The organism is Streptomyces sp. NPDC014891 (genome assembly GCF_043081085.1).
GTDB lineage: Bacteria > Actinomycetota > Actinomycetes > Streptomycetales > Streptomycetaceae > Streptomyces.
On record NZ_JBIBWF010000002.1, the window covers coordinates 735983 to 849303 of the forward strand.

Sequence of the window (113321 nt, forward strand, 5' to 3'; positions counted from 1 at the left end):
GGCGCTACCGAGAAGGAAGAAGGGGGCCGTCGTGCCTGCTCAGTCGATTGAGGTGCCAGTCATCGCTGACGTGATCGGGGGCCACTCCGGGCGACTCGACGACTTCAAGGGTGGCGTGGAGTCGGTCATCCGCCTGAAGTCCGAGTTTCCACTGGAGACCCTGCAAGGCATCGAAGAGTTTTCGCACCTTCAGGTCACCTGGTTCTTCAACTTCGGATCGCCGGATGACATCGCTCTGCACGCGCGCAGCCCCCGCGACAACCCGGCGTGGCCGGCGACCGGTACGTTCGTCCATCACAACCATCGACGGCCTGCGCGGCTCGCCACTTCCTTCCCCAGGCTACTCAAGGTTGACGGACGCGACCTGCACGTCGTCGATCTCGACGCCGACGACGGCACTCAGGTTGTTGATCTGGTCGCGGTGTTTCAGGAGATGCTCCCCCGTGGTCCCGTGGCCCAGCCGACGTGGCCGGGTGAGATGCTCGCCGACTACTGGCGGGATGCTTCTGAGCGCTGAGGGGGCTTGTGTACCCGGCGACCGGGAGGGGCCTCGGGGTGGGCCGGGTTCGTGGGGTTCTGGTGGGACCGCCCTCTTTCCGAGAGTCGCTCCTTCCGGTGGTGCGTCAAGGGCGCTCCTTCGTCGCGTCGGCTTCGCCGATTCCGCTGCGCTCCACCCTTGACCCACCACCGGAAGGAGCGAAAACACTCTCGGAGGGCGGTCCGGGGGCCGGGGTCCACGCACACGGCCCGGGCAGCGGCCGGGGTTGGTGGGCGTGTGCGGGCCGGTGGGTGGGGGCTTGGCTTGTGGCAGGGGCCGGTGGGACTCCGTCGGCCGGTTCGGGGTGCGCGGTTGTTGAATGGGGCGGTCGGAGTCCGGCTCAGCGGGTTGCGCTCGTCCGGGGTGGGGCTTCAGGCCCCGCTGGTCACTCCCGGTGGGGGGTAGACGAACGAAACTGCGCACTACTCCGGGTAACAGGCCCTGAGTTAAGCCACATTCGGCGCGAATCACCCTTATAGGGCGATGAAAGTGCAAGAAACACTCGCCGACCGCTCCTCACCACCCACCAAGGGCGACCAGCGGGGCCTGAGTCCCCGCCCGAAGACGACGGGCGGCCGCTGAGCGCCGCCGGGCCGCCCCATTCAACAACCGCGCACCCCAACGGACCAACGGAGGCCCACCGCCCCCCGCCGCTAGCCAAGCCCCCACCCACCGACCCGCAGACGCACGCCAACGCCAACCGCTGCCCGGGCCGAACGCGCGGCCCCGCCCCCGGCCGCCCTCCGAGTGTGAAAAGGCGGCCTCCGCCGCCGGGTCAAGGGTGGGCGCAGCCCATCGCGCAGCGACGCGACCGCAGGGAGCGCCCTTGACGCGGCGGCGGAGGCCGCCACACTCGGAACGAGGGCGGCCGCACCCGAGACCCAACAGGCCGGATCACCCCCGTCACCCCGCGTCGGGGAGTGCCGCTCGTACCGCCGCCGCCGCGTGGAGTCTTGCCGTGGGGAAGATCGGGACCGGGCTGTCCTCGGGGGCGATCAGGAGCTCGATCTCCGTGCAGCCCAGGATGACTCCTTCCGCACCGTCGGCGACCAGGGCCGCGATGATCTCCTGGTACGCGGCCCGTGACTCCTCCCGTACGACGCCCCGGCAGAGTTCCTCGTAGATCACCCGGTGAACCGTCGTCCGCCCTGCCGCCTCCGGGACCCGTACCTCCAGTCCGCCGGCCTCCAGACGGCCCCGGTAGAAGTCCTGTTCCATCGTGAACGCCGTGCCCAGCAGGCCGACCCGTCGCAGTCCCGACGCCCTCACCGCGTCCGCCGTGGCGTCCGCCAGGTGCAGCAGCGGGATCGACACCGCCGCCTCCACCTGGTCGGCGACCTTGTGCATGGTGTTGGTGCACAGCAGCACCATGTCCGCGCCGGCCGCCTCCAGAGCCCGGGCCGCCTCGGCCAGGATCTCGCCCGCCTCCGTCCAGCGGTTCTGGACCTGCAGTTGTTCGATCTCCGCGAAGTCCACCGAGTAGAGCACGCAGCGCGCCGAGTGGAGCCCACCGAGGCGGTCACGCGTGAACTCGTTCACCAGCCGGTAGTACTCCGCCGTCGACTCCCAGCTCATCCCGCCGATCAGCCCGATCGTCTTCATCGCCACGACACACCCCTCCCTCTCCGGTCACTCACACGAGCGTTCTTCGCCCACCGTGTCGACCCCGTCACGCTCCGTACGCTACGGTCACGCCAAACAGCCCCCGTCGATGGTTGCAGCCGCCGACGAGGGCCTGAACCACTCATGGATCGGCACATCCACCGTGATCTACCGGCACTTTAACGCGCCCTCCCGCGCCTTCAGCCAGTTCTCGCACGACCTCATCCGGCATCCCCGGCTCGACTCCGATGCCGTACGGCTCCTCACCTGGCAGCTCTCCCTGCCCCACGGCGCACGCGAGTCGCTCTCCGCGACCGCCCGCCGGGCCCGCATCGGAGGCTGCGCGTTCACCCGCGCCAAACGCCAGCTCAAGGACGAAGGCTTCGTACACGAGCGGCGGGTCCAGGGCCCCGGCGGCCGCTGGATCACCCAGCAGCTCATCTCCAGTACCCCGCTGACGTCCGCTCAGGCCGCCAAGATCCTTGCCGGAGCACCCCTCCCCACCTGCGCCGACGACGTATCACCGCAGGTCGCACCGAGTCCCCGGAAACCGGCCGCCGGTCCGCCGACCACCCCGCCGACCGGCGGTCATCCAGAGAAAGACCCGTCGGAAGACACCTCCCACCGTCCGGCAGCCACCAGCGAGGACGAGCGCTCCCTCGACGACGCCCGCGCCCTCATCGGCGTCCTTCCCCTCCTCTCTCCCGCCCTCCGCCACATCCCGCCCGGCATGCGTGAGGAACTCGCCCGTCTCGCCGCCCGCTGGCTCGCCGCCGGGCACACCCCCGCCGACGTCCACGCGCACATCCTGCGGGGGCTGCCCGGCGCCGGAACGCCCGTCCACCGGCCCGGCGGCCTCGTCCGCTACCTGCTCCGTGAGGTACCGCCCCGCGCCCTGCCCGTCCCGCCCGCGCCGACCCCCGTCGCTCCCCGGCTCTCCCACCGTCTCGAAGGCGCCCGCGAGTGCGCCGGTGACCACGTCCAGCCCATGCTGTTCCGGCCGCTCGGCGACGAGACCCTGTGCCCCGCATGCGCCCCACCCGCCCCGGACGAGCCGATGCCGGTGCCCGGCGGGGAGCACCTCCGCGTCCCCTCGTAGGCTCGACCCCGGAGAATCCCGACCGACCGAAAGGCCCCGCCATGCCCCGCATCCCCTCCCCCGCCGTCGCCGCCGCCGGGCTCGTCGGCGGGTACGCCGTCGCCCGGTGGACCAAGAAGCGGCCCCTCGGCGGGGTCGTGCTCGCCGGGGCCGGGGCCGTGGCCGCCCGGGAGTGGCAGCAGGTCGGTGGCGGCAAGGTCGCCGCCGGGCTCGGTGCCGTCTACGTCGCCGCGTTCGCCGGGTCCCACCCGCTCGCCAAGAAGATCGGCGCCTGGCCCGCCGTGTTCTCCGCCGCCGCGGGCATGGCCGCCGCCTCCTGGGCCGTCACCCGGGGGAAGTAGCGGCCTCGGCCCGGGGGGCGCCGGCCCCCCGCCCGCCGGGGACGCCCCTCAGCCCCCCACCCCGTGGCTCACCGTGTAGATCAGCAGGCCCGCCAGTGCGCCCACCACCGTGCCGTTGATGCGGATGAACTGGAGGTCGCGGCCGATGTTCGCCTCGATCTTCTTGGAGGTCTGCGTGGCGTCCCAGCCGGCCACCGTGTCCGTGATCAGGGACGTGATCTCGCCCCGGTAGGTCGTCACCACGTACGCCGCCGCGTCCTCCGCCCAGCCCTCCACCTTCTGCTGGAGGCGGGTGTCCGTCGCCAGGCGGTTGCCCAGGGAGATCAGGGACGCGCGGGCCCGCAGGCGGAGCTGGCTGTGGTCGTCCTCGGCCGCCGCGATGATCAGGTTGCGGACCGAGGACCAGGCCGAGGCGATGACGTCCTGGACCTCCGGGCGGGCCAGGAGGTCGGACTTGAGGCGTTCGACGCGGGCCCGGGTGTCCGTGTCCGCCTGGAGGTCGGCGGCGAAGTCGGTGAGGAAGCGGTCGATCGCGCCGCGCGCCGGGTGCCCCGGCATGTCCCGCATCTCCGTCACGAAGCGGAGGAGCTCCTTGTAGACCCGCTCGCCGATGCGCCGGTCGACGAACCGGGGCGTCCAGCCCGGCGCGCCGCCCTGGACGGCGTCCATCACCGAGTCGCCGTGGGTGACGAGCCAGTCGTGGCCGCGGGTGCAGATCAGGTCGACCGCCCGGTGGTGGGCGCCGTCGGCGACGATCCGCTCCAGCGTCTTGCCGAGGCCCGGCGCGATCTCCGCCGACTCGGCGCGCCGGGTGATCGCCTCCCCGACCACGGCCTGGACGTCCGCGTCCCGCAGGACCGTCAGGGCGCCGCGCAGCGCCGTGGCCGCCTCCGCCGTGACCCGGTCCGCGTGCGCCGGGTCCGCCAGCCACGTGCCGAGGCGCCGGCCGATGCCCAGGGCCGCCAGCCTGCCCCGTACGACGTCGGCCGACAGGAAGTTCTCGCCCACGAACTGCCCCAGCGACGCTCCGAGCTGGTCCTTCTTCGTCGGGATGATCGCCGTGTGCGGGATCGGCAGGCCGAGCGGCCGCCGGAACAGCGCCGTCACCGCGAACCAGTCCGCCAGCGCGCCGACCATGCCGGCCTCCGCCGCCGCCGCGACGTAGCCCGTCCAGGCGCCCCAGCCCGCGTTCTCCGCCCAGGTCGCCAGGGCGTAGACCACGGCCACGCAGAGCAGCAGTGACGTCGCCAGCGTCTTCATCCGGCGGACGCCTCTGCTCTTCTCCTCGTCCGCCGCCGTGTACGAAAAACTCACCATGGGCCCGACCTCCTACATCAGGGACTCCCGGCGCTCGTCGCGAGTTCCCCCGTACATCTTCGCGATCACCGTCTCGATGTCCGGCTCCCGCACCGAGAGGTCGACCAGCGGGTAGCGCGCGGCCACCGCCGCCACCAGGGGAGCCGCCGAGGAGGCCGCCGGGAGGGCGAGCCACTGGCGGGGTCCCTCCGCCCGGACGAAGCGGGCGCCCGGCACGTCCTCGATCGGGGGCAGCTCGCGCTCCAGGTCCACCACCAGGAGCCGTTCGCTCTCCCCGACGGCGTGCAGGCCGGCCAGCCCTCCGTCGTACATCAGGCGCCCGTGGTCGATCACCATCACCCGCGAGCAGAGCTGCTCGATGTCCGTGAGGTCGTGGGTGGTGAGCAGGACCGTGGTGCCCTGCGTGGTGTTGAGGCGGCTCAGGAACTCCCGGACCCTCGTCTTCGACACCACGTCCAGGCCGATCGTCGGCTCGTCCAGGTACAGCACCTCGGGGTCGTGGAGGAGCGCCGCCGCGATGTCGCCGCGCATCCGCTGGCCCAGGGAGAGCTGCCGTACCGGCACGTCGAGCAGCTCGCCCAGTTCGAGGAGCTCCACGCAGCGCTCGAGGTTCTCCCGGAAGCGGGCGTCGGGGATGCGGTACATCCGGTGCATCAGGCGGTACGAGTCCCTCAGCGGCAGGTCCCACCAGAGCGTGGTCCGCTGTCCGAAGACCACCCCGATCCGCTGCGCCAGCCGGGTGCGCTCGCGCGAGGGGTCGATGCCCGCGACCCGCAGCCGGCCGCCGCTGGGGGTGAGGATGCCGGTCAGCATCTTGATCGTCGTGGACTTCCCGGCCCCGTTCGGGCCGATGTAGCCGACCATCTCCCCGCGTCCGACGGTGAAGCTGATGCCGTCGACGGCCCGGACCTCCTTCTTCTCCCGGCGGAGGAGGCCTGCCCTCCGGCGGACCGTGAAGACCTTCTCCAGTGACTCCAGTTCGATGAACGGTTCCATGACGGCCTGTCCTCAGCTTCCTGTCGATCGGTACGCACGGACCCCGGCCCGCCACGCCAGCCCCGCGATGCCGCAGCACACCGCCGCCACCAGCGGCGACGCGAACGCCGTCCACTCCGGCACCCCGGCCGGGGCCGGCCGGCCCAGCACGTACAGGGCCGGCAGCCAGTTCACGAAGGCGAGCGGGACGACGTAGACGACCCCTCGCACCAGGTCCTGCGCGAAGATCGTCGGCGGGTACTGGAGGAGGGTGTTGCCGCCGTACGTGAAGGCGTTCGTCACCTCCGCCGCGTCCTGCATCCAGAACAGCGCCGAGGCTCCCAGCACCATCACCGCCCCGAAGATCACCGCTCCGGACACCACCGTCACCGGCAGCAGCAGGAGTTTCAGCGGCGACCAGTCCACGTCCAGCAGGCACAGGCTCCACACCAGGACCATCAGCCCCTGCGCCACCCGGCCGAACCTGCGCAGCGCGAACTTGTCCCCCGCCACCTGCGCCAGCAGGGGCGCCGGCCGCATCAGGAACGTGTCGAGCGAGCCGTCCCGGACGCGTGCGCCCATCCGCTGGAGCGAGCCCATCGTCAGGTCCGCGATCCCGAACGCCGTGCCCGTCGTCCCGTAGAGGAAGGCCACCTCGGCGAACGAGAAGCCGCCGAGGCCCTCCACCTGACCGAACATCAGGAGGATCACGACGAAGTCGAAGAAGGTCGCGCAGAAGCTGTTCACCAGCGTGAGCGCGAAGGACACGCGGTAGGTCATCGTCGAGCGGATCCACATGCCGGCGACCATGCGGTACGTCCGCCAGGACTCGCCCCACGGGCCGGGGGCGCGGCGCGGGCCGCGCCCGCCCCGGGGCTCGCCGGCCGGTGCGCGGTCCGGGGCGGGGGTCGCGGCGCCGTCCGGGCCCGGCGCGCCCCCGGAGGGCACGCGGGTGCGCGTCGCCTCATCCACCCTGCACCACCACCTTCCGCGTGGCCGCCGCCTGCGCCGCCCGGCCCGCGCCCAGCAGCACCAGGGCCCAGCCGGCCTGGAAGGCGTACGCCCTGAGCAGACCCCAGCCCTCGTAGGTCCCCAGGTAGACGTCGGCCGGCACCTGGAGCAGCGAGGCCCAGGGCAGCACGCGGGCGACCTCGCCGAGGGCGCCGGGGAAGACGTTCAGCGGGAGGAGCATCCCGGAGAAGAACAGGCCGCCCAGCCAGGCGGCCTGCACCACGCCCTGGCCGTCGAGCAGCCAGAAGGCGCTCATCGCCACCAGGTACCAGATCGCGAACCCGACGGTGGAGCCGAGCGCGGCCGCCAGCAGGAAGGCGAGCCACGAGCCGGGGCCGGCCGGCAGGGTGAAGCGGAAGGCCAGCCAGCCGACCGCCATCGGGGCGATCCCGCGTCCGAGCAGCTGGTAGGCGGACCTGCCCAGGTCGGCCGAGAACCACCAGGCCTGGAGGTCGGCGGGGCGGTACAGGTCGACGGCGATGTCCCCGGTCCTGATCCGCTCGATCAGCTCGTCCTCGAAGCCGCCGCCCATCAGTCCGCAGACCGTGATCAGCGCCTGGCCGATCCAGACGTACGCGAGGGCGTCGTCCGTCGAGTAGCCGCCGAGCCGCGGTCGCTCGTCCCAGAGGGCGATGTAGGTGTACGACAGGATGAGACCGAAGACGGTGTTGGTGAACACGCCCGCCGCCGTCGCCACCCGGTAGGTGGCATGGCGCCGGAACCCTCCCGCGGCCACCGCCGCGTACAGCCGCAGCATGCGGCTTCTCCTCCCCTGTCCGTCAAGCACCGAAAAAACCTGAAAGGACCGGAAGGCCCGAAAGGCATGGGAACGCACGGAAAAAGCGCCGAAGCGCACGACCCTAGCGGGGGTGAGGACCGCACCGCGACCGGATTTCCCGCCACCTTCGGGTCGCGTTCAGGAGTTTCGTCCCCTTAGGGGCAATATGAGGTGCCATGCCCCCTTCCTCCGGTACGAGCGACTCCGACGCCCCCCGGCCGGCCCGCCCCACGGGCTGGGAACCGAGGGACCCCACCCTCCCCCCTCCCCCGCCGCGCAGGGCCAGGCGACGTCCCCGCCGCCTCCTCCGCACCCTCTTCGGGCTCCTGCTCCTCGGCACCCTGCTGCTCGCGGGCGCCTTCGCCGCCGGCTACCTCCTCGTGGACATCCCGCCCGCGAACTCCGCCGCCGTCGCCCAGTCCAACCTGTACCTCTACCGGGACGGCAGCACCCTCGCCCGCGACGGCGAGGTCAACCGCGAGAACGTCCGGCTCGACCGCGTCCCCCTGACGGTCCGCCAGGCCGTCCTCGCCGCCGAGGACCGCGACTTCCACACCTCGCGCGCCGTCGACCCCAAGGCCATGGTCCGCGCCGCCTGGAACACCGTCAGCGGCAAGGGCCGCCAGTCCGGCTCCACCATCACCCAGCAGTACGTCAAGAACTACTACCTGGGACAGGAGCAGACGCTCACCCGCAAGGCTAAGGAGTTCTTCATCGCGATCAAGCTCGGCCGCGAGAAGAGCAAGGAGGAGATCCTCCAGGGCTACCTGAACACCAGCTACTTCGGACGCAACGCGTACGGCGTCCAGGCCGCCGCCCGCGCCTACTACGGCAAGGACGTCGAACAACTCGACACCGCCGAGGGCGCCTACCTCGCCTCCGTCCTCAAGGCACCCAGCGCCTACGACGTCACCACCCACCCCGAGAACCGCGCCAAGGCCGTCGCCCGCTGGAACTACGTCCTCGACGGCATGGTCACCGAGGGCTGGCTCACCCGCGCCGACCGCGCCGCCGCCCGCTTCCCCGTCCCCCAGACCGCCCGCCCCGCCACCGGCCTCTCCGGCCAGCGCGGCTATCTCGTCCACGCCGTCGAGGAGTACCTGACCGGACACGGCATCGTCGACGAGAAGACCCTCGCGGGCGGCGGCTTCCGCATCACCACCACCCTCGACCCCGCCAAGCAGGACGCCCTCGTCCAGGCCGTCGAGGACCAGGTCATGTCCCGGCTCGACCCGGCGGCCACCCCCACCGACCGGTACGTCCGGGTCGGCGCCGCCGCCGTCGACCCGGCCGACGGCAAGGTCCTCGCCATGTACGGCGGCGTCGACTACACCCGGCAGTACGTCAACAACGCCACCCGCCGCGACTACCAGGTCGGCTCCACCTTCAAGCCCTTCGTCTTCACCGCCGCCGTCCAGAGCGGCGCCCAGACCCAGCAGGGCGAAACGATCACCCCCCACACCGTGTACGACGGACGCAACCGCCGCCCCGTGGAAGGCTGGCACGGCATCCCGTACGACCCCGCCAACGAGGACGACGAGACCTTCGGCGAGATCCCCGTCGGCGCCGCGACCGACCTGTCCGTCAACGCCGTCTACGCCCAGATGGCCGTCGACGTCGGCCCCGGACACGTCCGCCGCACCGCCGTCGCCCTCGGCCTCCCCGGCTCCACCCCGGACCTCACCGCCACCCCCTCCATCGCCCTCGGCCCCGCCACCGCGAGCGTCCTGGACATGGCGACGGCGTACGCGACCCTCGCCGCCCACGGCCGGCACGGCACCCACACCCTCGTCGAGCGCCTCAGCAGGGACGGCCAGGAGATCACCCTGCCCGCCCCCACCGCCCGGCAGGCGGTGACCCGGGAAGCCGCCGACACCACCACCGCCGTCCTGCAGAACGTCGTCAGGACCGGCACCGGCACCGCCGCCCTCGCCGCCGGCCGCCCCGCGGCCGGGAAGACCGGCACCGCCGAGGACGACAAGGCCGCCTGGTTCGCCGGCTACACCCCGGAACTCGCCACGGTCGTCGCCCTGATGGGCCAGGACCCCGACTCGGGGCGGCAGGAATCCCTCTACGGCGCACTCGGACAGCCCCGCGTCAACGGCGGCGGGGAACCCACCGAGATCTGGGCCCAGTTCACCCGGGACGCCCTCGCGGGAACACCGCCCCGCGACTTCGACCTCCAGGTGATGCCGGGAGCCGAAGAACTCCCCTCGACACCACCGCTCCCCGACACACCGGACTCCCCGAACGCCTCCGGATCCCCCGACACCGCAGCCGTCTCGGACGTCTCCGGAACCCCCGACACCTCCCCGGCACCCGACACCTCAGGCGCCCCCGAGGCCCGCGAAGAGTCCTACGAGATCGGCGAGGCCGGCCCGGGAGCCGCCTCCCGCAGCCCCCGACCGCCCCGCACCTCCCCCGGTCAGTGACCGGAGGTCGCCTTCAGACCCACCACGGCGACCAGCAGCAGACAGACGAAGAAGATCCGGGCGGCAGTGGCCGGCTCACCCAGCACCACCATGCCGAGCACCGCCGCACCGGCCGCGCCGATGCCCACCCACACGCCGTACGCCGTACCGATCGGCAGCGTCTTGGCCGCCTGCGACAGCAGCATCATCGAGGCGACGATCCCGACACCGGTGAACACACTGGGCCAGAGCCGCGTGAAGCCGTCGGTGTACTTCATCCCGATCGACCAGCCGACTTCCAGCAGACCCGCGACGACGAGAAGAACCCAGGCCATGACGACGACACCTCCACGAGACGGAACAACAGGGTGCGTCGTCTTGTCGGAATCCCGGTACGGCGCGTCTCGTCGGGTGTCTCCAGGCTAGCAAAGAAAGACCGAGGGCCCCGGTGACCATGGTCACCAGGGCCCTCCGCAGCACAGCGGATCAGAGATACAGACCCGTGGAGTCCGTCGCCCCCTGGAACCGGTCCGCGGCCACCGCGTGGAGATCCCGCTCGCGCATCAGGACGTACGCGACACCCCGCACCTCGACCTCGGCGCGGTCCTCGGGGTCGTACAGCACCCGGTCGCCGATCTCGACGGTACGGACGTTCTGGCCGACCGCGACCACCTCGGCCCAGGACAGGCGACGCCCCACGGCGGCGGTCGCCGGAATCAGGATGCCGCCGCCGGAGCGCCGCTCCCCCTCCGGGGAGTCGGTGCGCACCAGGACGCGGTCGTGGAGCATCCGGATGGGCAGCTTGTCGTGCGTGTTCTCGCTCACGGTCCGAACCTACCTGCCCCCGCACCCCGGCCGGGGCGGGGAGGGGGGCGTCCCCGGAGGGATCATCCCCGGCCCTTCCGGGAAGAGGCGGCGAGCAGCCCGACGACCGCGACGGCGACCAGGGCCGCCGGCACGACGCGCTCCAGCCGCGGGGCGCCGTCCTCATGCGTGAAACGCGCCTTCACGTCCGAGACGACCCGGTTGACGGCGACGAAGGCACGCCCGGCGGTCTGATCGACCGTCGAGGTGACCTTGGCCTTCGCGTCCCCGATGATCGTCTTCGGGTGCATCCGAATGCCGATCTCGTCGAGAGTGACGGCGAGCTGCTCGCGCCGGCGGACGATGTCCGCCTCGATCTGCGCAGGGGTCCTGGCCTCCGACACCGCGCTGCCTCCGTAGTCGTGATCCGGGTGGTCGTCATCCGGTCGTTGATCGGTCCTTGTGGACAGTCTGTCAGCTCTGCCGCCGTCGGGCTGTCCCCGACCCCCATTAGGCTCTGAACGCGTCCGCGAACCATCCCGAGGAGATCAGCCATGAGCGAGCGACTGCAGCCCGGCGACACCGCCCCCGCCTTCACCCTGCCCGACGCCGACGGCAACCAGGTCGCGCTCGCCGACCACAAGGGCCGCAAGGTCATCGTCTACTTCTACCCGGCCGCCCTCACCCCCGGCTGCACGAAGCAGGCCTGCGACTTCACCGACAACCTCGACGTGCTCGCGGCCGCCGGCTACGACGTCATCGGCGTCTCCCCGGACAAGCCGGAGAAGCTGGCGAAGTTCCGCGAGCAGGAGAACCTCAAGGTCACCCTCGTCGGCGACCCGTCGAAGGAGACCCTCGCGGCCTACGGCGCCTTCGGCGAGAAGAAGCTGTACGGCAAGGTCGTCACGGGCGTCATCCGCTCGACGGTCGTCGTCGACGAGGACGGCAAGGTGGAGCACGCCTTCTACAACGTGAAGGCCACCGGCCACGTCGCCAAGATCCTCCGGGACCTGTCGATCGAGGCCTGACCCACCGCACGGGCCACGTGACGCACGTCGCAATCCCCGGCGATTTCCGTTTGTGAATGGCATGAACGCGCAGAAGGTCCTCTGGAGCTTTCCCGGAGAGAGGACGTACGGCCATGCCGGCCACAGACCGCGACGGCCAAGTCGTCGATCCCGAGGCGCAACGGCGCCACCCGCAGCTGTTCAAGGCCGCCGTCCGCCGGCGGCGGCCCAAGCTGCGCCGCACCGACATCACGGTCACCGACGAGGCGGCCGTCAAGCGGGCCGTGAAGGCGGCCTCGCTGGGCAATGCCATGGAGTGGTTCGACTTCGGCATCTACGCCTACCTCGCCGTCACCCTCGGCCACGTCTTCTTCCCCTCGGGCAACGACACCGTCCAGCTGCTGTCGTCGTTCGCGACCTTCGCCGTGGCCTTCCTGATCCGCCCGCTCGGCGGCATGGTGTTCGGCCCGATGGGCGACCGGCTGGGCCGCAAGAAGGTCCTCGCCCTGACGATGATCCTCATGGCCGTCGGCACCTTCGCGATCGGCCTGATCCCGTCGTACGCCTCCATCGGCTTCTGGGCCCCCGCGCTCCTGGTCTTCTTCCGCATGCTCCAGGGCTTCTCCACCGGCGGCGAGTACGGCGGCGCCTCGACGTTCATCGCCGAGTACGCCCCCGACCGCCGCAGGGGCTACTTCGGCAGCTTCCTGGAGTTCGGCACCCTCGCCGGCTACGTCGGCGCGGCCGGCCTGGTGACCGCCCTCACCGCCTGGCTCGGCTCCGACACCATGGAGGCCTGGGGCTGGCGCGTGCCGTTCCTGGTCGCCGGTCCGCTGGGCCTCGTCGGCCTGTACCTGCGGATGCGGCTCGACGAGACGCCCGCCTTCCAGAAGCTGGAGAGCGAGTCGGCCCGCGCCTCCGAGGCGGCGGACCCCGTGGAGACCTCCACCAAGGGCGACCTCGCGAAGATCTTCCGGCAGCAGTGGCCGACGCTGATCCTGTGCATCGCCCTGGTCGGCGCGTACAACATCACCGACTACATGCTGCTGTCGTACATGCCGACCTACCTCACCGACGAGCTCGGCTACAGCGAGACCCACGGCCTGCTGATCCTGCTGCTCGTCATGGTCCTGCTGATGCTGGTCATCACCCGGGTCGGCCGCCTGAGCGACCGCTTCGGACGGAAGCCGCTGCTCATGGCGGGCATGCTGGGCTTCTTCTTCCTGTCGCTGCCGGCGTTCCTGCTGATCGGCCAGGACGGCGTGCCCGCGATCACGGCGGGCATGCTGATGCTCGGCCTGTCGCTGGTCTGCCTGCTGGGCACGATGTCCGCGGCGCTCCCGGCGCTCTTCCCGACGGACGTCCGCTACGGCTCCCTGTCGGTGGGCTACAACCTGTCGGCGTCGCTGTTCGGCGGGACGACGCCGCTGGTGATCACGGCCCTGATCGGCGCGACCGGCAGCAACCTGATGCCGGCGTACTACGCGATGGCGGCGGCGCTCGTCGGAGTGATCGCGGTCGCCTGCATGAAGGAGACGGCCCGCCAGCCCCTGGAGGGCTCCCCGCCGTCGGTGGAGACCCCGGAGGAAGCGGCGGAACTGGTCATGTCCCAGGCCCCGGAACCGAGGTTCTGACCCCACGCCCCCACCGTCGCAACGGCCCGCACCTGACGTCCCCGGTGCGGGCCGTTCCGCTTGCCGTACGCGATATGACGTGACCGTCCGATATTCGGGTCGTTGGTACGTACGAGAACCGCACTGGGGAGGGGACGGGATGGGGACGAGTGTGTACACGAGGGAACGACTCACCGCCGTTGCGGCGGAGGCGAGTGGGTGGGCGGATCTGATGCGCCGCCTCGGCGTCAACGAGAGCGGGGGCCGACGCCGCATACTGCAGTCACAGGTGGCCGAGTTCAACATCGACACCAGCCACTTCAAGCAACGAAGCCCCTGGCGTAAGTACACGGACAGCGCCATCGCCGAGGCGGTCGCCACCTCTAGGACACTGCGCGAGGTCGCGCAGAAGCTCGGCGTGCCCCCGGCCACCGGAACGCTCTCGCACCTCAGCAAACGAATCGCGGCAGCCGGAATCGACGTGACGCGGTTCCCCGGCCTGAATCGCTCGACCGCGGACCTTCCGTTCACCACGGAGGAGCTCAAGACAGCCGCAGCGGCCACACAGAGCGTCAGGGCGATGGCGCGCCTGCTGGGCGTGGGCGATGACGGCAGATCCCGGGCCGCGCTCAGGCACATGCTTCACGAGCGCGGAATCGACATCGCCCACTTCACTCACAGGCGCGTCGAAGTTCCGGAGGACGGCCTACGAGCAGCGGTGACCGCTGCAGCCAGCTTCGCCGACGTGATGCGCGCGCTCGGTCTCCCGGTGAGCGACCAGATTCACCGCCGGGTGCGACGCCGGGTAGCCGAGCTGGGTCTCGACACGTCGCACTTCAAACGACGTACGTGGGGCACCGTACGAGTCGCAGCGCCGAAGGCCATCGCGCACACGGTGTTCCGGGTCCGTCCCGAAGGATCGTCGCGCGAGAACCGCGTTCGGCTCCACCGCGCGCTTACTGAGGTCGGCGTCCCGTATCGCTGCGTCGAGTGCGGCAACGAAGGCTCGTGGAGAGGTGGACCCATCACCCTGCAGATCGATCACATCAACGGAAACTGGATCGACAATCGCCGGGAGAACCTCCGCTACCTCTGCCCCAACTGCCACTCGAAGACAGCTACGTGGTATCGAGGCGGCGGGCGCCACCAGCCGATGTAGGGCATCCATACTCACGCAAGTGCAGGCCCGCTACGATGGTAGGCGACCAGCGGCCTTGGCGGAACGGCAGACGCCTCGCGTTTAGGTCGCGATGGGAGCAATCCCGTGAGGGTTCGAATCCCTCAGGCCGCACACGCCATCAAATCGAAGGCCTCACCCGAAAGTTGCTCCGGGTGAGGCCTTCGCTGTAGCCCTCAGCCCAGCAGTTCCCTCACGACCGGGACCAGGGCGCGGAAGGCCTGGCCTCGGTGGCTGATCGCGTTCTTCTCGGCGGGGGTCAGTTCGGCGCAGGTGATCTCGTGGCCCCGCGGCTGGAGGATCGGGTCGTAGCCGAAGCCGTTCGTGCCGACCGGGGTGTGGCGGAGGGTGCCCGGCATCGTGCCCTCGACGACGCGTTCCGTGCCGTCGGGGAGGGCCAGGGCCGCCGCGCAGGCGAAGTGGGCGCCCCGGTGCTCGTCGGCGATGTCGGAGAGCTGGGCCAGCAGGAGGTCCAGGTTGGCGCGGTCGTCGCCGTGCCTGCCGGACCAGCGGGCCGAGAAGATGCCGGGTGCGCCGTTGAGGACGTCGACGCAGAGGCCGGAGTCGTCGGCGACGGCCGGCAGGCCGGTGGCCCGGGCGAGGGCGTGGGCCTTGAGCAAGGCGTTCTCGGCGAAGGTGACGCCGGTCTCCTTGACGTCGGGAATCTCCGGGTACGCGTCCGCGCCGACGAGTTCCAGGTCGAGACCTGCGTCGGCGAGGATCGCGTGGAGTTCGGTGATCTTGCCCGCGTTGCGGGTGGCGAGGATCAGACGGGTCATGCCGTCGATTATCCCGGGGTGCAGACCTTCCCGATCTCGGTGGCCGCGTCGGTGACGGGGGTGATGTCCGGGGTGGTGTCGCCGTTCTCGACGGCGGTGCGGACGGAGTCGACGCCCTTGGTGAGATCGTCGACGGCCTTGGAGAGATCGGCGTTGTCCGTCGTGTTCTTGAGGTTGCCCAGTTCGGTGGAGATGGAGTCGAGGGACTCCTCGATCTGGGTGGCGTCGTTGGAGGCGTTGGAGACGGCCTGCTGGAGGTTGCTCACCGAGGTGGCTATCGCGTCGGCGGTCTTGACGCAGTCCATGGCCTTGTCGAGGGCTCCGCAGCCGCTCAGGACGGTGGTGAGCGCGGCGGCCGTGGCCACGGTGAGTGCGAGACGGCGCTTCAAGGCGGGTCCTCCCCCGGTTTCGTACGTGTGGACGGGCGGGCGCACGGATCGTATCCGGGTGCCCGCCCGTCAGGACGCACGACGGGGTCAGAGGGTTCCTTCGAGGGCCTTGCGCTGGATCTCGGCGAGTTCGGCGCAGCCGCCGGACGCGAGGTCGAGGAGGGCGTTGAGCTCCTTGCGGTCGAAGGGCTCGGCCTCGGCGGTGCCCTGGACCTCGACGAAGCGGCCGTCGCCGGTGCAGACGACGTTCATGTCGGTGTCGGCGCGGACGTCCTCCTCGTAGCAGAGGTCGAGGAGGGGGACGCCGTCGACGATGCCGACGGAGACGGCTCCGACGGTGCCGGTGAGGGGCTTGCGGCCGGCCTTGACGAGCTTCTTGCCCTGGGCCCAGGAGACCGCGTCGGCGAGAGCGACGTAGGCGCCGGTGATGGCGGCGGTGCGGGTGCCGCCGTCGGCCTGGAGGACGTCGCAGTCGAGGACGATGGTGTTCTCGCCGAGGGCCTTGTAGTCGATGACGGCGCGCAGGGAGCGGCCGATGAGGCGGGAGATCTCGTGGGTGCGGCCGCCGATCTTGCCGCGGACGGACTCGCGGTCGCCGCGGGTGTTGGTGGCGCGCGGGAGCATGGAGTACTCGCCGGTGACCCAGCCTTCGCCGCTGCCCTTGCGCCAGCGCGGGACGCCTTCGGTGACGGAGGCGGTGCAGAAGACCTTGGTGTCGCCGAAGGAGATGAGGACGGAGCCCTCGGCGTGCTTGCTCCATCCGCGTTCGATGGTGACGGGGCGGAGCTGTTCGGGGGTACGGCCGTCGATACGAGACATGTGAGGAGCCTAGCCGCGTCGGAACCGGGCGTGGTGAAGGGCCCGTTCCGCCGGTGGGGGCGGTGGCCGGTTGTGGTGGTCGCGGGTGGGGGCAGCGCGGGGTGCGGGTGTGCCTAAGGGCCCGTCCCCCTGCCGGGTCGGGCCCTTAGGACGATGCGGCTGCTTACATCATGTCTTCGATGTCGGCGGCGATCGGGTCGGCGTCGGTGCCGATGACGACCTGGATCGCGGTGCCCATCTTGACGACGCCGTGGGCGCCGGCGGCCTTGAGGGCGGCCTCGTCGACCTTGGACGGGTCCACGACCTCGGTGCGCAGGCGGGTGATGCAGCCTTCGACCTCTTCGATGTTCTCGATGCCGCCGAGCCCGGCGACGATCTTCTCAGCCTTGGTGGCCATGTGTTTCTCCCTGTCCGTTCTGTTCGCGCGTACGCGAATCTCGGCGCACCTGCGGTCCGCTTTGTCACGGTAACCCACGGTTGGCCCAACTTCGCGAGCGAGTGCCGCCGTTCTGCCGAATCATGATGATCACCGGCGGCCTGTCCTCAGCGGGCTCCCGGGAGCCTATCGCAACTGGTCTACACCAGTGTGCAACGAGACGCGCACCCGGCACGTTCCGGACAGGGAGGACGCCGATGAGTACCGACAGCGCTGCGGCGCAGCCGAAGAAGTCCGTGTGGGGCGGGCTCTTCCAGGGGCTGCAGAAGATGGGCCGCAGCCTCCAGCTCCCCATCGCCGTCCTTCCCGCCGCGGGCATCATCAACCGGCTCGGGCAGCCGGACGTGTTCGGCGCGGACGGTCTGGGCTGGGACAACGTCGCGAAGGTGATGGCGGGCGCGGGCGGTGCGCTCCTCGACGGCAGTCTGGGTCTGCCGATCCTCTTCTGCATCGGTGTCGCGATCGGCATGGCGAAGAAGGCGGACGGTTCGACCGCGCTCGCGGCCGTCGTCGGCTTCCTCGTCTACTACACGGTGCTGCGGCAGTTCCCGAAGGACTGCCCGGCGGGCACGAAGGACATCGGGGGCGGCTGCCTGGGCGCGGACGACTCCTTCGCCGGGTACACGTACCAGAACCCGGGCGTCTTCGGCGGCATCGTGATGGGTCTGCTCACCGCGTACCTGTGGCAGCGCTACCACCGGACGAAGCTGGTCGACTGGCTGGGCTTCTTCAACGGCCGCCGTCTCGTCCCGATCATCATGACGTTCGTGGGCATCGCGTTCGCCGCGCTCTGCCTGTGGGTCTGGCCGCCGATCGGCGACGCCCTGGAGAGCTTCAGCGACTGGCTGGTCGGTCTCGGCGCCTGGGGTTCCGGCATCTTCGGCGTGGCGAACCGGGCGCTGCTCGTGATCGGTCTGCACCAGTTCCTGAACGTGCCCATCTGGTTCCAGTTCGGCACGTACGAGAAGCCGGACGGCTCGGTGGTCCACGGCGACATCCCGATGTTCCTCGCGGGCGACCCGAACGCCGGCCAGTTCCTGACGGGCTTCTTCCCGATCATGATGTTCGCGCTGCCGGCGGCGGCGCTGGCGATCACCCACTGCGCGAAGCCGCACCGCCGCAAGGAGGTCGGCGGCCTGATGCTGTCGGTGGCGCTGACCTCGTTCGTCACCGGCATCACCGAGCCGCTGGAGTACTCGTTCCTCTTCATCGCCCCGGTGCTGTACGCGGTCCACGCCGTGCTGACCGGTGTGTCGATGGCGGTGACGTGGGCGCTCGGCGTGAAGGACGGATTCAGCTTCTCGGCCGGCCTGATCGACTACGTGATCAACTGGAATCTGGCGACGAAGCCCTGGCTGATCATTCCCATCGGTCTCGGGTTCGCGGTGGTGTACTACGCGATCTTCCGGTTCGCGATCACCAAGTTCGATCTCCAGACCCCCGGCCGCGAGCCGGACGAGGTGGGCGACGAGATGGAGCGGGAGAACGTGAAGTGAGGCGGTCCGGCGACGTCGGGTAGCGCCTCGCTCACCCGCCGGAGCCTGGTCGTTCCGGGGCTTTCGCCCCGCCCGTAAGCCCCTCGAAAGGCCCCTGGACCTGACGGTCCGGGGGCCTTATGTCGTGCATCTCCAGCTATGGCTGAACGCACAGAATTCGCAGGTTCCTTATCTAAGTCTCACGTGCTACAACTGGTCTACACCACTCATTGGTGTAGACCACGCGGTCCAGACCACCGCGTTTCCACGAGACGTCGCCGTCCCCCCTTTCCATCCTCTGGCGGCGCCTTGCCTTACTGGAGGAAGTTGATGAGTACGGCCACCGCCCAGGCCGCCGCTCCCGCGAAGAAGCGCGGATCCGGCCTGTTCCAGGGCCTGCAGAAGGTCGGTCGCAGCCTGCAGCTGCCGATCGCCGTGCTGCCGGCCGCGGGTATCTTGCTCCGTCTCGGCCAGCCCGACGTCTTCGGAAAGGACGGACTCGGCTGGGACAAGGTCGCCTCCGTCTTCGCCACCGCCGGCGGCGCGGTCTTCGACAACCTGCCCCTGCTCTTCTGCATCGGCGTCGCCATCGGCTTCGCCAAGAAGGCGGACGGCTCCACCGCCCTGGCCGCGCTCGTCGGCTTCCTGGTCTACAGCAACGTGCTGAAGGCCTTCCCCATCACCGAGGCCGTCGTCAACACGACCGCCAACAAGGGTGTCGACGTCGCCGCGACGTACAACAACCCGGGTGTCCTCGGCGGCATCCTGATGGGTCTGCTCTCCGCGGTCCTCTGGCAGCGCTTCCACCGCACCAAGCTCGTCGACTGGCTCGGCTTCTTCAACGGCCGCCGTCTCGTCCCGATCATCATGGCCTTCGTCGGCACCGCCGTCGGTGTCGTGTTCGGCCTGGTCTGGGAGCCCATCGGCGAGGGCATCTCCAGCTTCGGCGAGTGGATGACCGGCCTCGGCGCCGGCGGCGCCGGCCTCTTCGGTCTCATCAACCGCGCGCTGATCCCCGTCGGCATGCACCAGTTCGTGAACACCGTCTCCTGGTTCCAGATCGGCGACTTCACCAACGCCGCCGGCGAGGTCGTCCACGGTGACCTCAACCGCTTCTTCGCCGGAGACCCGAGCGCCGGAATCTTCATGTCGGGCTTCTTCCCGATCATGATGTTCGGCCTCCCGGCCGCCGCCATCGCCATCGCCCACGCCGCTCGCCCCGAGCGCCGCAAGGCCGTGATGGGCATGATGGTCTCCCTCGCGCTGACCTCCTTCGTCACCGGCATCACGGAGCCGATCGAGTTCACCTTCATGTTCATCGCACCGGTCCTGTACGCGATCCACGCCGTCCTGACCGCCGTGTCCATGGCCGTCACCTGGGCCCTCGGCGTCCACGCCGGCTTCACCTTCTCGGCCGGCGGCATCGACTACCTGCTGAACTGGAACCTCGCGACCAAGCCGTGGCTGATCATCCCGATCGGTCTCGTCTTCGCGGCGATCTACTACGTGGTCTTCCGCTTCGCGATCACCAAGTTCAACCTCCCGACCCCGGGCCGCGAGCCCGAGGAGGAGATCGAGGACCTCACCAAGGCGTGAGCCCCGTCCGCAGCACGGAAGGGCCCCGGAACCGCACGGTTCCGGGGCCCTTCCCGTTCTCGGCCGAGAGGTCAGATCTCGTAGACCGCGCCGGGCCGCGCCAGCTCCGACGGCCCCCCGTACACCTCGCGCGCGTCCGCCAGGTTCTGCTCGCCGTCCGTCCACGGCGGGATGTGGGTCAGCACGAGCCGGCCCACCGAGGAGCGGGCCGCCTCGGCGCCCGCCTCCCGGCCGTTGAGGTGGAGGGCCGGGATGTCCTCCTTGCCGTGGGTGAACGAGGCCTCGCAGAGGAAGAGGTCACTGCCCTCGGCCAGCTCGTGCAGCGAGTCGCAGACCCCGGTGTCCCCGGAGTACGTCAGCGAGCGGCCGCCGTGCTCGACCCGGATCCCGTACGCCTCGACCGGATGGCACACCTTCTCCGTGCGCACCGAGAACGGGCCGATCTCGAAGGCGCCCGACTTGAGGGTGCGGAAGTCGAAGACCTCGCTCATCGAGGTGGGCGACGGGGTGTCCGCGTACGCCGTGGTCAGGCGCTGCTCGGCGCCCTCCGGGGCGTAGACGGGGATCGCGTCGCACCGTCCGCCCTCGTGCCGGTAGTAGCGGGCGACGAAGTACCCGCACATGTCGATGCAGTGGTCGGCGTGCAGATGGCTGAGGAAGATCGCGTCGAGGTCGTACAGACCGATGTGTCGCTGCAGCTCGCCGAGGGCGCCGTTGCCCATGTCGAGGAGCAGCCGGAAGCCGTCGGCCTCGACGAGGTAGCTCGAACAGGCCGAATCCGCGGACGGGAACGACCCGGAGCAGCCGACGACGGTGAGCTTCATGGAGCGTGAACCTCCGTGGACGGATACGGAAAGCGCGCTGGGGAAGGGGGTGGCTGTGCGGTCTGTCGAGCGTAAGGCGCACCCGGGCCTGTCGCTCCTTCGCAGTGGCCTGTTGTGGGCGAACTCACGGGCTCTGTCACCGGTTCGGATGGATGCCGGGCCGCGTCGGCGCCGTGAGCGGCGCGCCGGTACCGTCTTGAGGTATGGACACGTCGTGGTGGCCCGCGCTGGTCGCGGTCGTGGTGATCGCCCTGGTGGTCGCGCTCGCCGACGGGTGGCGGCGGTCGTCGCGGCCCGGGAGGGGGCGGCGGCCCGCGCCGCCGGGGCGCAGCAGGCCTCCGGTCCGGCCGCCCGGCCGGCCCGCCGGGCCGCGGAAGGCTCCGTCGCGGTCGCCGCGGGCGGCGGAGATCTGGTGGGCGGACGTGCCCTTCGAGGACGGGCCCGGTTCGAAGGACCGGCCCTGCCTGGTCCTGTCGGTCCGGGGGAACAGCGCGCTCGTCGCCAAGATCACCAGCAGGTACCACGACGAGCGGCCGGGGGTGATCGCGCTGCCGCCGGGTGCGGTCGGGGACGCGCAGGGGCGGCCGAGCTTCCTGGAGACGGACGAGCTGCGCGAGGTTCCCGTGCGGGACTTCCGCCGGAGAGTGGGAACGGCGGACCCGGTCGTGTGGGACCAGGTCCGCCATCTGGCGCGCTAGCGCGGCGCGGGCGGGCTTCGCGGGCGGGCGCCCGCAGGGCCGGGTGCGTGAGGAGCCGGGGGCCGGGGGCGCCGGGGCCCGGGAGGCGCTCAGGCCCAGAGCTGGCCCTGGACCGCCTCGATCGCCTCTTCCGTGGTGGCCGCGGTGTAGAGGCCGGTGGAGAGGTACTTCCAGCCGCCGTCGGCGACGACGAAGGCGATGTCCGCGCTCTCGCCCGCCTTCACCGCCTTGTTGCCGACGCCGATGGCCGCGTGCAGGGCCGCGCCGGTGGAGACGCCCGCGAAGATGCCCTCCTGCTGGAGGAGTTCGCGGGTGCGGGTGACCGCGTCGGCGGAGCCGACGGAGAAGCGGGTGGTGAGCACGGAGGCGTCGTACAGCTCCGGCACGAAGCCCTCGTCGAGGTTGCGGAGGCCGTAGACGAGGTCGTCGTAGCGCGGTTCGGCGGCGACGATCCTGACGTCGGGCTTGTGCTCCCGCAGGTAGCGGCCGACGCCCATGAGGGTGCCGGTGGTGCCGAGGCCCGCCACGAAGTGGGTGATGGAGGGCAGGTCGGCGAGGATCTCGGGGCCGGTGGTGGCGTAGTGCGCGCCCGCGTTGTGCGGGTTGCCGTACTGGTAGAGCATCACCCAGGTCGGGTTCTCGGCCGCGATCTCCTTGGCCACCCGTACCGCCGTGTTCGATCCGCCCGCCGCGGGGGACGAGATGATCTCGGCGCCCCACATGGAGAGGAGCTGACGGCGCTCCTCGCTGGTGTTCTCGGGCATGACGCAGACGATGCGGTAGCCCTTGAGCTTGGCGGCCATCGCCAGGGAGATGCCGGTGTTGCCGCTGGTCGGCTCCAGGATGGTGCAGCCGGGGGTGAGGCGGCCGTCCTTCTCCGCCTGCTCGATCATGTGGAGCGCGGGGCGGTCCTTGACCGAGCCGGTCGGGTTGCGGTCCTCCAGCTTCGCCCAGATGCGGACGTCGTCCGAGGGCGAGAGCCGGGGGAGGCGGACGAGCGGCGTGTTGCCGACCGCCGCCAGCGAGGAGTCGTAGCGCATGTGGATCAGACCATGCCACCGGCGACGGCCGGCAGGATCGTGACGTTGTCGCCGTCGGTGAGCTTGGTGTCGATGCCGTCGAGGAAGCGGACGTCCTCGTCGTTCAGGTAGACGTTGACGAAACGGCGGAGCTTGCCGTCGTCGACGATGCGGGCCTCGATCCCGGCGTGGCGGGACTCCAGGTCGGCGAAGAGCTCGGCGAGGGTTCCGCCGCTGCCCTCGACGGCCTTCTCGCCGTCGGTGTAGGTGCGGAGGATGGTCGGGATGCGGACCTCGATGGCCATGGCGTGGGCTCCTGTCGGAAGTGGCGTGATGGGCGCGCTGCTGGGGCCCCCGCGCGGAGGGGGGTCGTACGAACGTGCGCTCGGCCGGTCGCTCAGAGCGCAGCGCGGGACGAACAGATCGCGCTGGCGAGGCGGCACAGGTCGACGTGCAGGCGCGCGACGAGCAGCACTGTGCCCGGAGTCTCTTCGCTCACGTCGTGGGAAACCATGGGCTCATCGTATCGATTCCCGGTCCGGGTTTCGGAATGTGATCTCACATGGTGGATGTTTGCCGACCGCCTGCCGGACTGGGCTGGAAGAGGACGGTGGGCTTCCCGGTCCGCGGATGCGGGATGACCTCGGTGTCCACCCCGTAGACGGCCTCCAGGAGGGCGGAGGTGAGGACCTCGGCCGGGGTTCCGCCGGTGACGAGCCGTCCGCCCTCCAGGACGTAGATCCGGTCGCAGTACGCCCCCGCGAGGTTGAGGTCGTGCAGCGCGAGCAGGTTCGTGGTGCCCAGGGTACGGACGAGGGCCAGGACGTCGAGCTGGTGGCGGATGTCCAGGTGGTTGGTGGGCTCGTCGAGGACGAGGAGCTCGGGCTCCTGGACGAGGGCGCGGGCGACGAGGGCGCGTTGGCGCTCGCCTCCGGAGAGCGCGGGATACGGGCGGTCGGCGAGCTCGGCGAGGCCGACGCGGGCCAGGGCGGCGGCGGCGCGCTCCCGGTCGGCGCCGCTGTCGCCCTCCCAGAACCGCTTGTGCGGGGAGCGGCCGAGGGCGACGAGTTCGCCGACGGTGAGCTCGAACTCCAGGGCGCTGTCCTGCGGGACGGTGGCGACGCGGCGGGCGCGGGCCTTGGGGCCGAGGGCGTGGAGGTCGGCGCCGTCGAGCAGGGCGCGGCCCGCGGTGGGGACGAGGGTGCCGTAGACGCAGCGCAGGAGGGTGGTCTTGCCGCTGCCGTTGGGGCCGATGAGGCCGACGGTCTCGCCGGGGCGGACGGTGAGGTCGACGGAGCGGAGCCGCCGCTCGTACGAGAGTCCCTCCAGGCGCAGTTCGGTCACAGCGGTGCTCCTTCCGGGCGCCGGCGCATCAGCCAGAGGAAGAACGGGCCGCCGGTGAGGGCGGTGAGGATGCCGACGGGGACGTCCTGGGGGGCGGCGACGGTCCGGGCGCCGAGGTCGGCGAGGACCAGGGCGAGCGAGCCGCCGAGCGCGGCGACCGGGAGGAGCCGGCGGTGCGGGGCGCCGACGGCGAGCCGGGCCGCGTGGGGGGCCATCAGACCGACGAAGCCGACGGCTCCGCTGGCGGCCACCATGACGGCGGTGACGAGGGAGGCGAGGACGAAGACGGCGGCGCGGAAGCGGGCGGTGTCCAGGCCCAGGACGGTGGCGCCCTCCTCGCCGACGAGGAGCAGGTCGAGCGGGCGGGCGAGGGTGAGGAGGGCGGCCGTGCCGACCGCGAGGACGGCGGCGGGCAGGACCAGGGTGTCCCAGCGGGCGCTGCCGAGGCCGCCGAGGGACCAGTACAGGGCCTCCTGGAAGTGCTCGGGGCGGCCGGCGAGGACGAGCAGCAGGGTGGCGAGGGCGGACAGGATGTAGGAGACGGCGACTCCGGCGAGGACGAGCCGGGCGCCGGTGAGGGTGCCGCCGCGGCGGGCGAGCCCGTAGACCAGGACGAGGGAGAGCAGGGCGCCCGCGAACGCGCCGACGGGCATGGCGAGGGTGGTGGTCACGCCGCCCAGCAGGCCCGCTCCCCCGCCGGCGACCAGGACGAGGACGGCGCCGGCGGAGGCGCCGGAGGAGATGCCGAGGAGGAACGGGTCGGCGAGCCGGTTGCGGACCAGGGCCTGGAGGACGGCGCCGACGACGGCGAGTCCGGCGCCGACGACCACGCCGAGCAGGACCCGGGGCAGCCGGACGTCGAGGACGATCGTCCGGAACGGGGAGGGGTCGGCGGCGCGTCCGGTGAGGACGTCGAGGACCTGGCCGGGCGGGATGCGGACGGAGCCGAGGGCGAGCGAGGCGATCGCGGCGGCGGCCAGGGCGAGGACGAGTCCGGTGACGACGACCGCGTACCGCAGACGCCCGCCGGCGGGGGCCTTCCCGGGGAGGGCCTTCCCGGCCAGGGCCTTGCCGGGCGGGGCCTTGCCGGCCGGGGGCTTCCCGGCCGGGCCCTTCTCGGGCGCGCCGGGGCGGGCTGGCCGGGCAGGCCCGAACTCGGCGGACGAGCGGGACCCGGCCGCCACGGAGGCGGGACCACCCGGTCGCGTCGGCCCCGTCGTGGGGGCACTCCGTCGCTCGGTGGGGGCCGGGGTCGGCGGCAGGGGCTGCGGCGGGTCTTCCGGTGTGCTCGCCGCGCGGGCGGGCCCCGCGCTCATCGGGCCGGGTGGAGCTGGGCGGCCAGCTTGTCGACGGCCGCGGGGACGCGGACGCCGAGGACGGTGTCGGAGAGCGGCATCACGGCGAACCGGCGGTTCTTGATCGCCGGGACGTCCTTGAGGGCCGGGTCGTCGAGGAGCCGCTGCTTCTTCTGCTCGACGGTGGTGGAGCCGTAGTCGTAGATGACGACGACCTCGGGCTTGCGGGCGACGACCTGCTCCCAGGTGGCGTCGCCGAAGGCCTTGTCGAGGTCGGCGAAGACGTTCCGGCCGCCGGCGCGGGTGATGAGCTCGTTGCCGATGCCCTTGCCGCCGGCGGTGAAGGCGGTCTTGTCGCCGCTGTCGTAGACGAAGACGGAGACCGGCGCGGTGCCCTTGAGCCGCTTCTCGGTGGCGGCGACGGTGGTCCGCGCCTCGCGGACCCAGGTCGTGGCCCGGTCGGGGACGCCGAACGTCCGCCCGACCTCCTCGACTTCGCGGTAGAGGTCGTCCACGGAGGGCGAACCGGAGGGGCAGTACTCGGTGTTGAGGCGGGTGGAGATGCCCGCGCGCTTCAGGTCGTCGCGGCTCCGGCCGTCCTTGCTCGCGAAGGCGGAGGAGTAGCCGCCGTAGACGAAGTCGGGGTTCGCGGCGAGCAGGGCCTCCTTGGAGGGGTACTCCTTCGCGAGGACCGGGACGGAGTCGTACGCCTTCTTGTAGGCGGGGAGGACCGTGTCGTCGAGGTAGGCGGTGCCGACGAGCGACTTCTCCAGGCCGAGGGCGAGCATGACCTCGGTGACGTGCTGGTTCATGGTGACCGCCCGCTTCGGCGGGGCCGTGAAGGTCGTCTTCACACCGCAGTTGGTGACGGTGTACGGGAATCCGGGGGCGGCCCCGGCGTCGGGAGCCTGCTCCGCGGGCGCCGAGCAGGCGGCGAGCAGCGGGAGCAGGAGGACGGCGGGCAGCAGGGTGCGGCGGTGCCTGGACATGGCGGAACGTGCCTCCTCCGGGGATTTCCACGTCCCCGATCGGTGGTGAGAAGGCGGCAGGTCAGTTCCTGGCTTCCGCCTCCCCTCGGGGAAGGCGGTCACAGTGGCGGGACCGTGCCGGATTCGCACCGGCTTCCTGGGTCCTGCCGCCCGTTGGTCCCGGTCAGTGTCTCAGGCGGCGTACTCCTCGACGACCTCGACCTCTTCCTCGGTCACGACGCCCTCGACGATGGTGAAGGAGCGGAACTGGAAGGGTCCGGCGCCGTCGGTGTCGGCGGTGGACACGAGGACGTAGTGGGCCTGGGGCTCGTTGGCGTACGAGATGTCCGTGCGGGACGGGTAGGCCTCGGTCGCGGTGTGCGAGTGGTAGACGATGACGGGCTCCTCGTCCCGGTCGTCCATCTCGCGGTAGAGCTTGAGCAGGTCCGCGGAGTCGAACTCGTAGAAGGTGGGCGAGCGCGCGGCGTTGAGCATCGGGATGAACCGCTCGGGGCGGCCGGTGCCGACCGGTCCCGCGACCACGCCGCAGGCCTCGTCGGGGTGGTCCGCGCGGGAGTGTTCCACGATCTGGTCGTACAGGGCCCGGGTGATGGTCAGCATGCCGACAGGATAAGCCGACGGGCCGTTCCGTACCGGGGAGTGGTACGGAACGGCCCGTATGCCGAGACGGTCGTGGTCAGGGCCGCTTGGGGACGGCCCGGGGCGACCGCCCGCGGGGTCCGGTCAGGACCGCTTGGCGAAGGCGGCGCCCTCGGGGTTGCGGGACTTCAGGACCAGGTAGGAGACGCCCAGGATGAGACCCCAGACCGGGGCCGCGTACAGGGAGACGCGGGCGCCCTCGTCGATGCCCATCATGACGATGACCATGCCGATGAAGAGGAGCGCGAACCAGCTGGTGTACGGGGCTCCCGGGGCCTTGAAGGCGGACTGGGGGAGCTCGCCGCGGTTCGCCTTGGCGCGGTAGCGGATCTGGCAGACCAGGATCATGATCCAGGCCCACATGCCGGAGATGGTGGCGAAGGAGACGACGTACTCGAAGGCCTTGCCGGGGGCGACGTAGTTGATCCAGACGCCGACCAGCATGAGCGAGGCCGAGAAGGTCAGGCCGAGCAGCGGGGTGCCGCTCTTGGTGAGCTTCGTGAAGACCTTGGGGCCCTGGCCGTTGAGCGCGAGGTCGCGCAGCATGCGGCCGGTGGAGTACATGCCCGAGTTGCAGGAGGAGAGGGCCGCGGTCAGCACCACGAAGTTGACGATGGCGGCGCCGACGCCGAGGCCCATCTTCTCGAAGGCGGCGACGAACGGGGAGACGCCCGGCTGGAACTCGGTCCACGGGACGACCGACAGGATCATGATCAGCGCGCCGACGTAGAAGACGGCGATGCGCCACGGCACGGTGTTGATGGCCTTGGGCAGGACGGTCTTCGGATCCTTGGACTCGCCGGCGGTGACGCCGACCAGCTCGACGGCGAGGAAGGCGAACATGACGATCTGCAGGGTCATCAGCGTGTTGCCGATGCCGGTGGGGAAGAAACCGCCCTGGTCCCACAGGTGGGTCACGGAGGCGGTGTCCCCGGCGTCGGAGAAGCCGACGGTGAGGATGCCGGCGCAGATCAGGATCATGCCGATGATGGCGGTGACCTTGACCATGGAGAACCAGAACTCCAGCTCGCCGAAGAGCTTCACGGAGATCAGGTTGGCGCCGTAGAGGATCACGGTGAAGACCAGCGCGGAGATCCACTGCGGGATGTCCCACCAGTACGTCATATAGGTGGCCGCGGCGGTGACTTCGGTGATGCCGGTGACGACCCAGAAGAGCCAGTACGTCCAGCCGGTCACGAAGCCCCAGAAGGGGCCGACGAACTCGCGTGCGTACTCCGCGAAGGAGCCGGACACGGGGCGGTACATGAGGAGCTCGCCGAGGGCGCGCATGATGAAGAAGATGACCAGGCCCGCGATGGCGTACGCGAGGATCAGGCTGGGGCCCGCCTTGGCGATGGCCTTGCCGGCGCCGAGGAAGAGGCCGGTGCCGATGGCACCGCCGATCGCGATCATCTGGATCTGCCGGGCGCCGAGGCCGCGCTGGTAGCCCTCGCCGCCGTCCACGGCCCCGTCGGTGCCGTCGTGCTGCTTGTCGACCTGCACAGAGGTCATGGTGGTGCGCCTTTCTCCATGCTGATCCGCGCGACTACGAGTGCGTCTGCCGCGGATCAGATCCTGATCCCCCCGGATGTGGATGGAGTGCCACCGGCGGTCAGCCGGACGAAGCGCCCTCGGGAACAGGGGTGGCGTCCCCGAGCGGTCGTGAAGATTTATCACGCGGTCCGGCGCGATCGAGGGAATCACGTGTGGCGCACGTCACGGGAAGCGCCGGGCGAAGGGGACTCAAGACGCCAAAGCGGACGCTCTGATAACGCATTCGTTATCCGGATTTGAGCGTCCGCTGAGCGAACACGCCGCCGCCTGGGCGTGTCGCGGGGGCGTCCGGGCGCGACGCGGCCGGTCGGCCGGCGGGCCCGTTACGGCAGGAGGGTCTCGACGAGGGACTCCTGGAGCGCCCCCAGCCAGAGGTACGCCATCACCATCGGCTTGCGCGGGTCGGAGTCCGGCAGCCGGTACAGCTGCTCGCCCTCGTCGTCGGTGACCTCCAGGCGGGTCCCGATGGTCAGCCGGAGGTCGTTGAGCGCGCCGAGCCAGGCGCGGGACTCGTCCGGGGTCAGCTTCAGGACGGCGCCGCCCTCGCCCGCCGCGTCGGCGGAGAGCGCGTCGAGGGCGCGGACGACGACGAGGGCGTCCTCGCGCTTGCGGGCCCGCAGGTCGTTCTCCGTGAAGCGGCGGAAGTCGGAGGCGGCGGCCCGCAGCTCCTCGCTGTCGTCCCCGTACGCGTCGGGGAAGAGGCGCTTGAGGGCGGGGTCGGACGGCGGCTTGCTGGGACCCTCGGCGAAGAGGGCGGCCAGCGGGTCGGCGCCCTCGGCGGGCTCGTCGCCCGGTCCGATCAGCTCCATGAGCTGGACGGCGAGGGAGCGGAGGATGGAGATCTCGACGTCGTCGAGGGCGACGGCCGCACCGCCGCCGGGCAGGGTCTCGAAGTGCCCGGCCATCAGAAGCGGTCCTGGGAGAGGGTCGCCCAGAGGCCGTAGCCGTGCATGGCCTGCACGTCGCGCTCCATCTCCTCGCGGGTGCCGCTGGAGACCACCGCGCGTCCCTTGTGGTGCACGTCGAGCATCAGTTTGTGCGCCTTGTCCTTGGAGTATCCGAAGTACGACTGGAAGACGTACGTCACGTAGCTCATCAGGTTGACCGGATCGTTGTGCACGAGGGTCACCCAGGGCACGTCCGGCTCGACGACCGCGGAGACCTCCTCGGCCGATTCCGTACGTTCGATCTCAATAGGCGCGACGCTCACTCACCCCATGCTGCCACCCCGGAGGGCCCGTCGCACAAACGGGTCACCCGCCCGTCACTCGCCCGCCCCCCTATTCGTCAATCTGACGATTTCTGCGCTAGCATCACTGACATGAACGCTGCGGACCTTGGGCTGCCGGTGGACGTGCCGTCGACCGCGCTCTTCACCGACCAGTACGAGCTGACCATGCTCCAGGCGGCCCTCCGGGCCGGCACCGCCGACCGACGCTCGGTCTTCGAGGTCTTCACCCGGCGCCTGCCCGGAGGACGGCGCTACGGCGTCCTCGCGGGCGTCGGCCGGGTCCTCGACGCCGTCGAGAACTTCCGGTTCGACCCCGCCGTCCTGGGCTTCCTGCGCGAGCGCGGGATCGTCGACGAGCCGACCCTGGAGTGGCTCGCCCGCTACCGCTTCACCGGCGACATCTGGGGCTACCCCGAGGGCGAGGTGTACTTCCCCGGCTCGCCGGTCCTGCGCGTCGAGGGCTCCTTCGCCGAGTGCGTGCTGCTGGAGACGGTGATCCTCTCCATCCTCAACCACGACTCGGCCATCGCCGCCGCCGCCTCCCGCATGTCGGCCGCGGCCGCCGGGCGCCGGCTGATCGAGATGGGCGCCCGGCGCACCCACGAGCTGGCCGCCGTCGCCGCCTCCCGCGCCGCCTACGTCGGCGGCTTCGACTCCACCTCGGACCTCGCCGCCGGCTTCCGCTACGGCATCCCGACCGTCGGCACCTCCGCCCACGCCTTCACCCTCCTGCACGACAGCGAGCGCGACGCCTTCCGCGCCCAGGTCGACAGCCTCGGCCGCGGCACGACCCTGCTCGTCGACACCTACGACGTGACCGAGGCCGTCCGCACCGCGGTCGAGGTGGCGGGGCCCGAGCTCGGGGCCGTCCGGATCGACTCCGGCGACCTGCTGCTCGTCGCCCACCGGGTCCGCCAGCAGCTCGACGAGCTGGGCGCCCGCGACACGAAGATCGTCGTCACCTCGGACCTCGACGAGTACGCCATCGCCTCCCTCGCGGCGGCCCCGGTCGACGCGTACGGGGTGGGCACCCAGCTGGTCACCGGAAGCGGTCACCCGACCTGCTCCATGGTCTACAAGCTGGTCGCCCGCGCCTCCTCGGCCGATCCCAGGGCGCCGCTCACGGCGGTCGCCAAGAAGTCGCTCGGCGGCAAGGCCTCGGTCGGCGGGCGCAAGTGGGCGGCGCGCCGCCCCGACGCGTACGGGATCGCGGAGGCGGAGGTGCTGGGCACCGGCCCGGTCCCCCCGGAGCTCGCCGGCCACCAGCTCCTGGTCGAGCTGGTCAAGGGCGGCGACGTGGTCGCCAGGGAGCCGCTGGAGGCCGCCAGGGCCCGGCACATCGCGGCCCGCGCCGGGCTGCCGATGTCGGCGATGCAGCTCTCCCGCGGCGAGCCCGTGCTGCCCACGGAGTACCTGTAGGGCCATGCGGACGGACCCGCCCTCTCCCGGTGGGCGGGCCGATTCTCTAGGCTCGGTCCCACCCCTCCCCGACGCGCTAAGGACACCCGCCATGCACCGCGCATTGATCGTTGTGGACGTTCAGAACGACTTCTGCGAGGGCGGCAGCCTCGCGGTGGGCGGCGGCGCGGACGTCGCCGCCGCCATCACCGACCTGGTCGGCCTGACGGCGGGCAGCTCCTACCGGCACGTGGTCGCCACCCGCGACCACCACGTCGACCCGGGCGCGCACTTCGCGCCGGACGGCGAGGAGCCGGACTACGTCACCTCCTGGCCGGTGCACTGCGTGGCGGGCACGGAGGGGGTCGGCTTCCACCCGAACTTCGCTCCGGCCGTCGCCAGCGGGGCGATCGACGCCGTCTTCGACAAGGGTGCGTACGACGCCGCCTACAGCGGCTTCGAGGGGCACGACGAGAACGGCCTGACGCTCGCGGAGTGGCTCCGCGAGCGGGAGGTCACCGAGGTCGACGTGGTGGGCATCGCCACCGACCACTGCGTGCGGGCGACGGCCCTGGACGCGGCCCGCGAGGGCTTCCGCACCCATGTGCTGCTCGACCTGACGGCCGGCGTCGCGAAGGAGACGACGGACCGGGCCCTGGAGGAGCTGCGGGCGGCGGGCGTGGAGCTGACGGGCAAGCCCGTGGTGGCCTGAGCGTCCCGCGGGGGCCCGGCGGCCCCCTCAGGCGGCCGGCTCCCTGGGAAGGGACCGTACGGGGTGCCAGAGCTCCTGGGCGGCGCCGGGCGCGGATCTCCAGAGCAGGCCGTCGGGGTGGTGCAGGACGGCCGTGATCTCGTCCGGCGTGGGCGGCTCGCTGTTGCCCCGGAGGTACACCGCGCGCAGCCCCAGGTTCCGCAGCCTGGTCAGGGCGCGGGCACGGTTGGCGGCGTGGACCAGGAAGCGGACGCTGGCGCCGTCGCGGGCCGGGCTGGGCAGCCCTATCGCGACGACCACACTGCCTCCCGGCAACTTGCAGAACCCTCCGTTGGGCATGTGTGACCACTCCCCCGTGGATCGACTGTCAATAAGAACATCGGTCTGATGCGTCAGACGCACCTAAACACGATCGGCCGCCGCCCGCTAGAGGGGCGACGGCCGATCACGCTTTGACCTGCGGTTTTACCGATTACTTCGTGGACGGACCCACGCGGACCGTGATCGTCTCGCCGTTCTTCGGCTCCTTGACGACCTGGATCTTGGTGTTGGTGTCAGTTACCTGGACACCGGCGCGCGCCGTCTCCTTGAACCAGTACGTGCCCTTGCGGTCGTCGAAGACCGGGTTGCCCGGCAGCGACGGGACGAAGGACGCGACGTCGGCCTTGTGGAGCAGCATGCCGTCGGTCTTGTAGGTGCCGAAGGTGGAGTCGTACGCCTGGACGCGGTTGCGCATCAGGGTGCCGTCCTTCCACTTCAGCGGGGTCGGGTGGGAGTCGACCGGAAGGATCAGACCCTGGCCCGGGTGGACCGCGGTGTTGTTGTCCTTCTGGGAGAGGTCCCACTTCCAGATGAGCAGGCCGTTCTGGTACGGGTAGTGCTCGACCCAGCTGGCCTTGTCACCGGTGAACCCGAAGTTGTACGGGCCGACCTTGAGGGTGGCGTCGTACGAGACGTACTGGCGGTTCTCCGCGATGTAGTACTGCTCGTACTCCTTCGTGAAGCCCTTGCCGACCCGCGAGAAGCCCTTGGCCGTCCAGCCGTTGTCGCCGTTCTCGGCGCCGTCGGCGAAGACGGTCGCACCGTCCGCGGTCAGCGTGATGGCGTCGGCCGTGAAGCCCTTGCCGCCGGCGCCGCCGTCCGTCTGGTAGCGGAAGCGGAGGTCGAACTTCTTGCCCGCGTAGGCGTCGAGGCCGTAGACGAGCTCCTTGTGGGTGCCCGAGACGTCGGTCAGCGCCGGGGCGCCGCTGGCGTCGCGCGGGAGCGGCTTGCCGTCGGCGGTGCCGTCCAGGGCCGTCCAGTTGGCGCCGCCGTCGGTCGACACCTCGGTGTAGAGGTAGTCGTAGTCGAGCTCGATGTCGTACCAGCCCTTGAGCTTCAGGGAGGCGGACTTCTTGCCCGTCAGGTCGACGGAGCGGGTCAGGGTGTTCTTGAGGTCGTCACCCATGTTGCTCCACCACTGCGAGGCGCCCTCGGCGGGCGCGACGACGTCGGTGGTGACGGCCTTCTTGGGCAGCTCGACGACGAGCGCCTGCGGGTTCTTGGTGTTGTACTCGGCGACGCCCAGCTTGTGGGTGGAGTTCCACTTGCGGGCCTCGTTGGCGACCTTGGTGTAGTTCAGCCAGCCGAGCTGCAGCTTGTCCCAGGCGTTCATGTCGCCGGGCAGGTCGCCGATGGCGTCCTTGCCGCGGCCGAGCCAGGAGCCGGAGGACATGAGCGACCAGAAGCCGGTCGAGTTCTCGGCGCCGGAGAGGCCGGAGGTGTCGTACAGGTCCGGCAGACCGAGGTCGTGGCCGTACTCGTGCGCGAAGACGCCGAGGCCGCCGTTCTCCGGCTGCATCGTGTAGTCGCCGACCCAGATGCCGGAGTCGCCGATCTGCGTGCCGCCGGCCTTGTTGTTCGCCGGGCCGGTCTTGCCCGCGTTGGTGCCGTAGGCGTACCAGCGGTGGGCCCACAGGGCGTCGCCGCCCTGGGCGCCGCCGCCCGCCGACTCGTCCTCGCCCGCGTGGACGATCTGGAAGTGGTCGATGTACCCGTCGGGCTCGTTGAAGTTGCCGTCGCCGTCGAAGTCGTACCGGTCCCAGAGGTCGTACTGGGCCATGTCGGCCTTGATCTGGGCGTCGGTGCGGCCCTTGGCCTTCTGGTCGGCGACGAAGGCGGTGACGCCGTCGCGGACCGCGTCCCAGACGTTGGAGCAGTTGCTGTTGCCGCAGTAGTTCGAGCCGTAACGGGCCTCGTTGTACTCGACCTTGACCCAGTCGGAGACCTTGCCGTCGACCGAGTAGCGGCCGGACGAGGTCTTCTCGTAGTAGGTCTTCAGCGACTGCTTGGGCTGTCCCTTGGCGTCCTTGCCGGTGCCGAAGTACAGGTCCTGGAAGTGCTTCTGGTCGTAGTCGGCCTTCCAGTCCGTGGAGTTGTCGTGCGCACGGTCCGGCTTGGCTATCTGGTTGTGCAGGGGACCGGGCGTGCCGCCGTACTTGGGCTTCGGCTCGGTCGTGTCGTCGTCCGCGCGGTCGACGAGGGTGGTGGTGTCCACCTTGTCGCCGAACTCGACCAGGATCGTGAAGATCTTGTCGGTCTTCTCGCGGCCCAGCTCGACGTACTTCTTGTCGTCGAGCTTGACGACCTGGGAGCCGTTGCGCCGCTCCACCTTCGTCTCGCCGCTCAGCACCTGCTCCAGGGCAGCCTTGCGCTGCTGCGCCTGCTGCTCGCTGAAGGGGCCTTCGAGGTCGTGGTCGACCGCCGTCTTCCCGTTTTCGTGGTCGTGTCCGTGCCCGGGCGCCGGGTCGTGACGGACATCGGCCGGCGTCACGCTTCCGTGATTGTCGGCCCATGCGGTGGTGAAGGTCGAGGCGGTGGCGGCGGTGGCCGCGAGCGCCACAACAACTGCGGACGTTCTGATCGCCCGTCGTCTGTTGGTCACTTGATATGTCCTCCCCGGCGCCCGCGCCGCGGACCGAAGGTGGGGTGTCCGTCCGGCGGGTCGCGCGTCACAAGTGACGACATTCGACCGGAGGTACGCAAGAAAAGACAGATCTTGACTTGCACATACCAACTGCACTATGCGGGAGTCGAATTCCGATTATCGGACGATCCTGGGGTGTTCTGCCGGGAAAATCACATGCCCCGTGACTCCGTGCGCCCCCCGTGCACCCCGTGCCCCCTCATCGTGGGTGAGGTCACGCTTACTTCGGTTCCGCCCGGGCATCCACGGACTTAGAGTCGAACCGTTGTCCTGAGAGGGCGGTACGTGTCATGCAGCGTCCGAACGCCGCGCAACTCACCTACGGTTCGGCCACCGTCGTCCTCACGACCGTCGCCCTGCTGCTGCTCTCCGGCACGACGTCCCCGCTCGGAATCACGGTGGTCTGCCTCGCGGGCCTGCTGACCGGACTGCTCGTGGCGGTGACGATGCCCCCGCGGACGAGCGGCGTCAAGACCACCGCGCGGACTCCCGCACCCGCCGCGCACGAAGAGGCCCGGGTCCCGACCGCGCGCGTGGGCGCGGGGGTCGACACCCGGACCGGTTCGTGACACCTCGTCCCCTCGTGCGCCCTCTCCGCCGGCCCGGACCCAGCCGGTCGGGCCGGGACCCGTGCGGCGGCGGGCGGTTCGGCTAGCGCGGGACGGAGACCACGACCGTCTTGGCCGCCTTGTCGTGCAGACCCTGCTTGTAGGGCTTGTCGACCAGGATCAGGATCAGCAGGAGCAGCGGCCACAGGCAGGCGCAGCAGACCAGGGCGGGCAGCCACAGGACGATCGCGCGCAGCAGGGACTGGCTCATCGGGGGCGTCGAGCCGTCGTTGAGCATCGCGACCCGCAGCTTCATCCACTTCTTGCCGAGGGTCTGGCCGTTCCTCGCCGTCATCACCGTGTCGTAGGCGACGAACGCGACGATCGTGATCAGCTGGAAGACCAGCTGACTGCCTCCGTTGAGGCTGTTGACCGTGTCGCCGAAGTCGTTCCCGTCCTCGGTCGCCCGCGAGTAGATCTTGAACGGGATGCCGATGATCGCGAGCGGGATCGCGACGATCAGCCAGTCGATGATCCGGGCGGCGATGCGCTTGCCCGACTCGGCGAGCGGCGGCATCCCGGAGAGCGGATCGGTCCCTCCGTACCCGGCGCCGTAGCCGCCGTACGGGGGCGGGGGCGGCGCGTTCTCGTACGGGGAGCCGCTCCCGGGACCGTACGGCGAACCTCCCCCGGGCCCGTACGGACTCCCGGGCGGCGGACCCCCCGGCGGCGGTCCACCGGGCGGCGGGCCGTCCGGGGGCGGGCCTCCCGGGGGCGGGCCGGCCGGCGGCGGCTGGCCCCCGGAGGGCGGCGGAGGCTCCTGCGGCCTCTTGAGGAACGGGTCCTCCTCGGGCGGCTGGCCGGGCGGCGGCTGGTCGGTGCTCATGGGGGCAGTGCATCCCGGGGCGGACGCCCCCGCAAGGAATCACCGGCCGTTCGGGGGACCCCCGCGCGCGGAGGGCCGCCCGGCCCGGCCGGGCGGCAGCGGTCCGCGGATCAGCGCGCCACGAAGGTACGGGCGGCCTTGTCGTGCCAGCACTGCCGCCAGGGGCGGTCGAAGAGGCACCACAGGACGTTGAGGACGCCGACGGCCAGGAGCCCCAGGACGCTGTAGACGAGCCAGCGGCGCAGCGCCGCCCCGAACCGCGGCGGCTGGTGCGCCTCGATGTCCCGCACCTCGATCCCGCACAGCCTCTTGCCGAGCGTGCGGCCCCACTTGGCGGTGGGCAGCACCTCGTACAGGACGCCGATGACGAAGAAGGCCGCCAGGGCGATCCCGAACTGCACCGAGGTCGTGCCGTCGACGAGCCACACCTGGACGGTGACGCCCGACTGCTCGGCCGCCTCGATCTTGCCGTCGATGTGGTCGAGGGCCGCGGTCACGAACGGGAAGGCGGCGGCACCGGCGAGCGCGCCCAGGACGAGGCTGTCGACCAGCCGGGCGATCAGCCTGCGGCCGAGCCCGGCGGGCCGCGCGGAGGCCTGGGCGCGGGCCGCCTGCACGAACAGGTCGTCGACGGGGGGCTTCCAGGGGACGACGGGCTGCTGCGGGTCCTGTCCCTGCGCGGCCGGCTGCGGGGCCTGCGGCTGGGGCTGCGCCTGCTGCGCCCAGGAGGGGGTCGCGGGAGCGGACGCCGGGGCGGGCGCCTGCGGCACGGGAGCGGGGGCGGCGGCCGCCGGCTCGGGGGCGGCGGGGCGGGGGGCCGGCCGGGGCTCGGGAGCCACCGGGGCGGGCTGGGGCCCGCGGGGTGCCGGCTCGGGTGCCGAGGGGATCGGGGTGACCGGCATGCCGCCGAGGCGCGCGGCCCCGCCGGTGGCCCGGGGGTCCGCGGCGGGCACGACAGGAGCGGCGGGCGCGGCGGGCGCGGCGGCCCGGGCCGGACCCTCGGGCTCGGATTCACCCGCACCGGCGACCGGCCACTCCGCCGGGGTGCGCGGGTCGGGCGTCCGCGGCGCGCCCCAGGAGACCTTCCGGTCGAGGTCGCCCCCGAAGCCGGTCTGGCGGGAGGTGTCCGCCTGCCAGGCGGACGCGGGCTCGGCGGGGGCCGGCTCCTCGTCGAAGAAGAAGGGGCCGGTCTCCTCGACGGCGGGTACGGGGGCGAGCGCGGGCGCGCGGTCCTGGGCCGGCAGCGGCGCGGGCCCCCGGTCCTGTGCGGGCACGGGGGCGGCGGGACGCGCGGGCTCGGTCCGGGGCGCGGGCTGCGGCGGCTGCTGTTGCGCGGGGAGCCGCTGCGGCTCGTGACGCGGCTGGGGCTCGTGCTGCTGATGCGGCTCGTGACGCGGCTGGGGCTCGTGGTGCTGGGGCGGTTGCTGTTCCGGCTGCGGACGGGACGGTTCCGGTTCGGGGCGGGCGGGCGCGGCCGGTGCGGGTGCCGCGCCGGAGGCCAGGATCGGCCCGGCCGGGATCGCCGAGGCCGGCGGGCCCGGCGGAACCTCACCGTCCGTGGGCGCGGGCCTGCTCGTACCGGGGACCCAGGCGCCCCCGTTCCAGTACCGGATGTACCCGGGAATGGACGGGTCCGGGTAGTACCCCGCCTGCGGTACCTCTTCGCCGCCTCCAGGAGGAGTAGCCACTGCCCCGACTCCGTTCAGTCACAACGCCCTTGAACCGCGCGGCCGCGTGCCGGGCGTGCCGCGCCCAAGGAGGACAGTAACGAAGAACGCCCCCGAGGGAACAAAGAGCCCGCGAGAAAGCCCGCCTTCGAGGGGGACGCGCACCGGAATCGATCACTCCCGGTGATTCTCGGGCCGGTACATGCTCCCTTTCCGCGCCGGTCCACCCCGTCGCGGAGAACTTTCCCGGAAAAACTTCCCGAAGTCGCGTCATGAACGGCGGCCGGCCCGCTCTCTCCAGGTGAAGGCCCGACCGGGGCCGGTCAGCGAGAGGGAGTACGGCGATGCAGAACACCGACAACACCACCGTCGAGCGCGAGCTGGAGTTGAAGCTGGTGCTCTCCCCCGAGCGGGCCGTCCCCGTCCCCGCCCGCCTCGCCTACCGGACGGACGACCCGTACGCCGTCCACATCACGTTCCACATCGGCACCGACCACCCGGTCAACTGGACGTTCGCGCGCGAACTCCTGGTCGAGGGCGTGTTCCGCGCGTGCGGCCACGGCGACGTGCGGATCTGGCCCACGAAGGTCGACGGCCGCGGCGTCGTCCTGATGGCGCTCTCCTCCCCCGACGGGGACGCCCTGCTCGAAGCCCCCTCCGCACAGGTGTCCGCCTGGCTGGAGCGGACCCTGCGCGCGGTGCCGCCGGGCACCGAGCCGGAGCGGCTCGGCCTCGACGACGGCCTCGCCGAGCTCCTGTCGAGCGCGGTGGCCGCGGACGAGCTGTGGCTGCGCGACCCGTGGCCGTCGGACGAGTCCCAGGACGGCGAGCTGTGACCCGTCGCCGCGCCCCCAGGGACCCCGGCTCAGAAGAGCTTTCCGGGGTTGAGCAGCCCGAGGGGGTCGAAGGTCGCCTTGATCCCGCGCTGCAGTTCGAGGCCGACCGGTCCCAGCTCCCGCGCCAGCCACTCCTTCTTGAGGACGCCCACGCCGTGCTCGCCGGTGATCGTGCCGCCGAGCGCGAGCCCGAGCGCCATGATCTCGTCGAAGGACTCCCGCGCGCGCCGGGACTCGTCCTCGTCGGTGTGGTCGAAGCAGACGACGGGGTGGGTGTTGCCGTCGCCCGCGTGCGCGCAGACGCCGATGGTGAGGTCGTACTTCTCCGCGACCGCCGCCGTGCCCGCGAGCATCTCGGCGAGCCGCGTCCGCGGCACGCAGACGTCGTCGATCATGGTCGCCGACTTGATCGTCTCCAGCGCCGTGAGGGACAGCCGGCGTGCCTGGAGCAGGAGTTCGGACTCGGCGGCGTCGGCGGCGGGGACGACCTCGGTGGCGCCCGCCGCCGCGCACAGCTCCGCAACCGCGGCCAGGTCGGCGGCCGGGTCGGGGGTGTCGAAGGCGCACAGGAGCAGCGCCTCGGTGGTGTCGGGCAGGCCCATCCGCGCCATCCGGTTGACGGCCTGGACGGTGGTGCGGTCCATGAGTTCGAGCAGCGAGGGGGTGTGGCCGCGCTCCATGATCGTGCAGACGGCAGCGCAGGCGGCAGCCGCGGAGGGGAACTCGGCGGCCAGGGCGAGCTGCGCCGGGGGCTGCGGCCTGAGCTGGAGGACGGCCCGGACGACGATGCCGAGGCTGCCCTCCGAGCCGACGAAGAGCCTGGTCAGGTCATAGCCCGCGACGCCCTTGGCGGTGCGGCGGCCGGTGGTCAGGAGCCGGCCGTCGGCGAGCACGACGTCGAGGCCGAGGACGTACTCGGCCGTCACCCCGTACTTGACGCAGCACAGGCCGCCGGAGGCGGTGCCGATGTTCCCGCCGATGGTGCACGTCTCCCAGCTGGACGGGTCCGGCGGGTAGTACAGGCCGTGCTCGGCGACGGCCCGTGACAGCACGGCGTTGACGACACCCGGTTCGACGACGGCGATCCGGTCGACCGGGTTGACCTCCAGGATGCGGTCCATCTTCACCAGGGAGAGCACGATGCAGCCGTCGGAGGCGTTGGCGCCGCCGGAGAGGCCCGTGCGGGCCCCCTGGGGGACGACGGGGACGCGGAGTTCGGTGGCGGTGCGCATGACGTGCTGCACCTGCTCGACGGTCCGCGGGAGCACCACGACGGCGGGCGCGCCGGCCTCGCAGAAGCTCGCCATGTCGTTCGCGTAGGAGGCGGTCACGTCCGGATCGGTGAGCAGCGCCTCGGCCGGGAGCCCGGCGCGCAGCCGCGTCAGAAGATCGTCCATGCCTCCAGCGTGGCACCCGGGGCCATCGGTGTGAACCCGCCGGGGCGGGCGCTTCGTGTGCTCTTCGTACAGCCGCGGGCGGGAGGACAGTGAGCGCCATGAAGACGCAGAACGTGTCGAGGGCGGTCCTGGCGGCCGGCGCGGGCGCGGTGCTCGCGGCGACGGCGCTCCTGTACGTCCCCGAGCTCCTCGACCAGGGGCCGCCGCCCCCGCCGGGTCCGGCGGAGCGGGCGACGATCGCGGCCCACGCGGGCGCGCAGGCCTCCCTTCCGGACCTGGCGGCGCTGATCGCGGACCGGGAGGGGTGGCTGCGGGACCACCCGGACGACGACGCGTCCTGGGCGCGGCTCGGCGCGGCCTACACGGAGCGGGGTGCGCGGCTCGGCGACGTACGGGACTACCCGCGCGCCGAGCGGGCGCTGCGGCGTTCGCTCGCCGAACGGCCCGCCGCGCGCGGCAACACGGCGGCCCAGCTGGCCATGGGGGCGCTCGCGGGGGCGCGGGGCGACTGGAGGACGGCCAGGGAGTGGGGCGAGAAGGCCCGGAAGGCCGACCCTCGCGGCTGGTCGGCGCTCCCGGTGCTGATGGACGCGTACAACGGCCTCGGGGACTACAAGGCGGCCCAGAAGGCGATGGAGACCTTGGAGGGGCGCCACGCGGGCGCGATGGTGCGGACGCGGGCCGCGCAGACGTACCGCGACCGGGGCTGGCGCGAGGACGCCGACGCGGCGGCCCACGCCGCGGTGGCGCTCGCGGAGGCGGCCCCGGACAAGGCGGCGGCGCTGGCCCGGCTCGGGGACCTGGCCTGGGAGCGGGGCGAGCCGGAGGAGGCGCTCGCGCGGTTCGGGGCGGCGCTGGCGCAGGTGCGGGACCACGGGCCCGCGCTCGCGGGCCGGGCGCGGGCCCTGGCGGCGCTGGGCCGGACCGACGAGGCGCTGCGGGACTGGCGGGCGGCGCTGGCCCGGCTGCCGCTCCCCGAGTACGTCCTGGAGGCGGGCGAGCTGTCGGAGGCGCTGGGCCTCGACGAGGAGGCGCGGGCGCTGTACGCGCGGCTGCGGACCGGTGCGTGGTCGGGCGGCGAGGTGTCGCTGGCCCTGCTCGACGCGGACCACGGAAGCGCGGCGGGGGCGGTCGCCCGGATGCGGGCGGAGTGGGCGCGGGGGCACCGCTCGGTGCGGGTCGCCGACGCGCTCGGGTGGGCTCTGTACCGGGCGGGGCAGCCTAAGGAGGCGCTGGAGTACGCGACCCGGGCCACGGAGGAGGGGCTGCGGAGCGCTCTCTTCGCGTACCACCGGGGCGAGATCGAGCGGGCCCTCGGGGAGGAGGGTCCGGCCCGGCGGCACGTGGCGGAGGCGCTGCGGATCAACCCGCACTTCTCGCCGCTGCTCGTCCCGAGGGCGCGGGAGGCGCTGGCGGCGCTCGGCGAGCCGTCGGACGAGCTGCCGAGGGAACTCCGTCCGGAGCCGGAGGAGGTGCGGCAGGCGGGGTCGCGCGCACCGGCGAAGCCGAGGAAGCCGGCGAACCCCGTGACGCCGGCGGCCCAGGCGGGACCGGCGGCCCAGGCGGCTCCGGCGGAACCGGCGGCCCCGGCGGGACGGGTCGATGGGGGCGCTCCCTAGGGACGGTGCCCCGGCCCACCCCCCGCGTGGGCCGGAACCCGCCGGCTGATGGGCTCGCCCCGTGCCCGGGCGCCCCGTGGCCGTGCCCCGCGTCCGGGCGGGCGCGGGGCACGCGGGCAGGAGGGGGTACGGGCAGGGAGACGCGGGCCGGGACGTGCCGACAGGGGTGAGGGCCCGGGGGCAGGAGCCCCGGGCCCTCGTGGTGCGCGTCCCGTCAGAGGTTGCCGCGCTTCTCCTGCTCGCGCTCGATCGCCTCGAAGAGGGCCTTGAAGTTGCCCTTGCCGAAGCCCATCGAACCGTGACGCTCGATCATCTCGAAGAAGACGGTCGGGCGGTCCTGGACCGGCTTGGTGAAGATCTGCAGCAGGTAGCCGTCCTCGTCGCGGTCGACGAGGATCTTCAGCTCGCGCAGCGTCTCCACGGGCACGCGGGTCTCGCCGGCCCACTCGCCGAGGGTGTCGTAGTACGAGTCGGGGGTGTCGAGGAAGGAAACGCCGGCGGCCCGCATCGCACGCACGGTGGCGACGATGTCGTTGGTGGCGAGCGCGATGTGCTGGACGCCGGCGCCGCCGTAGAACTCCAGGTACTCGTCGATCTGCGACTTCTTCTTCGCGATCGCGGGCTCGTTGATCGGGAACTTCACCTTGAGGGTGCCGTCCGCGACGACCTTCGACATGAGGGCGGAGTACTCGGTGGCGATGTCGTCGCCCACGAACTCCTTCATGTTGGTGAAGCCCATGACCTTGTTGTAGAAGCCGACCCAGTCGTTCATCCTGCCGAGCTCGACGTTGCCGACGCAGTGGTCGATGGCCTGGAAGGTGCGCTTGGCCGGCGGCTCGACGATCGGCTTGGCGGCGACGAAGCCGGGGAGGTACGGGCCGTCGTAGCCGGAGCGCTCGACGAGGGTGTGGCGGGTCTTGCCGTACGTGGCGATGGCGGCGAGGACGACGGTGCCGTGCTCGTCCTTCACCTCGTGCGGCTCGGTGAGGCCGGTGGCGCCGTGCTCGACGGCGTAGGCGTACGCGGCGCGGGCGTCCGGAACCTCGATAGCCAGGTCGACGACGCCGTCGCCGTGCTCGGCGACGTGGTCGGCGAGGAAGCGGCCGCGGTCGGTGGCGACCTTGATGACGGAGGTGAAGACGAAGCGGGCGGCGCCGTTGGTGAGGACGTAGCTGGCCGTCTCTCGCGAGCCGTTCTCCGGTCCGGAGTAGGCGACGAGCTTCATGCCGAAGGCCGTGGAGTAGTAGTGCGCGGCCTGCTTGGCGTTGCCGACGGCGAAGACGACCGCGTCCATTCCCTTGACCGGGAAGGGATCGGCCTTGCGCGCGGTGGAGGGGTCGGAATCGATGATCATCGAGGTGTCTGCCATGGCGTCAATGTCCCGCCGTTCGGCAAGGTGCGCAAGAGTTCGTTGTTCTGCTGGTCAATCTGTACAGCGACAGGCCAGTATGGCCGTGCGACTTGTACATCCTGACCACGGGGAGACCGTTGTGGCGATCGATCATCTGGACGGGCGGCTGATCACGCTCCTCGCGCGCGAGCCGCGCATAGGGGTCCTGGAGGCCTCGCGGCGCCTCGGGGTGGCGCGCGGGACGGTGCAGGCACGCCTCGACAGGCTCCAGGCGACCGGGGTGATCCGCGGCTTCGGCCCGCAGGTGGACCCGGCGGCGCTGGGCTATCCGGTGACGGCCTTCGCGACGCTGGAGATCAAGCAGGGGCAGGGGGCGGACGTGCGGGGGCACCTGGCGACCGTGCCGGAGGTGCTCGAACTGCACACGACGACGGGCCACGGCGACATGCTCTGCCGCCTGGTCGCCCGCTCCAACGCCGACCTCCAGCGGGTGATCGACAAGGTGGTCGGCTTCGAGGGGATCGTGCGGGCGTCGACGGCGATCGTGATGGAGAACCCGGTGCCGCTGCGGATCATCCCGCTGGTGGAGCAGGCGGCGCAGGAGTAGCGGGCGCGGGAAACCCGCGAGCCCCGGGAAACCCGCGAGGCCCGGGAGGCCCCCGCGAGGCCCGGGAGGCACTGCTGCAAAGAAGTACTTGCAAAGAAACCCTTGCAAGTACTTCTTTGCAACTCTACGCTCGACCCATGTCCGAGCCCGAGGCGTTCCCGACCCGCCCCCTCGACCCGCGCACCCTGCGCGGGCTCGCCCACCCCCTGCGCATCCAGCTGCTGCGCGCCCTGCGCAGCCACGGCCCCGCCACCGCCTCCCAGCTCGGGGAGCGGCTGGGCGAGTCCAGCGGCGCCACCAGCTACCACCTGCGCCAGCTCGCGACCTACGGCTTCGTCGAGGACGACCCGAGCCGGGGCAAGGGACGCGAACGGTGGTGGAAGGCGGCCCAGCAGGGCGTGACCGTCGACGAGTCGCTCTCCCGGAACCCGGACCCGGCCGTCCGCGGCGCCCTCGACCTCTACGTCCACGAGATCGCGACCATCCACACCCAGGAACTGAGCACCTACCTCGGCACCCGGCACGACTGGGACGACGCCTGGACCGGCGTGTCCGACATGAGCGACTTCACGCTGCGCCTGCCCCCCGAGAAGCTCCGCGAGCTCGACGCGCGGATGCACGCGCTCATCGAGTCGTACCGGGGCGTCGAGGAGGCCGACGCGCCGAACGCCGAGCGCGTACGGATCCATCTGCACGCGTTCCCGCAGCGCGAGAACTGACGGAAGGGAAGACGGAGTCATGCACCCCGACATACACCTCCAGCTCCACCGGCTGCACGCCGCCGAGCTGCGGAACGAGGCAGCCGCCGCTCCGCGCGCCCCCGGCCGCCCGGCCGGCCGCCTGCTCCGCGTCCAGCTCGGCTGGCGGCTCGTCGAGCTGGGACTGCGCCTGGCCACTCCCCCGCACCACCGCACGGCCCCCCTGGCCGCATGACCGCACCGGAGGGAGACGACGCCGCGGGGACGGGCGCGGCAGGGCGGAAACGGCTCCCCCTCGCCACCGTCCTCACCGCCAACGCCGTCTCGATCACGGGAAACTCACTCACCCTCATCGGCGTCCCGTGGTTCGCGCTCGACACCACGGGAAGCCCCGGCAAGGCCGGCTTCGTCGCCTTCTGCGCGGCCCTGCCCGTCCTCGTCTCCGCGATCGCCGGCGGCCCGGTCGTCGACCGGATCGGCCGCCGCCGGGTCAGCATCGCCTCCGACCTGGTCTGCGCCCTCGCGCTCGCCGCGATCCCGCTGCTGCACCGCGCCGGACTCCTGGAGTTCTGGACGCTGTGCGCCCTGATGGCGGTCAACGGCCTCTTCCACGCGCCCGGGGAGATGGCCCGGCACGTCCTGGTGCCGGATCTCGCCCGGCGTGCCGGGACCTCGCTGCCGCGGGCCGCCAGCCTGTACGACGCCGTGGCGCGCGGCGCGCGGATGGCGGGCGCCGCGGTCGCCGGACTCCTCGTGGCGTTCATGGGCGCCGACACGGTCCTGCTCCTCGACGCGACGACCTTCGTGGTCTCCGCGCTGCTCGTCGCCGCGGGCCTGCGCGGGGTGCCGTCGGCGGAGCCCGTACGGGACGGCCCCCGCCTCTCCCCGGCCCGCTACCGGGCCGATCTGCGCGAGGGGTACACCTTCCTGTTCCGCGCGCGGCTGCTGCTCGGCATCACGGTGATGGTGATGGTCACCAACGGCCTCAGCCAGAGCTGGAGTGCGGTGCTGCTGCCGGTCCACGCGCGCGAGGAGCTGGGCGGCCCGGCCACGCAGGGTCTGCTCGTGTCGGTCTTCGGCGGTTGCGCCCTCGTCGGCGCCCTGCTCTACGGGGCGGTCGGCCAGCGCTTCCCGCGCCGGGCCGTCTTCACGGCCGGCTTCCTCCTCGGGGGCGCCCCGCCGTACCTGGTGGCCGCGCTCACCGGCACCACCGCGCCCCTGCTCGTGACGCTCGCGGCGGCCGGGTTCGGCGTCGGCGTCCTCAACCCGATCCTGACCACGGTGATGTACGAGCAGGTCCCCGACGCCCTGCGCAGCCGGGTGATGGGCGCGAGCACGGCGGGGGTGCTGCTGACGACCCCGCTGGGCGGTCTGGCGGCCGGTCTCCTCGTCGAGCGCGCCGGCCTGACCGCGGCCCTGCTGGGGATCGGCGGGCTCTACTTCCTCGCCACGCTCTCGCCGCTGCTCTTCCCGGCCTGGCGGGGCATGGACGCCCCGCCGCCGGAGCGGGCGGCCGGCGACGGCGCACCCGCCGGTGCGCCGGTCAGCAGCGCGGAACCTTCGCCTCCTGCCCCTGTTCCAGGGCCTTCAGGGAGGCCACCGCGTCGCTGAGCGCGGTGACGGGGATGAGCCGCATCCCCTTCGGCAGCTCCGCCTGCGCGTCGGAGCACTCGGCCTTCGGCACGAGGAAGACGGTGGCCCCGTCGCGCGCCGCGGCCTGGGTCTTCAGCGAGACCCCGCCGACGGCGCCGACCGCGCCGTCGGCGTCGATGGTCCCCGTGCCGGCGATGATCCGGCCCCCGGTGAGGTCGCCGCCCGCGCCGTCGCCGTCGAGCTTCTCGACGATGCCGAGGGAGAAGAGCAGCCCCGCGCTCGGCCCGCCGATGTCGGCGAGGTTCAGGTCCACCTCGACCTTCCCGGGGTCCTCGTCGAGGTAGTCGAGGGCCGCGACGGTGGCGGCGTCCTGGGACTCCTTCATCTGGCCGAGGTTGCGCTTCTCGACCTCGGCGTCGGACTTCCCCGGGGGATAGACGGAGCTGCGCGGCAGGACGGCCCGGTCCGTGCGGAACCAGGCGTCGGCCACGTCCCCGAGGTCGACGTCCGTGGACGGCCCGGTCGCGATGATCGTGGTCATCCGCAGCTGCCCCTCGGAGGGCCGGACTGGGGCGCCGGTGATCGTGATGACCTCCCGGCCCTTGTCCTCGCCGAGCACGTCGGCGGTCGTACCGGGCTGCGCGATGGCGTAGGGCAGCGGCGCGAGCGCGACGACGGCGAAGAGCGCGGCGACGGGCAGCGCGCAGACCGCGAGCGCCTTGGGACGGGAGAGACTGGAGAGCACCGGTCCAATCTACTGGGCGCCCACCCCTACCGGACCGGGGACGCGGACCGGCGCCCCTGCCCGTGCCCCTGCCCGGGCACGGGCACGGGCACGGGCGCGGCGGGTGACTCCGCTCGGCGCGCTCCTGCCGGCGGACCCCACGGCGGGCAGCCGCGGCGGGAGGGCGACGACGAGTCCCGGGACGTGTCCGGAAACGGTCTAGCGCAGGGCGTCGGCGACCTCGCGGGCCGCGTCGACCACCCGGGGGCCGACCCGCTCCGGCACCGCGTCCACGAGCATCACGACGCCGACGCTGCCCTCGACCCCCGTCACGCCGACCAGCGGGGCGGCCGCGCCGCTCGCGCCGGCCTCCAGTTCGCCGTGGGTGAGGGTGAAGCCCGGTTCGATCAGGCCGCCCTGGCGCGCGGCGAGGATCGCCCGGCCCGCGGCACCCCGGTCGAGGGGATGGCGGAAGCCGGCCCGGTAGGCCACGTGGTAGTCGGTCCAGGTCGGTTCGACGACCGCGACCGCGAGCGCCTCCGCGCCGTCGACCAGCGTCAGGTGGGCCGTCGCCCCGATGTCCTCGGCGAGCGAGCGGAGCGCGGGGAGCGCGGCCTCCCGTACGAGGGGGTGGACCTGGCGGCCCAGCCGGAGCACGCCGAGGCCGACGCGGGCACGTCCGCCGAGGTCGCGGCGGACGAGGGCGTGCTGCTCCAGCGTGGCGAGCAGACGGTAGACGACGGTCCGGTTGACACCGAGTTTGTTGGACAACTCGGTGACGGTCAGGCCGTGGTCGGTGTCGGCGAGCAGTTTGAGGACTCTGAGTCCCCGGTCGAGCGTCTGGGAGGTCTCCGCGGTCACGACGCCCTCTCCTTAGGAGTGAGTGGCGACGGGCTCTCACGGGGTTGCGTCACCGGTCCCGTCGGCGACGCACGTCAGAGGCCGCCGGCAGGAAGGGGTACACCGGCTGCGCTCCGCGGCGGCGCTGCCACGGGGCGTTTGCTTTTGAGCCGGGACAGTAGCGACCCGCTCCGCTCAGCGGAAGACCTCGTCCAGAATCCGGGCGCCGCCGAGCGAAAGGAGACGGTTCGGGACCTTCGTCGGTCGCATGCGGGACTTTGGCGGACAAGATCGGCTTTGTCGTGCCCGTAGCGTGGAGGGGCTCGGAGGCCGACCGTGGGGGCCGGTCTCCGACGTCCGTCCCGCCGCGGTTCCTTCACCGGTTTCGCCGCCGCGGGACGAGCGAGGCCCGTACGAATGACCGTCGTACGGGCCTCGGCCGTTCCTCGGCCGTTCCTCCGAACCGCCTCGCCGCGCCCGTACGGGCGACCCGACGGGGACCGGGGGCGGGGGCGATCCCCCTGCGGGGGTCAGGCGTGCGGGGGGTCACCGCATGCGGGTCGCCCACTCCTGCACCTTCTTGATCCGCTCCCGGATCTGGCCGGCGGTGGCCTCCGCGCTCGGCGGCCCGCCGCAGACCCGGCGCAGCTCCGTGTGGATCACGCCGTGGGGCTTGCCGGACTGGTGGACGTAGGCGCCGACCATGGTGTTGAGCTGCTTGCGCAGCTCCAGCAGTTCCTTGTGGGAGACGACGGGGCGCCGCTCGGCGGGGAGTTCGAGCAGGTCGGCCTCCTCGTCCGGCTTCTTGCGGCTGTGCGCGATCTGCCGGGCCTGGCGCTTCTGGAGGAGCAGCTGGACCTGGTCCGGTTCGAGGAGACCGGGGATGCCGAGGTAGTCCTGCTCCTCGGCGCTGCCCGGGTGGGCCTGCATGCCGAACTCGGCGCTGTTGTAGAGGACGCGGTCGAAGACGGCGTCGGACTCCAGCGCCTCGAAGGGCAGCATGTCCTGCTCGCCGGTGTCCTCGTCCTGCTGACGCTCGGCCTCGGCGAGCTCCTTCTCGGACTCGGCGTAGGGGTCCTCCTCGCCCTGCTTCTTGGGCTTGTCGAGGACGTGGTCCCGCTCGACCTCCATCTCGTTGGCGAAACCGAGGAGGCTGGGGATCGTCGGAAGGAACACGGACGCGGTCTCGCCGCGCCTGCGCGAACGCACGAAGCGGCCGACGGCCTGGGCGAAGAAGAGCGGGGTCGAGATCGTCGTCGCGTACACGCCGACGGCGAGGCGGGGCACGTCGACGCCCTCGGACACCATGCGGACGGCGACCATCCAGCGGTCGTCGCTCTCGCTGAACTCGTCGATGCGGTTCGAGGCGCCGGTGTCGTCGGAAAGCACGACGGTCGCCTTCGTTCCGGTGATCTCGCGGATCAGCTTGGCGTACGAACGGGCCGAGTCCTGGTCGGAGGCGATGACGAGGCCGCCCGCGTCCGGAATGGACTTGCGGACCTCGGTGAGTCGCCGGTCGGCGGCACGCAGGACGTTCGGCATCCACTCGCCCTTGGCGTCCAGGGCGGTCCGCCAGGCCTGCGAGACGGCGTCCTTCGTCATCGGCTCGCCGAGACGCGCGGCGATCTCGTCGCCGGCCTTGGTGCGCCAGCGCATGTTGCCGCTGTAGGAGAGGAAGATGACGGGCCGGACGACGCCGTCGCCGAGGGCGTTGCCGTAGCCGTAGGTGTAGTCGGCGGAGGAGCGCCGGATGCCGTCGTTCCCCTCCTCGTACGTGACGAAGGGGATCGGGTTGGTGTCGGAGCGGAACGGGGTGCCGGTCAGCGCGAGGCGCCGGGTGGCGGGCTCGAAGGCCTCCAGACAGGCCTCGCCCCAGGACTTGGAGTCTCCGGCGTGGTGGATCTCGTCGAGGATGACGAGGGTCTTGCGCTGCTCGGACCGGTTGCGGTGCAGCATCGGGCGGACGCCGACGCCGGCGTAGGTGATGGCGACCCCGTCGTACTCCTTGCTGAGCGGTCCGGCGCTGTAGTCCGGGTCCAGCTTGATCCCTATCCGCGCGGCGGCGGCGGCCCACTGCTTCTTGAGGTGCTCGGTGGGCGCGACGACGGTGATCTGCTGCACGACGTGGTGGTGCAGCAGCCAGGACGCGAGGGTCAGGGCGAAGGTGGTCTTGCCGGCGCCTGGTGTGGCGACCGCGAGGAAGTCACGGGGCTGCTCCTGGATGTACCGCTCCATCGCGCCCTGCTGCCAGGCTCGCAGCTTGCCGGCGGTACCCCAGGGGGCCCGTCCCGGGAAGGCGGGAGAGAGGTGATGGGAGGAGGTGGTGGTAGTAGTCACGATCTCCGGTTCGACGCTCGTCCAGATATGACAACCGGGCCACCTTACCGGCGGCCCGGCCGGAACCTCGTACGAAACGGGGCGGCCGCGTCCCGGTTGCGATTCAGCTCACGTCGGCGTCGGCCAGCTCGCGCAGCCCTTGGGAGATCACCTTGACCTCGTCGATCTCCCCGGTGGCCACGGCGATGACCAGGCGTTCCGCCGCGTCGATGTCGGGCCGCAGCTGGACGCCGTTCATGGCGAGGAAGGTCACACAGGAGAGCCAGGCCGTGCGCTTGTTGCCGTCGAGGAAGGGGTGGTTGACCGCGAGGGACTGGAGCAGCGCGGCTGCCTTGTCGAGGAGGTCGGGATAGGCCTCTTCACCGAACATGGCGGCGGACGGCCGGTGCACCGCCGACTCGAGGAGTCCCACGTCGCGAACGACGACGTCCTGGTCGTCCACCGCGTGTCCGGCGACGACCAGGACGTCCTCGGCGGAGAGGTAGACACAGCTCACTTCAGCCGCTCCATCAGCTCGTGCCACTTGGCCGCCTGCTCCATGGCGGTCTTGCGCACGATCGCCTGCTGGGCGGTCCGGGCGAGGTAGTCGTCGACCGCCTGGAGCAGTATGGCGTGCATGCTCGTGCCCTCCTGCTCCGCGCGGAGCTTGAGTGCCTCAGTCTGGTCGTCGCGAAGACGCAGGTTCATGGCCATACCAAAACGGTACCACCCGTTGGGGTCAGAGTGGTACCACACCAGTCAGGCCCGCGCGGGCGCCTCGTGCAGCCGCGTCGCGACCCACGCCCCCACCGCCGCCACCCCCGCCATCGGCAGGAAGACCGCCGCGAAGGCCCCCGGGTGGGAGCCCGTGGCCGCGGAGGAGGTGACCGCGTGGCCCACCGCCCCGCCGCCGAGCGCCGCGAAGGCCGCGCCGCCCGCGGCGAGGAGCAGGACGTTGGACAGGCCGTCGGAGATCTGCAGCGCGGCGGAGTTCGCGCCGACCTCCTCGGGCGCGGAGAGCTTCATGAGGAGCACGCTCGTCGAGGCGATCACGGCGCCCATGCCGAGGCAGCCGAGCCCCCAGGCGGCCGCCACGACCCACACCGGAACGGCGGTGATCAGGACGCTCGGGGCCGCCGCGATGGCGATCGCGACCAGGACCATGCCGAGGACGACGAGCCGCTCCCGGTACGGCTCCGTCCACGGCCGGGCCTGGATCCAGGAGCCGAGGGCCCAGGTGAGGCCGCCGGCGGCGAGGGAGAGCCCGGCCAGGGTGGGGCTGAGGCCCCGCTGGGTGACCAGCATCAGCGGCACGAAGGACTCGGCCGCGATGAAGGCGCCCGCGGCGATGCCGCGGAGCAGGACGACGGACGGCAGGCCGCGGGCAGCCCGGCAGGTGCCGTGCGGAAGGAGCCCGCGGACCGCCGGCACCAGGAACGCGACACCGGCCGCGGCCGGCAGCAGCGCGAGCCAGCGCAGCTCCTGCCCCGCGTACTGCAGGAGCGCGGCGCCCACCGAGATGCCCAGCGCGAGCCGGATCCGGCGCCGGTCCCAGGGCGCGACGGGCGCGGACGGGTCGGCGGGTCCGGAGGCGGTGCGGCGTATCGCGGGGAGGGCGAGGGCGAGCGGGAAGACGACGAGGACGGGGATGCCGACGAAGACCCAGCGCCAGCCGAGGTGCTCGGTGATCGTGCCGGCGGCGAGCGGGCCGACGACGGAGGGGACGACCCAGCTCGCGGCGAACGCGGCCATGATCGCCGGTCTGAGGTGCTCGGCGTAGGCGCGGCCGACGACCACGTACAGGGCGACGATGACGAGCCCGCCGCCCAGGCCCTGGACGGCCCGCCCGAGGATGAACAGCCACATGGCGCCGGCCGTCCCGGAGAGCAGCAGCCCGGCGGCGAAGGCGCTGATGCCGGCGGTGAGCGGGGCGAGCGGTCCGAGCCGGTCGGACCACTGGCCCGCCAGGACCATGGCGAAGAGGCTGGTGGTGAAGTAGGCGGAGAAGGCGAACGCGTAGAGGGGGATGCCGTCCAGCTCGCGGGCGGCCACGGGCATCGCGGTGCCGACGGCGGTCGCCTCGAAGGCGATGAGCAGCACGACGGAGACCATGCCGATGCTGAGCGCCCGATGGGTCGCGTCGAGGACGGACCCCTTGGCGGCTTCTTCGTGCGGGGCCAGGGGTCCGGGTCTCCGGGCGACGTCGGCGGCCGCGTCTGCGGCCGCCTCGGCGTCGCGGGGTTCGAGGGCGCCCATTCCCCCAGAGTAAGAGGTGTAGCCGTAAATGACCCCTGTCAGGAGTCCCGGTGCGGCTCAGCCCTTGGACGTACGACTGTGAACGCGGTGTGGCGGCACCATTGCAGTCCCGTGGCACGACCCCGGAACCCCTTGAGCCCCTCCCGGCCCGCGCCTACGGTCGTTCTCGTCAGCACCGCACGACCGTGTGCCCGAGTGGTTGAGGGGCTCGCCTGCAAAGCGAGTTACGTGGGTTCGAATCCCGCCACGGTCTCCGATGATCCCCTGATCGCCGCGGGGATCGACGCCCGGCGCCCGGCCCCTTCACAGGGGTCGGGCGCCGGGCGCTTTCCGTGCCCCCTCCTCCTTGCCGCGACCCGCCTCGATAGGCTCGTCCCGCCCCGTCACCACGGGCGCACGGACGACGGGGGAGCACGGACGGTGGAGCAGTCGCGCACGCAACAGGGGCCCGCGCGCCCGGAATCGGCGCGGCGGACCGGTCCGTACCGGCTGATCACCCGCCTCGACCCGCCCCGCACGGTCGTGCCCTGCCGCCGGTTCGTCGCCCGCACGGAGGACGGCGAGCACACCGTGCTGCTCAGCACCCCGCTGCCCGGCACGGACCCCGCCCGGTTCGCCGCCGAGGCCGACGCCGCGCGCTTCCTGCTCGGCCCGTGGATCGCGCCGGTCACGGCCGTCGCCGAACCCGGCGAACCCCCTTGGTACGCCGGCCCGTACGTCCCCGCACTCCCCCTTCCCGTGGCGCTCGCCGTCCACGGCGGCCCCCTGCCCGACAGCACCGTCCGGGCCGTCGGGGCCGCACTGGCCGAGGCGCTGGCCGCCGCGCACCACCAGGGGCTCACCCACGCGGGCCTGTCCCCGGCCGCCGTCCTGCTCACCGCGGACGGACCCCGGCTGACCTGCTTCGGCGCGGTACGGGCCGCCGCTCCCGACGGACAGCCGCGCACCGGACTGCCCGGCCTCGAACCGGGGGCGCTCGCCCCCGAGCAGGCCTCGGGAGGCCGGCCGCGTCCGCCGGGCGACGTCTTCGCCCTCGGCGCCGTCCTGGCCTACGCCGCCACCGGGCACACCGTGCCCGAACGGGACGAACTCCCGCCCGCCCTGCGCCCGGTGATCGCCGCCTGCCTGGCCCGCGACCCGGCGGACCGGCCCGCGGCGGCCGAGCTGACGGCCCGGCTCGCCCCGCCGACGACCCACGGCACCGTCCTGAACTCGGCCGGGTCCCTCCTCGCCCCGGGCTGGCTGCCGGGCCGGGTGGCGGCGGCGCTCGCCCGCCAGTCCGCGGAGCTCCTCGCCGCCGAACTCCCGGCCCCGGCAAGGGTCTGAGACCAGCCCCGCGCCTCCCCTCCCGCCCTCCCCCGCACCTGACGGACCCCACCATGCTGTCGCCCCTGACCCATGACGACCCGGCCTCGGTCGCCTCGTACCGGCTCCTCGCCCGCCTCGGTTCCGGCGGCATGGGCACGGTCTACCTGGCCCGCACCCCCGGCGGCCGGACCGTCGCCCTGAAGACCGTGCACGCACGGCTCGCCACCGACCCCGCCTTCCGCGCCCGGTTCCGGCTGGAGACGGACGCGGCACGGATCATCGGCGCCCGCCACGGCGCCGCCGTGGTCGACGCGGACCCGCAGGCCGAGACCCCGTGGCTGGCCACCGAGTACGTCCTCGGCCCGCCCCTCGACGACGCCGTCGAGCTCGGCGGCCCCCTCCCCGAGCCGACCGTCCGCGCGCTGGGCGCGGCCCTCGCCGGAGCACTCGCGCAGCTGCACTCCTCGGACGTGGTCCACCGCGACCTCAAGCCCTCGAACGTCCTCGTCACCGCGTACGGCCCGAAGATCATCGACTTCGGCATCGCGCGGGCGGCCGGCGACGACCACCTGACCCGGACGGGAGCCGCCGCCGGCACCCCCGCCTACATGTCACCGGAGCAGGCGAGCGGGCAGGAACACCCGCCCGCCGGCGACGTGTTCGCCCTCGCGGGCGTCCTGGTCTTCGCCGCGACCGGCCACGGCCCCTTCGGTACGGGCTCCGCCGCCGACCTCCTGTACCGCGTCCGCTACGCGGACCCCGACCTCGCCGGCGTACCCGAGGCGCTGCTCCCCCTCCTGACGGCCTGCCTCTCGAAGGACCCGTCGGCCCGCCCCACCACCGGCACCCTGATCGACCGACTCCACGACGGTCACGGCGAGTTCGCCGACCACCTGCCGCCGCTGCTGCTCACCGACATCGCCCGCCGGGCCACGGACGTCTGGCTCCACGCGCCCCACCGCCTGCCGGCCCCCGAGGGCTCGGCGGTGGCGGAGACCGCCCCCAGCGGCCCGGTCTCCCGCCGCCGGCTGCTCTCGGCGGGCGGCGCGGCGCTGCTCGGGGCGGCGGGAGCGGGCGGCGGCCTGTGGGCCTGGCTGGCGTCACGGGACGAGGAGGCCCCCGGCGCGGCGGGCCCCAGCGCGGGCCCCACCGCCATCCCCGCGACCACCGCCCCGGACGGCGCACCGGCCGCGCTGTGGCGCGGGGACGCCCTGGACCGCGAGGAGGGCATGATGCCGCTGCTCGCCGGGGGCGTCGTGGGGTTCGCGGAGACGGGGTCGTTCCGCGCGCTGGACCCGCAGAGCGGGTCGGTGCTGTGGAAGGAGCCGGCGGTACTGGACCCGAAGCAGGTGACGACGGACGGTACGCACTTCTACGCGTCCTCCTATCCGGTCACCGGGCCGTCCGCCCTGGAGATCCGGACGCTCGCCGCCCGGACCGGCGAGGAGTCCGCACGGACGATCCGCCTCAAGGGCTTCGAGGGGTCGAACTTCGGCACGGAACTCCTGACCGCGGCGGGCGGAGTGCTGTACGCCTCGTCCCGGCGGGGCAGCCGGGACGACGAGGACGACGACACCGGCTGGCACCTGATCGCCGTCGACCTCGCCACGGGCAAGGAGCTCTGGCGGCACCCCCACACCGACGTCAACGCCCGCCCCTGGCTGTCCCGGATCGTCGGCGAACGGCTGGTGCTCGGCAAGAACAGCGGCGACCTGAAGTCCTTCGACGTGCAGGTGCGGGACCGCCGCACCGGCCGGCAGGTGTGGCGGCGGAGCGTCCCGCTGGAGGAGTCCCCGTCGTTCATCCCCGGCCAGCTGGCCGTCGACGACCGGCACGTCTACCTCGGCGGGGACCGCCTCCGGGCGCTGCGCCTCACCGACGGGGGCGTCGCCTGGGAGTACGGCCGGGGCTCCCTCTTCGGGGTCCCCACCGTGGCGGACGGCCGCGTCCACGCCAACGAGGCCGGCCGGGGACTCGTGGTCGTCGGCGCGGACAAGGGGGCCGGGGAGTGGTCGGAGGCGGCCTCGGGCCGCAGTCTGACCCCGGACCTGTACTCGGTCCCGGTGATCGGCCGGACGTACGTGTACGCGCCGGTCCGGGGCGGCCTGAACGCGGTCGACCGGGCGACCCGACGCTCCGCATGGGTGTTCCCGACCGAGGCCACCCGGTACGTCACGGACGCGCAGCGCCGGCGGATCGTGGGCGCGGGGCCGTCGTCCATCGTGGCCCTCCCCCTCGCCTGAGCCTCCGGACACGACCGCGTCCCACCGTCCACGCTCCGCCGCCCGCCCCTCCCCCGCCCACCGCCGCTCCCACCGACCCGGAGACCCCCGTGACCACGCAGCCCCTCGCCACCGGCGACCCGCTCCGGCTCGGCCCGTACCGCCTGCTCGGCGTCCTCGGCGAGGGCGGCATGGGCAAGGTGTACCTCGGCCGGGACGGCGACGGCGCCCCCGCGGCCGTCAAGGTCCTGCGGCCCGAACTCGCCCACGACCGGCACCTCGCCCAGCGCTTCGTCCGCGAGGCCGACATGGCGCGGGCCGTCACCAGCCCGGGCGTGGCCCGGGTCCTCGGCGCGCAGACCGAGGGCGGACGGCCGTGGATCGCCGCCGAGTTCCTCGCCGGCCCGACGCTCGACGAGGCGGTCCGGGCGTACGGGCCGCTGGACGGGCCGGCGGTCCGCGCCCTGGCGGCCCGGCTCGCCCGCACCCTGCACGACATCCACGCGGCCGGCCTGATCCACCGCGACCTCAAGCCCGCGAACATCGTCCTCACCTCCACCGGTCCGCGGATCATCGACTTCGGCATCGCCCGCCCCGAGCACGGCCTCACCCTGACGACGACGGGACAGATCCCGGTCACCCCCGGGTACGGCGCTCCCGAGCAGGTCCTCGGGCAGCGGGTCGGACCGGCGTCGGACGTCTTCTCGCTGGGCGCGGTCCTCGCGTACGCGGCGAGCGGCCGACGCGCCTTCGACGGCGCGCACGTGGCGGCCGTCCAGTACGAGGTCGTGCACGGCACGGCCGACCTGAGCCAGGTCCCGCCGGAGCTGCGGGAGTCGATCGCGCCGTGCCTGGCGAAGGACCCGGCGCACCGCCCGCGGCCGCCGCAGGTCGCCGAGGCCTTCGCCCCTCCCAAGGGCGCGGACCGGGCGTGGCGGAAGGGCCCGCTCGCCGACGACATCAAGCGGCGCGAGACGGCGACGAAGCGCCTGACCGCGCCGGCGGACACCGTCGTCCCGACCGCGCCGTCCCGGCGGCGCTTCCTCACCGGCGCGGCGGTGGGCGTCGCCGTCCTGGGCGCGGGGGGCGGCGCGGGGGCCTGGTGGCTGAGCCGGGGCGGCGAGAAGTCCCCCACGGCCGACGTGCCGGCGGCCGTGGCGGCCCCGGAGGCCGCGTTCGTCTCGCTCATCGACAGCGAGGCGGGGCGGCCGCCGGACGCGCTGTGGGGGCCCCTCGACGTCTGCGCGCCGGTGGCGGTGCCGCCCCTCCCCGTACGGGACGTGGTCCTGGTGTACGCGAAGACGGGCGGGCTGCTCGCCCTGTCCGTGACGGACGGGAAGGAGCGGTGGCGGTCCGAGGACGTCTACGCCGCGTCCGGGTACGTCTCCGTGGCCGACCGGCTCGTCGTCGGCGTCGACAGGAGGGGCAGGCTGCGGGCGTACGTGGCCTCCACCGGCCGGGAGGTCTGGCAGTTCGAGGCCGACGCGGAGGCGCTCCTCGCCGCGGACGACACCAACCTCTACTTCACGACGTCCGACGACATGCTGCGGGCCGTCGACGCCTGGACCCTCGCGCCCCGGTGGACGCGCCCGATGACGTCCCCCCGCTCGACGAAGGGGCCCGCGCGCGCGGCCACGGGCAGGGGCCGGCTCGTGGTCCACGGGTGGGACGGGCGGGTCGAGGCCGTCGACACCACGACCGGGGAGACCGCCTGGAAGCTCAAGGGGCAGGGCACGCACGGCCAGATCCCCTCGATCAGCGGCGCCACCGTGTACCTCGGTGGTCCCAGTCTGATGGTCCGGCGTCTGGAGAGCGGGGACTTCCACTGGAAGGAGGAGACCCTCGCCTACGAGGAGGAGACCGTGGGGTGGGGCAGCCCGACCGCGGACGGCGACTCCGTGTTCGCCATCGACGGCTACGAGGCCCACCGGTTCCTCACCAGGACCGATGTCAACCGCGCGGGCAGGGAGTGGATGGATCCGCTGGACAACGCGGGCGGCGGCGTCTCCGCCCCCGCCGTCGAGGGCGGCACGGCCTGGCTGCCGGAGACCGACGACGGCGCCGTGCTGGTGGTGAACAAGACCACCGGCGCCCGGCTGTTCACCGTGAGGATGGAGCGCCAAGGGGCCTACCGGTTGGCGAGCGACGCCCACCGCGTCTTCATGACCCGCGGCGGCCGGATCGTGGCACTGCCGGTGTTCGGGGAGTAGCACGGACGCCGCCCGCGCCGACCGTGGTCGGCGCGGGCGGCGTCCGTTCCTCAGGTGCGGCGGCCCCGGAGCGCGACCACCGCGCCGCCGATCAGGACGGCCGCACCGATGCCGATGCCGATCAGGAGGGTGGCGCTGAGGCCGTCGTCGCTCTTCTCCTGCGCGGCGGGCGCGGGGGCGGGAGCAGGGGCGGCGGTGGACGGCGCGGCCGGGGTGGCACCTTCCGACGCGGCGCCCGAGGGAGCGGCGGACACGTTCTCCTCGAGATCCTGGAGGGGCCGGACGCCGGCCGGCCCCGGGTCGCCGGGCGTCTTCAGCGCGCGGAGCGGGCGGATGGCGCCGAAGCCGATGTAGTCGTTGCGCTTGTCGCCCTCGGTGGGCGCGGCGATGGTGTTGAGCATGACCTTCAGGACCTGGTTGTTGGTCCAGTCGGGGTGCTTCGACCAGATGAGCGCGGCGGCGGCGGAGGCGAGGGCGGTGGCGTTGCTGGTACCGCTGGAGGTGCAGACGCGGCTGCCGCCGCACGTGGCAACGGTGTCCTTGCCGGGGGCCACGAGGTCGACCTGCGGACCGTACTGGGAGAGGGGAATGCGGGTCAGCTTCTGGTCGATGGCACCGACGCCGACCACGCCGGGGGTCGCTCCCGGGTACTCCAGCTTGTTCGCCTTGTCGCCGCTGTTGCCGACGGAGGCGAAGACCAGGGCGCCCTTGTCCAGGGCGTACTTCACCGCGTCCGTGAGCTGCTGCGACCCGGCCGGCGAGCCCTGCGAGATGTTGAGGACCTTGGCCCCGGAGTCGACGGCGAACCGGATGGCCTCGGGCATGACCGTGTTGAACTCGCGGTCGGCGTCCGCCTGGCTCCCCGCCCCGGCTACCGACCCGGGCACGCGCACCGGGAGGATCTTGGCCCCGGGGGCGAGGCCGTAGGCACCCTGGCCGCCGTTGGCCTTGCCCGTGCCGGCGATGAGGCCGGCCATGTTCGTGCCGTGTCCGGTGTAGTCGGTGAACTCGTCGCCGGCCTCTTCCGTGGCGAAGTCCTTGCCCTTGAGCACCTGGCCGGGAAGGTCCGGATTCCCCTTCTCCACGCCGGAGTCGATGACCGCGACGGTGACGCCCTTGCCGGTGCTGAGCTGCCAGATCTTCTCGGCGCCCATGGTGTCCAGGTGCCACTGCCGGTCGCGGACGCCCGCGGCGTGGGCGGGTACGGAAGCGATGCCCACCAGCAGCATCCCCAAGGCGGCCGAGGCGGTGACTCGGGCACGGCTCCGTCGAATACTGCTGGTACGCATCTGCTTCCTCGCGCTGATCAGTCGATGACGGGCGGCGCCACGCGGCGCCCCTGCTGCCAGGTCTCCTCGTCCTCGACCAGGTAGTCGGGACGCTCTCCCTTGGTCTCCTCGCGCTCGCCGGGCTGCGTGGAGCCGCCGCGGACGAGGCCGGAGCCGCCGGGCGTGAAGGGCCGTGCCGTGCCTCCGGCCGCGGCGGCGCGCTGCGCCCGGCCGCCGACGACCCCGCCGGCCTCGCCGGCGAGCCTGCGGCCCCCGGTGATGCCGTTCTGGCCTGCGCCCGCGCCGCCCATGGGGCCGCCCATGGCGCCGCCGCCCATCGGGGCCCGGCCCATGCCCGTGCCGCGACCCGGCTCGGTGCCGATGACGGTGCTGCGCGGGAGTCCGGTCTGCGGACGTCCCATCGTGTTGGGCACGGCCTTGCCGCCGCTGATGCCCTCACGGGGGCCGCCCAGGGGACCGGGCCCGGTAGCCAGGCCGCGCGGGCCGGTGGTGCCCAGCGGGTTCCGCGTGCCGCCGGTGACGGGGCCGGTGGGCGGCGGTACGCCGGGGCCGCCCTTCGCCGTGAGCGGGGGCATGCCGGTCGTGGTCACGAACGGAGGCGTGCTGCCCTCCGGCTTGGTGATCGGCGGAGGGGTACCCGGGGTCTGCGTCGTGGGTCCGGTCGTGCTCGGCGGCGTCTTGGTGTCGACGCTGTCGAGGCCGATGTCCACGGGCACGTCCGGCCGCACGTCCGGACGGACGACGTGGTTCGGCCCCGACGGGTCCCCGGACGGCGGCAGCGGGATGTTGGTTTCGGGCGTCGTCCGGGTGTCGGGCTGAGACCGGGGGCCGGACGGCCCCGTGGCCCGCTCCGTCCCCCCGGCGGACCTCTCGCCCTGGGGTCCGTAGCCGGTGGAGGTGGGATCCGCACCGCGCTGACGGTCCTGCGCCGGCACGAAGTCCCCCGGCGGCGGCGGGAACGTCGGCGGCGTGAGGCTCGTCATGTTGAAGCTCGACCACTGGTAGGAGGAGGAGAGCTTCTCCATCTCGGCCGCCGCGGCCTGCTGGTTCGCCTTCTCCTTGGCCTCGATGGCCTTGAGCTCCTCGCTGGCGGCCATCTGGCTCTTGGCGTTGCGAGCGATGGTCTGCGAGTCGGGGTCGTTGCGGTACTTCTGCGCGGCCGCGAGGTTCGCCTTGGCCGACTCGTGGGAGGTGTAGCGGGGGATGGCGCTCTGCGCGGTGGCGATGGCCTCGGCGGCGTTGTCCATCCACTTGGCCGCGTCCGTGCTGAAGTCGCCGAGCGCGTGGGTCGAGCTCACGACGCTTTCGGCCCACTCGTTGAACGCCTTCTCCGCTTCGCCTTCCCACTCCACCCGGCCGGAGCGGTTCTTGAGCTGCGTGGCGATGCGGTGCATCTCCTCGGCAGCCGCCTTCAACCGTCCCGCCGCGTTGCCGACGTAGAACGTGCTGGCTTCGTCCAGCCACGCCAGCATCTGCTGGTGGGACATCGAGCGGAAGTCCGTTCCGCCGCCTCCGCCGCCTTCTGCGGGCCTCATCCTTCGCCTCTTCCCCGTGTCCCCGACATTCCGTCCACTCCCTCCTGCCTACTGGAGGGAGTCGTCGCCCCCGGCCGTCTGTCCGGCCCCGTCGTCCGTGGCGACGCGGCCCGCTTCGCGGTCCGCCTTCGTCTTGGCCTCGTCCGTCCGCTGATGAATGTTGATCATCTGCTGCTTGACGTCGTCGTCCATCTGCTCGAAGCCGTCCTTGGAGGCCACGACCGCGATGCCGAGGCCCTCCAGGCAGTCACGCAGCAGCCCGGAGAGCTCCGTCAGCTGCGTGAGGACGGTGTTGTACGAGGTGTAGACCCCGGCCGCCTCGGACCAGGCGGCGTCACCGCCGCCGAACTGGTTGCGCACCACCGGGTCCGACTCCATCTTGCCCTTGTCGGCCTCGGAAGAGGTGAGCGTCTCGATCAGGCCGTCGATGCCCTTCTTGAACTCCGTCATCGACTCGGAGTTGTAGTGCACCGCCGCTTCGCTCATCGGCCGCATTCCGGACCACCCCCGTCCACGTAGGCTTCCATGCCTGCGCTCGTCCCCCGTCGAACGGTCGAACAACCGTCCGCCGTACTGCCACGTCAGAAGTCCACTGTAGTCAGGAACGACGACAGTGCGCACCTCCGGGTTGCACAAGCAACGGGCATCACATGGTTACGAATTGGGCACAGCCACCGCTGCCTGGGGGCGGATCGGGAGGCGGTTGACCGGTCTGCCGGTCGCCGCGCGCACCGCTGAGGCCACTGCGGCCGGTGAGGTGACCACCGGGACCGCGCTCGCGGCCTTCGCGCCGAACGGCGCCACGACGTCCCGCTCCTCGACGAGTTTCACGATGCGAATGTCCGGGGCGTCCAGGGATGTCGGGAGTGCGTAGCCGGTGAAGTCGGGGTGCCGGACCAGGCCCCGGGCGGTGCGGAGGTTCTCGGTGAGGGCGGCACCGATGCCCTGGGTGACGCCGGCCTCGATGCGGGTGGCGAGCTGGGCCGGGTTGAGGACGCGGCCGACGTCCTGGGCGACGGCCATCTCCACGACGCGCACGGCGCCGAGTTCGATGTCCACGTCCACCACCGCGCGGATCGCGCAGAACGCGAGACCGACGAACGCGTCGCCCTGGCCCGCCTCGTCGAGCGGCTCGGTCGGGTGCGGGCGGCACTGGGCGGTGGCCCAGAGCTCCTTGCCGTCCATCGCCTCCGTGACGGTCGTCGACAGGACCCCGTCGTACGAGGTGATCTTGCCGTCGGTGATCTGGAGCAGCTCCGTCGACATGCCGAACTGGTGGGCCAGCGGCTGCAGGAGCTGTGTGCGGACCATCTTCGCGGCCCGTTCGACCGCGCCGCCCGAGACCCAGGTGTGGCGGCCGTGGGCGGCCGGTCCGCCCGGCGGCTGGTCGGTGTCGACGGGGGCCATGTGGACCTCGTCGATGCCGAGGGTGTCCTGCACGATCTGGCGGGCGAGCGTCGCGAAGCCCGAACCGGTGTCCACGGCCGCGCAGATGACCGTCGCCACCCCGTCCTGGACCCGCACCGTCGCCGTCGAGACCTCGTCGGCGCCCTCCGCGCCGAGCATGTGCACCATGCCCAGCGCGTAGCCCACGCCCCGGCGGACCGCGCCGGGTTCGCCCGCACCCTCGGGGCCGCCGGGCAGCAGCCACTCGCCCTCCGGGGTGTCCTTGGGCAGCGGGGGCAGCGGGAAGTCCCGTACGGCGGAGAGGAGTTCGGCCACCGGGGCCGGGCAGGTCACCGTCTGGCCGGTGGGCAGGATGTCGCCCGTCGACATGACGTTCCGCATGCGCAGCTCCGCCGGGTCCACGCCCAGCTTCGCCGCCAGCTTGTCCATCTGCGCCTCGTACGCGGTGCACACCTGCATCGCGCCCTCGCCCCGCACGTGGCCGGACGGCGGGTTGTTGGTGCGGACGGCCCAGCCCTCGACGAAGGCGTGCGGGACGACGTACGGGCCGCAGGCGAAGGCCACGGCCGCCGCGAGCGACTCCGAGGAGGAGTCCGCGTACGCGCCGGCGTCCAGCAGGATCTGCGCCTCCACCTTCACCAGCCGTCCCTCCGCGTCCGCGTGGTGCCGGTAGCGCAGCAGGGTGGGGTGCCGGTGGGCGTGGCCGAGGAAGGACTCCTCGCGGGTCGCGGTGAGCTTGACCGGGCAGCCGGTGCGCAGCGCGAGCAGGCCCAGCGGGATCTGGAAGCCGGGGTCCTCGCGGTCGCCGGTGGCGCCCGGGACTCCGGTCACCACCAGCTTGACCTGCTCGGGCGGCAGGCCGAAGCAGGCGGCGGCGAGGTCCCGGTCGGTGTGCGGGTCGGTGGAGGCGGTGTACAGCTCCACCCCGCCGTCGGGGCGCGGGACGGCCAGCCCGGCCTCGGCGCCGATCGGCGCCGGGTCCTGCCGCCCGATCCGGTACAGGCCCTCGACGACGACCTCGCCGGTGACGTCCGGGTCGCCGAAGCGCAGCGGGATGTGGCGGATCAGGTTGCCGTCGGGGTGCAGCGCCTCGGCGGCGAACGCCTTCTCCGGGTCCGTCACCGGTTCGAGCACCTCGTACTCGACGGCGATCGCGGCGGCGGCCAGCCGGGCCGTGTCGGGGTGGTCGGCGGCGACGGCGGCGATCGCCTCGCCGTGGTGGCGGACCAGGTCGGCGGCGAACACCGGCCGGTCGGCGACCTGTCGGCCGTAGGTCGCCGCGCCCGGCACGTCCGCGGCCGTCACCACGGCCCGTACGCCCGCCATGGCGGTGGCGGCGCTCGTGTCGACGGAGACGATGCGTGCGTGGGGATGCGGGGAGCGCAGGATGGCGGCCCAGAGGAGGCCCTCGGCCCACAGGTCGGAGGCGTACGGGAAGGTGCCCTCGGTCTTGGCCCGCGCCTCGGCCTGCGGGAGGGAGGTGCCGAGGCCGTGGGCGGCCGGCTCCTGGCCCGGGGTCCCGGTGCCGTCGAGGACCGGGATCGTGGGAACGGCGGTGATCGCGTCGCTCACGCCATGCCTCCGTCGTGCGGGTGGGGGATCTGGTGCGGGACCCGGGGCTCGTCGGCGGTCTCGGACGCGGTGGCCGCGGCGCTCGCCTCGCGTTCGGACACGACGTCGCGCACGGCGTCGAGGACGCCCCGGTAGCCGGAGCAGCGGCAGAGGTTGCCCGCGAGCGCCTGGCGGGTCTCGAGTTCGGTGGGGGCGTGGTTGCCCTCCAGGAGGTCGTGCACGGTCATGCACATGCCCGGGATGCAGAAGCCGCACTGGACGGCGCCGCACGCGGCCAGGGCCCGCTGCACGTCCGAGGGCTCGCCGTCGACCGCGAGGCCCTCGACCGTCCGGACCTCGCTCCCGGCGGCGGTCGCCGCGGGGACCAGGCAGGAGGCGACGAGCCGGCCGTCGACCTGCACGTTGCACGCGCCGCACTCGCCCTGCGAGCAGCCGTCCTTGGCCCCGGCAAGGCCCAGGCGCTCGCGCAGCACGTAGAGCAGCGACTCGCCGATCCAGGAGCCGGTGACGGGCCGGTCGGCGCCGTTGACCCGGAGCGTGTACGAGGTGTGGGGGTGCTCGTCGCTGTCGGTGGAGGCGGCGAGGCTCGCGCCGGACGGCTCGGCGGCGGGGGCGGGGACGGTCACGGCCGGCGCGTGCGCCTCCGCGGACTCGGCTTCGCCACCGGTCTCGGGATCGACCGGAGGAGCCCCGTCGGGCCCGTCCACCGCCACCGGCCCGTCGGCCGCCGCGGACCCGTCCGCCACCTCGGAGGCCGCGGACCCGTCGGGGTCGCCGGACGCCGCCGGGGACACCCCGGGTGCCATGGCCGCCTCGTGGAGGGAGGGACCGGACGGGGCCGGTTTGGCACCGGCCACCTCCCGCTCCCCGCCCCGAGCGCCCCCGGAAGCCTCGAACGCCCCGGAAGCCTCGGAGGTCCCGAACGCCTCGGAGGTGTCGGCGCCGACGGCTCCGTCGGCCGCCGGGACCGGCGCGGTCCGACCGGCCTCCTGGCCCGCGACCGGCTCCCCTGCCCCGGCGGGCGCACCGGCGTCGGCACCCACGGAGCTTCCGGCACTCCCGGCGCTTCCGGCACTTCCGGGAGTCCCGGCACCGTCACCGCCGTCCACCGGCGGCTCCGCCGGCAGCGCCCACGGGGCGGGCGCGCCGCCCGGCAGGGTCGCCGGAGCCTCCGCGTAGGGCCGGACGGCCGAGGCGGCGAAGTCGCCGGACTCCTCGGCGGAGCCCGCCCCTTCGCCCGCCCCGGAGCCGTCCGGTACGCCCGGGAACTCCCACTGGCCGGTGGCGCCGGGGCCGGCGGGCGCCGGCGCCTCCGTGAAGCGCCACTCGGCCGTCGCGTGCGGGTCCTGCTCGAGGTGCTCGGCGTACTCCGACCGGCCGGGCTGCCCGGGGGCATAGCCGCCCTGCCCGGGGCCGTACCCGCCGTGGTCGGCGTACCCGGGGTGCCCCTCGTACCCGCCCTGCCCCTCGTACCCGCCCTGCTCGGCGTACTCGGTGCCGTCGAAGTACTGCGTCTGCTCCGCCTGCGTCGGGACGTGGACCGACCACGAGCCGGTCGCCGACGGGTCCGCCGAGGCCTGCGTGAGCGGCTGGAGGGGGGTGATCATCGGCGGCACGTAGCCGTGGCCGGGCGCTTCCAGGGGGACGCCGTCCAGCATGAAGTCGGGCGGCAGCTGGACGAACGCCGTGGCGTCGCCGTCGTACCCCTCGCTCTGCGGGATCGGCTCCCAGCCGCCCTCGTTCCGCTGCTGTTCGTCGCTGCTCACGCCAGTGCCCTCCCCAGTGCCCGTCGGGCGAGTGCGGCGACGGTGCGCCGCAGGTGCAGTACGGCCGGGGGCAACACCTCGTCGCCCGGCGGGTCCGGGATGCAGGCGGCGGCGACGTACTCTCCGAACGCCGCGAGCGCCTCGGGGGCGAGGGCCCGGTCGTTGTCCCAGTCGACCAGCGAGGCGATCCAGCGCTCGGCCTCCAGCGGGCGCAGCGGCATCGGCGCGACGGCGCCGACCGCGCAGCGCACTCCGCGCCGGGCCGGGTCGAGGACGACGGCGACGGAGGCGGTGGCGCGGGCCGGGCCGGTGCGGCCGGTGGCCTTCACGAAGACCTGGGGGGCGTGGAGCAGCGGGACGCGGACGAAGGCGACGAGCTCGCCGGGGGCCAGCAGGTCCCGGCCGGCGAGCAGGTGGGAGACGGGGATCTCGCGGCTGCCGAGCGGCCCGAGGACGATCAGGTCGGCCTCCAGGGCGGCGAGGACCGGCAGCGAGTCGCCGGTGGGCGCGGCGGTGACGACGTTGCCGCCGAGGGTGCCGGCGTTGCGGATCTGGGGCGGTCCGGCGGCGCGGGACGCGGCGGCGAGGGCGGGGATGAGGGCGGCGAAGTCGGGGCGGCCCATGCGGGCGTGGGTGAGGCCGGCGCCGAGCAGCGCGTGGCCGTCCTGGTACTGCCAGCCGCGGATCTCGTTGATGCGGCTCAGGCCGACCAGTCCGGCGGGGCGGAGCTGCCCCTTGTTGACGGCTGCCATCAGGTCGGTGCCACCGGCGACGGGGACGGCGGCCGGCATGGCCGTGAGCGCCGCCACGGCCTCGTCGAGCGAGGCGGGCAGCGTCACGGACTGCGCCGTCTGTGGTGCGTGCGTGGTCAACCCGCTGCCCCTTCCCGGTGTCCCGGTGGTCCCCGACTGTGCCCGGCGGTCGCGCCTGCGTGTGGGCGTACCGTACGTGCTCACAGGCCGGACGTGGCAACTCTGGCACATCTTCCGAGCGGTCCGGCGCGAGGGCCCGCGAAGGACTGTTCCGTCCGGGACGCCCCGACGAGTGACGGTAACTTCCGTTTCGCCGCTCTTGGGTGAAGGGGGATGTCGGGTCCCTCACACGTTCGGGGGCGTGCCCTCCAGGGGACGTCCCAGGATCCCGGGGCGCCGCTGCCGGGGGTGGGGTCCGGCGGGCGGGCGGTAGTCCACGCCGAGGGCGTCCAGGCGCGCGTAGTGGGTGCGCATCCGGCGGGCGAAGGCCGGGTAGTCGCGTGCCTCCGGCGCGGGCAGCTCGGACCAGGCGACCTCGGCGAGGGCGGCGAGGCGGGGGAAGACCTGGTAGTCGACGCGGGACCGGTTCTCCATCACCTCGGTCCAGACGTTGGCCTGGGTTCCCAGGATGTGGGCGGCGGCCTCGGGCGAGAGGCCGGGCGGCACGGGCTCGAAGCGGTAGACGTCCTCCAGGGTGCGGACGTACCCGATGGGCACGGGCTCGTCCTCGCCGGGCGCCTGACGGTGGTCCAGGTACACGTGCTGCTCGGGGCACATGACGACGTCGTGGCCTGCCTCCGCGGCGGCGATCCCGCCGCCGTACCCGCGCCAGGACGAGACGGCCGCGCCCTCGGCGAGGCCGCCCTCCAGGATCTCGTCCCAGCCGATGAGCCGCCGCCCGCGGGCGGCGAGCCAGCGGTCGAAGTGACGGATGAACCAGGACTGGAGCGCGTCCTCGTCGGCGAGTCCGAGTTCCCGGATGCGGGCCTGGGCGGCCGGGGAGGCCTTCCACTGGTCCTTGGGGCACTCGTCGCCGCCGACGTGCACGAAGGGGGAGACGGCCGCCGGGAAGAGGTCGAGGACCTCCTCGAAGACGCCCTCGTAGAAGCGCAGGACGCCCTCGGTGGGGGCGAGGACGTTGGGGTTGACGCCCCAGGTGTCCCAGACGGTGAGGGCGGCCGTGTCGACGACGTCGGTGTTGCCGAGCTCGGGGTAGGCGGCGATGGCGGCCTGCGAGTGGCCGGGGAGGTCGATCTCGGGGACGACCCTGATGTGGCGTTCGGCGGCGTACGCGACGATCTCGCGGATGTCGTCCTGGGTGTAGAAGCCGCCGTGCGGGGTGTCGTCCCAGAGCGGCGAGGCGCGGTGGCCCCACTTGCTGCGGGCCCGCCAGGAGCCGACCTCGGTGAGCCGGGGGTGGCGCTTGATCTCGATGCGCCAGCCCTGGTCGTCGGTGAGGTGGAAGTGGAAGACGTTGAGTTTGTGGGCGGCGAGCAGGTCGAGGTGGCGCAGGACGTCGTCCTTGGGCGTGAAGTGCCGGGAGACGTCGAGCATGAGGCCGCGCCAGCCGAAGCGGGGGCGGTCCTCGACGGTGAGGTACGGGAGGTCCCACGGACCGCCGTCCACCGGGGCCCTGCGGTACGCCCCGGGGCCGAGGAGCTGGCGGAGGGTCTGGGCGCCCCAGAAGACGCCGGCGGGTCCGCCGCCCTCGACGACGACGGCGGCGTCGGGGTCCTCGGTGGTGAGGCGGTAGCCCTCGGGGCCGTGCTCCCGCTCCACGTCCTCGCTCACGCGCAGCCGGATCGCGTGCGGGCCGGTGCCGTCGGGGAGCGGCAGGCCGGTGGCGGCGCCGAGGACGGTGCGGAGCCAGCGTGCGGTGGAGCCGGTGCCGGGCCCGGCGTCGAGGGTGGTCCGCTCGTCGAGCGAGAAGTACCCCGGTGAGTCCCCGCGCACGTCCTGGCGGAGCGGTGCGGGGATCAGGTCCGTGCCGGGGTACGGGTCGGTGGTCGTCGCGTCGGTGGTCATCGCGTCAGTCCTTCACCGCCCCGCCGAGTCCGGAGACCAGGCGGCGCTGTACGAGTACGAAGAAGACGAGGACCGGGACGGTCATGACGGTCGAGCCGGCCATGATGCCTCCCCAGTCGTTCTCGTCGGGCTTGAAGAAGACGAGCAGCGCCATGGGCAGGGTCGACTGCGAGGTGTCGCTGATGATGAACGACTTCGCGAAGAGGAAGTCGTTCCAGGTGGAGATGAACGAGAAGACGCTGGTGGCGACGAGGCCGGGGAAGACCAGCGGGAAGAGGATCTGCCACAGGAACCGGGTGCGGCTCGCCCCGTCGATCTGGGCCTGCTCCTCCAGGGCCTCGGGGACGGCCTTGACGAAGCCGCGCAGCATCCAGATCGCGAAGGGCAGCGAGAAGGCGATGTGCGGGAGGATCAGGGAGCCGAGGGTGTTGAGCTGGCCGGCGTCCCGCATGAGGAAGAACAGCGGGATGGTGAGGGCCTCGACCGGCACCATCTGGGCGACCAGGAACATGATCAGGAGGGTCGTCCGGAACCGGAAGCGGAACCGGGTGACGGCCGTCGCCGCGAGGAAGGCGATCAGCGCGGAGGCGAGGACGACGGTGCCCGCCACGGTCAGCGAGTTCAGGAAGTACCGCCCGAACTCCTGCTGTTCGAAGACGCGCCGGAAGGAGTCGAGCGACGGGGACAGGGTCCACGGGCGGGGCTCGGTGGACTGGATCTCACCGGCCGGCTTGAAGGCCGAGAGGACCATCCAGTAGAGCGGGAAGGCGACGGCGACCGCGACGAGCAGGGTGACGGCCTCGGCGGCGAGACGCCCGGGACGACGGATGCGGAGGGCGTTCGGAACGCTCACAGTTCTTCTCCCTGGCGTCGCAGGAGCCGGAGGTAGACCAGGGTCACGGCCAGCAGGATGAGCAGCATGACGACGCCGATGGCCGAGCCCAGGCTGTACTGGGAGGAGGCGAAGGCCTTCTGGTAGGCGTACACGTTGAGGACGAGGTTCTGGCCGGCGATGCCGCCGCCGTTCGTCATCACGTAGATCTGGGTGAAGACCTTGAAGTCCCAGATGATCGACTGGATCGTGACGACGACCAGGATCGGCCGGAGCATCGGCGCCATGACCGAGCGCCAGATCCGCCACTGCGAGGCGCCGTCGAGGGAGGCCGCCTCCAGGACTTCGGACGGGATGGCCTTGATGCCGGCGTAGACGGTGACCATCACGAACGGGAAGGAGCACCAGACGACTTCGAGGAGGACGAGGGCGAAGGCGCTGTACCGCCCGTACGTCCAGGAGAAGTCGCCGAGTCCGAGGAGCTTGTTGACGGGGCCGAAGTCGGGGTCGAAGAGGAAGACCCAGACCGTGGAGCCGGTGATCGCGGGCGTGGCCCAGGCGCCGAGCGCGGCCATCATCAGGACGAACCGCGGCAGGGCGCGCACCCGTGTGAGGAGGACGGCGAGGGCGCAGCCGACGGCGAGCGTGGTGACGACACAGGCGGCGGCGAAGAGGACGGTGGCGAGGAGGACCTGCCAGAACTGGGGGTCGGCGAAGAGGGTCGTGTAGTTGCCGAAGCCCTTGAAGGAGGTGGGTTCGCCGCCGCTGACCTGGGCCTGGGTGTACTCCAGGAAGGAGATCAGGCCGAGTTGGTAGACGGGGTAGACGAGGAGGGCGCCGAGGACGGCGAGGGCGGGCAGCAGGTACAGCCAGGGGGCCCAGGGGCGGTGGCCCCGGGGGCCGCCCCGGGCCCGCCGGGGGGCGGCCGCGGGCGTGGTCGCCCCCGGCCGCTTCCCGGTGGCGGTGGGCGGGGTGAGCTGGGTGGTCATGCGGCTCAGCCCGCCGGCGCGAAGGCCGCGTCCATCTTCTTCGCGGCGTCGTCGGCCGCCGCCTTGGCGTCCTTACGTCCGCTGACGACCTCCTGGAACATCGTGGGCAGGACGAGGGAGGCGTCGATCTGGCCCCAGCCGGGGGACGCGGGGACGAACCTGGTGCCGGCGCCGAGGGTGTCGATGAAGGGCTTCACGAAGGGCTGCCGCTGGGCGGCGGCGGTGCGGACGTCGGTGAACGTGGGGAGGAAGCCCATGGCGTCGAAGAGCTTGGCCTGGGTGTCCTTGCCGGTGAGGGAGGTGAGGAGGTCGACGGCGAGGCTGCGGTAGGAGGTGCTCTTGAGGACGCCGATGTTGTTGCCGCCGGCGAAGGCCGGGGCGATGGAGCCGGGGGTGGTGCCGGGCAGCGGGACGACGGCGTACTTGCCCTTCACGGTGCCGGCCTCGACGGCGGCGTGGCTGAAGTCGCCGCCGATGGCCATGGCGGCCTTGCCGGAGGCGAAGGCGGTGACGGTGGCGTTGCCGCCCATCTGGGCGCACTTGGCGGCGGGGCAGTTGTCGTCGCCGAAGAGCGAGGTGTAGGTGCTGATGCCCTTGACGGCGGCGTCGCTGTTGACGGCGGCCTTGTAGGAGTCGCCGTCCGCGGTGGCGAGTTCGCCGCCGGCGGCCCAGACGAAGGGCATGGCGCCGTAGGTGTAGGCGCCGCCGACGGCGATGCCGTACAGCTCGGGCCGGGCCTTGTGGATCTTCTTGGCGGTGGAGACGAGTTCGGCCTGGCTCTTGGGGGCGGTGAGGCCGAGGTCCCGGAACACGTCGGTGCGGTAGTAGAGGGCGCGGACGCCGACGAACAGCGGGGCGCCGTAGACCTTTCCGCCGACGGTGACGGACTGCCTGGCGGTGGGGTCGGTGTCCTTGGCCTCGTCCCAGGCGCCGAACTCGGCGCTGATGTCGGCGAGTCCGCCGTCCTTGACGTATCCGGCGGTGTCGGTGTTGCCGTACTCGATGAGGTCGGGCGCCGACTCGGGGTCGTTGAAGGCGGCCTTGACGCGCTGGGCGCGGGTCTCGACGGGGATGTACTCGACCTCCACCTCGACGCCCTCGTGCCGCTTCTCGAAGGCGGCGACGGCCTGGGAGACGACCTGCTCCTTGGGCTTGTTGCTCACCTCCTGGAAGAGCCAGACCCGCAGGGTGCCGGTCTTCTCGTCCGCCGTGGCCTTGCCGTCGGACGTCTGGGGCGCGCAGGCCGTGGCGGTGAGGCCGGCCAGCAGGAGCGCCGCGGCGGTGGCGGTGACGGGGGTGCCCCCTGCTCGGGCGAGGCCGAGAGCTCGGGGGAGGGCGGAAAGCTTCATGTCGGATCCCCTCCGGGTGCGTGCGTTGCAACATGCGCAATGCGCGTTTCGTTCTGCACAACACGCGTGAGGTTAGGCGTGCCCGCGGTGACCCGACAAGAGGTCTCGACCACCTCAACCACTCCGTGACCGGCGGATGCATCCTGCGCAACGGCCGCCGGGGGCCCGGAACGACGAAACGGCCCCCGTCACGCGTACCGGAGTACGCGTGACGGGGGCCGCCCCCGGTGTTCCGGAGCGTCAGGACACCGCTACTTGTCCTTGCCGCCCTTGTCCTTGTCGCCACCGCCGGCGCCCATGGAGTCGTAGATCTCCTTGCACATCGGGCAGACCGGGTACTTCTTGGGGTCGCGCCCCGGTACCCAGACCTTGCCGCACAGCGCCACGACGGGGGTGCCGTCGAGGGCGCTCGCCATGATCTTGTCCTTCTGGACGTAATGGGCGTAGCGCTCGTGGTCGCCGTCACCGTTGGACACCTGCGGCGTCGGCTCGACGAGGGTCCCCGTACCTGCCCCGCGCTCGGGCTCGAGAGTGCTCATAACCGCCAAGGGTACTGAAAGCCGGGCCCCTCAGTTGAGCGAGGGATCGTCCGGGTACGTCGCGATCATCGCGAGCTCCCCGCGCTGCCTCCGGAGGACCTGTCGCCAGAGCGTCTCGGGCTGCGGGGAGGAGACGTCGCCGGGCTCCGACTCCACCACGTACCAGGCCCCGTCGCCCAGCTCGGTCTCCAGCTGACCGGGTCCCCAGCCCGCGTACCCGGCGAAGATCCGCAGCGAGCCGAGGGCGGGTCCGAGCAGCTCGGGCGGGGTCTCCAGGTCGACCAGGCCGATCGCCCCGTACACCCGACGCCAGCCGAGCGGCCCCTCGTCGCCGGGGATGACGGCGACCCCGAGGGCGGCGTCGAGGGAGACCGGTCCGCCCTGGAAGACGACGCCGGGTTCGCCGGCGAGGCCGGCCCAGGGGGCGAGGATGTCGCCGACCGTCACCGGTGTCGGCCGGTTGAGGACCACGCCGAGCGAGCCCTCGTCGTCGTGGTCGAGCAGCAGGACCACCGCGCGGTCGAAATTCGGGTCCGCGAGGGCGGGGGTGGCCACGAGCAGCCGTCCTGTGAGCGAGGACACCTCGGTCATGCGACACATGATCCCGCATCTTCCGGCTTCGCGGGCGGTCTCGGAGGGCACGGAGGGGGCGATGTCCGGAACTCGCCGACCGCCGCAGTTCAGAGGGGACGCGGCGGGCCCGCGGCGGCGCCCTGACGACGGAAGCGGACGGTGACGCTCCGCAAGATCACGGGAACAGAGGGTGTTGTGCCGAATTCATTACATCTGACGGGGCACCCGGAGCACCCGGGAGGGGTCTCATGGACCCTTACCCTTTTCACTGGCCACCCGACCGACCCCACTCCGGAACGCGAGATTCATGACCGGCACAGACAGCCATGATGTACTGCTCGTCCATGGCGGAACCCCGCTGGAGGGAGAGATCCGCGTCCGCGGCGCGAAGAATCTCGTGCCCAAGGCGATGGTCGCCGCCCTGCTCGGCAGCGGCCCGAGCCGACTGCGCAATGTGCCCGACATCCGTGACGTCCGCGTGGTCCGCGGACTGCTCCAGCTGCACGGAGTGACGGTCCGCCCGGGCGAGGAGCCCGGTGAGCTCGTCCTCGACCCGACGCACGTCGAGTCGGCGAACGTCGCCGACATCGACGCCCACGCCGGGTCGTCCCGCATCCCGATCCTCTTCTGCGGTCCGCTGCTGCACCGTCTGGGCCACGCCTTCATCCCGGGCCTGGGCGGCTGCGACATCGGCGGCCGGCCCATCGACTTCCACTTCGACGTGCTGCGCCAGTTCGGCGCCACCATCGAGAAGCGGGCCGACGGGCAGTACCTGGAGGCCCCGCAGCGCCTTCGCGGTTGCAAGATCCGGCTCCCGTACCCCTCGGTCGGTTCGACCGAGCAGGTGCTGCTGACGGCGGTGCTCGCCGAGGGCGTCACCGAGCTGTCGAACGCCGCCGTGGAGCCCGAGATCGAGGACCTCATCTGCGTGCTGCAGAAGATGGGCGCGATCATCTCCATGGACACCGACCGGACCATCCGGATCACCGGTGTCGACCGCCTCGACGGCTACACCCACCGGGCGCTCCCGGACCGCCTGGAGGCGGCCTCCTGGGCGTCCGCGGCGCTCGCCACCGAGGGCAACATCTACGTGCGCGGCGCCCAGCAGCGCTCGATGATGACCTTCCTCAACACCTACCGGAAGGTGGGCGGTGCCTTCGAGATCGACGACGAGGGCATCCGCTTCTGGCACCCGGGCGGCTCGCTCAACGCGATCCACCTGGAGACCGACGTGCACCCCGGCTTCCAGACGGACTGGCAGCAGCCGCTGGTCGTGGCGCTGACGCAGGCCTCCGGCCTCTCCATCGTCCACGAGACGGTGTACGAGTCCCGGCTCGGCTTCACCTCCGCGCTCAACCAGATGGGTGCCCACATCCAGCTGTACCGCGAGTGCCTCGGCGGCTCCGACTGCCGCTTCGGCCAGCGCAACTTCCTCCACTCGGCCGTCGTGTCCGGGCCGACGAAGCTGCAGGGCGCCGACCTGGTCATCCCCGACCTGCGCGGCGGCTTCTCGTACCTGATCGCGGCGCTCGCGGCCCAGGGCACCTCCCGGGTGCACGGCATCGAGCTGATCAACCGCGGCTACGAGAACTTCATGGACAAGCTCGTCGAGCTCGGCGCCAAGGTCGAGCTCCCGGGCAGCGCGCTGGTCTGACCGGCCGTACGCGCGCGGGGACCGGCTCCCCGCGCGCACCGGCCGTCCGGGGCCCGGGGGACCGCTCCCCGGGCGCGCACCGGGCGCGCACCGGGCGCGCGACGGCCTGCACGGGCCTCTGACGGGCAAACGGAAGGGCGGCCACCCCCTGACAGGGTGGCCGCCCTTTCTGTGCCTCCAGGCTGCTTACGCGGCCTTGGCGGCCTTACTTGCCCTTGGCGGCTTCCTTGAGCTTCGAGCCCGCGGAGACCTTCACGCTGTAGCCGGCCGGGATGTTGATCGGGTCGCCGGTCTGCGGGTTACGAGCGGTGCGAGCGGCACGGTGGGTGCGCTCGAAGGTCAGGAAGCCGGGGATGGTGACCTTCTCGTCGCCCTTGGCGACGACCTCACCGACGGTCTCGGCGAGAGCGGCCAGCACGGCGTCGGCGTCCTTGCGGGTCACCTCGGCGCGGTCGGCCAGAGCGGCCACCAGCTCACTGCGGTTCATGTTGTTACTCCCGTGTTCTTCTTGCCTGTGAGGCGTGCCACGCGGCGGAAGCCGCGTGATTGGGTACAGCGAAGCCGATGCTGCCAGGGCCTTCGGACAGTCCCCGGACCCGGGTCTAATGACAGACCCTCGCGCCCAAACACGCATCCTGCCCCCACCAGCGGCGGGAACGCCAATCCGGCACCCCCTGGGGTCACACGAAAAGCGCCAGAGCCCCGTGGTGGTGACGTTCTGTCGACTCCGCGAAAACCATGCGGAGCCGAAAAGCCACCCTAAAGGCGGGTTTACGACTCCGCGAATCGCGACGCGCCGTCAGCGCCCGGTCGCCGCCGGGCCGCCGGCCGCCGCCTTGGCCGCGTTGCGCACGGCTCCGGCGACCGCGCCCGCGACCTTGTCGTTGAAGACCGACGGGATGATGTAGTTCGGGTTCAGCTCGTCCTCGGTGACGACGTCGGCGAGGGCCGAGGCCGCCGCGAGCATCATCTCCGTGTTGACGGTACGGGACTGGGCGTCGAGGAGGCCGCGGAAGACACCCGGGAAGACCAGCACGTTGTTGATCTGGTTGGGGAAGTCCGAGCGGCCGGTGGCGACGACGGCGGCCGTCTGGCGCGCGGCGGCCGGGTCGACCTCCGGGTCCGGGTTCGCGAGCGCGAAGACGATCGCGCCCTCCGCCATCGCGGCGACGTCGTCCGCGCCCAGCAGGTTCGGGGCCGAGACGCCGATGAAGACGTCCGCGCCGACGACGGCCTGCTTGAGGGTGCCGGTGACGCCCTCGGGGTTGGTGTTGTCGGCGATCCAGCGCAGCGGCGAGTCGGCCGGGGCCTCCACGAGGTCCTCGCGGCCCGCGTGCACGACGCCCTGGATGTCGGCGACCACGGCGTGCTTCACACCCGCGGCGATCAGCAGCTTCAGGATGGCCGTGCCGGCCGCGCCGGCACCGGACATGACGACCCGTACGTCGCCGATGCCCTTGTTGACCACGCGGAGCGCGTTGGTCAGGGCGGCGAGGACGACGATGGCGGTGCCGTGCTGGTCGTCGTGGAAGACGGGGATGTCGAGGGCCTCGCGGAGCCGGGCCTCGATCTCGAAGCAGCGGGGCGCGGAGATGTCCTCCAGGTTGATGCCCGCGAAGCCGGGGGCGATCGCCTTGACGATCGCGACGATCTCGTCGGTGTCCTGGGTGTCGAGGCAGATCGGCCAGGCGTCGATGTCGGCGAAGCGCTTGAACAGGGCCGCCTTGCCCTCCATGACGGGCATCGCGGCCATCGGGCCGATGTTGCCGAGGCCGAGGACGGCGGAGCCGTCGGTGACGACCGCGACGGTGTTGCGCTTGATGGTGAGGCGGCGGGCGTCCTCGGGGTTCTCGGCGATGGCCATGCACACACGGGCGACGCCCGGGGTGTAGATCATGGAGAGGTCGTCACGGTTGCGGATGGGGTGCTTGGCCGCCATCTCGATCTTGCCGCCGAGGTGCATCAGGAACGTACGGTCGGAGACCTTGCCCAGGACGACGCCCTCGATGGTGCGCAGCTGGGCGACGATCTCGTCGGCGTGCGCGGTGGAGGTCGCGGCGATGGTGACGTCGATGCGGAGCTTCTCGTGGCCGGAGGCGGTCACGTCGAGGCCGGTGACGGATCCGCCGTGGGACTCCACCGCCGTGGTGAGCTGGGAGACCGCGGTCCCGCTCGCGGGAACCTCCAGCCGGACCGTCATCGAGTACGAGACGCTGGGCGCCGTTGCCATGGCCGAGTTCCTCTGCTTTCCCTGAGCTTCGTTGCTACGCCGCCCCGGCTGGTTGCCCGGTGGCGCCCTCCGATGGTCGCACCTACCTGCCGGTAGCAGGTAATGCGGTCATTTCGTTTTCGGAAAGTAGTTTCCACCATACGAGAAGTGCCGGGGAAACAGAAGAGGCCCCCGCCACCTGGGGTGACGAGGGCCTCGACTTCGTACGTACGTCTAAGTGGCACCGACCCGCCATGCTCGCCTCGCGGCAAGTGGTCCCTCTGAGGGACGAAGGTTGGGCCCGGGGGCTTGGATCGAGCCGGTGCCACGACAAGGCTAACAAACCACCCTGGTCGGTGATTCCAGCGCCACAGGTTGACCTGAAATCGGTGTCCCCGGCTCCGGCGGACCGGCCCCTCGGGCAGGGGCGGGTCAGTCCCTCAGCAGGTCCGGGACCCCTGCCTCGTCCGGCATGTCCGCAGCCGCGGCGACCACCGTGAGCTGCTGCGTCGCCCGGGTCAGGGCCACGTAGAGGACCCGCAGGCCGGCCGGGGACTCGTCCGCGATCTCGGCGGGCGAGACGACGACTGTGGCGTCGTACTCCAGGCCCTTCGCCTCCAGGGAGCCGAGCGCCACCACCCGGTCGCCCAGTTCGGCCAGCCAGCGGGCCGCCTCCTGACGCCGGTTCATGGCGACGACGACACCGACGGTGCCCTCGACCCGCTCCAGCAGCAGCCGCGCCTCGGACCGAACAGTTTCGGCCAGGTCGGGCTTGCCACCGACCTCCCGAACCCGGACGAACCGGGGCTCGACGCCCGTCGAGCGGACCGCGCGGGGCGACTCCTTGCCCGGCATGGCGAGCGCCAGCACCTTGGCCGCGAGCTCGGCGATCTCCGCCGGGTTGCGGTAGTTCACGGTCAGCTCGAAGCGGCGCCGCGGCCGGGACCCCAGGGCCTCGTCGCGGGCCGCCGCCGCCTCGTCGGGGTCCGACCAGGAGGACTGCGCCGGGTCGCCGACGATCGTCCAGGTGGCGTGCCGGCCGCGGCGGCCGACCATCCGCCACTGCATGGGCGTGAGGTCCTGCGCCTCGTCGACGATGACGTGCGCGTACTCCGTGCGCTCCGCCGCCAGCCGCTCGGCCCGCTCGCGCTGGGTCTCCTCGCGCACCGGCATGAGCTCCTCCAGGCCGGTGAGCTGGTCGAGCGGGTCGTACTCGCGCTTCTTCCGGGGCCGGGACGGGGCGCCGACCAGGGTGTGGAGCTCGTCGAGGAGCGCCACGTCGTGGACGGACAGCTCCGTGCGGCGCAGCGAGCGGGCGAGCCGCCGCACCTCGCCCGGGTTGAGGATGCGGCGGGCCCAGCGGCCGAGCCGGCGCTCGTCGGACATCGCGTCGAGGACCCGGCGCGGGGTCAGCTCGGGCCACCAGGCGTCGAGGAAGCCGAGGAAGGCGTCCTCCGTCGACACGTCCTCGTCGAAGGAGGAGCGCAGTTCGGCGGCGAGCTCGGGGTCGCTGTGCCGGCCGGCGGCGCCCGACTTGGCGTACAGCGCGTCCAGGAGCAGCCGGCGGGCGCGCGGGCGCAGCAGGTTGACCGGGGCGGTGCCGCCGAGCACGTTGTGCCGGATGCGGCGCAGTTCGTCGGCCTCCAGCTCCAGGCGCCGGCCGAAGGCGACCACCCGCAGCCGGGTGGGGGTGCCGGCGGGCGCGGCGGACTCCTCGGCGCCGTCCGGGTCCTCGCCGAGGGCGAGCTGGGCCTGCCCCTTGGGCGCGGGCGTCTCCAAGGCGCCGCGGGCGGCCTTGCGGAGCACGTGCAGCATCCGTGAGGAGCCCTTGATCCGGGCGACGGCCGGCTCGTCGTAGGCGGTGGCCTCGGCGCCGTCGACGAGGCTGCCGACGGCGCGGATCGCGACCTGGCCCTCCTCGCCGAGGGAGGGCAGGACGCCCTCGGTGTACGAGACGAGCAGCGGGGTCGGCGAGACGATGAGGATGCCTCCGGCGTACCGCCGCCGGTCCTGGTAGAGCAGGTAGGCGGCCCGGTGCAGGGCCACGGCCGTCTTGCCCGTGCCGGGCCCGCCCTCGACGTACGTGACGGAGGCGGCGGGGGCGCGGATGACGAGGTCCTGCTCCGCCTGGATGGAGGAGACGATGTCCCGCATGGTGTGGCTGCGGGCCTGGCCGAGGGCGGCCATCAGGGCACCGTCGCCGATGACGGGCAGCTCGTGCCCGTCCAGGCTGGCGCGGAGCTCGGGACGCATCAGGTCGTCCTCGACGCCGAGGACCTGGCGGCCCTTGGAGCGGATGACCCTGCGCCGGACGACCCGGCCGGGATCGACCGGCGTGGACCGGTAGAAGGGCGCGGCGGCGGGCGCCCGCCAGTCGATGACCAGCGGCGCGTAGTCGGAGTCGAGGACGCCGATCCGGCCGATGTGGAGGGTCTCGCCGATGTCGGCGGTGTTGTCGGGCCGGACGGCGTCCTCGGCGGGCTCGACGGAGGTGTAGGCCCCGTCGGGTCCCTTCTTGCCGTCCTTGCCGTACAGCAGGTCGATCCGGCCGAAGAGGAAGTCCTCGAACTCGTTGTTGAGCCGGTTGAGGTGGATGCCGGCCCGGAAGACCTGGGCGTCGCGCTCGGCGAGGGCGCCGGGCGTGCCGACCTGGCCCCGCTGGGCGGCGTCGTTCATCAGGAACTCCGCCTCGTGGATCTTCTCCTCCAGTCGGCGGTAGACGTGATCCAGATGTTCCTGCTCGACACCGATCTCACGGTCTCTGACCGTGTCCACGGCTTCCTGCGCGGCCACCTAAGGCCCCCTTCTGACGTGCACTGGGCAGCCGTCGAGCGTACGCCACCGGCCCCCACTGTGTCAGGCGAGACCCCCGAACCGGGTCGCGTTCCTCCGTCCCCTCCAGCCGTCGTCCGTCGCCGTCAGTCGCCGTACTTGGCGTCAGCCGCCGGGTCGAGCGCCAGCCGGTACCCCCGCTTCACCACCGTCTGGATCAGCTTCGGCGTGCCGAGTGCCGCCCGCAGGCGGGCCATCGCCGTCTCCACCGCGTGCTCGTCGCGTCCCGCGCCCGGCAGCGCGCGCAGCAGGTCGGCGCGGGAGACCACCCAGCCGGGGCGGCGGGCGAGGAGCCCGAGGAGGGCCATGCCGGCGGGCGGCACGGGCCGCAGGGCGCCGTCGACGAGGACGGCGTGCCCCCGGACCTCCACCCGGTGCCCCGCGACGGGCAGCGCCCGTGAGCGGGCCGGCAGCTCCGTGCAGAGCAGCTGGACCAGCGGTCCGAGCCGGAACCGCTCCGGCTGGTACGTGTCGACGCCCTCGGCCTGGAGCGCCAGCGCCGTCACGGGCCCCACGCAGACCGCGAGGACGTCGTGCCGCAGGGCGGCGACGAGTTCGGCCCGTACGCCCCTCTCCCCCGCCCGCGACAGGAGCGACACGGCGGCGGGGGCGCTGGTGAAGGTGACCGCGTCCAGGCTCCCGGACAGGACGGCGTCGAGGAGCCGGTCGAGCGGTCCGATGTCCTCCGGAGGCATCCAGCGGTAGACGGGCACGCCGACGACCTCGGCGCCGCCGGCCGTGAGCGCCTCCACGAAGCCGGGCAGCGGCTCCCCGTGCAGCTGGATCGCGATGCGCCGGCCCGCCACGCCCTCGGCGAGCAGCAGGTCGAGGACCTCGGCCATGGACTCGGAGCCGGGCGACCAGGACTCGGTGAGTCCGGCGGCCCGTACGGCTCCCTTGACCTTGGGTCCCCGGGCGAGGAGTTCGACGTCCCGCAGGACGGCGAGGAGTTCCTGCCCGCATCCCCAGCCCTCGGCGGCCTCGACCCAGCCCCGGAAGCCGATCGCCGTGGTGGCGATCACGACGTCCGGGGCGTGGCCGATGAGCTCCTTGGTGGCGGCGAGGAGGTCGGTGTCGTCCGCGAGCGGCACGATCCGCAGGGCCGGGCCGTGGACGACGGCCGCGCCGCGCCGCCGGAGCAGCGCGATGAGTTCGTCCGCGCGGCGCGCCGCGGTGACGCCGACCGTGAAGCCGGCGAGGGGGCCGGCCGCGGTGCCCTGTTCTTGCTGCTCGTCCATGGGGTCAGAGCCTGACGGGAACGCGTGACGGTCTCGGTTCGCGCGTATTTCCTGATCGTTACGGTCCGCGCCGGGCACCGGACGTCACACCTTCGCGTAGCCGGTCCGGGCCTCGGACCCGGTGGCGTCCCCGGCGTCCCGCGGGACGGTGGCGGGGACGGCGGCCGGAGCCCGAAGGTATACCGCCCAGGTGACGGCCATGCAGGCCGCGTAGAAGACCAGGAAGGAGACGAAGGCGGCCGTGCCGGTGCCGGAGGTCTGGAAGGACTGGCGGAAGGCGAGGTTGATGCCGAGTCCGCCGACCGCGCCGACCGCGCCGATGAGGCCCATCGCGGCCCCGGACAGGCGTCGCCCGTAGGCCTCGGCGGCGTCGCCCGCGAGGCCCTTGCGGTGCCCCTGGGCGAGGAAGATCGCCGGGATCATCTTGTAGGTGGAGCCGTTGCCGAGGCCGCTGAGGACGAAGAGGCCGATGAAGCCGACGAGGAAGACGGTGAGGGACTCGACGACGGAGGCGTAGATCACCACGCCGGTCGCGGCGGCCATGGCGGCGAAGGTGGCCAGGGTGATGCGGGCGCCGCCGTGCCGGTCGGCGAGTGCTCCGCCGACCGGGCGGATGAGGGAGCCGAGGAGCGGTCCGACGAAGGTGAGCGAGGCGGCCTGGAGCGGGGTGCGGCCGAACTGGGTCTGGAGCACGAGGCCGAAGGCGAAGCTGTAGCCGATGAAGGAGCCGAAGGTGCCGATGTACAGGAAGGCCATGATCCAGGTGTGGCGGTCGCGGACGGCCTCCTGGGCGGCGCCGGTGTCGTTCCTGACGGGGGCGAGGTTGTCCATGAAGAGCGCGGCGCAGACGGCGGCGAGGACGATCAGCGGGAGGTAGACGCCGAGCACGATCCGCGGGTGCAGGGCGCCGGCCGTGCCGATGACGAGGAGGCCGACGAGCTGGACGACGGGCACGCCGATGTTGCCGCCGCCGGCGTTGAGCCCGAGCGCCCAGCCCTTCTTGCGGAGCGGGAAGAAGGCGTTGATGTTGGTCATGGAGGAGGCGAAGTTGCCGCCGCCGACGCCCGTGAGCGCCGCCACCAGGACGAAGGTGGTGTACGAGGTCCCGGGCTCCATCACGGCGAAGGCGAAGCCGGTCGGCAGCAGGAGCAGCAGGGCGCTGAGGATCGTCCAGTTGCGGCCGCCGAAGCGGGCGACGGCGAAGGTGTACGGGACGCGGATCAGCGCGCCGACGAAGGTCGCGGTCCCGATCAGGAAGAACTTGCCCGCCGGGTCGATGCCGTACTGCGGCCCCATGAAGAGCACCATGACCGACCACAGGCTCCAGACGGAGAAGCCGATGTGCTCGGAGAGGACGGAGTAGAGCAGGTTCCGCCGGGCGATCCGCTCCCCCTTCTCGCGCCAGAAGTCCTCGTCCTCCGGCTCCCACCGCTCGATCCACCGGCCGCCCATGTCGTACCTCCGCGGGTGTCGGGTCCGGGGACGTCCACTGCCCCGGTCCATCCGTCCCCCGACCCTAGGGAGGGCGCGTTTCGGCCCGGTGCCCGGAGGTGACGTCGGCGGAACCTTGCTCTCACCCGGCGTGCGCGGGCCGTGTGAGCGCCCCGGGCGCCGCCGGCAGTCCGGGCTCGTCCTCCGGCAGCCAGGATCCGGCGGGGCGGTGGTGCCAGCCCTCGCGGGCGCCGATCTCGGCGGCCGCGGTCCGCAGGGCGTCCAGCCCGGGGTGGCGCAGCCCCTTGCGCCACACCAGGCTCACCGGTGAGAGGGGTACGGGGTCGACGAGCGGCCGCAGCACGGAGCCCGGCATGGGCGGGAAGTCGACGACGGCGAGGACCGGGTGGCGGTGCTTGGCCATGATGCGGCGGAACTCCTCCTGGCCCACGGCGAGCGGCGCGGGCGGGGAGATCTCGATGCCGCGGCCGGCGAAGAGGCGGGCGGCGAGGTCGGTCCACTCGCGTGTCCGGTCGTTCCCCGCGCCCGCGTAGATCCGTTCCCCGGCGAGGGCGGCGAGCGGCACCTCGGACAGGGCGGCGAGCGGGTGGTCGTCGGGGAGGATGACGGCCATCCGCTCGTACCGCACGAACTGGGAGTCGAGTCGCGCCCGCGTCCCGGCGTCCAGTCCGCCGTACCGGCCGAAGGAGGTGTCGATCCGTCCGGCGAGCATCTCCCGTACGGCGCCGGTGAGTCCGCTCTCGTAGCGGGCCATCAGCTCCTGGTCCGGGGCGAGTTCGCGGGCCCGGCGCAGCACCTCCTCGGGGGCGAGGCCGGGGCTGTTGAGGTCGACGAGGAGGGGCCGGGGCGTGGCCCGGAAGGCCTCGGTCAGCTCGTCGTGGGCGGCCAGCACCCGGAGCGCGTACGGGAGGAGGCGCTCGCCGTCCGGGGTGAGGGACACCTGCCGGGTGGTCCGTACGAAGAGCTCGGTGCCGGTCTCGCGCTCCAGGCGCCGGATGTCGCGGCTGAGGGCCTGCTGGGCGAGGTAGAGACGGGCGGCGGCGCGGGTGAAGTGCAGTTCCTCGGCGACGGCGGTGAAGGCGCGCAGGAGCCGGGGGTCGAGGTCGCGCGGTGCGGCGGACGGCGGCCGGGGGGAGGGTACCGGGGAGGACATCGCCGCATTCAACAACACAGGCGCGTGAATGGCCACCGAACAGGTGTTGGACCCGCTCGCCCCCCTGCGGCGAGCCTTGGTCCATGCCTCAACCGGACCTCCTCCTCACCCCGGCGGGCCCGGGCCTCGCCCCCCGTCACCGCGACCACACCGGCCCCGCGTGCCACGACCCGGCTCCCCGCCCCGACCCGCGCGGCCGCCGCCGCACCGCCGCCCGCAACCCCTACCTCCGCCTCTTCGACCTCCCCGGAACCCGCGCCTTCGCCGCCGGCAACCTGATCGCACGGCTGCCCATGGGCATGTTCGGCGTCAGCGCCGTGATCATGATCGCGGCGGCGTACGGCTCCTACGCGCTGGCGGGCGGCGTGATCGCCACCGGAATGGCCGCCGGGGCCGTCACCGCCCCCTGGATCGCCCGGCTCGTCGACCGGTACGGCCAGGCGCGGATCGCGGTCCCCGCCACCGTCCACGCGGTCCTGGGCCATCTGGTCCTGCTGCTCTGCGTCCACGAGAAGGCCCCCGCCTGGGCGCTGTTCGCCGTCACGGCGCTCACCGCCACCGCCCCCAACACGGGCGGCATGTCCCGGGCCCGCTGGGCCCACCTCCTCAAGGGCGACCCGGACGCCCTGCACACCGCCAACGCCTTCGAACAGGCCACCGACGAACTCTGCTTCATGCTCGGCCCGGTCGTCGCCGCGCTGCTCTGCTCGACGCTCTTCCCCGAGGCCGGCACCCTCGTCGGCGCGACCCTGTTCCTCACCGGCATCCTGATCTTCGCGGCGCAGCGCTCCACCGAGCCGCCGGTCTCCCCCCGCACGGCGGCGGGCTCCCCGCTGCGCGCCCCCGGCATGGCGCCGCTCCTGGCGGTCTTCCTGGCCACCGGGGCGGTCTTCGGCTCCATGGAGGTGGTGACCGTGGCGTTCGTGGACGGGCCCGTCGCCGGCCCGGTGCTGGCCCTCCAGGCCGCGGGCTCCTGCGCGGCAGGCCTCCTCTACGGCCGCGCCCGCCGCACGGCCCGGCTCCGCACCTGCCTGGCCGCGATGGCCGCCCTGATGACGATGCCGCTGCTCGCGGCCTCCACCGGGTCGACGGCCGCGCTCGCCGCCGGGCTGCTCCTCGCGGGCATGGCGACGGCCCCGACGATGGTGACGGGCATGGGCCTGGTGCAGCGCCTCACTCCGGTGTCGCAGCTCAACGAGGGCATGACGCTGGCCGTGACCGCCCTCCTCGGCGGCATCGCGGCCGGTTCCGCGACCGGTGGCTGGGCCGCCGACCACGCCCCCTTCGCCGCCTTCGGCTTCCTCGTCCCGGCCGCGGCGGCCGCCCTCGCTCTGGCCGTCTGCGCGGTGGCGCGGGCGGGCGCCCGGACATGACGAAGGCCCGGCAGTCGGTGACTGCCGGGCCTTCGCCCACATGGGATGAGGTGTCCGGGAGGCGGGCCTCCTGGACGCTCGGTGGAGATGGCGGGAATCGAACCCGCGTCCAACGGTACGGAAACAGGGCTTCTCCGTGCGCAGTCCGCTACGAGTTTCTCAGCCCCGGAGATCACGCGGACAAGTCTCCGACGGGCTCAGTCACTGTTTGATTTCCCCCCTGCCCCCGTGACCGGGGCAGGAGGTTTAGATCCCTTGATGACGCCAGGATCCGGGTCGGGACCACCCCCGGGCTGACGCTCCTCACAGAGGCTTCTTGTCGTTACCTAAGAATTAGGCAGCGAGGGCGAAGCGGGAGTTATCGCTCTTGGAGTTGGCGATTATTGGTTGCGACATATGGTTAACGAGATCATTGCCGCTTCCTCGACACGCTTCCCCTGCATCGGTATCCGCTGTCGAAACCGATCATCCCCATGTTGATTTTTCAAAGCACACCCCTTGCGGGGTGGGCACGGCCCATCGTACGTGACCGACGGGCGCTGTCGCCAGCGTATTACCCGCTGCCGCGCCGGGCCGCCGGGCGGCGGCACGGGGCTACGCGACCTGCGCCGCCCGCTGCTTGCGCTTGGCCGCCGCGATGGCCCGGTTCGTCTCGCGGGTGTCCTGCTTCTCCCGCAGGGTCTGGCGCTTGTCGTACTCCTTCTTGCCCTTGGCGAGCGCGATCTCGACCTTGACCCGGCCGTTCAGGAAGTACAGCGCGAGGGGCACGATCGTGTGACCCGTCTCCTGCGCCTTCGACTCCAGCTTGTCGATCTCCGCCCGGTGCAGCAGCAGCTTGCGCTTCCGCTTCGCCGAGTGGTTGGTCCAGCTGCCCTGCATGTACTCGGGCACATGGATGTTGTGCAGCCACGCCTCGTGGCGGTCGATCTGCACGAAGCCGTCGACCAGCGAGGCCCGGCCCATCCGCAGCGACTTCACCTCGGTGCCCATGAGCACCAGACCGCACTCGTAGGTGTCGACGATGTGGTAGTCGTGGCGCGCCTTCTTGTTCTGCGCGATGATCTTGCGCTCGGGCGCCTTGTCCTGGTTCTTCTTCGCAGGCTTGCCCTGCACGTTCACGAGTCCCTTTGCCATAGTGCGGTCATTTTCGCACTACGAGCCCCCTCCGAGGCCACTCAATACCGTCCTGGCCCGTTCCTCCGCGCTTTCGCCGGCGGTCAGGTCGGGGGTGATGCCCCGGCCGTCCACCGCGTGCCCGGCCGGCGTGCGGTAGTGGCCGACGGTCAGCTCGGCCACGGAGCCGTCCGGCAGGGCGCTCGGCATCTGGACCGAGCCCTTGCCGAAGGTGCGGGAGCCGACGGTGACGGCCCGGCCCCGGTCCTGGAGGGCCCCGGTGAGCAGCTCGGCCGCGCTCATCGTGCCGCCGTCGATCAGCGCCACCAGGGGCCGGCCGGTGTCGCCGCCGCCCTCCGCGTACACGGCGCGCTGCTCGCCCCGCACGTCGTACGTGGCGACCAGACCGCCGTCGAGGAAGGCGGAGGCGGCCACGGCGGCCTCGGAGACCAGGCCGCCGGCGTTGCCCCGCAGGTCCAGCAGGACCCCGGCGCCGGCCGGGGCGGCGCGCACCGCGTCCCGCACGCGGGCGCCCGCGCCCTTGGTGAAGGCGGCGACGCGGATCATCAGGGTCTTGTCGTCGAGGCGGCGGACGGTGACCGGGTCGGTGGCGAGCCTGGCCCGGTGCAGGGTCGGGGTCCAGGCGGCGCGGCCGCGCTCGACGCGCAGGGCGACCGCGGAGCCGGGTACGCCGTCGCCGCGCAGGAGGGCGACGACCTCGGAGACCGGGAGCCCCTCGACCGGGCGTCCGTCGACGGCGACGAGCCGGTCGTCGACGCGGAGTCCGGCCCGCTCGGCGGGGCCGCCGCGCTGCACCCGGGTGACCCGGATCCCGCCCTCGGCGGCCCGGCCGGCGGAGAGCCCCACACCGGTGTAGGCGCCGTCGAGCGCCTGCTCGAACTCGGCGTACTCCCGCTTGTCGTAGACGGCGCCCCAGCGGTCCCCGCTGCGGCTGACGAACTCCTCGGCCGCCTGCTTGCCGGACTTGCCGTCCGCCATGGCGTCGGCGGCGGCCCGGTTCAGGGCGGCGCTGTCGACCGTCCCGGAGCCCTGGGACGCCTTCCCCGCGCGCAGGGTCGCCCCCGCGGCGCCGGCCCCCGGGTCCTGCCGGGGCAGCGAGCCGGTGGCGGCGGCGGTCGCGAGGACCCCGGTGAAGACGAACGTCAGAACGGCCCCACGGAGCACTCCGCGGGGCCGGATACAGAGATGGTCGGTGCCGGCCGGCATGCCGCCCACTCTAGGACAAGGCGACGGCGCCGCACGGGCTTTGCCCGTACGACGCCGTTCACCGTCAGTGGTCTCTTCTCACACCTTCAGGTACTTGCGCAGCGCGATGAAAGCCGCAATAGCGGGCATCAGGAGCCCGATCGCGATGACGAGCGGCAGCTTGGCGAGGACGGCGTCCCAGCCGATGAAGTTGACCAGCTGCATCTTCTCGGCGAGCGCGATGCCGTGGTCGATGAGGAAGTACCGGCCCACGAGCAGCAGCACGCAGGCGACCGCGCCGCCCAGGAGTCCGGCGAATGCCGCCTCCATGATGAACGGCATCTGGATGTAGAAGCTGGACGCGCCGACGAGCCGCATGATCCCGGTCTCCCGGCGGCGGCTGAAGGCCGAGACGCGGACCGTGTTGACGATCAGCATGAGCGCGATGACCAGCATCAGCCCCATGACGCCGAGGGCCGCGATGTTCATGCCGTTCATCAGGTCGAACAGGTTCTGCAGGATGTTCCGCTGGTCCTGCACCGACTCGACGCCGTCACGGCCGGCGAAGGCGGTGGCGACCACCTTGTACTTCTCCGGGTCCTTGAGCTTGACGCGGAACGACTCCTGCATCTGGTCCGGCGTCACGACGGAGGCGATGGCGGTGTCGCCGTACTGCTCCTTGTAGTGCTTGAACGCCTCGTCGGCCGTCTCGTGCAGGACGGTCTCGACGATGGGCATGTCCTCGAGGTCGGCCTCGATCTGCTCCTTCTGCTGCGCGGTGACCGCGCCCTTGGCGCACTTGGCCGCCGAGGCCGCGTCGGCCTTGTTGCAGAGGAAGATCGAGACGTTGACCTTGTCGTACCAGTAGTCCTTCATCGTGCTGACCTGCTCGCGCATGAGCAGCGCACCGCCGAACAGGGCGAGTGAGAGGGCCACGGAGACGATGACGGCGAACGTCATCGTGAGGTTGCGCCGGAGACCGACACCGATCTCGGAGAGAACGAACTGAGCGCGCATGGTGTGTTGAGTCCCCTACCTGCTCAGTGCTGGTAACCGTAGACGCCGCGGGCCTGGTCGCGGACGAGACGGCCCTTCTCCAGCTCGATGACGCGCTTGCGCATCTGGTCGACGATGTTCTGGTCGTGGGTCGCCATGACGACGGTGGTCCCTGTCCTGTTGATGCGGTCGAGCAGCTTCATGATGCCGACCGAGGTCTGCGGGTCGAGGTTGCCGGTGGGCTCGTCGGCGATCAGCAGCATCGGGCGGTTGACGAAGGCCCGGGCGATGGCGACGCGCTGCTGCTCACCGCCGGAGAGCTCGCCCGGCATCCGGTCCTCCTTGCCGCCGAGCCCGACCAGGTCGAGCACCTGCGGCACGGCCTTGCGGATCTCGCCGCGCGGCTTGCCGATGACCTCCTGCGCGAAGGCCACGTTCTCGGCGACGGTCTTGTTGGGGAGGAGGCGGAAGTCCTGGAAGACGGTGCCGAGCTGGCGCCGCATGTGCGGCACCTTCCAGTTGGAGAGCCGGGCGAGGTCCTTGCCGAGGACGTGCACCTGGCCTTGGCTGGCGCGCTCCTCACGCAGGAGCAGCCGCAGGAAGGTCGACTTTCCGGAGCCGGACGAACCGACGAGGAAGACGAACTCCCCCTTCTCGATCTCCAGGGATACATCCCGGAGCGCGGGGCGGTTCTGCTTCGGATAGGACTTGGAGACGTTGTCGAATCGGATCACGGATGCACCACGGTCGGCCGGGAGTAGGTGAGCGTGACCTTACGCGACCGGGGAAGACCCGCGCAGTCGCGGTTCCGGCTTGCGCTGTTTATCCTTTTCGCCCTTGCGGACGGAACGGTCGCGACCCGGCGGGGCGCGCCGAAACGCCGTCGAGCTGGCAGAGTGGTAGGGGGAACGTCCGGACCCCTCCGGACGTTGTCCTGTGTGATACCCGGTGCGGGAGGAGGAGAGCGCATGACCTACGACCGACTGGTGTGCGCCAACTGCGCGGCCCCGGTCGCCGAGGGCCGCTGCCCCGTCTGCCGCGCGAACCGCGAGCGACTGACCCCCCAGGGTGGTCTCTCGCCCGCGATGCTGCTGACGCTCGCGATCGCCCTGCTGGCCGCGATCGCCCTGCTCGCGGCGGTCCGTACGGTCTGACGGGACCGCACGGCGTCCACACGAGCCGGAAGCGCGGGAAAGGGCCGGGGAGCGTCTCCCCGGCCCTCTCTCATGTCCTGCCCGTCACACGGACGGATCCACGCCCTCGCCCGGATCAGACGGCGGCGTTGCCGCCCGAGACGAGACGCGGCAGCATGCGGAAGCCGATGCCGCCGGCGATCATGGTCGCGGCGCCGATGATCAGGAACGAGGTCTCGGCCGCACCGGTCTCGGCGAGCTCCTCCTTCGCCTGACCCTGCTGCACGGGCTGCGAGCCGGCGTTGTTGGTGTCGGTGTTGCTGTTGCCGGTGTCCACGCACTCGGCGCCGTCGAGGTCGACGGTGCAGGTGCCGGCGTCACCGTTGTCGGTGGTGTCGTCACCGCCGCCGGTGCCGCCGGTGCCGTTGTCCGAGCCGCCGGTGGTCGGGCCGGTCGTCTCGACCGGGCCCGGAGCCGTGGTCTCACCCGTGGGAGGCGTGGTCTCCTCCCCCGGCGGCGTGGTCTCGACCGGCGGGGTGGTCACGGGCGGGGTGGTCACCGGCGGCGTGGTCACCGGCGGGGTGGTCACGGGCGGCGTCGTCACCGGCGGCGTGGTCACCGGCGGCGTGGTCACCGGCGGCGTGGTCACCGGCGGGGTGGTCACCGGCGGGGTCTCGACCGGCGGGGTCTCGACCGGCGGCGTCTCCTCGCATCCGGCGGTTCCCGGGATGCACGTGGGCGTCGGGTCCGGGGTGTCACCGAACATGTCCACGGCCTGCGCCGCACCGGCCGCCGTCAGCGACGCACCGGCCGCGATCACCGCACCCGCGGCTATGCGCGCGATACGGACTCGCATCTGCTTGGTCATCTGGTTGCTACCCCCAGTAGCTCATCTCGTCATGGGGCAGCGCTCGGGGCACGCGACAGAGGCGGCTCCCTGCTGGGCCGGCCCCCGTTCGCACGCGCCCCGGAAATGCGCATGCCAGTACGTCACCCTTCCGAGTTTCCGATGCAGCGTCAAGGTCGTTGCGCGTGCGATGCCCGAAAGATCACTACGTGTCCCACATACGGCGATGCAACTGTGACGTAAACCCAGAACTCCGGGCTCCACGCCGCCAGTTCCCTTGTCGACAAAGCTCCCCGACCACGTCGTTTCCGCTTGCGTCAGCGAATCCGCTGGCCGGACGGAGGCCACCGCGGAGAACGGCGACGGGCCCCGCACCACAGGGTGCGGGGCCCGAACGCGCCGGATTCCGGGGTTACTTCTCCTGCTGCTTGCGCCAGCGGATGCCGGCCTCGAGGAAGCCGTCGATCTCGCCGTCCAGGACGGACTGCGGGTTGCCGACCTCGAACTCCGTCCGCAGGTCCTTGACCATCTGGTACGGGTGCAGGACGTAGGAGCGCATCTGGTTGCCCCAGGAGCTGCCACTGTCCTTCAGCGCGTCCATCTTGGCCCGCTCCTCCTGGCGCTGGCGCTCGAGGAGCTTGGCCTGGAGGACGTTCATGGCGCTCGCCTTGTTCTGGATCTGCGAGCGCTCGTTCTGGCAGGAGACGACGATGCCGGTCGGGATGTGCGTGATGCGCACGGCCGAGTCGGTGGTGTTGACGCCCTGGCCGCCGGGGCCCGACGCGCGGTAGACGTCGACGCGCAGCTCGGACTCGTCGATCTCGACGTGGTCCGAGGACTCGACGACCGGCAGGATCTCGACGCCGGCGAAGGAGGTCTGGCGACGCCCCTGGTTGTCGAAGGGCGAGATGCGGACCAGGCGGTGGGTGCCCTGCTCGACCGAGAGCGTGCCGTAGGCGTACGGCGCCTTCACCACGAAGGTGGTCGACTTGATGCCGGCCTCCTCCGCGTACGAGGTCTCGTAGACCTCGGTCGAGTAGCCGTGGCGCTCCGCCCAGCGCAGGTACATGCGCTGGAGCCGCTCGGCGAAGTCGGAGGCGTCGACGCCGCCGGCCTCGGCGCGGATGTTGACCAGGGCCTCGCGCTCGTCGTACTCGCCGGAGAGGAGGGTGCGGACCTCCATCTCGTCGAGGGCCTTGCGGACGGAGGTGAGCTCCGCCTCGGCCTCGGCGAGGGTGTCCGGGTCGTCCATCTCCTCGGCGAGCTCGAAGAGCACCCCGAGGTCGTCGATGCGCCCGCGCAGGGTCTCGGCCTTGCGGACCTCGGCCTGGAGGTGCGAAAGCTTGCTCGTGATCTTCTGCGCCGCCTCCGGGTCGTCCCACAGGGACGGGGCCGCGGCCTGCTCTTCGAGCACGGCGATGTCGGCCCTCAGCTTCTCGAGGTCCAGGACGGCCTCGATCGACCCCATGGTCGAGGAGAGGGACTTCAGCTCTTCGGATACATCGACGACTGCCACGCGTCCAGCGTAACGGCTCGCCGCCGCTGCTACGGCAGTGAGGACTGCTTGGAGTCCTGCGGCGGGGCGTCCGCGTCCCCGGAGAGCGCCAGATAGCCGCCCGCGCCGAGGGCGCCGACGACCACGACGGCCGCGATCCCGAGGGTGATCCGCCGCTTGCGGACCGCCCCGGCCTTGTGGCGGGCCGAGCCGGGTCTGCGGGCCCCCGCGGAGCGCGGGGCGCGCGCGGTGCCCAGGGGGCCGCCGGAGAGCTCGTCGGGGGCCGGGACCCGCATGGAGGTGTGGGTGTCGCGGTTGGAGTCGGCGGAGGCGCCGGGCACGAGCGGGACGGCGGCCCTGCGGGGGCCCGGCTCGCCCGCGCCGGTGCCGGTCGCGTACGCGTCCTCCTCGTACGCCTCCGGGGCCGGCTCGGCGTCCGGCTCGTCCACGTCGAGCGGCGGGATGCCCTTGAGCAGCGGGAGGACGTCCTTGAGGCGGGCGGCGAGCTCGGAGGCGCGCAGCCGCGAGGCCGGAGCCTTCGCCAGGCACTGCACGACCAGCTGCCACAGCTCCTCGGGGATGCCGGGCAGCGGGACGACGGTCTCGGTGACGTGGCGGCGCAGCACGGCGCCGGGGTGGCCGCCGCCGAAGGGGGTGAAGCCGGCGAGCAGCTCGTACAGGACGGTCGCGAGGGCGTAGATGTCGACGGCCGCGCGGGGCGGGAGGCCCTCGACGATCTCGGGGGCCAGGTAGTCGGGAGTGCCGATGATCCGGGTGGCCTTGGTGCGGCCGGGGGTGTCGATCAGCTTGGCGACGCCGAAGTCGGTGAGGAGGGCCGGGTGCGCTCCGCCGGGTCCGAGCGGCCCCTCCATGTCGAGCAGGATGTTCTCCGGCTTCACGTCCCGGTGGACGACTCCGGCGGCGTGCGCGGCCGCGAGGGCGTCGGCGACGTCCGCGACGATCGCGACGGCGGCCTCGGGGGCGAGCCTGCGTTCCCGGTCGAGGCGGGTGCGCAGGTCGGTGCCGCGGACGAGGTCCATGACGAGGGCCAGGTCGTTGCCGTCGACGACGAGGTCGCGGACCTTCACCACGCGGGGGTGGTCGAGGCCGAGCAGGGCGGTCCGCTCCTGGACGAAGCGGCCGACGAGCTCCTGGTCGGAGGCCAGGTCCTCGCGCAGCAGTTTGACGGCGACGGGACCCTCGGGCCCCTCGCCGAGCCACACCGTTCCTGCACTGCCCCGCCCCAGGATCTGGTGGGTGGTGTAGCGGCTGCCGATGTTCCGTGCCAAGACTGCTCCCTCAGCGGCTGCGGTTCGCGTGCAAAGTTACGCGTCCGCAGCCGCCGGACGTCACTTCCGAGGGGAAATCACCCCTCGGAAGTCGATAAATCGGCAGTATTGCGTGGTCCTACGGGGTCACTGCCCCGCCGTACCGCCGGTAGCACCGGTGGAGCCGGTGGTCTCCCCGATCGAGGAGACCCAGTCGGTCACCTTGGAGATGCCGTCGCCGATGGCCTCCCAGTAGCTCTTGCCCTCGGCGATCCAGTCCTGGAGCGGGGTCAGCTCCCAGACCAGCCAGCCGGCGACCACGAACAGCACGATCATGACCAGGCAGCCCTTGAGGCAGCCGAGGCCGGGGATCCGCACCGGGTTGGCGCTGCGCTGACGCGGCGGACGCGGCTCGCGCCGGGCCGGCGCCGGGGCCTGGGGCGGCGGCTGCGGCGGGGTGTACTGCTGCTGGGGCTGCGCGTACTGCTGGGGGGCCGGCGGCGGCGCGTACTGCTGCGGCTGGTGCTGCTGCTGGTGCTGCGGCGGGTAGGGCTGCTGGGGCCGCTGCTGCGCCGGGCGCTGCTGGTACGGCTGCGGCGGCTGCTGCCCGTACTGGCCCTGCTGACCGCCCTGCTGCCCGTACTGGCCGGGCCGCTGGTCCTGCGGGGGCTGCTGCCGCTGCGGGCGGCGGCGCAGCGGGTCCTGGCTCGGGTCCAGGTACTGGACCTGGGTCTGCTCGTTGCGGTCGCGGGCCGCGCGGAGCTGGCTCTGCCAGGGGTGCGGCTCCTCCGACTGAGCGGCCTGCCCGGACTGCGGCGGCTGCGGCGGTACGGGGGGCATCACGGCCGTCGGATCGGCGGCGCCCGGCGCGCCGCTGGTCGGCAGCACGCTGGTCGCGCCGGCGGGGTCGTACCGCGGCGGGGTCCCAGCACCGCTGGGCAGCACCTGGGTGGGGTCGGCGGCCCCGGTCCCGGGGGTCTCCGGGACGGGCGCGGGGTCCGGGTCCGGGGCGAGGAGCGCGCCGACGCCCTCGGCGGCCTCGATCTGGGCGGGCGTGGAGTGCACGCCGATGCCGGCGGCGACCGCGCGCAGACCGCGCGCGAGGTTCACCGCGCTCGGCCGCCGCTCGGGGTCCTTGCTGAGGCAGCGCTCGATGACCGTCCACAGGGGTCCGGGCACGGTCGAGGGCCGGCGGGGCTCCTCGCTCAGGTGCCGGTGCAGGACCTCCAGGGCGGTGCCGCCGGCGAACGGAGGCCGGCCGGTGACCAGCTCGTAGAGCAGGATGCCGGCGCCGTAGATGTCGACGGCGGAGGTCTGCGGACGGCCCTCGGCGGACTCCGGCGCCACGTACGCGGGCGTGCCGACGAACTCGTGGGTCCGGGTCAGGCCGGGGGAGTCCGCGAGGCGCGCGATGCCGAAGTCGGTGAGCATCGGGTGCATCTGGCCGCCCTGCTCGGCGAGCAGCACGTTGGCCGGCTTCAGGTCGCGGTGGACGACCCCGTCGGCGTGGCTGGCGGCGAGCGCGTCGGCGATCTGGGCGGTCAGGAGGGCCGCGGCGACCGGGGTGAGCGGGCCGCTGTCCCGGATGTACCGGTGCAGGTCGGGGCCCTCGACGAGGTCCATGACGAGCGCGAGGACATCGCCCTCGACGACCAGGTCGCGGGTGCGCACGATGTTGGGGTGGGTGAGCCGGAGCAGCACGGACCGCTCGCGCAGGAAGCGCATCACGATGTCCGCGTCGTTGGCCAGCTCCTCCTTGAGGACCTTGATCGCGACGGTCTCGCCGGGCTGGCCGGGCACGGCCGCCTCGGCGCCCGCCGTCTCCCGCTGGCGGGCTCGCCAGACGGTGCCCGTGGCGCCGCGGCCGAGCGGCTCCTCGAGCAGGTACTTGCTGCCGATAGGCCGCACGTCACGCGCTCCCTGCTGATCGTGGTCCGGTGGTGTTCCCGGGGTCCCTGTCGTGTGTTGTGACCCGTCCGGGTGTCCGACCCACTTTAGTGCCGCCGAACGGGCTAGAGGCCGGTCGTCCACAGGCCGGTTCCGATGCCGTCGCGCCGCGGCCCGCCACCGGGGGCGGACCGGTCCGCGGCGGCGCCGGTGCCGACACGTTCCTTCGCCGGACCGGGCCCGTCCGGGTTCTGACGGGTCCGGTCTGTCCGAAAGAAGACGCTTCCGCGGGCAGGACGGTTGCCGGGCATGTTCCGAAGGCATGCTCAACCAGGCACTTTTGCGTCCACAGCCGACCATTCAAGATCACTTCCGGCCGACCCGGGGGCGGGTTGTCGGTGGCAGGTGCGAGGATGCCTCCAGCACGTCGCATCGGTGGGGTCGGAGCCCCCGCGCCGTGCCGACCTGTACCGGGCGACGCGTCCGTGCCGGGTGGGGGGAGTCACAGGGCGGTCCCCCTGCCGGGCGGCACGCAGAAGGGACCGCTGACGGCGATGCAGATCCGGCTGACCGTCCTCGCGCCGTACGCCGGCCACGGCGCCGGACGTACCTGCGACGTGCTCGTCACGGCCCCCGCCGGCACGGCGCTGGCCGCCGTGGCCTCGAACCTCGCCGCCGCCGTCACCGGCCCCGACACCTCCGCCTCGGGCACCACCGTGCTCTACGCGGGCACGGAGCGGCTCGACGGACGCCGCTGCGTGCTCGGCGAACCCCCGCTGGTCGACGGCGCGGTCCTCTCCCTCCAGGTCCCCGGCCCCGACGACCGCGTCGGCGAGGGCGCCGCGGCACGGCTGCACGTGGTCGCGGGCCCGGACGCGGGCGGGGTGCACCTGCTGCACGGCGGAGCGATCAGAATCGGCCGTTCCGTGGACGCCGACGTCCCGCTGGACGACCCGGACGTCTCCCGCGCGCACTGCACCGTGACCGTCGGCGAGGACGGCCGCGTGACCGTCGCCGACCACGGCTCGACGAACGGCACCAGCCTCGACGGCGCCCCCGTCGGCGACCGCCCGGTCGCCTTCCGGCCGGGCGCGCTGCTGCGCCTCGGCGAGTCGGCCCTCCGGCTGACCGGCCCCGGCGACGACCTCCGCGGCACGGAGGCCCGGGCGACCGCCCCGGACGGCGAGGGCCATCTGCGCGTCGCACCGCCCGGGGACCGCGGTCCGGCCCCGGCGGAGCCGGGCGACCGGCCCTCCCCCGCGGGCGTGCCCCGTCCACCGGCCGGCGGCCCGGCCGACGACACCACCCACGGCGGGGGGCGCGGCGTCCCGCTCGACGGGATCACCGACGGCCCGCACCACGACCCGTACGGCCCGGGCGGCGCGTACGGCACCGACTCCCCCGGCACCGGCCACGCCCGGGCCGGCGACCACCCCGGCGGCGACGGAGCCGACACCGGCGCGGCCCACAGCAGGACCCGGCAGGCCCCCGCCGATGCTCCCCCGGCCCCCCGCGCGGGCGGCGGCAAGCGGGGCCTCGGCGCCTGGGCCCGGCGCCTGGCCGGCGGACGCGAGGAGCTCCCGGCGCCCGCCGGCGGCCCCCGCACGGCACCGGACGGCCGCACGGGCGCCCGGACCGGCTCGCCCGCCCGCGACGGCTCCCCCGCACCCGTGCCCCGGGCCGACACCTGGCCCGATCCGGCCACCGTCCTGCTCACCGCCCTCGGCCCCGGCCCCCGGCTCTGGGAGCGCGGCCAGGACCATCCCGAGTCCCTGGTGGTCCGGCTCGGCACCACGGACCGTGCCGACCTCTCCGGGGTCCCGGTCACCGTGGGCCTGCGGGAGGCCGGTTCGCTGGGCCTCGCCGGGCCGGCCGACCGGCTCGCCGGTCTCGCCCGCTCGGTCGTCGCCCAGCTCGCCGCCCTGCACTCCCCCTCCGACCTGGAGATCGTGCTCATCAGCGCCGACCGCAACCGGCTCCTCGACGAGCGGCGCCGCTCCTGGGGCTGGCTCGGCTGGCTCCCGCACCTCCGACCGGCCCACGGCCAGGACTGCCGGCTGCTCCTGGCGTACGACCGCGAGCAGGCCCAGGCCCGTACGGCGGAGCTGACCCGGCGGCTCGACGACGGCCCGCTGGGGCCCGGCTGGCCCAGCGCCGACCGCGCGGCCGTCGCCGAGGCGGCGGCCGGATACGAGGGTCCGGTGACCGTCGTGGTCGTCGACGGCGACCCGGGGTCGGCCGCCCTGCGCGAGACGGTGGCGCGGCTGGCAGGGGCCGGAGCCGCGGCCGGCATCCATCTGCTGTGCCTCGCCGAGGCGCCCTCGGCCTCCCCGGTCTCCCCGGTGGCCGCGACCTACGAGACGGCCTGCGCCGCGTCCCTCGCGTTCCGCGAGTGCGGCGCCGCCGCGCTCCTCAGCGGGGACGTGGCCACCGCCCTCCGGCTGCTCAGGACCGCCGGCGGCCGGGTCGCCGGCCACGGCACGGTCGGCGTGGTCGACGCGGTCTCCGTCGCCTGGGCCGAGCGGTTCGGCCGCGCCCTCGCCCCGCTGCGCACGGACACGACGGCGGCTCCGGGCGCGCGGGCCTCCGCGCTGCCCCCGTCGTCCCGCCTCCTCGACGAGCTCGGTCTCGCCCGCGCCACGCCCGCCTCGCTGATGGCCCGCTGGGCCTCCGCCGGGGACGGCACCGCCGTCCTGGGCGCGGGGCCGCGGGGCCCGCTGGCCGTGGACCTCACCCGCGAGGGGCCGCACCTGCTGATCGAGGGCCCCGCGGGAAGCGGGCGGACGGAACTGCTCCGGTCGATCGCCGCCTCGCTCGCGGCCGGCGGCCGCCCCGACCGGCTCGGCCTGCTCCTGGTGGACGGGGCGGGCGGTGAGCGCGGCGAAGGCCTCGCGGCCTGCACGGAGCTGCCGCACGTCACCGAGCACCTGGTCGCCTCGGATCCGGTGCGGATGCGCGCGTTCGCCCAGGCGCTGGGCGCGGAGCTGAAGCGCCGGGCGGAACTGCTGGGCGACGGGCACTTCGCCGACCGCCGGGGCGCGCGGACCGGCGCGGCGGCGACCGCCGCCGAGCGGCTGATCGGCCAGCGCTCCCCGAGCGCGGCGGAGTCCGTGCCCCAGGGTGCCCGCGCGACCGTCCGGCTCCAGGACTCCGGCGAGCTCGCGGAGCGGAGCGGCCGGACCCTGCGCACGGGCGACGGCGCGATCGGCTCCCTCCCGAGCAGCCGGAGCGGCCGCGCGGACGGCCCGTACCCCGCCGCGGACGAACGCGGCGGACGCCCCAGCGGCCGCATCACCTACACGGGCGAGCCGGGCGGCCGCCCGAGCACGCGGACCGCGTACCCGGGCGACGTGGACAGCCGGTCCAGCGCGCGGAGCCCGTACCCCGGCGACGTGGACAGCCGACCCAGCGGACGAGCCGCGTATCCGGGCGACGTGGACAGCCGCCCCAGCGCGCGGAGCCCGTACCCCGGCGACGTGGACAGCCGCCCCAGCGCGCGGAGCCCGTACCCCGGCGACGTGGACAGCCGCCCCAGCACGCGGAGCCCGTACCCGGACGACGTGGACAGCCGGGCGAGCGGACGGACCGCCTACCCCGGCGACGTGGAGAGCCGCCCCAGTGGGCGGAGCCCGTACCCGGGGGCCGAGGAGCTCGGCGGGCGGCCGAGCGGCAGGGTCGCGTACCCCGGGGCCGACGACCCCGCCGGGCGTCCCAGCAGCCGCACCCTGCGCACCGGGGACGGCGACGGTTCGCTCGACGAGCGGCCCAGCGCCCGGACCCGGCCCGCGAACGACGCCTTCCTGACCGACACGCCCAGCGGACGGCTGCCGCGCCGGCACCACGAGGACCTCTCCGGCGGCCGCACCCCGCGCACCGGGGACGGCGACCTCGCGGACCGGCCGAGCGGACGCGTGTCCCGCGGCGGTGCGGAGGACGTCGTCGGCCTCGGCAGCGGCCGCGTGCCCCGGCCCGCCACCGAGGAGGCGGCCGGCCGGATCCCGCGGCCCGCCGGCGGTGAGCAGGAAGCCCCGCGCGCCCAGGGCGGCGCCGCCCAGCTCCCCCGCCTGATCGTGCTCGTCGACGACTTCGACGCGCTCGTCGCCCCGGCACTCGGCGCCTCCGGGCGACCCGCCGCCGGGTCCGTCGTGCGCGCCCTGGAGGCCGTCGCGCGGAACGGGGAGCGGCTCGGCGTGCACCTCGTCGCGACCTCCGCCCGCCCCGACCGGACCGCCGACACGGAACTGGCCCACGGGGCCCGGCTGCGGATCGTGCTCGACGCGCCGCCGGTGACCGCGGGCCCGGACGTACCGGCGGCCGGGCGCGGACGCCTCGGCCATCCGGACGGCCGTGTGACGCCGTTCCAGGCCGGCCGGGTCACCGGCCGCATCCCCCGGACGGCCACGCTCCGGCCGACCGTGGTCCCGCTGGAGTGGGAGCGGATGGGCGATCCGCCGACCCGCCGCCCGGTCCGCGAGCTGGGGAACGGGCCCACCGACCTCGCCCTCCTCGCGAGCGCGCTCGACCGCGCCGCCCGCTCGGTCGAGGCGACCCCCGTGGCCCCGCTGACCCCCGCACACCACAGCTGACGCGACGTCACGACGACGTCACGATCCTCCTGTTGACACCGAAGGCGGTATTGCGGCGCTCCCGCGACCGGGCGTAGACCTGTCGGACGGGACAGCGAAGCGCACGGGAGAGACGGGGCAGCGATGCGTACAACTCTTCGTCCACGCACGACCGCGGTGACCCTCACGGCGTTCACGACGATCACCGCACTGGCCCTCACGGCCTGCGGTGGCGGTGGTGGATCCGACAAGGACGGGGGCGCGTCCGGACCCAGCGGCGGCCAGGCCCTGAAGGGGGAGCGGATCGAGGTCGCCGCCGTCTGGACGGGCCCCGAGCAGGAGAACTTCACCAAGGTCCTGAAGGAGTTCGAGAAGCGGACCGGCGCGACCGTCACGTTCGTGCCGGCCCAGGACCCGATCGTGAACTTCCTCGGGACGAAGATCGCGGGCGGTTCGCCGCCGGACGTCGCGATGCTCCCGCAGGTCGGCGCGATCCAGCAGGCCGCCGCGCAGAAGTGGCTCAAGCCGGTCGGCCCGGAGGCCGAGGCGCAGCTGGCCGCCAACTACTCGCGCGGCTGGCAGGAGCTCGGCGCGGTCGACGGGACCCAGTACGGCGTCTACTTCAAGGCCGCGAACAAGTCCCTGGTCTGGTACAACTCCGCCGTCTTCGAGAACGCCGGCGCGAGCGAGCCGAAGACCTGGAAGGAGTTCCTCGCCACGGCCGAGACGATATCGGCGTCCGGCGTCACCCCGGTCTCCGTCGGCGGTGCGGACGGCTGGACGCTCACCGACTGGTTCGAGAACATCTACCTCTCCCAGGCGGGCCCGGCCAAGTACGACCAGCTGGCGAAGCACACGATCAAGTGGACCGACCCGTCCGTCACGGCGGCCCTGACCACCCTCGCCGAACTCTTCGGCAAGCCGGCGCTGCTCGCGGGCGGCACGGACGGCGCGCTGCAGACCGAGTACCCGGTGTCGGTCACCCAGACCTTCACCGGAGGTGACACGCCCAAGGGGGCGATGGTCTTCGAGGGCGACTTCGCCGCCGTCAACATCGCCCAGACGAAGGCGAAGATCGGCACGGACGCGAAGGTCTTCCCCTTCCCCGCCGTCGGCACGGGCACCACTCCCGTGGTGACGGCCGGCGACGCGGCCGTGGCCCTCAAGGACACCAAGGGCGCCAAGGCGCTGCTCGCCTTCCTCGCCTCCCCGGACGCGGCCGGGATCTGGGCGGCCGAGGGCGGCTTCCTCTCCCCCAACAAGAACCTGGACCCGTCGGCGTACCCGAACGACGTCCAGCGCGAGATCGCCGAGGCGCTGATCGGGGCCGGGGACGAATTCCGCTTCGACATGTCGGACCAGATGCCGCAGTCCTTCGGCGGAACGCCCGGCAAGGGCGAGTGGAAGGCGCTCCAGGACTTCCTGAAGAACCCCAAGGACATCGCGGGGACGCAGGCGCGCCTGGAGAAGGACGCGGAGAAGGCGTACCGGGCCGCGGCGAAGGGCTGAGGCCCCGTCATGCCCAGCCACGACACGCCCGGCACCACGAGCGCCACCCCGACCGGAACCGGCATCACGAGCGACACCCCGACCGGGACCGGCACCACGAGCGACACCCCGACCGGGACCGGCCGCCGGAAGAAGTCCGCGCCCACGTCGGGGACCGCCCGCCGAAGCGGTTCCCCGGTCGGGACCGGCCGCCGGAGCAGGACGGTCGCGGCGGGATTCCTGCTCCCCGCCCTGGTCCTGCTCGGCGCGCTCGTCGTCTACCCCATCGGCTACTCGGTCCAGCGCTCGTTCTTCGACAGCTCCGGCTCCTCCTTCGTCGGCCTCGACAACTACCTCGCCCTGGTCACCGACGACTCGCTCCGCACCGCCGCACGCAACAACGTCGTCTGGCTGGTCTTCGCCCCGGTGGTCGCGACCGCCCTCGGGCTGATCTTCGCCGTGCTCACCGAACGGGTGCGCTGGGGGACGGCGTTCAAGCTCGTCGTCTTCATGCCGATGGCGATCTCGATGCTGGCCGCCGGGATCATCTTCCGGCTGGTCTACGAGCAGGACCCGGACCGCGGGGTCGCCAACGCGGTCTGGGTCGGCGTGCACGACACCTTCGCCGAGTCGTCCGGCTTCCCCCGGGCCCGGCCGCTGCCCGTGCACCCGCTGGAGGCGGCGGGCGGGGGCGCGTTCGTCACGAAGGAGCCGGTCCGCGCCGGGCAGCCCGTACGGCTTCCGCTGATCGGGGTGGCACCGGGCCGGATGCCGGAGGAGGCCCGTCCGGCACGGGCGCCGGAGACGGTTCGGGGCACGCCGGACACGATCACCGGAACCGCCTGGCTGGACTTCACCCGGGGCGGTGGCGGCCGGCAGAACGCCGTCGACCCGGCCGAACGGGGCCTCGCGGGTCTGCGGATCGAGGCGGTGCGGGACGGCGCGGTGGTCGCGCGGACCACTGCGGCGGCCGACGGCAGCTTCACCCTGCCCGCCGACCGGGCCGACGGGGCCGTGCTGCGGCTGCCCGCGAGCAACTTCCGCGAGCAGTACAACGGCGTGGAGTGGCTCGGTCCCCGGCTGGTCACCCCGGCGGTCATCGGCGCCTACGTGTGGATGTGGGCCGGGTTCGCGATGGTGCTGATCGGCGCCGGACTCGCCGCCGTCCCGCGCGAACTCCTGGAGGCCGCGCGGGTGGACGGGGCGAACGAGTGGCAGGTGTTCCGCCGGATCACCGTGCCGCTGCTCGCGCCGGTCCTCGCGGTCGTGCTCGTCACCCTGATGATCAACGTGCTGAAGGTCTTCGACCTGGTCTTCGTCATCGCGCCCGGATCCGCCCAGGACGACGCCAACGTGCTCGCGCTCCAGCTGTACCGCTCCTCGTTCGGTACGGACGCCGATCTCGGGATCGGCTCGGCCATCGCCGTCCTGCTGCTGCTCCTGGTGGTCCCGGTGATGGTCCTCAACATCCGCCGCCTGCGCCGGGAGGCCCGCCGATGAGTTCCTCCGCCCCCCGCACGCGCGCGCGTACCGGCGCCGCCGCGCCGCCGGGCTCCCCGGCCCCCCGGTCGCTCGCGGCGCGGGCCGCCGCCCGGGCCGCCGGGGGCGCGGTCCGGGTGTTCCTCGTGCTGACCGGGCTCTTCTGGCTGCTGCCGACCGTCGGGCTGCTGCTCTCCTCGCTCCGCTCGCCCTCCGACATCGCGGCGACCGGCTGGTGGCAGGTGCTCACGGCCCCGGCCCAGCTGACCACCGAGAACTACACCCGGCTCCTCGCGAACGAGACGATCACCGACTCGCTGCTCTCCACGGTCCTGATCACCGTCCCGTCCACGCTGCTCGTCCTGCTCCTCGGCTCCTTCGCCGGGTACGCCTTCGCCTGGCTCGACTTCCCCGGCAGGGACTGGTGGTTCCTCGGGGTGGTCGCGCTGCTTGTGGTCCCGGTGCAGGTGGCGCTCGTCCCGGTGTCGAAGCTCTTCGGCGCGGTCGGGCTCTTCGAGACGACGGCCGGCGTGGTGCTCTTCCACACGGCCTTCGGCCTGCCGTTCGCGATCTTCCTGCTGCGGAACTTCTTCGCGGAGATCCCGCGCGAGCTCCTGGAGGCCGCACGGCTCGACGGGGCCGGCGAGGTGCGCCTCTTCACCCGGGTGGTGCTGCCGCTCGGCGGTCCGGCGATCGCCTCGCTGGGGATCTTCCAGTTCCTGTGGGTGTGGAACGACATGCTGATCGCGCTGGTCTTCGCGGACTCGCAGTCGCCGCCGATCACGGTGGCGCTCCAGCAGCAGGTGCGGCAGTTCGGGAACAACGTCGACGTGCTGGCGCCGGGGGCGTTCGTGTCGATGGTGGTGCCGCTGGTGGTCTTCTTCGCCTTCCAGCGCCAGTTCGCCTCGGGGGTGATGGCGGGCGCGGTGAAGTAGCCGCCCCGAGTCCCCCGGCACGAGGCCCGGTCAGGCCCCCGGCCGCGGTGACGTGGCCGTACGCTCAGGAGCCTCCGGCCCTGAGCGCCGCCACCGCCGACCGCGCCAGATCGTCCACGTATCCGGCGGGCAGCGGGGTGCGGACCACGACGAGGCGCCAGTAGAGGGGACCGACGACCAGGTCGAGGGCGCGGCCCGGGTCGGTGCCCTCGGGGAGTTCGCCGCGCTCGACGGCCTCGCGGACGATGTGGGTCACGACGCCCTGCTGGCCGTCGAGCAGCGCGGCCGTGACGGCCTCGGCGATCTCGGGCTGCCGGGCCGCCTCGACGAGCAGGTCCGGGATGACCTGCGAGGCGACGGGGTGGCGCAGCGCGTGCGAGGCGACCTGGAGGAGCGCGCGCACGTCCCCTTCCAGGGAACCGGTGGCGGGCGCGGGCAGTCCCTGGGCGGCGAAGGCCCCGACGAGGTCGAGGACGAGGGCGAGCTTGGACTTCCACCGCCGGTAGACGGCGGTCTTGCCGACGCCCGCGCGGCGCGCGATGCCCTCGATGGACATCCGGGCGAAGCCGACGGCCGCGAGCTCCTCGAAGACGGCGGCGCGGATGGCCTCGGTCACGTCCTCACGGAGTACGGCGGCTCCGGCGGGGGCGCGGCGGGGCGTCGGATCGGTCATGAACGGCATCCTAACCGGCGGCGACGCCCCGAGGCCGTCACGACGATACGGTTGCGTTGCGACGCTGGAGCGTCCTACTCTCCCCGTAGCGACGATACGGACCCGTTCCATCGCCGAGGCTGCCCGCACCCTTCGTCGAAAGCGCCCCGCCGTGACCCCCCAGACGCTCACCCCTCCCCCGCCGAACCCGCCGCCTCCGCGGACGACGCCCCCGCCGGGGGCGACCCCGCGGACAGCGCCCCCACCCCGGGCGAGCCCGCCCCCGGCGGCCACCCTGGAGGACCTGGGCGAGCTCGCCCGCCGCCACGGCCTCACCGTCAGTGGCGCCCGCCCCTCACTGGCGGCCTACGCCCGGCAGATCTGGTCCCGCCGCGACTTCATCGCCGCCTTCGCGACCGCCCGCCTGACGGCGCAGTACAGCCAGGCGCGCCTCGGCCAGGTCTGGCAGGTGATGACCCCGCTGCTCAACGCGGCCGTCTACTACCTGATCTTCGGCGTCCTCATGGACGCCAAGGCCGGGGTCGCCGACTACGTGCCCTTCCTGATCACGGGCATCTTCGTGTGGACCTTCACCTCGAACACGATCCTGGCCGGCACCCGGGCCATCAGCGGCAACCTGGGCCTGGTCCGCGCCCTGCACTTCCCCCGGGCGAGCCTGCCGATCTCCCTGTCGCTCCAGCAGCTCCAGCAGTTGCTGCTCTCACTGGCCGCCCTGGTCATGATCCTGTTCGGGCTCGGCCAGTTCCCCACCTGGAGCTGGTTCCTCGCGGTCCCCGCACTGCTCTGCCAGGCCCTGTTCAACACCGGCGTCGCGCTGGTCCTCGCCCGGCTCGCGGCCCGCACGCCGGACATCTCGCAGCTGATGCCCTTCGTGCTACGGACCTGGATGTACGCCTCGGGCGCGATGTGGTCGATCCAGAACCTGGCGAGCAGCGGGCGCTTCCCCGACGGGGTGGCGCTCGCCCTCCAGTGCAACCCGGCGGCGGTCTACATCGACCTGATGCGCTTCGCGCTGATCGAGAGCTACACCTCGGCGCAGCTGCCGCCGCACGTCTGGGCGCTCGCCGTCGGCTGGGCCCTGGTCGCCTTCGCCGGCGGTTTCGTGTGGTTCTGGAAGGCGGAGGAGACGTACGGCCGTGGCTGACCCGCAGAACACCCCCGCACCCGCACCCCTGCCCGCGCCCACCGTCGTGGTCGACGGAGTGCACGTCACCTACACCGTCAACGGCGGCGGTCCGGGCGGCCGCGGCGCGGCGACGGCCGCGCTGGGCCGGATGCTCCGGCGCGGCGGGAGGACGCCGGCCGGGACCCGGGTCCACGCCGTCCGGGGCGTCAGCTTCGTCGCGCGCCGGGGCGAGGCAATTGGCCTGATCGGTTCGAACGGATCTGGGAAATCGACCCTCCTGAAGGCCGTCGCGGGCCTCCAGCCCGTCGAGCGGGGCCGGGTGTACACCGACGGGCAGCCCTCGCTGCTCGGCGTCAACGCGGCCCTCATGAACGACCTCACCGGCGAGCGGAACGTCATCCTGGGCGGTCTCGCGATGGGCATGAGCCGCACGGAGGTCCACGCGCGCTACGACGAGATCGTGGACTTCTCCGGCATCAACGAGAAGGACGACGCGATCTCCCGCCCCATGGGGACGTACTCCTCCGGCATGGGGGCCAGGCTCCGCTTCTCCATCGCCGCCGCGAAGAGCCATGACGTCCTGCTCATCGACGAGGCCCTGTCCACCGGCGACGCCCGCTTCCGCCGCCGGAGCCGGCAGCGGATCGACGAGCTGCGCGCGGAGGCCGGGACGGTCTTCCTGGTCAGCCACTCGCACTCGACGATCACGGAGACCTGCGAGCGGGCGCTGTGGCTGGAGCACGGCGTCCTGCGGATGGACGGCCCGGCCGGGGAGGTCGTGGCGGCGTACGAGGAGTTCACCGCGAAAGCAGCCGGAACCGGGACGGGACAAAGGGGCAAATAAGACATAAAGGGCTACAGTATGGAGGGATGACGACCGATCACCCCCCGCCGCCGCAAGGGACCCGCGCCGAGCCGCCCCGGCTCACCGGGTCCCCCTTCGACTCGGACACCTTCACCTCCGCCACCTTCGTCACGGTCGGCCGCGGCCCCTCCCTCGCCGTCGCCTCCGTCTGGCTGATCACCCGCGTCGGCATGGTGCTGCTGCTCCTCCGCGACACCCTCGGCATCGGGGGCGTCGGCCGCGAGGTGGAGCTCTACCGCTACTGGTACGCGCAGTTCGCCCAGGGCACCTTCCCGCCCGGCGACGCCACCTGGCAGTACCCGCCCGGCGCCGGGCTCGTGATCATGTCGCCGGGCCTCCTCCCCTGGCTGACGTACGTCCAGGCCTTCACGGTCCTCACCCTGCTGGCCGACGCGGTCGTCACCGCCGCACTCGCCCGCGCCGACAGCGCCCGCCTCACCCACGGCGCCTGGATCTGGGTCTGCGGACTGCCGCTGCTCCTGCACCTGCCGCTCGCCCGCCTCGACGTGCAGAGCACCGCCCTCGCCGTCCTCGCGCTGCTCGCGCTCGCCGCCCGCCGGACCGCCGCCCACCGGCTCGGCGGGGCGCTCGCCGCCCTCGGCGCGATGGTCAAGGTCTGGCCCGCGCTCGCCCTCATCGGCACGCCCCGGGGGCGCACCACCCGGGAGGCCTGGACCGCCGCGCTCGGCACCGCGCTCGTCCTCCTCGCCACCCTCGCCCTGTTCTTCTCCGACTCCCTCGGCTTCCTGCGCCAGCAGGGCAGCCGCGGCATCCAGATCGAGTCCCTCGGCGGGACGGCCCTCGCGCTCGCGGGAGCCGTCGGCGCCTGGCCGGGCCGGGTCGAGTTCCGGTACGGGGCCTTCGAGTACGTCGGCCCGTACGTCTCCACCCTCGGCCACCTCGCCCTGCTGCTCACCGTCATCGCCTTCGGCTGGCTGCTCCTGTGGCGCGTCCGGGCCCACCGCTGGACCGCCGCCACCCCGTTCGACGCGGCCCTCACCGCCGTCCTGCTGTTCACCGTCACCAGCCGGGTGATCAGCCCCCAGTACATGATCTGGCTGCTCGGCCTCGCCGCCGTCTGCCTGACCTCGCGCAGCACCGTGATGCGCCCGGTGGCCCTGCTGCTGCTCCCGGCGGCCGCCCTGAGCTCCCTCGCGTACCCCGTGCTGTACGACCACGTCGTCGCCGGCACCACGGAGGGGCTGACGGTGATGGGCCTCCGCAACGGCCTGCTGCTCGCGGCGACCGCCCTCGCCGCCCGCCGCCTGTGGACGTCGACCGTGCCGGGCCCCCCGGAGGAGACGGCGTAGGACGCCGCTCAGGACACGGGAAGGGCCCCGCCGGAGATCCGGCGGGGCCCTTCCTCACGAGCGGCCGGGCGGCCGGTCGAGACCGGGCCGCCGGGCGGCTAGGCGTGCGTCCGCAGGAGCGTGCGCATGGTCCGCATCGCCACCGACAGGTTCGCCAGGTCGAAGGTGTCCGATCCCTGGATCTCCTCCAGGGTCGTCCGCGCGCGGCCCAGGATCGCCGCGTTCTTCTCCTCCCAGTCCTTGAACCGCTGCTCCGGGCTGGACGCGCCGTCCCCGGCCGCGAGGACGTCCGCGGTCAGCGCCGCGTGCGCCGCGAACAGGTCCTCGCGGATGGACGCACGGGCCATCGACTGCCACCGGTCGTCGCGCGGCAGCTCGATGATCCGGTCCATCAGGTCGGTGATCCGCAGCCGGTCGGCCAGGTCGTAGTAGACCTCGGCCACCGCCAGCGGGTCCTTGCCCGTGCGGTCCGCGATCCCCACGATGTCGAGGATCGGGAAGGCGGAGGAGAAGCCGGCCACCCGCAGCGCGAGCTCCTCCGGCACGCCGACCTCGGTCAGCTCCTCCACGATCGACTGGTACCACTCCAGGTCCGCGCCGCGCAGCAGGTTCGGCAGCTGCGCCCAGACCTGCTCGACGCGCTCGGCGAAGAACTCGATGGTCTCGGTGAGCTGGAGCGGCTGGGGACGGTTGTTGAGCAGCCAGCGCGTGCCGCGCTCGACCAGCCGGCGGGAGTGCAGCCGCATCCGGGTCTGGACGTCGGCCGGCACCTGGTTGTCGAGGGCCTCGACGGCGTCCCAGACCTGCCCGAGGCGGAAGACGACACGGGCCGCGGTCTGCGCCCGGACGATCTCCTCGATCGACGCGCCGGTCTCCTCGCGGAGGCGGTGCAGGAAGGTCGAGCCGCCGCCGTTGACGGTGTCGTTGACCAGGACGGTGGTGATGATCTCGCGGCGCAGCGGGTGGCTGTCGACGGCCTCGGTGAACTTCTCGCGCAGCAGCGTCGGGAAGTACGCGTGGAGCAGCCCGCGCAGGTACGGGTCGTCCGGCAGCTCCGTGCCGATCAGCTCGTCGGCCACCGTGATCTTGGTGTACGCGAGGAGGACGGCGAGCTCCGGCTGGCTCAGGCCGCGGCCGTTGTTGAGCAGCTCGCGGATCTGCCGGTCGTTGGGCAGGAACTCCAGGGAGCGGTCGAGGGCCCCGTCGCGGCCCAGGCGGCGCATGAAGCGCTGGTGGGCGTGGAGCAGGGACGGCGACTGGGCGACGGCGTTGGCGAGGGCCGTGTTCTGCGCGTAGTTGTTGCGCAGCACGAGCGTGCCGACCTCGTCGGTCATCTCCGCAAGGATCTTGTTGCGCTGCTTGACGGTCATGTCGCCCTCGGCGACGAGCCCGTTGAGCAGGATCTTGATGTTGACCTCGTGGTCGGAGGTGTCCACGCCGGCGCTGTTGTCGATCGCGTCGGTGTTGACCTTGCCGCCCTCGCCCCCGGGTCCGCCGCTGCGGGCGAACTCGATGCGGCCCAGCTGGGTCGCGCCGAGGTTGCCGCCCTCGCCGATCACCTGGGCGCGGACGTCCTGGCCGTCGACGCGGATGGCGTCGTTGGCCTTGTCGCCGACGTCGGCGTTGGACTCGGCCGAGGACTTGACGTACGTGCCGATGCCGCCGTTCCACAGCAGGTCGACGGGCGCGTGGAGCACGGCCTTCATCAGCTCGGCCGGGGTCATCTTGGTGATCCCGTCCTCGATGCCGAGGGCGGCCCTGACCTGTGCGTTGACCGGGATCGACTTGGCGCTGCGGGGGTGGATGCCACCGCCGGCGGAGAGCAGCGAGGTGTCGTAGTCGGCCCAGGACGAGCGGGGCAGCTCGAAGAGGCGGCGGCGCTCGGCGTACGAGACGGCCGCGTCCGGGTTCGGGTCGAGGAAGATGTGCCGGTGGTCGAAGGCCGCGACGAGCCGGATGTGCTCGGAGAGCAGCATGCCGTTGCCGAAGACGTCGCCGGACATGTCGCCGACGCCGACGACCGTGAAGTCCTCGGTCTGGGTGTCGTGGCCGAGCTCGCGGAAGTGCCGCTTGACGGACTCCCAGGCGCCGCGGGCGGTGATGCCCATGCCCTTGTGGTCGTAGCCGGCGGAGCCGCCGGAGGCGAACGCGTCGCCGAGCCAGAAGCCGTACGCCTCGGCGACCCCGTTGGCGATGTCGGAGAAGGTCGCGGTGCCCTTGTCGGCGGCGACCACCAGGTAGGTGTCGTCCTCGTCGTGGCGGACCACGTCGACCGGCGGCACGACCTCGCCCGCGACCAGGTTGTCGGTGATGTCGAGCAGCGCCGAGATGAAGGTCTTGTACGAGGCGACGCCTTCGGCCAGCCAGGCGTCGCGGTCCACGGACGGGTCCGGGAGCTGCTTGGCGACGAAGCCGCCCTTGGCGCCGACGGGCACGATGACGGTGTTCTTCACCATCTGCGCCTTGACCAGGCCGAGGATCTCCGTACGGAAGTCCTCACGGCGGTCGGACCAGCGCAGGCCGCCTCGGGCGACCTTGCCGAAGCGCAGGTGGACGCCCTCGACGCGCGGGGAGTACACCCAGATCTCGAAGGCCGGGCGGGGCGCCGGCAGGTCCGGGATGGCCTGCGGGTCGAACTTCATCGACACGTAGGAGTGCGGGGAGCCGTCGACGGTCTTCTGGAAGAAGTTCGTCCGCAGGGTGGCCTTGATGACGGTCAGGAAGGACCGCAGGATCCGGTCCTCGTCCAGGCTCGCGACCTGGTCGAGAGCGGCGTCCAGCTCCTCCAGGAGGGCGTCGATCAGCTCGGTGCCGGCGCGCTGGCGCTCCGGGGCCATCCGGGCCTCGAAGAGGTTGACCAGCAGCCGGGTGGTGTGGACGTTGTTGCGGAGGGTGTCCTCCATGTAGTCCTGGCTGAAGGTCGCACCGGCCTGGCGCAGGTACTTGGCGTAGGCGCGCAGCACCATGGCCTCGCGCCAGGTGAGCCCGGCGGAGAGGACGAGCGAGTTGAAGTTGTCGTTCTCGGCCTGGCCGGTCCAGGTGGCGGCGAAGGCCTCCTGGAAGCGCCCGCGGGCGTCGTCGCCGAGGTAGTCGCCGCCGTTGCCGGTCGTGACGGGCATCCGCAGGCCGAAGTCGTAGACCCAGGCGTGGGTGCGGTCGGCGCAGCGCAGCTCGTACGGACGCTCGTCGGTCACCTCGACGCCGAGCCGGTTGAGCACCGGGAGGACGGCGGAGAGGGAGATCGGGTCGCCCGTCGTGTAGATCTTGAAGCGGCGCTCGCCGGGGCCCGCGCCGACCGGCTCGTAGAGCGACAGCGCGAAGTCCTTGCCGCCCTCGGTCCGGATGAGGGCCTCCAGGTGGCCCAGGTCCGCGACGGCCGCGCGCGGCGAGTGGTCGGCCTTGTAGCCCTCGGGGAAGGCGTTGCCGTAGCGGCGGAGCAGCTCCGCGGCGCGCTCCTCGCCGCACTCGGCGTTGAGGGCCTCGGCGAAGCCGTCGGACCAGGAGCGGGCGGCCTCGACGAGCCGGGCCTCGATGCGGTCGACGTCGGCGTCGGTGAGCTTGGCCAGCTCGGTGCCGGGCTGGACGCGGACGACGAAGTGCAGCCGGGACAGGATCGACTCGGTGTTCCAGGCGGTGAAGTCGACGCTGGTGCCGCCGAGCTCCTCCTTGAGGATGTCGATGATCCGCAGCCGGACGCGGGTCGTGTAGCGGTCGCGCGGCAGGTAGACGAGGGCCGAGTAGTAGCGGCCGTACTCGTCCTGGCGCAGGTACAGCCGCAGCCGGCGGCGTTCCTGCAGGTAGAGGACGCTGGTGACGACGGACCGGAGCTGGTCGGCCGGGGTCTGGAAGAGCTCGTCGCGCGGGTAGGTCTCCAGGATCTGGAGCAGGTCGCGGCCGTCGTGGCTGTTGGGCGAGAAGCCCGCGCCCGCCAGGACCTCCTGGACCTTGCGCTTGACGACGGGGACGCGGCGCACGGACTCGGTGTAGGCGGCCGAGGAGAACAGGCCGAGGAAGCGGCGCTCACCGACGACGTTGCCGTCGGCGTCGAACTTCTTCACCCCGACGTAGTCGAGGTACGAGGGGCGGTGCACGGTCGAGCGGCTGTTGGCCTTCGTCAGGATCAGCAGCTTGTGCTCGCGCGCCTTGGCGCGGACGTCCTCGGGCAGGCGGCTGAAGGAGGGCGAGACGGGGTGGGCGTGGTGGCCCTCGTCGTCGCCCGCGTGCTGCGGGTCGGAGCGCAGGATGCCGAGACCGGTGCCGGGGACGGCGGACAGGGCGTCGCCGTCGAGCAGCTGGTACTCGCGGTAGCCGAGGAAGGTGAAGTGGTCGTCGGCGAGCCAGCGCAGCAGCTCGCGGGCCTCCTCCACCTCGGTCGGACGCAGGTCGGAGGCGGTGGGCTCGTCCGGGAGGCCTTCGGCGATCCGCAGGGCGGCGTCGCGCATCTTCTCCCAGTCCTCGACCGTCTCGCGGACGTCGGACAGGACGCGCAGCAGGTCGGAGGTGATCTGCTTGAGGTCGGCGCGGTCGGTCTCGCGGTCGATCTCGACGTGGATCCAGGACTCGGTGAGCGCGTCGTGCGGCAGCTCGCCCTCGATCTGCGCCGACAGGACCTCGATGAGGCGGCCCGTGAGGTCACGGCGGACGAGGACCTGCGGGTGGATCACGACGTGGATGCCGCGGCCCTGGCGCGAGAGCTCGTTGGTGACCGAGTCCACGAGGAACGGCATGTCGTCGGTGACGACCTCGACGACGGAGTGGCTGCTCGTCCAGCCGTTCTCCTCGACCGTCGGGGTGTGGACGCGCACGTTCGCCGTGCCCTGCGGGCGGTTCTCCGCGAGGCGGTAGTGAGAGAGCGCCGCACCGAACACGTCGACCGGGTCCCGGTCGCCGAGGTCCTCCGGGGCGGTGTGCAGGTAGTAGCGCTGGAGGTACTCGAGCACGGTGTCCCGGTCCGGGCGCTTCCCGGCACCCTCCGGGCCCGTCGGAAGTCGCCCCCCGACCGGGCTGTGCTCAGCTACCCGAGCGGCCTTTTCGAGCAGCTCGGCCTTGGCTTCGTCCAGCTTGGTCTGCATGTCCTCTGACTCCTGTCGCGCGCCGTTGCGTGACGTCGGTGGAAGAAAGGACAGAGCGACGCCTCGACGCGGTGTTTCCGGTCGAAGACGACGCTATGCCCGAATGAGAGATGCCCGGGTCGTTATCGGCCACGGAGAGCGGCGCGCCCGGACGGAGAGGATCGGCGAACGCACGGTCGGCCCGGCCGCTGTCGCGGACCGGGCGGCAGCCGGGGGCTTCACTGCCCCCTCGGCGTATCGCGCTGATCACGGGAAAAGCCTATCGCCCCCGACCCCCGACCCGTCATGAGCCGTATGTGTACAAAAGAGGGGGTGGAAGTTTGACGTTATGGACAGCGACACATGTCCTCTTGGCAAAGCGTCCCGCCGCGGGCAGCGTGTACGCGAGCATGGGCGCAGCACGGCAGACCGACCATCTCTGTCTTGGGAGAGCCATGGCGAAGATCCTGATCGTGACCGGGGACGCGGCGGAGTCGCTGGAGGTCATGTACCCCTACCAGCGGCTGCTCGAAGAGGGGTACGAGGTCGACATCGCGGCTCCGGCCCGCAAGCAGCTCCGCTTCGTCGTCCACGACTTCGAGCCGGGCTTCGACACGTACACCGAGAAGCCCGGCTACACCTGGCCCGCGGACCTGGCCTTCTCCGAGGTCGATCCGGGCGCGTACGCGGCGGTGGTGATCCCGGGCGGACGGGCGCCGGAGTACCTGCGCAACGACCCGGAGCTCCGCAAGATCCTCAAGGCCTTCTTCGACGCGGACAAGCCGGTGGCCCAGATCTGCCACGGGCCGCTCCTGACGGCCGCGGTCGGCGGTCTGGAGGGCCGCCGGGTCACCGCCTACCCGGCCCTGGAGCTGGACATGCAGGCGGCCGGTGCGACCTTCCAGGACAGCGCGGCGGTGGTGGACGGCCTCCTGGTCTCCTCCCGCGCGTGGCCGGACCACCCGACCTGGATGCGCGAGTTCCTCAAGGTGCTGCGGGCCAAGGCCTGACACCCGCTCCGGCGGCGGGGCGCGGCCCCGCCGCCGGACCGGTCCGTCAGACCAGCTCCTCCGCCACGGCCACGGCCTCCGCGAGCGAGTCCACCACCGGGACGCCGACGCGCTCCAGCGAGGCCCGGCTGTGCGAGCCGCCGGTGTAGAGCACGGCCCGGGCCCCGACGTGCGCCGCCGCGAGGGCGTCGTCCGCGGCGTCGCCGATGACGACGACCCGGTCGGCCGAGACGCCCTCCAGCGCCGCGAGGTGCCGCACCATGTGCCCCGACTTGCCGTCCGTGGACGCGTCGATCCGGCCGTCCATCCGGACGAACCGGTCCGCGATCCCGTACCGGTGGACCAGCGGCACGAGGTCCGCGTGCGGCGCGAGCGACAGCAGTGACTGGGTGAACCCGGACGCCTGACGCGCCGCGAGCAGC

The 113321-nt window shown here is 72.6% G+C and carries 97 protein-coding genes, 2 tRNA genes, 1 other RNA gene and 2 riboswitches (1 of these 102 cut by a window edge); of the genes, 35 read left to right on the forward strand and 65 right to left on the reverse strand.

What is annotated here, in order from left to right:
* Window positions 1–31 precede the first annotated feature (31 nt).
* Window positions 32–517: a TrmO family methyltransferase gene (locus ACF09E_RS07845; protein WP_392204348.1), complete on the forward strand. Its 486-nt coding sequence runs from the start codon at window positions 32–34 to the stop codon at window positions 515–517.
* Between the two features lie 924 nt (window positions 518–1441).
* Here the strand turns inward: ACF09E_RS07845 and ACF09E_RS07850 are convergent.
* Complete coding sequence (locus ACF09E_RS07850) at window positions 1442–2140, reverse strand: aspartate/glutamate racemase family protein (protein ID WP_392204442.1); 699 nt, start codon at window positions 2138–2140, stop codon at window positions 1442–1444.
* A 109-nt stretch (window positions 2141–2249) separates the two neighbouring features.
* On the opposite strand from ACF09E_RS07850, the gene ACF09E_RS07855 reads away from it, so the two are divergent.
* Window positions 2250–3239 (forward strand): hypothetical protein, encoded by a 990-nt coding sequence (locus tag ACF09E_RS07855; protein ID WP_392204349.1) that lies wholly within the window; start codon window positions 2250–2252, stop codon window positions 3237–3239.
* A gap of 41 nt (window positions 3240–3280) precedes the next feature.
* Window positions 3281–3580 (forward strand): hypothetical protein, encoded by a 300-nt coding sequence (locus ACF09E_RS07860; protein WP_392204350.1) that lies wholly within the window; start codon window positions 3281–3283, stop codon window positions 3578–3580.
* 48 nt (window positions 3581–3628) lie between these two features.
* Here ACF09E_RS07860 and ACF09E_RS07865 read toward each other — a convergent pair whose 3' ends face one another.
* The 4 genes from ACF09E_RS07865 to ACF09E_RS07880 all read right to left on the reverse strand — a co-directional run bounded on the left by ACF09E_RS07865 (window position 3629) and on the right by ACF09E_RS07880 (window position 7637).
* A complete protein-coding gene (locus tag ACF09E_RS07865; RefSeq protein ID WP_388798348.1) occupies window positions 3629–4897 on the reverse strand; it encodes a DUF445 domain-containing protein in 1269 nt (422 codons plus the stop codon).
* Between the two features lie 12 nt (window positions 4898–4909).
* On the reverse strand, window positions 4910–5893 hold the full coding sequence (locus ACF09E_RS07870) for an ATP-binding cassette domain-containing protein (RefSeq protein WP_392204351.1): 984 nt from the start codon (window positions 5891–5893) through the stop codon (window positions 4910–4912).
* Window positions 5894–5905: 12 nt separating this feature from the next.
* Entirely contained in the window at window positions 5906–6682 is a 777-nt protein-coding gene (locus ACF09E_RS07875; protein WP_392204443.1) for an ABC transporter permease, read from the reverse strand.
* Window positions 6683–6836: 154 nt separating this feature from the next.
* The gene (locus tag ACF09E_RS07880) at window positions 6837–7637 is read right to left on the reverse strand and encodes an ABC transporter permease (RefSeq protein ID WP_392204444.1); all 801 of its coding nucleotides are present in this window, start codon (window positions 7635–7637) and stop codon (window positions 6837–6839) included.
* 200 nt (window positions 7638–7837) lie between these two features.
* Between ACF09E_RS07880 and ACF09E_RS07885 the strand changes: the two genes are divergently transcribed.
* A complete protein-coding gene (locus ACF09E_RS07885; RefSeq protein WP_392204352.1) occupies window positions 7838–10093 on the forward strand; it encodes a transglycosylase domain-containing protein in 2256 nt (751 codons plus the stop codon).
* On the opposite strand, the gene ACF09E_RS07890 is transcribed toward ACF09E_RS07885, so the two are convergent.
* From ACF09E_RS07890 to ACF09E_RS07900, 3 genes are all read right to left on the reverse strand, one after another.
* Window positions 10087–10407, reverse strand: a complete 321-nt coding sequence (locus ACF09E_RS07890; protein ID WP_341623571.1) for a multidrug efflux SMR transporter — start codon at window positions 10405–10407, stop codon at window positions 10087–10089. The two genes, ACF09E_RS07885 and ACF09E_RS07890, sit on opposite strands and share 7 nt — an antisense overlap.
* Before the next feature lie 32 nt (window positions 10408–10439).
* A riboswitch (guanidine-III (ykkC-III) riboswitch) is annotated at window positions 10440–10509 on the reverse strand.
* A gap of 49 nt (window positions 10510–10558) precedes the next feature.
* Entirely contained in the window at window positions 10559–10897 is a 339-nt protein-coding gene (locus tag ACF09E_RS07895; protein WP_017237090.1) for a co-chaperone GroES, read from the reverse strand.
* Between the two features lie 62 nt (window positions 10898–10959).
* A complete protein-coding gene (locus tag ACF09E_RS07900; protein WP_392204353.1) occupies window positions 10960–11280 on the reverse strand; it encodes a DUF3618 domain-containing protein in 321 nt (106 codons plus the stop codon).
* Window positions 11281–11430: 150 nt separating this feature from the next.
* Between ACF09E_RS07900 and bcp the strand changes: the two genes are divergently transcribed.
* From bcp to ACF09E_RS07920, 4 genes are all read left to right on the forward strand, one after another.
* Window positions 11431–11904 (forward strand): thioredoxin-dependent thiol peroxidase, encoded by a 474-nt coding sequence (gene bcp / locus ACF09E_RS07905; protein WP_392204354.1) that lies wholly within the window; start codon window positions 11431–11433, stop codon window positions 11902–11904.
* Window positions 11905–12017: 113 nt separating this feature from the next.
* A complete protein-coding gene (gene proP, locus ACF09E_RS07910; protein WP_361855026.1) occupies window positions 12018–13517 on the forward strand; it encodes a glycine betaine/L-proline transporter ProP in 1500 nt (499 codons plus the stop codon).
* 268 nt (window positions 13518–13785) lie between these two features.
* Window positions 13786–14655 (forward strand): HNH endonuclease signature motif containing protein, encoded by an 870-nt coding sequence (locus ACF09E_RS07915; RefSeq protein WP_392204355.1) that lies wholly within the window; start codon window positions 13786–13788, stop codon window positions 14653–14655.
* A gap of 49 nt (window positions 14656–14704) precedes the next feature.
* Window positions 14705–14787: transfer RNA gene (locus tag ACF09E_RS07920), tRNA-Leu, on the forward strand.
* A 62-nt stretch (window positions 14788–14849) separates the two neighbouring features.
* On the opposite strand, the gene rdgB is transcribed toward ACF09E_RS07920, so the two are convergent.
* From rdgB to ACF09E_RS07940, 4 genes are all read right to left on the reverse strand, one after another.
* Window positions 14850–15452, reverse strand: coding sequence for an RdgB/HAM1 family non-canonical purine NTP pyrophosphatase (rdgB, locus tag ACF09E_RS07925; protein WP_392204356.1), 603 nt, complete (start codon window positions 15450–15452; stop codon window positions 14850–14852).
* A gap of 8 nt (window positions 15453–15460) precedes the next feature.
* On the reverse strand, window positions 15461–15841 hold the full coding sequence (locus ACF09E_RS07930; protein ID WP_392204357.1) for a hypothetical protein: 381 nt from the start codon (window positions 15839–15841) through the stop codon (window positions 15461–15463).
* Window positions 15842–15928: 87 nt separating this feature from the next.
* Window positions 15929–16660, reverse strand: coding sequence for a ribonuclease PH (gene rph, locus ACF09E_RS07935; protein ID WP_266892306.1), 732 nt, complete (start codon window positions 16658–16660; stop codon window positions 15929–15931).
* A gap of 163 nt (window positions 16661–16823) precedes the next feature.
* A complete protein-coding gene (locus tag ACF09E_RS07940; protein WP_361855042.1) occupies window positions 16824–17096 on the reverse strand; it encodes a PTS glucose/sucrose transporter subunit IIB in 273 nt (90 codons plus the stop codon).
* Between the two features lie 197 nt (window positions 17097–17293).
* On the opposite strand from ACF09E_RS07940, the gene ACF09E_RS07945 reads away from it, so the two are divergent.
* Together ACF09E_RS07945 and ACF09E_RS07950 are read left to right on the forward strand one after the other, a co-directional pair.
* Entirely contained in the window at window positions 17294–18592 is a 1299-nt protein-coding gene (locus ACF09E_RS07945) for a PTS transporter subunit EIIC (RefSeq protein WP_392204358.1), read from the forward strand.
* Window positions 18593–18901: 309 nt separating this feature from the next.
* Window positions 18902–20167 carry a PTS transporter subunit EIIC gene (locus ACF09E_RS07950; protein WP_361855005.1) on the forward strand — a complete coding sequence of 422 codons (1266 nt, stop codon included), beginning with the start codon at window positions 18902–18904 and terminating at the stop codon, window positions 20165–20167.
* Window positions 20168–20238: 71 nt separating this feature from the next.
* Here ACF09E_RS07950 and ACF09E_RS07955 read toward each other — a convergent pair whose 3' ends face one another.
* On the reverse strand, window positions 20239–20991 hold the full coding sequence (locus tag ACF09E_RS07955; protein ID WP_392204359.1) for an MBL fold metallo-hydrolase: 753 nt from the start codon (window positions 20989–20991) through the stop codon (window positions 20239–20241).
* A gap of 203 nt (window positions 20992–21194) precedes the next feature.
* Between ACF09E_RS07955 and ACF09E_RS07960 the strand changes: the two genes are divergently transcribed.
* Window positions 21195–21689: a type II toxin-antitoxin system PemK/MazF family toxin gene (locus ACF09E_RS07960; protein ID WP_392204360.1), complete on the forward strand. Its 495-nt coding sequence runs from the start codon at window positions 21195–21197 to the stop codon at window positions 21687–21689.
* Between the two features lie 89 nt (window positions 21690–21778).
* Here ACF09E_RS07960 and ACF09E_RS07965 read toward each other — a convergent pair whose 3' ends face one another.
* The 10 genes from ACF09E_RS07965 to clpS all read right to left on the reverse strand — a co-directional run bounded on the left by ACF09E_RS07965 (window position 21779) and on the right by clpS (window position 29739).
* Window positions 21779–22729 (reverse strand): cysteine synthase, encoded by a 951-nt coding sequence (locus ACF09E_RS07965; RefSeq protein WP_361854999.1) that lies wholly within the window; start codon window positions 22727–22729, stop codon window positions 21779–21781.
* Window positions 22730–22734: 5 nt separating this feature from the next.
* Complete coding sequence (locus tag ACF09E_RS07970) at window positions 22735–23013, reverse strand: MoaD/ThiS family protein (RefSeq protein ID WP_073913441.1); 279 nt, start codon at window positions 23011–23013, stop codon at window positions 22735–22737.
* A gap of 92 nt (window positions 23014–23105) precedes the next feature.
* Window positions 23106–23222, reverse strand: coding sequence for a putative leader peptide (locus ACF09E_RS07975; protein WP_315986240.1), 117 nt, complete (start codon window positions 23220–23222; stop codon window positions 23106–23108).
* A gap of 44 nt (window positions 23223–23266) precedes the next feature.
* Window positions 23267–24052: an ABC transporter ATP-binding protein gene (locus ACF09E_RS07980; protein ID WP_392204361.1), complete on the reverse strand. Its 786-nt coding sequence runs from the start codon at window positions 24050–24052 to the stop codon at window positions 23267–23269.
* Window positions 24049–25116 carry a FecCD family ABC transporter permease gene (locus ACF09E_RS07985; RefSeq protein ID WP_392204445.1) on the reverse strand — a complete coding sequence of 356 codons (1068 nt, stop codon included), beginning with the start codon at window positions 25114–25116 and terminating at the stop codon, window positions 24049–24051. Before ACF09E_RS07985 ends, ACF09E_RS07980 begins: the two co-directional genes overlap by 4 nt.
* 248 nt (window positions 25117–25364) lie before the next feature.
* Entirely contained in the window at window positions 25365–26336 is a 972-nt protein-coding gene (locus ACF09E_RS07990; RefSeq protein WP_392204362.1) for an ABC transporter substrate-binding protein, read from the reverse strand.
* A 37-nt stretch (window positions 26337–26373) separates the two neighbouring features.
* A riboswitch (cobalamin riboswitch) is annotated at window positions 26374–26502 on the reverse strand.
* Between the two features lie 5 nt (window positions 26503–26507).
* Window positions 26508–26936, reverse strand: coding sequence for a Mov34/MPN/PAD-1 family protein (locus ACF09E_RS07995; protein WP_392204363.1), 429 nt, complete (start codon window positions 26934–26936; stop codon window positions 26508–26510).
* A 123-nt stretch (window positions 26937–27059) separates the two neighbouring features.
* The gene (locus ACF09E_RS08000; RefSeq protein WP_392204364.1) at window positions 27060–28487 is read right to left on the reverse strand and encodes an amino acid permease; all 1428 of its coding nucleotides are present in this window, start codon (window positions 28485–28487) and stop codon (window positions 27060–27062) included.
* A gap of 365 nt (window positions 28488–28852) precedes the next feature.
* Window positions 28853–29434: a DUF2017 domain-containing protein gene (locus ACF09E_RS08005; RefSeq protein WP_392204365.1), complete on the reverse strand. Its 582-nt coding sequence runs from the start codon at window positions 29432–29434 to the stop codon at window positions 28853–28855.
* Complete coding sequence (clpS, locus tag ACF09E_RS08010) at window positions 29434–29739, reverse strand: ATP-dependent Clp protease adapter ClpS (RefSeq protein WP_073807902.1); 306 nt, start codon at window positions 29737–29739, stop codon at window positions 29434–29436. Before clpS ends, ACF09E_RS08005 begins: the two co-directional genes overlap by 1 nt.
* A 111-nt stretch (window positions 29740–29850) precedes the next feature.
* On the opposite strand from clpS, the gene ACF09E_RS08015 reads away from it, so the two are divergent.
* Both ACF09E_RS08015 and ACF09E_RS08020 read left to right on the forward strand, forming a co-directional pair.
* Window positions 29851–31179, forward strand: coding sequence for a nicotinate phosphoribosyltransferase (locus ACF09E_RS08015; RefSeq protein ID WP_392204366.1), 1329 nt, complete (start codon window positions 29851–29853; stop codon window positions 31177–31179).
* A 91-nt stretch (window positions 31180–31270) separates the two neighbouring features.
* A complete protein-coding gene (locus ACF09E_RS08020; protein ID WP_361858553.1) occupies window positions 31271–31870 on the forward strand; it encodes a nicotinamidase in 600 nt (199 codons plus the stop codon).
* A 27-nt stretch (window positions 31871–31897) separates the two neighbouring features.
* Here the strand turns inward: ACF09E_RS08020 and ACF09E_RS08025 are convergent, their stop codons facing one another.
* Both ACF09E_RS08025 and ACF09E_RS08030 read right to left on the reverse strand, forming a co-directional pair.
* On the reverse strand, window positions 31898–32209 hold the full coding sequence (locus ACF09E_RS08025; RefSeq protein WP_229313964.1) for a hypothetical protein: 312 nt from the start codon (window positions 32207–32209) through the stop codon (window positions 31898–31900).
* A gap of 133 nt (window positions 32210–32342) precedes the next feature.
* Entirely contained in the window at window positions 32343–34793 is a 2451-nt protein-coding gene (locus ACF09E_RS08030; RefSeq protein ID WP_392204367.1) for an immune inhibitor A domain-containing protein, read from the reverse strand.
* 332 nt (window positions 34794–35125) lie between these two features.
* On the opposite strand from ACF09E_RS08030, the gene ACF09E_RS08035 reads away from it, so the two are divergent.
* Window positions 35126–35404: a hypothetical protein gene (locus tag ACF09E_RS08035; protein ID WP_392204368.1), complete on the forward strand. Its 279-nt coding sequence runs from the start codon at window positions 35126–35128 to the stop codon at window positions 35402–35404.
* 82 nt (window positions 35405–35486) lie between these two features.
* On the opposite strand, the gene ACF09E_RS08040 is transcribed toward ACF09E_RS08035, so the two are convergent.
* Together ACF09E_RS08040 and ACF09E_RS08045 are read right to left on the reverse strand one after the other, a co-directional pair.
* A complete protein-coding gene (locus ACF09E_RS08040) occupies window positions 35487–36269 on the reverse strand; it encodes an RDD family protein (RefSeq protein ID WP_392204369.1) in 783 nt (260 codons plus the stop codon).
* A gap of 110 nt (window positions 36270–36379) precedes the next feature.
* The gene (locus tag ACF09E_RS08045; RefSeq protein ID WP_392204370.1) at window positions 36380–37957 is read right to left on the reverse strand and encodes an RDD family protein; all 1578 of its coding nucleotides are present in this window, start codon (window positions 37955–37957) and stop codon (window positions 36380–36382) included.
* A 323-nt stretch (window positions 37958–38280) separates the two neighbouring features.
* Here ACF09E_RS08045 and ACF09E_RS08050 point away from each other — a divergent pair, with 323 nt between their 5' ends.
* Window positions 38281–38772, forward strand: coding sequence for an SsgA family sporulation/cell division regulator (locus tag ACF09E_RS08050; protein WP_392204371.1), 492 nt, complete (start codon window positions 38281–38283; stop codon window positions 38770–38772).
* A 29-nt stretch (window positions 38773–38801) separates the two neighbouring features.
* On the opposite strand, the gene ACF09E_RS08055 is transcribed toward ACF09E_RS08050, so the two are convergent.
* The gene (locus tag ACF09E_RS08055; RefSeq protein WP_392204372.1) at window positions 38802–40169 is read right to left on the reverse strand and encodes an FAD-binding oxidoreductase; all 1368 of its coding nucleotides are present in this window, start codon (window positions 40167–40169) and stop codon (window positions 38802–38804) included.
* A gap of 98 nt (window positions 40170–40267) precedes the next feature.
* Between ACF09E_RS08055 and ACF09E_RS08060 the strand changes: the two genes are divergently transcribed.
* Entirely contained in the window at window positions 40268–41788 is a 1521-nt protein-coding gene (locus ACF09E_RS08060) for a tetratricopeptide repeat protein (RefSeq protein WP_392204373.1), read from the forward strand.
* A 214-nt stretch (window positions 41789–42002) separates the two neighbouring features.
* On the opposite strand, the gene hppD is transcribed toward ACF09E_RS08060, so the two are convergent.
* The gene (gene hppD / locus ACF09E_RS08065) at window positions 42003–43142 is read right to left on the reverse strand and encodes a 4-hydroxyphenylpyruvate dioxygenase (protein ID WP_388799666.1); all 1140 of its coding nucleotides are present in this window, start codon (window positions 43140–43142) and stop codon (window positions 42003–42005) included.
* Between the two features lie 136 nt (window positions 43143–43278).
* On the opposite strand from hppD, the gene ACF09E_RS08070 reads away from it, so the two are divergent.
* The 4 genes from ACF09E_RS08070 to ACF09E_RS08085 all read left to right on the forward strand — a co-directional run bounded on the left by ACF09E_RS08070 (window position 43279) and on the right by ACF09E_RS08085 (window position 46055).
* Window positions 43279–43746, forward strand: a complete 468-nt coding sequence (locus ACF09E_RS08070; protein ID WP_361857505.1) for an Lrp/AsnC family transcriptional regulator — start codon at window positions 43279–43281, stop codon at window positions 43744–43746.
* 137 nt (window positions 43747–43883) lie between these two features.
* Complete coding sequence (locus ACF09E_RS08075; RefSeq protein ID WP_392204374.1) at window positions 43884–44465, forward strand: helix-turn-helix domain-containing protein; 582 nt, start codon at window positions 43884–43886, stop codon at window positions 44463–44465.
* Window positions 44466–44484: 19 nt separating this feature from the next.
* Window positions 44485–44679: a hypothetical protein gene (locus tag ACF09E_RS08080; RefSeq protein WP_392204375.1), complete on the forward strand. Its 195-nt coding sequence runs from the start codon at window positions 44485–44487 to the stop codon at window positions 44677–44679.
* Window positions 44676–46055, forward strand: a complete 1380-nt coding sequence (locus ACF09E_RS08085; RefSeq protein ID WP_392204376.1) for an MFS transporter — start codon at window positions 44676–44678, stop codon at window positions 46053–46055. Before ACF09E_RS08080 ends, ACF09E_RS08085 begins: the two co-directional genes overlap by 4 nt.
* On the opposite strand, the gene ACF09E_RS08090 is transcribed toward ACF09E_RS08085, so the two are convergent.
* From ACF09E_RS08090 to ACF09E_RS08115, 6 genes are all read right to left on the reverse strand, one after another.
* Window positions 45988–46782 (reverse strand): S16 family serine protease, encoded by a 795-nt coding sequence (locus ACF09E_RS08090; RefSeq protein ID WP_392204377.1) that lies wholly within the window; start codon window positions 46780–46782, stop codon window positions 45988–45990. The two genes, ACF09E_RS08085 and ACF09E_RS08090, sit on opposite strands and share 68 nt — an antisense overlap.
* Before the next feature lie 198 nt (window positions 46783–46980).
* Window positions 46981–47622: an IclR family transcriptional regulator gene (locus tag ACF09E_RS08095; protein ID WP_392204378.1), complete on the reverse strand. Its 642-nt coding sequence runs from the start codon at window positions 47620–47622 to the stop codon at window positions 46981–46983.
* Between the two features lie 525 nt (window positions 47623–48147).
* Window positions 48148–49941, reverse strand: a complete 1794-nt coding sequence (locus ACF09E_RS08100) for a DEAD/DEAH box helicase (protein ID WP_361857508.1) — start codon at window positions 49939–49941, stop codon at window positions 48148–48150.
* 100 nt (window positions 49942–50041) lie between these two features.
* Window positions 50042–50434 (reverse strand): type II toxin-antitoxin system death-on-curing family toxin, encoded by a 393-nt coding sequence (locus ACF09E_RS08105; RefSeq protein WP_392047559.1) that lies wholly within the window; start codon window positions 50432–50434, stop codon window positions 50042–50044.
* Complete coding sequence (locus ACF09E_RS08110) at window positions 50431–50631, reverse strand: ribbon-helix-helix protein, CopG family (protein WP_030221768.1); 201 nt, start codon at window positions 50629–50631, stop codon at window positions 50431–50433. Before ACF09E_RS08110 ends, ACF09E_RS08105 begins: the two co-directional genes overlap by 4 nt.
* Window positions 50632–50676: 45 nt before the next feature.
* Window positions 50677–52173, reverse strand: coding sequence for an MFS transporter (locus ACF09E_RS08115; RefSeq protein ID WP_392204379.1), 1497 nt, complete (start codon window positions 52171–52173; stop codon window positions 50677–50679).
* Between the two features lie 181 nt (window positions 52174–52354).
* On the opposite strand from ACF09E_RS08115, the gene ACF09E_RS08120 reads away from it, so the two are divergent.
* The 4 genes from ACF09E_RS08120 to ACF09E_RS08135 all read left to right on the forward strand — a co-directional run bounded on the left by ACF09E_RS08120 (window position 52355) and on the right by ACF09E_RS08135 (window position 57913).
* Window positions 52355–52426 (forward strand) — tRNA-Cys (locus ACF09E_RS08120).
* Between the two features lie 167 nt (window positions 52427–52593).
* Window positions 52594–53499, forward strand: a complete 906-nt coding sequence (locus tag ACF09E_RS08125; RefSeq protein WP_392204380.1) for a serine/threonine protein kinase — start codon at window positions 52594–52596, stop codon at window positions 53497–53499.
* 53 nt (window positions 53500–53552) lie between these two features.
* A complete protein-coding gene (locus ACF09E_RS08130) occupies window positions 53553–55724 on the forward strand; it encodes a PQQ-binding-like beta-propeller repeat protein (protein WP_392204381.1) in 2172 nt (723 codons plus the stop codon).
* Between the two features lie 89 nt (window positions 55725–55813).
* Window positions 55814–57913 carry a serine/threonine-protein kinase gene (locus tag ACF09E_RS08135; RefSeq protein WP_392204382.1) on the forward strand — a complete coding sequence of 700 codons (2100 nt, stop codon included), beginning with the start codon at window positions 55814–55816 and terminating at the stop codon, window positions 57911–57913.
* A 50-nt stretch (window positions 57914–57963) separates the two neighbouring features.
* Here ACF09E_RS08135 and mycP read toward each other — a convergent pair whose 3' ends face one another.
* The 12 genes from mycP to ACF09E_RS08195 form a co-directional block, all read right to left on the reverse strand.
* Window positions 57964–59202, reverse strand: a complete 1239-nt coding sequence (gene mycP / locus ACF09E_RS08140) for a type VII secretion-associated serine protease mycosin (RefSeq protein WP_392204383.1) — start codon at window positions 59200–59202, stop codon at window positions 57964–57966.
* Between the two features lie 17 nt (window positions 59203–59219).
* Window positions 59220–60737 carry a WXG100 family type VII secretion target gene (locus ACF09E_RS08145; protein ID WP_392204384.1) on the reverse strand — a complete coding sequence of 506 codons (1518 nt, stop codon included), beginning with the start codon at window positions 60735–60737 and terminating at the stop codon, window positions 59220–59222.
* A gap of 48 nt (window positions 60738–60785) precedes the next feature.
* Entirely contained in the window at window positions 60786–61223 is a 438-nt protein-coding gene (locus ACF09E_RS08150) for a hypothetical protein (RefSeq protein WP_392204385.1), read from the reverse strand.
* A 168-nt stretch (window positions 61224–61391) separates the two neighbouring features.
* Window positions 61392–63716 (reverse strand): xanthine dehydrogenase family protein molybdopterin-binding subunit, encoded by a 2325-nt coding sequence (locus ACF09E_RS08155; protein WP_392204386.1) that lies wholly within the window; start codon window positions 63714–63716, stop codon window positions 61392–61394.
* Window positions 63713–65482 carry a 2Fe-2S iron-sulfur cluster-binding protein gene (locus ACF09E_RS08160; RefSeq protein ID WP_392204387.1) on the reverse strand — a complete coding sequence of 590 codons (1770 nt, stop codon included), beginning with the start codon at window positions 65480–65482 and terminating at the stop codon, window positions 63713–63715. The genes ACF09E_RS08155 and ACF09E_RS08160 overlap by 4 nt, the downstream gene beginning before the upstream one ends.
* Window positions 65479–66354, reverse strand: coding sequence for an FAD binding domain-containing protein (locus ACF09E_RS08165; protein WP_392204388.1), 876 nt, complete (start codon window positions 66352–66354; stop codon window positions 65479–65481). The genes ACF09E_RS08160 and ACF09E_RS08165 overlap by 4 nt, the downstream gene beginning before the upstream one ends.
* A 225-nt stretch (window positions 66355–66579) precedes the next feature.
* On the reverse strand, window positions 66580–68259 hold the full coding sequence (locus tag ACF09E_RS08170) for a beta-N-acetylhexosaminidase (RefSeq protein ID WP_392204389.1): 1680 nt from the start codon (window positions 68257–68259) through the stop codon (window positions 66580–66582).
* Window positions 68260–68263: 4 nt separating this feature from the next.
* Window positions 68264–69112 (reverse strand): carbohydrate ABC transporter permease, encoded by an 849-nt coding sequence (locus tag ACF09E_RS08175; RefSeq protein WP_392204390.1) that lies wholly within the window; start codon window positions 69110–69112, stop codon window positions 68264–68266.
* Entirely contained in the window at window positions 69109–70080 is a 972-nt protein-coding gene (locus ACF09E_RS08180; protein WP_392204391.1) for a carbohydrate ABC transporter permease, read from the reverse strand. The genes ACF09E_RS08175 and ACF09E_RS08180 overlap by 4 nt, the downstream gene beginning before the upstream one ends.
* Before the next feature lie 5 nt (window positions 70081–70085).
* Window positions 70086–71429, reverse strand: a complete 1344-nt coding sequence (locus ACF09E_RS08185; RefSeq protein WP_392204392.1) for an extracellular solute-binding protein — start codon at window positions 71427–71429, stop codon at window positions 70086–70088.
* Window positions 71430–71680: 251 nt separating this feature from the next.
* Window positions 71681–71968: a DUF3039 domain-containing protein gene (locus ACF09E_RS08190; protein WP_361862690.1), complete on the reverse strand. Its 288-nt coding sequence runs from the start codon at window positions 71966–71968 to the stop codon at window positions 71681–71683.
* A gap of 30 nt (window positions 71969–71998) precedes the next feature.
* Window positions 71999–72559 (reverse strand): YqgE/AlgH family protein, encoded by a 561-nt coding sequence (locus ACF09E_RS08195; RefSeq protein ID WP_030324470.1) that lies wholly within the window; start codon window positions 72557–72559, stop codon window positions 71999–72001.
* A gap of 289 nt (window positions 72560–72848) precedes the next feature.
* On the opposite strand from ACF09E_RS08195, the gene murA reads away from it, so the two are divergent.
* Window positions 72849–74195, forward strand: a complete 1347-nt coding sequence (gene murA, locus ACF09E_RS08200; protein WP_388798238.1) for a UDP-N-acetylglucosamine 1-carboxyvinyltransferase — start codon at window positions 72849–72851, stop codon at window positions 74193–74195.
* 205 nt (window positions 74196–74400) lie between these two features.
* On the opposite strand, the gene ACF09E_RS08205 is transcribed toward murA, so the two are convergent.
* The 6 genes from ACF09E_RS08205 to ACF09E_RS08230 form a co-directional block, all read right to left on the reverse strand.
* The gene (locus ACF09E_RS08205; protein ID WP_017237029.1) at window positions 74401–74682 is read right to left on the reverse strand and encodes an HU family DNA-binding protein; all 282 of its coding nucleotides are present in this window, start codon (window positions 74680–74682) and stop codon (window positions 74401–74403) included.
* A gap of 312 nt (window positions 74683–74994) precedes the next feature.
* Window positions 74995–76425 (reverse strand): NAD-dependent malic enzyme, encoded by a 1431-nt coding sequence (locus ACF09E_RS08210; protein ID WP_388798235.1) that lies wholly within the window; start codon window positions 76423–76425, stop codon window positions 74995–74997.
* 411 nt (window positions 76426–76836) lie between these two features.
* A complete protein-coding gene (locus ACF09E_RS08215; protein ID WP_392204393.1) occupies window positions 76837–79197 on the reverse strand; it encodes a HelD family protein in 2361 nt (786 codons plus the stop codon).
* A gap of 125 nt (window positions 79198–79322) precedes the next feature.
* Window positions 79323–80474 carry a uroporphyrinogen-III synthase gene (locus ACF09E_RS08220; RefSeq protein ID WP_392204394.1) on the reverse strand — a complete coding sequence of 384 codons (1152 nt, stop codon included), beginning with the start codon at window positions 80472–80474 and terminating at the stop codon, window positions 79323–79325.
* An 84-nt stretch (window positions 80475–80558) separates the two neighbouring features.
* Complete coding sequence (locus ACF09E_RS08225) at window positions 80559–81926, reverse strand: nitrate/nitrite transporter (RefSeq protein ID WP_392204395.1); 1368 nt, start codon at window positions 81924–81926, stop codon at window positions 80559–80561.
* A gap of 121 nt (window positions 81927–82047) precedes the next feature.
* A complete protein-coding gene (locus ACF09E_RS08230; RefSeq protein ID WP_392204396.1) occupies window positions 82048–83079 on the reverse strand; it encodes a LysR family transcriptional regulator in 1032 nt (343 codons plus the stop codon).
* A gap of 83 nt (window positions 83080–83162) precedes the next feature.
* Between ACF09E_RS08230 and ACF09E_RS08235 the strand changes: the two genes are divergently transcribed.
* Window positions 83163–84452: an MFS transporter gene (locus tag ACF09E_RS08235; protein ID WP_392204397.1), complete on the forward strand. Its 1290-nt coding sequence runs from the start codon at window positions 83163–83165 to the stop codon at window positions 84450–84452.
* Window positions 84453–84531: 79 nt separating this feature from the next.
* Here ACF09E_RS08235 and ssrA read toward each other — a convergent pair.
* The 5 genes from ssrA to ftsE form a co-directional block, all read right to left on the reverse strand.
* Window positions 84532–84925: a transfer-messenger RNA gene (gene ssrA, locus ACF09E_RS08240) on the reverse strand.
* A gap of 121 nt (window positions 84926–85046) precedes the next feature.
* Window positions 85047–85586, reverse strand: a complete 540-nt coding sequence (gene smpB, locus ACF09E_RS08245; RefSeq protein WP_388798217.1) for an SsrA-binding protein SmpB — start codon at window positions 85584–85586, stop codon at window positions 85047–85049.
* 18 nt (window positions 85587–85604) lie between these two features.
* On the reverse strand, window positions 85605–86792 hold the full coding sequence (locus tag ACF09E_RS08250; RefSeq protein ID WP_392204398.1) for a S41 family peptidase: 1188 nt from the start codon (window positions 86790–86792) through the stop codon (window positions 85605–85607).
* Between the two features lie 78 nt (window positions 86793–86870).
* Window positions 86871–87788, reverse strand: coding sequence for a permease-like cell division protein FtsX (ftsX, locus tag ACF09E_RS08255; RefSeq protein ID WP_388798211.1), 918 nt, complete (start codon window positions 87786–87788; stop codon window positions 86871–86873).
* A 23-nt stretch (window positions 87789–87811) separates the two neighbouring features.
* Window positions 87812–88501 (reverse strand): cell division ATP-binding protein FtsE, encoded by a 690-nt coding sequence (gene ftsE / locus ACF09E_RS08260; RefSeq protein ID WP_030223113.1) that lies wholly within the window; start codon window positions 88499–88501, stop codon window positions 87812–87814.
* A 234-nt stretch (window positions 88502–88735) separates the two neighbouring features.
* Between ftsE and ACF09E_RS08265 the strand changes: the two genes are divergently transcribed.
* Window positions 88736–88921 carry a hypothetical protein gene (locus ACF09E_RS08265; RefSeq protein WP_030324454.1) on the forward strand — a complete coding sequence of 62 codons (186 nt, stop codon included), beginning with the start codon at window positions 88736–88738 and terminating at the stop codon, window positions 88919–88921.
* Between the two features lie 115 nt (window positions 88922–89036).
* Here ACF09E_RS08265 and ACF09E_RS08270 read toward each other — a convergent pair whose 3' ends face one another.
* The 4 genes from ACF09E_RS08270 to ACF09E_RS08285 all read right to left on the reverse strand — a co-directional run bounded on the left by ACF09E_RS08270 (window position 89037) and on the right by ACF09E_RS08285 (window position 94418).
* A complete protein-coding gene (locus ACF09E_RS08270) occupies window positions 89037–89768 on the reverse strand; it encodes an LPXTG cell wall anchor domain-containing protein (RefSeq protein WP_392204399.1) in 732 nt (243 codons plus the stop codon).
* A 391-nt stretch (window positions 89769–90159) separates the two neighbouring features.
* Entirely contained in the window at window positions 90160–91263 is a 1104-nt protein-coding gene (gene prfB, locus ACF09E_RS08275) for a peptide chain release factor 2 (RefSeq protein ID WP_361852934.1), read from the reverse strand.
* Window positions 91264–91292: 29 nt separating this feature from the next.
* Window positions 91293–92531 carry a protein kinase gene (locus ACF09E_RS08280; RefSeq protein WP_361852931.1) on the reverse strand — a complete coding sequence of 413 codons (1239 nt, stop codon included), beginning with the start codon at window positions 92529–92531 and terminating at the stop codon, window positions 91293–91295.
* A gap of 126 nt (window positions 92532–92657) precedes the next feature.
* Window positions 92658–94418, reverse strand: a complete 1761-nt coding sequence (locus ACF09E_RS08285) for a serine/threonine-protein kinase (protein ID WP_392204400.1) — start codon at window positions 94416–94418, stop codon at window positions 92658–92660.
* A 533-nt stretch (window positions 94419–94951) separates the two neighbouring features.
* On the opposite strand from ACF09E_RS08285, the gene ACF09E_RS08290 reads away from it, so the two are divergent.
* From ACF09E_RS08290 to ACF09E_RS08305, 4 genes are all read left to right on the forward strand, one after another.
* Window positions 94952–98983 carry an FtsK/SpoIIIE domain-containing protein gene (locus ACF09E_RS08290; protein ID WP_392204401.1) on the forward strand — a complete coding sequence of 1344 codons (4032 nt, stop codon included), beginning with the start codon at window positions 94952–94954 and terminating at the stop codon, window positions 98981–98983.
* Window positions 98984–99106: 123 nt separating this feature from the next.
* Complete coding sequence (locus ACF09E_RS08295; RefSeq protein ID WP_392204402.1) at window positions 99107–100471, forward strand: ABC transporter substrate-binding protein; 1365 nt, start codon at window positions 99107–99109, stop codon at window positions 100469–100471.
* Between the two features lie 9 nt (window positions 100472–100480).
* Window positions 100481–101950: a carbohydrate ABC transporter permease gene (locus tag ACF09E_RS08300; protein WP_392204403.1), complete on the forward strand. Its 1470-nt coding sequence runs from the start codon at window positions 100481–100483 to the stop codon at window positions 101948–101950.
* Window positions 101947–102864 carry a carbohydrate ABC transporter permease gene (locus ACF09E_RS08305; RefSeq protein ID WP_392204404.1) on the forward strand — a complete coding sequence of 306 codons (918 nt, stop codon included), beginning with the start codon at window positions 101947–101949 and terminating at the stop codon, window positions 102862–102864. Before ACF09E_RS08300 ends, ACF09E_RS08305 begins: the two co-directional genes overlap by 4 nt.
* A 64-nt stretch (window positions 102865–102928) precedes the next feature.
* Here the strand turns inward: ACF09E_RS08305 and ACF09E_RS08310 are convergent, their stop codons facing one another.
* A complete protein-coding gene (locus ACF09E_RS08310; protein WP_392204405.1) occupies window positions 102929–103537 on the reverse strand; it encodes a TetR/AcrR family transcriptional regulator in 609 nt (202 codons plus the stop codon).
* 151 nt (window positions 103538–103688) lie between these two features.
* Here ACF09E_RS08310 and ACF09E_RS08315 point away from each other — a divergent pair, with 151 nt between their 5' ends.
* From ACF09E_RS08315 to ACF09E_RS08325, 3 genes are read left to right on the forward strand one after another with little or no spacing between them, the layout of a single operon-like run.
* Window positions 103689–104681: an ABC transporter permease gene (locus ACF09E_RS08315; protein ID WP_392204406.1), complete on the forward strand. Its 993-nt coding sequence runs from the start codon at window positions 103689–103691 to the stop codon at window positions 104679–104681.
* Entirely contained in the window at window positions 104674–105507 is an 834-nt protein-coding gene (locus ACF09E_RS08320; RefSeq protein WP_392204407.1) for an ABC transporter ATP-binding protein, read from the forward strand. The genes ACF09E_RS08315 and ACF09E_RS08320 overlap by 8 nt, the downstream gene beginning before the upstream one ends.
* 26 nt (window positions 105508–105533) lie before the next feature.
* Window positions 105534–106838 (forward strand): glycosyltransferase 87 family protein, encoded by a 1305-nt coding sequence (locus tag ACF09E_RS08325; protein WP_392204408.1) that lies wholly within the window; start codon window positions 105534–105536, stop codon window positions 106836–106838.
* Between the two features lie 98 nt (window positions 106839–106936).
* Here ACF09E_RS08325 and ACF09E_RS08330 read toward each other — a convergent pair whose 3' ends face one another.
* Window positions 106937–111910 (reverse strand): NAD-glutamate dehydrogenase, encoded by a 4974-nt coding sequence (locus ACF09E_RS08330; protein WP_392204409.1) that lies wholly within the window; start codon window positions 111908–111910, stop codon window positions 106937–106939.
* A gap of 434 nt (window positions 111911–112344) precedes the next feature.
* Between ACF09E_RS08330 and ACF09E_RS08335 the strand changes: the two genes are divergently transcribed.
* Window positions 112345–112899 carry a DJ-1/PfpI family protein gene (locus ACF09E_RS08335; protein ID WP_030324431.1) on the forward strand — a complete coding sequence of 185 codons (555 nt, stop codon included), beginning with the start codon at window positions 112345–112347 and terminating at the stop codon, window positions 112897–112899.
* 46 nt (window positions 112900–112945) lie between these two features.
* Here the strand turns inward: ACF09E_RS08335 and ACF09E_RS08340 are convergent, their stop codons facing one another.
* Window positions 112946–113321, reverse strand: partial view of an HAD family hydrolase gene (locus tag ACF09E_RS08340; RefSeq protein ID WP_388798176.1) — the 3' portion only. The gene runs 296 nt beyond the window's last position; only the last 376 of its 672 coding nucleotides appear in the window; the start codon falls outside the window, past its right edge — the gene reads right to left on this strand; the stop codon is at window positions 112946–112948.

Bases quoted from the DNA above. Each gene is read 5' to 3' on its own strand.
- ACF09E_RS07850 (WP_392204442.1), bottom strand. From the start codon at position 2,140: ATGAAGACGATCGGGCTGATCGGCGGGATGAGCTGGGAGTCGACGGCG.
- ACF09E_RS07855 (WP_392204349.1), top strand. From the start codon at position 2,250: ATGGTTGCAGCCGCCGACGAGGGCCTGAACCACTCATGGATCGGCACA.
- ACF09E_RS07860 (WP_392204350.1), top strand. From the start codon at position 3,281: ATGCCCCGCATCCCCTCCCCCGCCGTCGCCGCCGCCGGGCTCGTCGGC.
- ACF09E_RS07865 (WP_388798348.1), bottom strand. From the start codon at position 4,897: ATGGTGAGTTTTTCGTACACGGCGGCGGACGAGGAGAAGAGCAGAGGC.
- ACF09E_RS07870 (WP_392204351.1), bottom strand. From the start codon at position 5,893: ATGGAACCGTTCATCGAACTGGAGTCACTGGAGAAGGTCTTCACGGTC.
- ACF09E_RS07875 (WP_392204443.1), bottom strand. From the start codon at position 6,682: ATGGTCGCCGGCATGTGGATCCGCTCGACGATGACCTACCGCGTGTCC.
- ACF09E_RS07885 (WP_392204352.1), top strand. From the start codon at position 7,838: ATGCCCCCTTCCTCCGGTACGAGCGACTCCGACGCCCCCCGGCCGGCC.
- ACF09E_RS07890 (WP_341623571.1), bottom strand. From the start codon at position 10,407: ATGGCCTGGGTTCTTCTCGTCGTCGCGGGTCTGCTGGAAGTCGGCTGG.
- bcp (WP_392204354.1), top strand. From the start codon at position 11,431: ATGAGCGAGCGACTGCAGCCCGGCGACACCGCCCCCGCCTTCACCCTG.
- proP (WP_361855026.1), top strand. From the start codon at position 12,018: ATGCCGGCCACAGACCGCGACGGCCAAGTCGTCGATCCCGAGGCGCAA.
- rdgB (WP_392204356.1), bottom strand. From the start codon at position 15,452: ATGACCCGTCTGATCCTCGCCACCCGCAACGCGGGCAAGATCACCGAA.
- rph (WP_266892306.1), bottom strand. From the start codon at position 16,660: ATGTCTCGTATCGACGGCCGTACCCCCGAACAGCTCCGCCCCGTCACC.
- ACF09E_RS07945 (WP_392204358.1), top strand. From the start codon at position 17,294: ATGAGTACCGACAGCGCTGCGGCGCAGCCGAAGAAGTCCGTGTGGGGC.
- ACF09E_RS07950 (WP_361855005.1), top strand. From the start codon at position 18,902: ATGAGTACGGCCACCGCCCAGGCCGCCGCTCCCGCGAAGAAGCGCGGA.
- ACF09E_RS07955 (WP_392204359.1), bottom strand. From the start codon at position 20,991: ATGAAGCTCACCGTCGTCGGCTGCTCCGGGTCGTTCCCGTCCGCGGAT.
- ACF09E_RS07960 (WP_392204360.1), top strand. From the start codon at position 21,195: ATGGACACGTCGTGGTGGCCCGCGCTGGTCGCGGTCGTGGTGATCGCC.
- ACF09E_RS07965 (WP_361854999.1), bottom strand. From the start codon at position 22,729: ATGCGCTACGACTCCTCGCTGGCGGCGGTCGGCAACACGCCGCTCGTC.
- ACF09E_RS07970 (WP_073913441.1), bottom strand. From the start codon at position 23,013: ATGGCCATCGAGGTCCGCATCCCGACCATCCTCCGCACCTACACCGAC.
- ACF09E_RS07975 (WP_315986240.1), bottom strand. From the start codon at position 23,222: ATGGTTTCCCACGACGTGAGCGAAGAGACTCCGGGCACAGTGCTGCTC.
- ACF09E_RS07990 (WP_392204362.1), bottom strand. From the start codon at position 26,336: ATGTCCAGGCACCGCCGCACCCTGCTGCCCGCCGTCCTCCTGCTCCCG.
- ACF09E_RS07995 (WP_392204363.1), bottom strand. From the start codon at position 26,936: ATGCTGACCATCACCCGGGCCCTGTACGACCAGATCGTGGAACACTCC.
- ACF09E_RS08000 (WP_392204364.1), bottom strand. From the start codon at position 28,487: ATGACCTCTGTGCAGGTCGACAAGCAGCACGACGGCACCGACGGGGCC.
- ACF09E_RS08005 (WP_392204365.1), bottom strand. From the start codon at position 29,434: ATGGCCGGGCACTTCGAGACCCTGCCCGGCGGCGGTGCGGCCGTCGCC.
- ACF09E_RS08015 (WP_392204366.1), top strand. From the start codon at position 29,851: ATGAACGCTGCGGACCTTGGGCTGCCGGTGGACGTGCCGTCGACCGCG.
- ACF09E_RS08020 (WP_361858553.1), top strand. From the start codon at position 31,271: ATGCACCGCGCATTGATCGTTGTGGACGTTCAGAACGACTTCTGCGAG.
- ACF09E_RS08025 (WP_229313964.1), bottom strand. From the start codon at position 32,209: ATGCCCAACGGAGGGTTCTGCAAGTTGCCGGGAGGCAGTGTGGTCGTC.
- ACF09E_RS08035 (WP_392204368.1), top strand. From the start codon at position 35,126: ATGCAGCGTCCGAACGCCGCGCAACTCACCTACGGTTCGGCCACCGTC.
- ACF09E_RS08040 (WP_392204369.1), bottom strand. From the start codon at position 36,269: ATGAGCACCGACCAGCCGCCGCCCGGCCAGCCGCCCGAGGAGGACCCG.
- ACF09E_RS08050 (WP_392204371.1), top strand. From the start codon at position 38,281: ATGCAGAACACCGACAACACCACCGTCGAGCGCGAGCTGGAGTTGAAG.
- ACF09E_RS08055 (WP_392204372.1), bottom strand. From the start codon at position 40,169: ATGGACGATCTTCTGACGCGGCTGCGCGCCGGGCTCCCGGCCGAGGCG.
- ACF09E_RS08060 (WP_392204373.1), top strand. From the start codon at position 40,268: ATGAAGACGCAGAACGTGTCGAGGGCGGTCCTGGCGGCCGGCGCGGGC.
- hppD (WP_388799666.1), bottom strand. From the start codon at position 43,142: ATGATCATCGATTCCGACCCCTCCACCGCGCGCAAGGCCGATCCCTTC.
- ACF09E_RS08075 (WP_392204374.1), top strand. From the start codon at position 43,884: ATGTCCGAGCCCGAGGCGTTCCCGACCCGCCCCCTCGACCCGCGCACC.
- ACF09E_RS08080 (WP_392204375.1), top strand. From the start codon at position 44,485: ATGCACCCCGACATACACCTCCAGCTCCACCGGCTGCACGCCGCCGAG.
- ACF09E_RS08085 (WP_392204376.1), top strand. From the start codon at position 44,676: ATGACCGCACCGGAGGGAGACGACGCCGCGGGGACGGGCGCGGCAGGG.
- ACF09E_RS08110 (WP_030221768.1), bottom strand. From the start codon at position 50,631: ATGGCCATGAACCTGCGTCTTCGCGACGACCAGACTGAGGCACTCAAG.
- ACF09E_RS08115 (WP_392204379.1), bottom strand. From the start codon at position 52,173: ATGGGCGCCCTCGAACCCCGCGACGCCGAGGCGGCCGCAGACGCGGCC.
- ACF09E_RS08130 (WP_392204381.1), top strand. From the start codon at position 53,553: ATGCTGTCGCCCCTGACCCATGACGACCCGGCCTCGGTCGCCTCGTAC.
- mycP (WP_392204383.1), bottom strand. From the start codon at position 59,202: ATGCGTACCAGCAGTATTCGACGGAGCCGTGCCCGAGTCACCGCCTCG.
- ACF09E_RS08145 (WP_392204384.1), bottom strand. From the start codon at position 60,737: ATGAGGCCCGCAGAAGGCGGCGGAGGCGGCGGAACGGACTTCCGCTCG.
- ACF09E_RS08150 (WP_392204385.1), bottom strand. From the start codon at position 61,223: ATGAGCGAAGCGGCGGTGCACTACAACTCCGAGTCGATGACGGAGTTC.
- ACF09E_RS08170 (WP_392204389.1), bottom strand. From the start codon at position 68,259: ATGACCACCGACGCGACGACCACCGACCCGTACCCCGGCACGGACCTG.
- ACF09E_RS08180 (WP_392204391.1), bottom strand. From the start codon at position 70,080: ATGACCACCCAGCTCACCCCGCCCACCGCCACCGGGAAGCGGCCGGGG.
- ACF09E_RS08185 (WP_392204392.1), bottom strand. From the start codon at position 71,429: ATGAAGCTTTCCGCCCTCCCCCGAGCTCTCGGCCTCGCCCGAGCAGGG.
- ACF09E_RS08190 (WP_361862690.1), bottom strand. From the start codon at position 71,968: ATGAGCACTCTCGAGCCCGAGCGCGGGGCAGGTACGGGGACCCTCGTC.
- ACF09E_RS08195 (WP_030324470.1), bottom strand. From the start codon at position 72,559: ATGACCGAGGTGTCCTCGCTCACAGGACGGCTGCTCGTGGCCACCCCC.
- murA (WP_388798238.1), top strand. From the start codon at position 72,849: ATGACCGGCACAGACAGCCATGATGTACTGCTCGTCCATGGCGGAACC.
- ACF09E_RS08205 (WP_017237029.1), bottom strand. From the start codon at position 74,682: ATGAACCGCAGTGAGCTGGTGGCCGCTCTGGCCGACCGCGCCGAGGTG.
- ACF09E_RS08210 (WP_388798235.1), bottom strand. From the start codon at position 76,425: ATGGCAACGGCGCCCAGCGTCTCGTACTCGATGACGGTCCGGCTGGAG.
- ACF09E_RS08220 (WP_392204394.1), bottom strand. From the start codon at position 80,474: ATGGACGAGCAGCAAGAACAGGGCACCGCGGCCGGCCCCCTCGCCGGC.
- ACF09E_RS08225 (WP_392204395.1), bottom strand. From the start codon at position 81,926: ATGGGCGGCCGGTGGATCGAGCGGTGGGAGCCGGAGGACGAGGACTTC.
- ACF09E_RS08230 (WP_392204396.1), bottom strand. From the start codon at position 83,079: ATGTCCTCCCCGGTACCCTCCCCCCGGCCGCCGTCCGCCGCACCGCGC.
- ACF09E_RS08235 (WP_392204397.1), top strand. From the start codon at position 83,163: ATGCCTCAACCGGACCTCCTCCTCACCCCGGCGGGCCCGGGCCTCGCC.
- smpB (WP_388798217.1), bottom strand. From the start codon at position 85,586: ATGGCAAAGGGACTCGTGAACGTGCAGGGCAAGCCTGCGAAGAAGAAC.
- ACF09E_RS08250 (WP_392204398.1), bottom strand. From the start codon at position 86,792: ATGCCGGCCGGCACCGACCATCTCTGTATCCGGCCCCGCGGAGTGCTC.
- ftsX (WP_388798211.1), bottom strand. From the start codon at position 87,788: ATGCGCGCTCAGTTCGTTCTCTCCGAGATCGGTGTCGGTCTCCGGCGC.
- ACF09E_RS08265 (WP_030324454.1), top strand. From the start codon at position 88,736: ATGACCTACGACCGACTGGTGTGCGCCAACTGCGCGGCCCCGGTCGCC.
- ACF09E_RS08270 (WP_392204399.1), bottom strand. From the start codon at position 89,768: ATGACCAAGCAGATGCGAGTCCGTATCGCGCGCATAGCCGCGGGTGCG.
- ACF09E_RS08290 (WP_392204401.1), top strand. From the start codon at position 94,952: ATGCAGATCCGGCTGACCGTCCTCGCGCCGTACGCCGGCCACGGCGCC.
- ACF09E_RS08295 (WP_392204402.1), top strand. From the start codon at position 99,107: ATGCGTACAACTCTTCGTCCACGCACGACCGCGGTGACCCTCACGGCG.
- ACF09E_RS08300 (WP_392204403.1), top strand. From the start codon at position 100,481: ATGCCCAGCCACGACACGCCCGGCACCACGAGCGCCACCCCGACCGGA.
- ACF09E_RS08305 (WP_392204404.1), top strand. From the start codon at position 101,947: ATGAGTTCCTCCGCCCCCCGCACGCGCGCGCGTACCGGCGCCGCCGCG.
- ACF09E_RS08310 (WP_392204405.1), bottom strand. From the start codon at position 103,537: ATGACCGATCCGACGCCCCGCCGCGCCCCCGCCGGAGCCGCCGTACTC.
- ACF09E_RS08325 (WP_392204408.1), top strand. From the start codon at position 105,534: ATGACGACCGATCACCCCCCGCCGCCGCAAGGGACCCGCGCCGAGCCG.
- ACF09E_RS08330 (WP_392204409.1), bottom strand. From the start codon at position 111,910: ATGCAGACCAAGCTGGACGAAGCCAAGGCCGAGCTGCTCGAAAAGGCC.
- ACF09E_RS08335 (WP_030324431.1), top strand. From the start codon at position 112,345: ATGGCGAAGATCCTGATCGTGACCGGGGACGCGGCGGAGTCGCTGGAG.